At 40.8% G+C, this 115,343-nt stretch carries 123 protein-coding genes and 5 pseudogenes (1 of these 128 only partly in view); 39 read left to right on the top strand and 89 right to left on the bottom strand.

Features of this window, described 5'->3' with window-relative positions; genetic code table 11:
• Positions 1-238 precede the first annotated feature (238 nt).
• From EBQ12_RS09270 to EBQ12_RS09190, 18 genes are all read right to left on the bottom strand, one after another.
• Positions 239-682, bottom strand: coding sequence for a phage tail tube protein (locus EBQ12_RS09270; protein ID WP_003213309.1), 444 nt, complete (start codon positions 680-682; stop codon positions 239-241).
• Between the two features lies 1 nt (position 683).
• The gene (locus EBQ12_RS09265) at positions 684-2,030 is read right to left on the bottom strand and encodes a phage tail sheath family protein (RefSeq protein ID WP_017367936.1); all 1,347 of its coding nucleotides are present in this window, start codon (positions 2,028-2,030) and stop codon (positions 684-686) included.
• Positions 2,031-2,033: 3 nt separating this feature from the next.
• Complete coding sequence (locus tag EBQ12_RS09260) at positions 2,034-2,246, bottom strand: YqzN/YkzM domain-containing protein (RefSeq protein ID WP_008344108.1); 213 nt, start codon at positions 2,244-2,246, stop codon at positions 2,034-2,036.
• Entirely contained in the window at positions 2,233-2,688 is a 456-nt protein-coding gene (locus EBQ12_RS09255) for a phage tail terminator family protein (protein WP_041091933.1), read from the bottom strand. The genes EBQ12_RS09260 and EBQ12_RS09255 overlap by 14 nt, the downstream gene beginning before the upstream one ends.
• A gap of 4 nt (positions 2,689-2,692) precedes the next feature.
• A complete protein-coding gene (locus EBQ12_RS09250; protein ID WP_025207873.1) occupies positions 2,693-3,190 on the bottom strand; it encodes an HK97 gp10 family phage protein in 498 nt (165 codons plus the stop codon).
• A complete protein-coding gene (locus EBQ12_RS09245) occupies positions 3,187-3,543 on the bottom strand; it encodes a YqbH/XkdH family protein (RefSeq protein ID WP_017367938.1) in 357 nt (118 codons plus the stop codon). The genes EBQ12_RS09250 and EBQ12_RS09245 overlap by 4 nt, the downstream gene beginning before the upstream one ends.
• On the bottom strand, positions 3,540-3,923 hold the full coding sequence (gene yqbG / locus EBQ12_RS09240) for a protein YqbG (protein WP_007500574.1): 384 nt from the start codon (positions 3,921-3,923) through the stop codon (positions 3,540-3,542). Before yqbG ends, EBQ12_RS09245 begins: the two co-directional genes overlap by 4 nt.
• Positions 3,924-3,936: 13 nt before the next feature.
• Positions 3,937-4,860, bottom strand: a complete 924-nt coding sequence (locus tag EBQ12_RS09235) for a phage major capsid protein (protein ID WP_008344119.1) — start codon at positions 4,858-4,860, stop codon at positions 3,937-3,939.
• A 22-nt stretch (positions 4,861-4,882) separates the two neighbouring features.
• Entirely contained in the window at positions 4,883-5,974 is a 1,092-nt protein-coding gene (locus tag EBQ12_RS09230) for an XkdF-like putative serine protease domain-containing protein (RefSeq protein ID WP_125589763.1), read from the bottom strand.
• Positions 5,975-6,008: 34 nt separating this feature from the next.
• On the bottom strand, positions 6,009-7,466 hold the full coding sequence (locus EBQ12_RS09225) for a phage portal protein (protein WP_039169994.1): 1,458 nt from the start codon (positions 7,464-7,466) through the stop codon (positions 6,009-6,011).
• Complete coding sequence (locus tag EBQ12_RS09220; RefSeq protein ID WP_161630747.1) at positions 7,463-8,764, bottom strand: PBSX family phage terminase large subunit; 1,302 nt, start codon at positions 8,762-8,764, stop codon at positions 7,463-7,465. Before EBQ12_RS09220 ends, EBQ12_RS09225 begins: the two co-directional genes overlap by 4 nt.
• Before the next feature lie 8 nt (positions 8,765-8,772).
• Complete coding sequence (gene terS, locus EBQ12_RS09215) at positions 8,773-9,420, bottom strand: phage terminase small subunit (protein ID WP_058213668.1); 648 nt, start codon at positions 9,418-9,420, stop codon at positions 8,773-8,775.
• A 151-nt stretch (positions 9,421-9,571) separates the two neighbouring features.
• A complete protein-coding gene (locus EBQ12_RS09210) occupies positions 9,572-10,090 on the bottom strand; it encodes a sigma-70 family RNA polymerase sigma factor (protein WP_017358981.1) in 519 nt (172 codons plus the stop codon).
• 123 nt (positions 10,091-10,213) lie between these two features.
• Positions 10,214-10,399, bottom strand: a complete 186-nt coding sequence (locus EBQ12_RS09205; protein ID WP_370648332.1) for an XtrA/YqaO family protein — start codon at positions 10,397-10,399, stop codon at positions 10,214-10,216.
• Positions 10,400-10,416: 17 nt separating this feature from the next.
• The gene (locus EBQ12_RS09200) at positions 10,417-10,821 is read right to left on the bottom strand and encodes a RusA family crossover junction endodeoxyribonuclease (protein WP_125589761.1); all 405 of its coding nucleotides are present in this window, start codon (positions 10,819-10,821) and stop codon (positions 10,417-10,419) included.
• A gap of 102 nt (positions 10,822-10,923) precedes the next feature.
• A complete protein-coding gene (locus tag EBQ12_RS09195) occupies positions 10,924-11,118 on the bottom strand; it encodes a hypothetical protein (protein WP_234717158.1) in 195 nt (64 codons plus the stop codon).
• Positions 11,096-11,248, bottom strand: a complete 153-nt coding sequence (locus tag EBQ12_RS19355; RefSeq protein WP_164071363.1) for a hypothetical protein — start codon at positions 11,246-11,248, stop codon at positions 11,096-11,098. The genes EBQ12_RS09195 and EBQ12_RS19355 overlap by 23 nt, the downstream gene beginning before the upstream one ends.
• 18 nt (positions 11,249-11,266) lie before the next feature.
• Positions 11,267-11,506 carry a helix-turn-helix transcriptional regulator gene (locus EBQ12_RS09190; protein WP_017358976.1) on the bottom strand — a complete coding sequence of 80 codons (240 nt, stop codon included), beginning with the start codon at positions 11,504-11,506 and terminating at the stop codon, positions 11,267-11,269.
• A gap of 160 nt (positions 11,507-11,666) precedes the next feature.
• Between EBQ12_RS09190 and EBQ12_RS09185 the strand changes: the two genes are divergently transcribed.
• The 3 genes from EBQ12_RS09185 to bioB all read left to right on the top strand — a co-directional run bounded on the left by EBQ12_RS09185 (position 11,667) and on the right by bioB (position 13,781).
• Positions 11,667-12,044, top strand: coding sequence for a helix-turn-helix domain-containing protein (locus EBQ12_RS09185; protein WP_007500560.1), 378 nt, complete (start codon positions 11,667-11,669; stop codon positions 12,042-12,044).
• Positions 12,045-12,287: 243 nt separating this feature from the next.
• Positions 12,288-12,638: a hypothetical protein gene (locus EBQ12_RS09180; protein WP_003213146.1), complete on the top strand. Its 351-nt coding sequence runs from the start codon at positions 12,288-12,290 to the stop codon at positions 12,636-12,638.
• A gap of 147 nt (positions 12,639-12,785) precedes the next feature.
• A complete protein-coding gene (bioB, locus tag EBQ12_RS09175) occupies positions 12,786-13,781 on the top strand; it encodes a biotin synthase BioB (RefSeq protein ID WP_125589759.1) in 996 nt (331 codons plus the stop codon).
• A 40-nt stretch (positions 13,782-13,821) separates the two neighbouring features.
• On the opposite strand, the gene EBQ12_RS09170 is transcribed toward bioB, so the two are convergent.
• The 4 genes from EBQ12_RS09170 to EBQ12_RS09155 form a co-directional block, all read right to left on the bottom strand.
• Positions 13,822-14,295 carry a hypothetical protein gene (locus EBQ12_RS09170; RefSeq protein ID WP_007500557.1) on the bottom strand — a complete coding sequence of 158 codons (474 nt, stop codon included), beginning with the start codon at positions 14,293-14,295 and terminating at the stop codon, positions 13,822-13,824.
• Between the two features lie 172 nt (positions 14,296-14,467).
• A complete protein-coding gene (locus EBQ12_RS09165) occupies positions 14,468-15,301 on the bottom strand; it encodes an undecaprenyl-diphosphate phosphatase (protein ID WP_024719699.1) in 834 nt (277 codons plus the stop codon).
• A 124-nt stretch (positions 15,302-15,425) separates the two neighbouring features.
• Positions 15,426-16,568 (bottom strand): AI-2E family transporter, encoded by a 1,143-nt coding sequence (locus tag EBQ12_RS09160; RefSeq protein ID WP_024719700.1) that lies wholly within the window; start codon positions 16,566-16,568, stop codon positions 15,426-15,428.
• 65 nt (positions 16,569-16,633) lie between these two features.
• Positions 16,634-17,026, bottom strand: a complete 393-nt coding sequence (locus EBQ12_RS09155; RefSeq protein ID WP_041507688.1) for a DoxX family protein — start codon at positions 17,024-17,026, stop codon at positions 16,634-16,636.
• A 200-nt stretch (positions 17,027-17,226) separates the two neighbouring features.
• Here EBQ12_RS09155 and EBQ12_RS09150 point away from each other — a divergent pair, with 200 nt between their 5' ends.
• Complete coding sequence (locus tag EBQ12_RS09150) at positions 17,227-18,216, top strand: Gfo/Idh/MocA family protein (RefSeq protein WP_125589757.1); 990 nt, start codon at positions 17,227-17,229, stop codon at positions 18,214-18,216.
• Between the two features lie 55 nt (positions 18,217-18,271).
• On the opposite strand, the gene EBQ12_RS09145 is transcribed toward EBQ12_RS09150, so the two are convergent.
• From EBQ12_RS09145 to EBQ12_RS19690, 9 genes and pseudogenes are all read right to left on the bottom strand, one after another.
• On the bottom strand, positions 18,272-18,796 hold the full coding sequence (locus tag EBQ12_RS09145) for a type 1 glutamine amidotransferase domain-containing protein (RefSeq protein ID WP_125589755.1): 525 nt from the start codon (positions 18,794-18,796) through the stop codon (positions 18,272-18,274).
• A 90-nt stretch (positions 18,797-18,886) separates the two neighbouring features.
• On the bottom strand, positions 18,887-19,840 hold the full coding sequence (locus EBQ12_RS19725; protein WP_430384048.1) for a methyl-accepting chemotaxis protein: 954 nt from the start codon (positions 19,838-19,840) through the stop codon (positions 18,887-18,889).
• Positions 19,832-20,734, bottom strand: a pseudogene (locus EBQ12_RS19720) (HAMP domain-containing protein); the annotation flags it as partial. The gene EBQ12_RS19725 and the pseudogene EBQ12_RS19720, both read right to left, overlap by 9 nt.
• 305 nt (positions 20,735-21,039) lie before the next feature.
• On the bottom strand, positions 21,040-21,987 hold the full coding sequence (locus EBQ12_RS19715; RefSeq protein ID WP_370539194.1) for a methyl-accepting chemotaxis protein: 948 nt from the start codon (positions 21,985-21,987) through the stop codon (positions 21,040-21,042).
• Positions 21,979-22,875, bottom strand: a pseudogene (locus tag EBQ12_RS19710) (cache domain-containing protein); the annotation flags it as partial. The pseudogene EBQ12_RS19710 and the gene EBQ12_RS19715, both read right to left, overlap by 9 nt.
• A gap of 317 nt (positions 22,876-23,192) precedes the next feature.
• Positions 23,193-24,143, bottom strand: a complete 951-nt coding sequence (locus tag EBQ12_RS19705; RefSeq protein WP_370529239.1) for a methyl-accepting chemotaxis protein — start codon at positions 24,141-24,143, stop codon at positions 23,193-23,195.
• Positions 24,138-25,025 (bottom strand): annotated as a pseudogene (locus EBQ12_RS19700) (HAMP domain-containing protein); the annotation flags it as partial. The gene EBQ12_RS19705 and the pseudogene EBQ12_RS19700, both read right to left, overlap by 6 nt.
• Positions 25,026-25,307: 282 nt before the next feature.
• Positions 25,308-26,135, bottom strand: a complete 828-nt coding sequence (locus tag EBQ12_RS19695; protein WP_375831112.1) for a methyl-accepting chemotaxis protein — start codon at positions 26,133-26,135, stop codon at positions 25,308-25,310.
• Between the two features lie 114 nt (positions 26,136-26,249).
• Positions 26,250-27,116, bottom strand: a pseudogene (locus tag EBQ12_RS19690) (cache domain-containing protein); the annotation flags it as partial.
• 339 nt (positions 27,117-27,455) lie between these two features.
• On the opposite strand from EBQ12_RS19690, the gene EBQ12_RS09120 reads away from it, so the two are divergent.
• On the top strand, positions 27,456-28,196 hold the full coding sequence (locus tag EBQ12_RS09120; RefSeq protein WP_008345763.1) for a protein-glutamine gamma-glutamyltransferase: 741 nt from the start codon (positions 27,456-27,458) through the stop codon (positions 28,194-28,196).
• A 21-nt stretch (positions 28,197-28,217) separates the two neighbouring features.
• Here the strand turns inward: EBQ12_RS09120 and EBQ12_RS09115 are convergent, their stop codons facing one another.
• The 6 genes from EBQ12_RS09115 to EBQ12_RS09090 form a co-directional block, all read right to left on the bottom strand.
• A complete protein-coding gene (locus tag EBQ12_RS09115; protein ID WP_125589746.1) occupies positions 28,218-28,466 on the bottom strand; it encodes a hypothetical protein in 249 nt (82 codons plus the stop codon).
• Positions 28,467-28,490: 24 nt separating this feature from the next.
• Positions 28,491-29,522 carry a nitronate monooxygenase gene (locus EBQ12_RS09110; RefSeq protein ID WP_125589744.1) on the bottom strand — a complete coding sequence of 344 codons (1,032 nt, stop codon included), beginning with the start codon at positions 29,520-29,522 and terminating at the stop codon, positions 28,491-28,493.
• A gap of 14 nt (positions 29,523-29,536) precedes the next feature.
• Positions 29,537-29,938 carry a secondary thiamine-phosphate synthase enzyme YjbQ gene (locus tag EBQ12_RS09105; protein ID WP_007500538.1) on the bottom strand — a complete coding sequence of 134 codons (402 nt, stop codon included), beginning with the start codon at positions 29,936-29,938 and terminating at the stop codon, positions 29,537-29,539.
• Positions 29,939-30,074: 136 nt separating this feature from the next.
• Positions 30,075-31,367 (bottom strand): hemolysin family protein, encoded by a 1,293-nt coding sequence (locus EBQ12_RS09100; RefSeq protein WP_007500537.1) that lies wholly within the window; start codon positions 31,365-31,367, stop codon positions 30,075-30,077.
• A 48-nt stretch (positions 31,368-31,415) separates the two neighbouring features.
• Positions 31,416-32,090 carry a zinc metallopeptidase gene (locus tag EBQ12_RS09095; RefSeq protein ID WP_024719711.1) on the bottom strand — a complete coding sequence of 225 codons (675 nt, stop codon included), beginning with the start codon at positions 32,088-32,090 and terminating at the stop codon, positions 31,416-31,418.
• A gap of 81 nt (positions 32,091-32,171) precedes the next feature.
• Entirely contained in the window at positions 32,172-32,396 is a 225-nt protein-coding gene (locus EBQ12_RS09090) for a YuzI family membrane protein (RefSeq protein WP_008345775.1), read from the bottom strand.
• A gap of 126 nt (positions 32,397-32,522) precedes the next feature.
• Between EBQ12_RS09090 and EBQ12_RS09085 the strand changes: the two genes are divergently transcribed.
• Complete coding sequence (locus EBQ12_RS09085) at positions 32,523-33,509, top strand: potassium channel family protein (RefSeq protein WP_025207891.1); 987 nt, start codon at positions 32,523-32,525, stop codon at positions 33,507-33,509.
• Here EBQ12_RS09085 and EBQ12_RS09080 read toward each other — a convergent pair.
• The 5 genes from EBQ12_RS09080 to EBQ12_RS09060 form a co-directional block, all read right to left on the bottom strand.
• On the bottom strand, positions 33,506-33,907 hold the full coding sequence (locus EBQ12_RS09080; protein ID WP_008345780.1) for a YugN-like family protein: 402 nt from the start codon (positions 33,905-33,907) through the stop codon (positions 33,506-33,508). The genes EBQ12_RS09085 and EBQ12_RS09080 overlap by 4 nt on opposite strands.
• Before the next feature lie 29 nt (positions 33,908-33,936).
• Positions 33,937-34,155, bottom strand: coding sequence for a spore germination protein (locus EBQ12_RS09075; protein WP_008345782.1), 219 nt, complete (start codon positions 34,153-34,155; stop codon positions 33,937-33,939).
• A 115-nt stretch (positions 34,156-34,270) separates the two neighbouring features.
• Positions 34,271-35,626 carry a glucose-6-phosphate isomerase gene (locus tag EBQ12_RS09070; protein WP_113747040.1) on the bottom strand — a complete coding sequence of 452 codons (1,356 nt, stop codon included), beginning with the start codon at positions 35,624-35,626 and terminating at the stop codon, positions 34,271-34,273.
• Positions 35,627-35,752: 126 nt separating this feature from the next.
• Positions 35,753-36,925, bottom strand: a complete 1,173-nt coding sequence (locus tag EBQ12_RS09065) for an iron-containing alcohol dehydrogenase (protein ID WP_125589742.1) — start codon at positions 36,923-36,925, stop codon at positions 35,753-35,755.
• A gap of 119 nt (positions 36,926-37,044) precedes the next feature.
• Positions 37,045-38,208 (bottom strand): iron-containing alcohol dehydrogenase, encoded by a 1,164-nt coding sequence (locus EBQ12_RS09060; protein WP_008345790.1) that lies wholly within the window; start codon positions 38,206-38,208, stop codon positions 37,045-37,047.
• Between the two features lie 144 nt (positions 38,209-38,352).
• On the opposite strand from EBQ12_RS09060, the gene EBQ12_RS09055 reads away from it, so the two are divergent.
• Complete coding sequence (locus EBQ12_RS09055; protein ID WP_008345792.1) at positions 38,353-38,589, top strand: DUF378 domain-containing protein; 237 nt, start codon at positions 38,353-38,355, stop codon at positions 38,587-38,589.
• A 65-nt stretch (positions 38,590-38,654) separates the two neighbouring features.
• On the opposite strand, the gene yugI is transcribed toward EBQ12_RS09055, so the two are convergent.
• The 3 genes from yugI to EBQ12_RS09040 all read right to left on the bottom strand — a co-directional run bounded on the left by yugI (position 38,655) and on the right by EBQ12_RS09040 (position 40,940).
• The gene (gene yugI, locus EBQ12_RS09050; RefSeq protein ID WP_024719717.1) at positions 38,655-39,047 is read right to left on the bottom strand and encodes a S1 domain-containing post-transcriptional regulator GSP13; all 393 of its coding nucleotides are present in this window, start codon (positions 39,045-39,047) and stop codon (positions 38,655-38,657) included.
• Between the two features lie 198 nt (positions 39,048-39,245).
• Positions 39,246-40,439 carry an aminotransferase gene (locus EBQ12_RS09045; protein ID WP_008345797.1) on the bottom strand — a complete coding sequence of 398 codons (1,194 nt, stop codon included), beginning with the start codon at positions 40,437-40,439 and terminating at the stop codon, positions 39,246-39,248.
• On the bottom strand, positions 40,440-40,940 hold the full coding sequence (locus tag EBQ12_RS09040) for an Lrp/AsnC family transcriptional regulator (RefSeq protein WP_007500517.1): 501 nt from the start codon (positions 40,938-40,940) through the stop codon (positions 40,440-40,442).
• Between the two features lie 178 nt (positions 40,941-41,118).
• Here EBQ12_RS09040 and EBQ12_RS09035 point away from each other — a divergent pair, with 178 nt between their 5' ends.
• Positions 41,119-41,943, top strand: a complete 825-nt coding sequence (locus EBQ12_RS09035) for an alpha/beta fold hydrolase (RefSeq protein WP_017358960.1) — start codon at positions 41,119-41,121, stop codon at positions 41,941-41,943.
• On the opposite strand, the gene EBQ12_RS09030 is transcribed toward EBQ12_RS09035, so the two are convergent.
• Positions 41,940-42,200 carry a DUF1871 family protein gene (locus EBQ12_RS09030; protein ID WP_008345803.1) on the bottom strand — a complete coding sequence of 87 codons (261 nt, stop codon included), beginning with the start codon at positions 42,198-42,200 and terminating at the stop codon, positions 41,940-41,942. The genes EBQ12_RS09035 and EBQ12_RS09030 overlap by 4 nt on opposite strands.
• Before the next feature lie 83 nt (positions 42,201-42,283).
• Between EBQ12_RS09030 and EBQ12_RS09025 the strand changes: the two genes are divergently transcribed.
• Complete coding sequence (locus EBQ12_RS09025; RefSeq protein WP_125589740.1) at positions 42,284-43,459, top strand: MalY/PatB family protein; 1,176 nt, start codon at positions 42,284-42,286, stop codon at positions 43,457-43,459.
• 133 nt (positions 43,460-43,592) lie between these two features.
• Positions 43,593-44,885: a sensor histidine kinase gene (locus tag EBQ12_RS09020; protein ID WP_024719721.1), complete on the top strand. Its 1,293-nt coding sequence runs from the start codon at positions 43,593-43,595 to the stop codon at positions 44,883-44,885.
• On the opposite strand, the gene EBQ12_RS19350 is transcribed toward EBQ12_RS09020, so the two are convergent.
• Positions 44,886-45,062, bottom strand: coding sequence for a hypothetical protein (locus EBQ12_RS19350; protein ID WP_008345810.1), 177 nt, complete (start codon positions 45,060-45,062; stop codon positions 44,886-44,888).
• A gap of 93 nt (positions 45,063-45,155) precedes the next feature.
• Between EBQ12_RS19350 and kapB the strand changes: the two genes are divergently transcribed.
• Positions 45,156-45,548: a kinase-associated lipoprotein KapB gene (gene kapB, locus EBQ12_RS09015; protein ID WP_017358956.1), complete on the top strand. Its 393-nt coding sequence runs from the start codon at positions 45,156-45,158 to the stop codon at positions 45,546-45,548.
• Here kapB and kapD read toward each other — a convergent pair.
• A complete protein-coding gene (gene kapD / locus EBQ12_RS09010) occupies positions 45,545-46,162 on the bottom strand; it encodes a 3'-5' exonuclease KapD (protein WP_125589738.1) in 618 nt (205 codons plus the stop codon). The two genes, kapB and kapD, sit on opposite strands and share 4 nt — an antisense overlap.
• Positions 46,163-46,380: 218 nt before the next feature.
• Here kapD and EBQ12_RS09005 point away from each other — a divergent pair, with 218 nt between their 5' ends.
• The 3 genes from EBQ12_RS09005 to EBQ12_RS08995 all read left to right on the top strand — a co-directional run bounded on the left by EBQ12_RS09005 (position 46,381) and on the right by EBQ12_RS08995 (position 49,998).
• Positions 46,381-47,559, top strand: coding sequence for an MFS transporter (locus EBQ12_RS09005; RefSeq protein WP_277597914.1), 1,179 nt, complete (start codon positions 46,381-46,383; stop codon positions 47,557-47,559).
• 108 nt (positions 47,560-47,667) lie between these two features.
• A complete protein-coding gene (locus tag EBQ12_RS09000; protein ID WP_035389245.1) occupies positions 47,668-49,569 on the top strand; it encodes a transglycosylase domain-containing protein in 1,902 nt (633 codons plus the stop codon).
• 18 nt (positions 49,570-49,587) lie between these two features.
• Entirely contained in the window at positions 49,588-49,998 is a 411-nt protein-coding gene (locus EBQ12_RS08995; RefSeq protein WP_035389247.1) for a thiol-disulfide oxidoreductase DCC family protein, read from the top strand.
• Between the two features lie 43 nt (positions 49,999-50,041).
• On the opposite strand, the gene EBQ12_RS08990 is transcribed toward EBQ12_RS08995, so the two are convergent.
• Positions 50,042-50,599 carry a YufK family protein gene (locus EBQ12_RS08990; protein WP_008345822.1) on the bottom strand — a complete coding sequence of 186 codons (558 nt, stop codon included), beginning with the start codon at positions 50,597-50,599 and terminating at the stop codon, positions 50,042-50,044.
• Positions 50,600-50,784: 185 nt separating this feature from the next.
• On the opposite strand from EBQ12_RS08990, the gene malK reads away from it, so the two are divergent.
• The 7 genes from malK (at position 50,785) to EBQ12_RS08955 (ending at position 59,775) form a co-directional block, all read left to right on the top strand.
• Complete coding sequence (gene malK, locus EBQ12_RS08985; protein ID WP_108611603.1) at positions 50,785-52,386, top strand: malate sensor histidine kinase MalK; 1,602 nt, start codon at positions 50,785-50,787, stop codon at positions 52,384-52,386.
• Positions 52,379-53,086 carry a response regulator gene (locus tag EBQ12_RS08980; RefSeq protein ID WP_024719723.1) on the top strand — a complete coding sequence of 236 codons (708 nt, stop codon included), beginning with the start codon at positions 52,379-52,381 and terminating at the stop codon, positions 53,084-53,086. The genes malK and EBQ12_RS08980 overlap by 8 nt, the downstream gene beginning before the upstream one ends.
• A gap of 395 nt (positions 53,087-53,481) precedes the next feature.
• On the top strand, positions 53,482-54,564 hold the full coding sequence (locus EBQ12_RS08975; RefSeq protein WP_008345828.1) for a BMP family lipoprotein: 1,083 nt from the start codon (positions 53,482-53,484) through the stop codon (positions 54,562-54,564).
• 159 nt (positions 54,565-54,723) lie between these two features.
• Positions 54,724-56,259 (top strand): ABC transporter ATP-binding protein, encoded by a 1,536-nt coding sequence (locus tag EBQ12_RS08970; RefSeq protein WP_008345830.1) that lies wholly within the window; start codon positions 54,724-54,726, stop codon positions 56,257-56,259.
• The gene (locus EBQ12_RS08965; protein ID WP_048002202.1) at positions 56,252-57,298 is read left to right on the top strand and encodes an ABC transporter permease; all 1,047 of its coding nucleotides are present in this window, start codon (positions 56,252-56,254) and stop codon (positions 57,296-57,298) included. Before EBQ12_RS08970 ends, EBQ12_RS08965 begins: the two co-directional genes overlap by 8 nt.
• A complete protein-coding gene (locus EBQ12_RS08960; RefSeq protein WP_008345835.1) occupies positions 57,299-58,258 on the top strand; it encodes an ABC transporter permease in 960 nt (319 codons plus the stop codon). It abuts the gene before it with no gap.
• A gap of 179 nt (positions 58,259-58,437) precedes the next feature.
• Positions 58,438-59,775: a 2-hydroxycarboxylate transporter family protein gene (locus tag EBQ12_RS08955; RefSeq protein WP_017367956.1), complete on the top strand. Its 1,338-nt coding sequence runs from the start codon at positions 58,438-58,440 to the stop codon at positions 59,773-59,775.
• Positions 59,776-59,845: 70 nt separating this feature from the next.
• On the opposite strand, the gene EBQ12_RS08950 is transcribed toward EBQ12_RS08955, so the two are convergent.
• Entirely contained in the window at positions 59,846-60,055 is a 210-nt protein-coding gene (locus EBQ12_RS08950; protein WP_017358947.1) for a hypothetical protein, read from the bottom strand.
• 219 nt (positions 60,056-60,274) lie between these two features.
• On the opposite strand from EBQ12_RS08950, the gene EBQ12_RS08945 reads away from it, so the two are divergent.
• From EBQ12_RS08945 to mnhG, 7 genes are read left to right on the top strand one after another with little or no spacing between them, the layout of a single operon-like run.
• The gene (locus EBQ12_RS08945) at positions 60,275-62,686 is read left to right on the top strand and encodes a Na+/H+ antiporter subunit A (protein ID WP_125589734.1); all 2,412 of its coding nucleotides are present in this window, start codon (positions 60,275-60,277) and stop codon (positions 62,684-62,686) included.
• The gene (locus tag EBQ12_RS08940; RefSeq protein WP_008345843.1) at positions 62,683-63,114 is read left to right on the top strand and encodes a Na(+)/H(+) antiporter subunit B; all 432 of its coding nucleotides are present in this window, start codon (positions 62,683-62,685) and stop codon (positions 63,112-63,114) included. Before EBQ12_RS08945 ends, EBQ12_RS08940 begins: the two co-directional genes overlap by 4 nt.
• Entirely contained in the window at positions 63,114-63,455 is a 342-nt protein-coding gene (locus tag EBQ12_RS08935) for a Na(+)/H(+) antiporter subunit C (protein WP_003213576.1), read from the top strand. The genes EBQ12_RS08940 and EBQ12_RS08935 overlap by 1 nt, the downstream gene beginning before the upstream one ends.
• A complete protein-coding gene (locus EBQ12_RS08930) occupies positions 63,448-64,926 on the top strand; it encodes a Na+/H+ antiporter subunit D (protein ID WP_125589732.1) in 1,479 nt (492 codons plus the stop codon). Before EBQ12_RS08935 ends, EBQ12_RS08930 begins: the two co-directional genes overlap by 8 nt.
• A gap of 6 nt (positions 64,927-64,932) precedes the next feature.
• On the top strand, positions 64,933-65,412 hold the full coding sequence (locus EBQ12_RS08925; RefSeq protein WP_008345848.1) for a Na+/H+ antiporter subunit E: 480 nt from the start codon (positions 64,933-64,935) through the stop codon (positions 65,410-65,412).
• Complete coding sequence (locus EBQ12_RS08920; protein ID WP_008345849.1) at positions 65,412-65,693, top strand: Na(+)/H(+) antiporter subunit F1; 282 nt, start codon at positions 65,412-65,414, stop codon at positions 65,691-65,693. Before EBQ12_RS08925 ends, EBQ12_RS08920 begins: the two co-directional genes overlap by 1 nt.
• The gene (gene mnhG / locus EBQ12_RS08915) at positions 65,677-66,051 is read left to right on the top strand and encodes a monovalent cation/H(+) antiporter subunit G (RefSeq protein ID WP_035701201.1); all 375 of its coding nucleotides are present in this window, start codon (positions 65,677-65,679) and stop codon (positions 66,049-66,051) included. The genes EBQ12_RS08920 and mnhG overlap by 17 nt, the downstream gene beginning before the upstream one ends.
• Before the next feature lie 90 nt (positions 66,052-66,141).
• On the opposite strand, the gene EBQ12_RS08910 is transcribed toward mnhG, so the two are convergent.
• The 6 genes from EBQ12_RS08910 to degQ form a co-directional block, all read right to left on the bottom strand.
• A complete protein-coding gene (locus EBQ12_RS08910) occupies positions 66,142-66,531 on the bottom strand; it encodes a hotdog fold thioesterase (RefSeq protein ID WP_008345855.1) in 390 nt (129 codons plus the stop codon).
• 23 nt (positions 66,532-66,554) lie between these two features.
• Positions 66,555-67,196, bottom strand: coding sequence for a two-component system response regulator ComA (comA, locus tag EBQ12_RS08905; protein WP_007500477.1), 642 nt, complete (start codon positions 67,194-67,196; stop codon positions 66,555-66,557).
• A gap of 80 nt (positions 67,197-67,276) precedes the next feature.
• Positions 67,277-69,589 (bottom strand): ATP-binding protein, encoded by a 2,313-nt coding sequence (locus EBQ12_RS08900; RefSeq protein ID WP_035701206.1) that lies wholly within the window; start codon positions 69,587-69,589, stop codon positions 67,277-67,279.
• A 40-nt stretch (positions 69,590-69,629) separates the two neighbouring features.
• Positions 69,630-69,800 (bottom strand): competence pheromone ComX, encoded by a 171-nt coding sequence (comX, locus tag EBQ12_RS08895; protein ID WP_074041927.1) that lies wholly within the window; start codon positions 69,798-69,800, stop codon positions 69,630-69,632.
• Positions 69,797-70,711 (bottom strand): polyprenyl synthetase family protein, encoded by a 915-nt coding sequence (locus tag EBQ12_RS08890; protein ID WP_125589729.1) that lies wholly within the window; start codon positions 70,709-70,711, stop codon positions 69,797-69,799. The genes comX and EBQ12_RS08890 overlap by 4 nt, the downstream gene beginning before the upstream one ends.
• A gap of 151 nt (positions 70,712-70,862) precedes the next feature.
• Positions 70,863-71,003, bottom strand: a complete 141-nt coding sequence (gene degQ, locus EBQ12_RS08885; protein WP_003213123.1) for a degradation enzyme regulation protein DegQ — start codon at positions 71,001-71,003, stop codon at positions 70,863-70,865.
• 505 nt (positions 71,004-71,508) lie between these two features.
• On the opposite strand from degQ, the gene EBQ12_RS08880 reads away from it, so the two are divergent.
• Entirely contained in the window at positions 71,509-71,862 is a 354-nt protein-coding gene (locus EBQ12_RS08880) for a YuzC family spore coat inner layer protein (RefSeq protein ID WP_019744042.1), read from the top strand.
• Between the two features lie 36 nt (positions 71,863-71,898).
• On the opposite strand, the gene EBQ12_RS08875 is transcribed toward EBQ12_RS08880, so the two are convergent.
• The 9 genes from EBQ12_RS08875 to EBQ12_RS08835 all read right to left on the bottom strand — a co-directional run bounded on the left by EBQ12_RS08875 (position 71,899) and on the right by EBQ12_RS08835 (position 78,281).
• Positions 71,899-73,125 carry an EAL and HDOD domain-containing protein gene (locus tag EBQ12_RS08875; RefSeq protein ID WP_008345870.1) on the bottom strand — a complete coding sequence of 409 codons (1,227 nt, stop codon included), beginning with the start codon at positions 73,123-73,125 and terminating at the stop codon, positions 71,899-71,901.
• Between the two features lie 140 nt (positions 73,126-73,265).
• Entirely contained in the window at positions 73,266-74,735 is a 1,470-nt protein-coding gene (locus EBQ12_RS08870) for a nicotinate phosphoribosyltransferase (RefSeq protein WP_007500472.1), read from the bottom strand.
• A gap of 17 nt (positions 74,736-74,752) precedes the next feature.
• Positions 74,753-75,304, bottom strand: coding sequence for a cysteine hydrolase family protein (locus EBQ12_RS08865; protein WP_008345872.1), 552 nt, complete (start codon positions 75,302-75,304; stop codon positions 74,753-74,755).
• Positions 75,305-75,364: 60 nt separating this feature from the next.
• The gene (locus tag EBQ12_RS08860) at positions 75,365-75,772 is read right to left on the bottom strand and encodes a YueI family protein (RefSeq protein WP_007500468.1); all 408 of its coding nucleotides are present in this window, start codon (positions 75,770-75,772) and stop codon (positions 75,365-75,367) included.
• 27 nt (positions 75,773-75,799) lie between these two features.
• Positions 75,800-76,048 (bottom strand): YueH family protein, encoded by a 249-nt coding sequence (locus tag EBQ12_RS08855; RefSeq protein ID WP_125589726.1) that lies wholly within the window; start codon positions 76,046-76,048, stop codon positions 75,800-75,802.
• Positions 76,049-76,143: 95 nt separating this feature from the next.
• Positions 76,144-76,365: a spore germination protein gene (locus EBQ12_RS08850; RefSeq protein WP_008345878.1), complete on the bottom strand. Its 222-nt coding sequence runs from the start codon at positions 76,363-76,365 to the stop codon at positions 76,144-76,146.
• Positions 76,366-76,466: 101 nt separating this feature from the next.
• The gene (locus EBQ12_RS08845) at positions 76,467-76,688 is read right to left on the bottom strand and encodes a spore germination protein (RefSeq protein ID WP_008345880.1); all 222 of its coding nucleotides are present in this window, start codon (positions 76,686-76,688) and stop codon (positions 76,467-76,469) included.
• 68 nt (positions 76,689-76,756) lie between these two features.
• Positions 76,757-77,860: an AI-2E family transporter gene (locus EBQ12_RS08840; RefSeq protein ID WP_008345881.1), complete on the bottom strand. Its 1,104-nt coding sequence runs from the start codon at positions 77,858-77,860 to the stop codon at positions 76,757-76,759.
• A 184-nt stretch (positions 77,861-78,044) separates the two neighbouring features.
• Positions 78,045-78,281 carry a YuzF family protein gene (locus tag EBQ12_RS08835; RefSeq protein ID WP_003213721.1) on the bottom strand — a complete coding sequence of 79 codons (237 nt, stop codon included), beginning with the start codon at positions 78,279-78,281 and terminating at the stop codon, positions 78,045-78,047.
• Between the two features lie 180 nt (positions 78,282-78,461).
• Here EBQ12_RS08835 and EBQ12_RS08830 point away from each other — a divergent pair, with 180 nt between their 5' ends.
• A complete protein-coding gene (locus EBQ12_RS08830) occupies positions 78,462-79,946 on the top strand; it encodes a PGAP1-like alpha/beta domain-containing protein (RefSeq protein WP_125589724.1) in 1,485 nt (494 codons plus the stop codon).
• On the opposite strand, the gene EBQ12_RS08825 is transcribed toward EBQ12_RS08830, so the two are convergent.
• The 8 genes from EBQ12_RS08825 to EBQ12_RS08790 all read right to left on the bottom strand — a co-directional run bounded on the left by EBQ12_RS08825 (position 79,943) and on the right by EBQ12_RS08790 (position 91,329).
• On the bottom strand, positions 79,943-80,476 hold the full coding sequence (locus EBQ12_RS08825; protein WP_007500462.1) for an HD domain-containing protein: 534 nt from the start codon (positions 80,474-80,476) through the stop codon (positions 79,943-79,945). The genes EBQ12_RS08830 and EBQ12_RS08825 overlap by 4 nt on opposite strands.
• Positions 80,477-80,620: 144 nt before the next feature.
• Positions 80,621-81,364: a (S)-benzoin forming benzil reductase gene (locus EBQ12_RS08820; protein WP_234884898.1), complete on the bottom strand. Its 744-nt coding sequence runs from the start codon at positions 81,362-81,364 to the stop codon at positions 80,621-80,623.
• Positions 81,365-81,461: 97 nt separating this feature from the next.
• On the bottom strand, positions 81,462-81,959 hold the full coding sequence (essA, locus tag EBQ12_RS08815; protein WP_125589718.1) for a type VII secretion protein EssA: 498 nt from the start codon (positions 81,957-81,959) through the stop codon (positions 81,462-81,464).
• Positions 81,940-84,849 (bottom strand): type VII secretion protein EsaA, encoded by a 2,910-nt coding sequence (gene esaA / locus EBQ12_RS08810; protein WP_125589715.1) that lies wholly within the window; start codon positions 84,847-84,849, stop codon positions 81,940-81,942. The genes essA and esaA overlap by 20 nt, the downstream gene beginning before the upstream one ends.
• Entirely contained in the window at positions 84,846-89,321 is a 4,476-nt protein-coding gene (gene essC / locus EBQ12_RS08805; protein ID WP_060832604.1) for a type VII secretion protein EssC, read from the bottom strand. The genes esaA and essC overlap by 4 nt, the downstream gene beginning before the upstream one ends.
• Positions 89,322-89,372: 51 nt before the next feature.
• On the bottom strand, positions 89,373-90,686 hold the full coding sequence (gene essB, locus EBQ12_RS08800; protein ID WP_007500453.1) for a type VII secretion protein EssB: 1,314 nt from the start codon (positions 90,684-90,686) through the stop codon (positions 89,373-89,375).
• A 14-nt stretch (positions 90,687-90,700) separates the two neighbouring features.
• Positions 90,701-90,940: an ESX secretion system protein YukD gene (yukD, locus tag EBQ12_RS08795; RefSeq protein WP_008345897.1), complete on the bottom strand. Its 240-nt coding sequence runs from the start codon at positions 90,938-90,940 to the stop codon at positions 90,701-90,703.
• Positions 90,941-91,035: 95 nt separating this feature from the next.
• Entirely contained in the window at positions 91,036-91,329 is a 294-nt protein-coding gene (locus tag EBQ12_RS08790) for a WXG100 family type VII secretion target (protein ID WP_003213769.1), read from the bottom strand.
• Between the two features lie 407 nt (positions 91,330-91,736).
• Between EBQ12_RS08790 and EBQ12_RS08785 the strand changes: the two genes are divergently transcribed.
• The 3 genes from EBQ12_RS08785 to EBQ12_RS08775 all read left to right on the top strand — a co-directional run bounded on the left by EBQ12_RS08785 (position 91,737) and on the right by EBQ12_RS08775 (position 94,926).
• Positions 91,737-92,966 carry a PucR family transcriptional regulator gene (locus EBQ12_RS08785; RefSeq protein ID WP_007500450.1) on the top strand — a complete coding sequence of 410 codons (1,230 nt, stop codon included), beginning with the start codon at positions 91,737-91,739 and terminating at the stop codon, positions 92,964-92,966.
• Between the two features lie 110 nt (positions 92,967-93,076).
• Positions 93,077-94,213 (top strand): alanine dehydrogenase, encoded by a 1,137-nt coding sequence (ald, locus tag EBQ12_RS08780; protein WP_050826570.1) that lies wholly within the window; start codon positions 93,077-93,079, stop codon positions 94,211-94,213.
• A 116-nt stretch (positions 94,214-94,329) separates the two neighbouring features.
• Complete coding sequence (locus EBQ12_RS08775) at positions 94,330-94,926, top strand: biotin transporter BioY (RefSeq protein WP_008345905.1); 597 nt, start codon at positions 94,330-94,332, stop codon at positions 94,924-94,926.
• Positions 94,927-94,973: 47 nt separating this feature from the next.
• On the opposite strand, the gene EBQ12_RS08770 is transcribed toward EBQ12_RS08775, so the two are convergent.
• Both EBQ12_RS08770 and EBQ12_RS08765 read right to left on the bottom strand, forming a co-directional pair.
• Positions 94,974-96,302 (bottom strand): Na+/H+ antiporter family protein, encoded by a 1,329-nt coding sequence (locus EBQ12_RS08770; RefSeq protein WP_008345907.1) that lies wholly within the window; start codon positions 96,300-96,302, stop codon positions 94,974-94,976.
• A 139-nt stretch (positions 96,303-96,441) separates the two neighbouring features.
• Entirely contained in the window at positions 96,442-97,932 is a 1,491-nt protein-coding gene (locus tag EBQ12_RS08765) for a leucyl aminopeptidase (RefSeq protein WP_008346787.1), read from the bottom strand.
• Positions 97,933-98,258: 326 nt separating this feature from the next.
• Here EBQ12_RS08765 and EBQ12_RS08760 point away from each other — a divergent pair, with 326 nt between their 5' ends.
• Positions 98,259-98,735 (top strand): divergent PAP2 family protein, encoded by a 477-nt coding sequence (locus EBQ12_RS08760; protein WP_024719744.1) that lies wholly within the window; start codon positions 98,259-98,261, stop codon positions 98,733-98,735.
• Between the two features lie 40 nt (positions 98,736-98,775).
• Here EBQ12_RS08760 and EBQ12_RS08755 read toward each other — a convergent pair whose 3' ends face one another.
• The 4 genes from EBQ12_RS08755 to EBQ12_RS08745 all read right to left on the bottom strand — a co-directional run bounded on the left by EBQ12_RS08755 (position 98,776) and on the right by EBQ12_RS08745 (position 101,400).
• Positions 98,776-99,420: a 3D domain-containing protein gene (locus EBQ12_RS08755; protein ID WP_024719745.1), complete on the bottom strand. Its 645-nt coding sequence runs from the start codon at positions 99,418-99,420 to the stop codon at positions 98,776-98,778.
• Between the two features lie 99 nt (positions 99,421-99,519).
• Positions 99,520-99,840 (bottom strand): YuiB family protein, encoded by a 321-nt coding sequence (locus EBQ12_RS08750; protein ID WP_003212933.1) that lies wholly within the window; start codon positions 99,838-99,840, stop codon positions 99,520-99,522.
• An 81-nt stretch (positions 99,841-99,921) separates the two neighbouring features.
• Complete coding sequence (locus EBQ12_RS19345) at positions 99,922-100,047, bottom strand: YuiA family protein (RefSeq protein WP_008346797.1); 126 nt, start codon at positions 100,045-100,047, stop codon at positions 99,922-99,924.
• A gap of 135 nt (positions 100,048-100,182) precedes the next feature.
• A complete protein-coding gene (locus EBQ12_RS08745; RefSeq protein WP_160758061.1) occupies positions 100,183-101,400 on the bottom strand; it encodes an NAD(P)/FAD-dependent oxidoreductase in 1,218 nt (405 codons plus the stop codon).
• A 390-nt stretch (positions 101,401-101,790) separates the two neighbouring features.
• Here EBQ12_RS08745 and yumC point away from each other — a divergent pair, with 390 nt between their 5' ends.
• The gene (gene yumC, locus EBQ12_RS08740; protein WP_007500433.1) at positions 101,791-102,789 is read left to right on the top strand and encodes a ferredoxin--NADP reductase 2; all 999 of its coding nucleotides are present in this window, start codon (positions 101,791-101,793) and stop codon (positions 102,787-102,789) included.
• Between the two features lie 46 nt (positions 102,790-102,835).
• On the opposite strand, the gene EBQ12_RS08735 is transcribed toward yumC, so the two are convergent.
• Complete coding sequence (locus EBQ12_RS08735; RefSeq protein WP_125589712.1) at positions 102,836-103,042, bottom strand: hypothetical protein; 207 nt, start codon at positions 103,040-103,042, stop codon at positions 102,836-102,838.
• Between the two features lie 247 nt (positions 103,043-103,289).
• Here EBQ12_RS08735 and EBQ12_RS08730 point away from each other — a divergent pair, with 247 nt between their 5' ends.
• Both EBQ12_RS08730 and EBQ12_RS19510 read left to right on the top strand, forming a co-directional pair.
• Positions 103,290-104,573 carry a hypothetical protein gene (locus EBQ12_RS08730; RefSeq protein WP_125589709.1) on the top strand — a complete coding sequence of 428 codons (1,284 nt, stop codon included), beginning with the start codon at positions 103,290-103,292 and terminating at the stop codon, positions 104,571-104,573.
• A complete protein-coding gene (locus EBQ12_RS19510; protein WP_241215626.1) occupies positions 104,542-105,762 on the top strand; it encodes an SIR2 family protein in 1,221 nt (406 codons plus the stop codon). The genes EBQ12_RS08730 and EBQ12_RS19510 overlap by 32 nt, the downstream gene beginning before the upstream one ends.
• A 192-nt stretch (positions 105,763-105,954) precedes the next feature.
• On the opposite strand, the gene EBQ12_RS08720 is transcribed toward EBQ12_RS19510, so the two are convergent.
• From EBQ12_RS08720 to EBQ12_RS08710, 3 genes are all read right to left on the bottom strand, one after another.
• The gene (locus EBQ12_RS08720; RefSeq protein ID WP_024423354.1) at positions 105,955-106,317 is read right to left on the bottom strand and encodes a HesB/IscA family protein; all 363 of its coding nucleotides are present in this window, start codon (positions 106,315-106,317) and stop codon (positions 105,955-105,957) included.
• A 74-nt stretch (positions 106,318-106,391) separates the two neighbouring features.
• A complete protein-coding gene (gene dapF / locus EBQ12_RS08715) occupies positions 106,392-107,246 on the bottom strand; it encodes a diaminopimelate epimerase (RefSeq protein WP_125589706.1) in 855 nt (284 codons plus the stop codon).
• Positions 107,247-107,516: 270 nt separating this feature from the next.
• Positions 107,517-107,753, bottom strand: a complete 237-nt coding sequence (locus EBQ12_RS08710) for a YuzB family protein (RefSeq protein WP_008346813.1) — start codon at positions 107,751-107,753, stop codon at positions 107,517-107,519.
• Between the two features lie 255 nt (positions 107,754-108,008).
• Here EBQ12_RS08710 and EBQ12_RS08705 point away from each other — a divergent pair, with 255 nt between their 5' ends.
• Positions 108,009-109,076, top strand: coding sequence for an NAD(P)/FAD-dependent oxidoreductase (locus tag EBQ12_RS08705; protein WP_017367978.1), 1,068 nt, complete (start codon positions 108,009-108,011; stop codon positions 109,074-109,076).
• Positions 109,077-109,124: 48 nt separating this feature from the next.
• Here the strand turns inward: EBQ12_RS08705 and EBQ12_RS08700 are convergent, their stop codons facing one another.
• Both EBQ12_RS08700 and EBQ12_RS08695 read right to left on the bottom strand, forming a co-directional pair.
• The gene (locus EBQ12_RS08700) at positions 109,125-109,355 is read right to left on the bottom strand and encodes a WYL domain-containing protein (protein WP_017358919.1); all 231 of its coding nucleotides are present in this window, start codon (positions 109,353-109,355) and stop codon (positions 109,125-109,127) included.
• Between the two features lie 100 nt (positions 109,356-109,455).
• Entirely contained in the window at positions 109,456-109,785 is a 330-nt protein-coding gene (locus tag EBQ12_RS08695; protein WP_008346819.1) for a YuzD family protein, read from the bottom strand.
• A 121-nt stretch (positions 109,786-109,906) separates the two neighbouring features.
• Here EBQ12_RS08695 and EBQ12_RS08690 point away from each other — a divergent pair.
• Positions 109,907-110,206, top strand: a pseudogene (locus EBQ12_RS08690) (NifU family protein).
• Between the two features lie 232 nt (positions 110,207-110,438).
• Here EBQ12_RS08690 and EBQ12_RS08685 read toward each other — a convergent pair.
• The 4 genes from EBQ12_RS08685 to EBQ12_RS08670 form a co-directional block, all read right to left on the bottom strand.
• Positions 110,439-112,409, bottom strand: coding sequence for a S9 family peptidase (locus tag EBQ12_RS08685; RefSeq protein ID WP_017358918.1), 1,971 nt, complete (start codon positions 112,407-112,409; stop codon positions 110,439-110,441).
• 102 nt (positions 112,410-112,511) lie between these two features.
• Entirely contained in the window at positions 112,512-113,444 is a 933-nt protein-coding gene (gene thrB / locus EBQ12_RS08680) for a homoserine kinase (protein WP_060832609.1), read from the bottom strand.
• Entirely contained in the window at positions 113,441-114,502 is a 1,062-nt protein-coding gene (gene thrC / locus EBQ12_RS08675) for a threonine synthase (protein ID WP_008346825.1), read from the bottom strand. Before thrC ends, thrB begins: the two co-directional genes overlap by 4 nt.
• On the bottom strand, positions 114,502-115,343 hold the 3' portion of the coding sequence (locus EBQ12_RS08670; protein WP_008346827.1) for a homoserine dehydrogenase. The gene runs 460 nt beyond the window's last position; only the last 842 of its 1,302 coding nucleotides appear in the window; its start codon lies beyond the right edge, outside the window; it ends in the stop codon at positions 114,502-114,504. The genes thrC and EBQ12_RS08670 overlap by 1 nt, the downstream gene beginning before the upstream one ends.

Below are 115,343 nucleotides of genomic sequence, written 5' to 3'. Positions count from 1 at the left end.
TCCTTAAAACTATCTAATTGATAAGCCAGCCCCTTGAAGGGCCTCATTGTACATTGCCGGGATGTTAGCGCATCCTGGCTTCTTTTTATTGTATGCAAATCGCTTTGCATGTAAACATCATTTTGTGTGTTATTGAATGCAATGTGCATTACAAACGCATTCATTTTTCATTACATTTGCATTATAGCATATTTGGTTTTTATTTAGCTAATTAATTAGCTAATTTCCTCCGCATTTCTTAGAAAGAATTCTTCAGCTTTTCAGGCAGATCAAAGTCTTCAAATGTAAATGGAACTTCTTCTTCAAGTGCCTCTGAATCGACATCTAGTCCAGCAATTTTAGCTGAATCAAAGTTGACATCGAATAATGTCACACGCTCTGTGCCTCGGCCTGATGATTTATCATCAATTACCGCTTGAAGAGTGAAATAAGGATCTTCCCCTTTTTTCACATAGTTGAGCATGAGTTGAACGAAACGTGACGTAACTTTATAGAATGTTGCCGTTCCTGTTCCGTTTGCCCCAGTTGTTTTATGGCCAGTCATTCGGCGGCCCATTACGTTCACTTCTGATTTATTTTTCTCCACGTTTGCTTCAAACGTTTTAATAAAGGCAAGTTCCTCACCTTCTAAGAAAAGACGACCTTCTTTACCTGAGATTGTATTTTGCGCTTTAAAAGCCATCTTACTTCACCTCCACATTGAAATAGAATTTTTCTGCTGCGTCTACTGGCTGTACGGCTAAATCGATGATAAATCCATCACGATCTTCATTGAGGCCAATGACGATGTCTGTTTCTGAGTTAAAGCCTGTAATGCCGCTTCCATCTTGAAGTTGTGTGAGATACTGTGTAATCAGTGTTTTCACAAGCTGCACACCATCGTCTGATGCTGGAATGTCATTGCCATTGGCTTTGCGTAATTTAATCAAATTTTTCAGTTCAAATGTTAAATCATTGTTGATTGCATCTAGCACACGGATGATTTTGTTTTTCGCCATTTGCTGGTTCTTTTCAACCGTGAAGCTTGTCAAAGAGTTAATATCTTTTTCAACGCTCACCGTGCGGTCTCTTGCATCGAAAGTGAAAAGAAACTCTCCTTGTGATAAACGGTATTCTACCTGATCATTATCAAGACGCTCTAATGTATCGACTGCGCCTTCGTATTCAACAAAGGTCAGTGACTGATTAAAATTCGCTCCTGCACTTGCTCCTGCGACCCAAGCTGTTGTTTGAGCAGGCGTGAGTTCTGTTCCGTCTTCTAAAACAACACCGCTTGTGACATTGATGATTCCTTCTTGATCAGCTGCATAGTTAGCCACAACGCCTTGCACCTTACGTCCTTGCTTATCACGTAAACGCTCAATAAATGACGCGAATGTCGCTTTTAATTGCTCACTATTATCGACTGGTAGTGCAATGACATCAAAGTATTCCGTTTCAGCTGCTTCTAGGAAAGCTGTATAATCTGCGACACTTGCCACACCGTTTTTCCCGCCGCTTAAAGCCGCTCCAGCAGTAATGACCGCTTCGCCTTCACCAGAAAATTGAACGTATTTGTTTTTCACAAGATCTTTGACATCTTTGACCACCTGTTTATCGACAATATCTGTTCCAAGATAGGTGATGACGTCACGTTTTGTGCTGTCGAGTACATTTTCTGCCACTTGAATGGTGATCTCATTTCCTTTTTGACCACCATAATTGGCTGTGACCACAAAGTTTTCTGCGATTTCCGCTTTGGCTGGCTCTCCTTCGTTTAGACGGTAAAGCAAGACCGTTTGCGCTTTTTTCTTCGCTTCACGGAAAAGAAGAAGTGACTTATCATCAATGTTAAGCCCGACCTTTTTATTTAAGTCTTCCATATCGGAAACGGAAATAAAAGTTTTTGGTTCTCCCCAGCTCATGACAAGAGGAAGTGCAACTGTTCCTCGCTCGCCTAAAGTAATTCGCTGCTCTGCTGTTGTTTTAAAATTAAAGTAAATGCCAGGACGCTTTTTCTCTGTACCTGGTGTAAAAGTGCCTCCGTTCATCCTTTAAACCTCCTTGGACAAAAAAGCATCGATGTGCTTCTTTGCTTCTGTTTTTGTAATTGGTTGATGTTTGATATAAAAAAGAGCACCTTCAAGGATTTCTGGTTTTACCCCAAAAAGATCCTTGCTGTGCTCTTTTAAGGCTTCAAATGAAAAGCCAAATTCTTTTTCTTCGCCCGCTGTTTGATCGAGCTGTGTTTTTTTAGTCTTGCTCACGTTTGATCACCCCATCTGAAAAATTGATATCTTCTAGGCTTGGCTGTTTATCTCGGTTGTACCAATAGCTGCTATCCCACGTCAGGACAATCGCTGCTACACCTTGATCTATGATTCTTGTTTCCACTCTTTTTATGCGGACATAATCATCAAGCACCTCTCCATCTTCACTGATCATCTGAATGATTTGACGATCAGCAAGCAATGCATCGACGACTGTTTCCGCCGCATCATGCGCTTTTTCTGTATCCATATGAAACACTTTCACTTGCAGCGAATAAGATTTCATAAAAGTAGACACTGTATCTGGACCACTAATGACAGTCACTGGCGGCACATAAACAGATGGCACTTGGAAACGCTCTGGCAGAAGACGATCATACATTTTCACAGGAAAGTGTGTGTATATATAATGCATGATTGCCCCGACTTCTTGATTCATTCCATCACCTCCCAAAATGTCGATCGATCCAGCTTTGAAGCTTTCGATCCAGCGAGTGTTCAAACATTTGTTCATAGAGCATGACGGCATGATCCCAGTACCCATTTCCTTCAATCCATTGAGATGAAAGCATCATGCCAGTACTGGCATTCGGATCATATTCAAAGCGGCTGCCGTTCCATCTGCCAGGCACCCATCTTCGTTCTCCATTTGAAGAAATGGCATGTCCATCATTCACGTAAGAGGCATAATCAAGCTGTGTCCCTACTTCTAGCGTGAGCCCGCCTCGGGAAGTGAGAAAGTGATTCTCCTTGTCACCTTTTTGAAAGGAATTGAGGAGACGGCCTGTATCAACAGCCTTTTCTTTGATGATTTCATCTTGAATGATGTCTAAAAACTGTAAGCCCATTTCCTGTAACCACTCTTGATATTGCGCCGTTAAGCCGCCACTATTTGCCTGTTGGAGCTGGGATAGCAGCCGGTCAAGTCCATCAATTTTCATAGGTTTTCCTTTCTGACGGCCATCACTTCCATGTGATGATTTTTCACTCTTTTTGGCTGTTGCAACTTAAGTGAGATGCCGTTCCACACCATTTTGTCATGCAAACGAATGTCGCTTGCTAGAGGGAAATGGACGAGATAGGACTGATAGATGACTGTATTCGGTTCTTCTTGCACGAGTGACTGGCTTTTTTCTACAACATAGCAAGCCACATCTCTCATACTTGGTGTATCAGGATAAGTGAGGTCCGTCTGCAGATCTCCTGCTGGTATACCAAATTTGCCGCGGACTGCCTCCTCATTCTCCAAGTGAAAAAGATCACAGCGATCCGTTAATAGAGAATCATAGCTCATAATGATCTCACCTTTAAATTGGCGCTGCCGCCAGTTAATGAAGGTTCAATATAATCAACAAGAAGGGCATACACATAAGGTCTGCCTTTCACTTTGTCCGCTGCCTTTGCATATGAATAATCACCCATTTTTTCTGAAGTCAAGCCTTTCATCATGGATTCGTCATCATTCAGCATGGCAAAATACTGGGCCATTTTTAATAAGGCGATCCTTGCTTTTTCAGGAATGGGCTGATATTTTTCATGTGTAAAATCGTGCCCGACCATTTGAAATACCGCTGCTTCTGCTTCAATAATATCTGCCGCTAGTCTCTCTACAGAACGATTTTTCACGCGATCAAATACAGAATAGGCTTGTAGTTCCTCAGCAGAAATGATCATAGCCTGCTGTCACCTACTCTTTCACTTTCATTACTTTGGCTACAGCATCCTCTTCCTCAAATTTGCTGTCGAGCTTCGCTGTCAGAACAATGATAAACTTACGGCTGCGAATATCTTTTTCTACTTCAATACGAATATTGCGAGAAAATCCTACGATAATATTTTTCGGATGTGTCAGTAAAATATCTGATACGTCTGTTCCTTCTTCATCATATGGCTGCATATTGGCAAGACCTTTGACCGGAACACCGAATGCAGAAGAAAGTCCGCCTTGAATCGCCGCATCTCCGAGACCTGTCTGACGGTTTGCTACTTGGTCTTTCCACTCGACCTCTAAACTTGGGGATGTATAAAAACGGAAATCCTGAGGTACACGTAAATATTTTGACGGCATCGCTTTATAGGCTTGTTTGAACATTTGACGGCTAATTTCCGCTCCATTCGCATCGACAATATGAGAAACTGCCTGTTTTCGTACGCCATCCATTTGAGCTAAAAATGGATCTTGTGATGTTGTATCACCGTTGACGATCAGTTCTTCAATATCGACTGCCGCTCGTTCCGCCAGCATTTGCATAATGGTCTGCTGAATCCCGTCTTTTTCAATGTTGTTTTCAATGCTGTCGTACGTCATATGAATCTCAGCAATGACTTCTTTTGCATTGAGCTGAACAGTGCTTGTCGCTGGGACAACACGGTCTTTTGCATCAAGCGCTTTGCCTTCTTCTGCTGGGCGTAAAATGCGCTGACCGAAGCCGATTTTTTCGATTTTTTGTGAATCACTTTCCATTGGAATGATACGTGCATCATTTAAAACGGTTGGTGTATTTTGCATCATTCTAATGAATGTGTTAGATTGGGCTGCGTTCATGAGACCGCCTGTTTTTAAGCTGGCAAGTGTCATTTCAGCCTTGCGAATCAACTCTTGATTTCTCACACTTTTTCCTCCTTATTTAGGCTTATAGTAAGCCATCCCATATGGGCTTTGTCATATCATTTTGTGTATCGTGATTTGTTTGTTTAGAAATGCCCCGCGCTTTTTCAAGCATGTGTATCCGCTCTGAAATAGGCAGTAGCTGTTGCTGAAGCACTTCCTGAATCGCTGCTTTTTCTCTGCCTGCTGATTTCTCTAAGGAAGAGAGCTGATGGCGAATTGGCGCAACCACTTGCTCCAGCACTTTTTGTACAGGTTCTTCTTCACCAGTTTGATCTGTCCCTTGTTTATCCGCTTGTTGTAAAACGTTGTCGATGGCCATTTTTGCTTTTTCTAGTTCGCGTACTTGATCAGTCGTTAATCCGGCATCTTGCTTTTGAACGGATGCTGGTCTTTCGCCAATCGTTTGGAGGACATCATTTGTTTTCAACACATCCTGCACAATTGGAATCAATTGTTCAAGTGCCGCTCTTACGCTAGATTCATCACCATCACTTGACTGCAACGTTTCCAGCAGATGATCTAAAACGCTCCAAAATTGTTGTGGCATATTTGCACCTTCCTCTTTCAAAAAGAAATTTTTCAGCAAAGAAAAAAGCCCTCTCTCGTTCGTTTCTTGAGATAGGAGCTGATCGTGTTCCTCTATTGCGATGATGTCTGCTGTTCCAGCCATTGAGTAGCCTGTAATATGGCCTTGCTGAATTTGGTCCCAAATATCTTGTGATGCCTTTGTCACAAGTACCCAAGATCCTTTTTGAATCAGCTCCCCGCCTACTTCAAAATCCGCTGGGGCAATGTATGATTCGACGACTTCGCCAACACCATCTTGAAAATCATGCTGTTTATCAATGTGACGGGCATCTTTCATAAAACCGTGTGCTGCTCTTTCAATTTCTTTGGCCGACATAAAGTCTTGATGTGCATCAGGTGTATTCGGTTCATACACGACGCCATATACGAGGCGATGCGCATCATCTGCCTTCGTCAGGACACTGACTTCTTTTTGAAAGTCAGGCTGCTTTTTCTTTGCTTTCATCAAGAAAAATTTCTTTTGGTTGGCGGCCTTGTCCACATAGGAAACATGTGTAATTTTTGCGTTTTTTAATTCCCTTGGCATATGTTCACCCCCTTTCAAAAAAGCTCACGTCCTTTTATTTCTCCAGCTGGTTTGACTCTGATGGAGACAGCCCATCAGCTGTTTTTATGCGGCTTTCTAAAGGTCGGTGGTAGAATTCTTCCGGCCATTCCTCTAACGTCTTACCAAGAATACGCCCCGCAAGATCTCGTAAATCATTTGGCGATACTGCCCCAGCCTGAATAAATGGTGTCAGAACCTTCGCTATCTCTAATGGATCTCTAAAGTCAGGACCATTTAATAGAAAGCGGACATGCCATATATCTAAATCCGGGAGAAAAAGAGTATTGAGCTTCCCTGTAATAAGATGCCGCTCTGGCTGAAACACTTGCTCCTCCGTTGTTTTTCGCGCGGTATCTGCCGTGGCCTTGTTATAATCTTGTGACTCTCCTGTGTAAATAGGCGGCAGACGAAAAGCGGAGCGGATTTTGTTTCTCGTCTTTTCATCGTATTCTAAAAAGAGCGCATCCTCTTGCAGGATTTCCGCCAAGGATTTAAAGTTCACTTTGACATTTGATACATCTTCTTCACCTGTTAATCCTTTTTCTGTCGGAAGTCCTTCTACTTCAAGCAATAAAAACTTATGCGCATGATCAGACCCTTCAATATCATCCATATAATCTTGTAGCTGCTGATAAGAAGTCTCTGACAGCATGCCGTTTTCAACAATGATGGCACCAGGTACATGCCGTCCTTGCTTAAAATAAAGATAATTCAGCTCTTCTGCTTTTCGTGCGCCATACATATTGACGATGTTGCCAATCCAGCGGGGAATCCCATACGTCCCACTGCCAATTTTAAAATGAATGACTTCTGTTGCTTGAAGTGGTTCTGGTGTAGCATCATCGTACTTGCCTGTTTCATAATTTAATATGCGCGGATCACCATACTCCTTGAAAAAGACTTTCTTCTCATTGATGACCTGCACATATTTTCGGAATCGTTTCTTGCGATTCATCGTCTTTAATTCGCCGTTTTCTGTGTAGCGGAATTCGACGTCGACTGGCTCACTCAGCTTGCAAATGCGAATATGGAGTGCATCCAAATACTCGATTCCTGCCGGCTTTCCTTGTCCATCCCGCAGCACCTCTAAAAAGCCATTTCCTGTTTTCTCCCGGTCTTCTAGGACATAACCAAGAATCACGTCAGCAGACTCATCATAGTTCATGTATTTCGTAAACTCTTCGAGTCTTGTCCATTCCTTCTCGGCTGTCTTCTTTTTGACCGGTTTCACATCTTCCGCATTAAAATCAAAGGCGTATTCCACCCCAAAGCCAAAGCCTAAAATGTTTGTTCGATACGCATCTATACATTGCTGAAGAATCGTTGAGTATTCTGCCATGCTTTTTAATTCATTGATATGGTAGGGCGGGGGGACAATGTCGTCTTTTTCGTATGAAAATTCATCCTCATACATTTGTTTTGTATGATCAGACATGTTGGCCTTCATAATCGTTGCTTTTAATTGTTTCATTGTATGGACCTCCTCTCTCGGTTTGGACGGACACGCTCTGAAGCAGTCTGTTTCAAATCGGTCACCTCATAATCATCTAGCGCATACCAAATGGCGGATAATGTGTGTGGATCGATTTGAAATTCATCTTCCTCTAAGCGGCCGTTCTTATCTGCCTTATAGGTTAGTGATTGAAGTTCATAGATGGTATAAGGGCAAGCATCAGAACAAATGATTTTCTTAAATCGTTTGATTTTCTTTGTATATTGCAAACGTGAGCCTTGGAACTTATGTGCAGCGACCATTTGAAATCCACGCTGCCGAAAATAGTGAATCGTTTTAGGCTCTGCTGCATCTGCCTTAATCAGTTCCTTTGATTCAACAAATTCTTTCAAATCAACAGCTGTTTCATCATCCGTTTTCCCGCGGTCGTAATATTCCCAATAAATATATAAGTACTTTTTTTCATGATCGACAGCTAACCGAATGAGCGCATTGTAGGATTCGACAAATCCAAAATCCATCCCCGCCCGTTTCAGCGGTCTTTCAATTTGCCCGATCGCTTCTAATACGTCAGCATGCTGTCTGACCTCAAATTGCGGAAACACTTTTGTGCCATTGATACCGAAGTATCCCTTCCTTGCAATTCGATAAAGATCTGGATCGTATTCTTTCAGCTCATCCAGCTGCTTGACATAGCTTTTAGGAAGAAATAGATTGTCTTCTGCTGTTGAGTGGTGATAGTACGTATCTTTTATCACGATGGTTCGCTGTTTGTATAAGGTTTCGTCATCAAGGACAAAACGTTTCAGCTGTTCATCTCGAAAGAAATGTCTGTACGTCCAATTATCCTGACCAACGGGATTCGTCGATAACATCATATAAAGAGGTAAAACCGGATGTCTCAGCCTTCCAAGCAGCTCTTTAAACCCTTCATAAGAAACCTCGGAACACTCCTCAATCCAAATCATTGAGATGTTGTTGATCGACTTCAATTTCTCAGGCTTGTCCAGTCCTTTAAATAAAATGCTGCTCCCATTGCGAAAAGTGAGAGCAAGCGGTGAACTGCGGCACTTTACTAGATGATCAATGCCAAGATCGCTGACGATTTCTTGTAAAAGAGAATAGGTCGACTCCCGGTGCGTATCATACACTTCTCGAATGACAAGTGCTGTCCGTTTTTCCTCAAGCAGTTTTAAAATCAGCTTTAAAGCAATGTGATAGCTTTTGGATGAGCCATAGCCGCCTACTAAAAACTGAAACTTTTGATTCCAATCGAACAAAAAGTGTTCAAAGTGAGGATTGACTTCTTTTTCAATCAACGGCGTCATGAATCGTCCTCTTTTCTTTTGATCATGATATGAAGATCTTCTTCTTTTTCCTCACGAACTGCTTTTTTTGTTTTTTCGATTGTCAGCTCAATTTGCTTCAGCCTTAATCTTCGTTCATCTTTCGCATGAGCGAGCTCTTCAAACTGTTTAATCAGCCGTCTTAGCTCTCCCATTGCACGAGATTGGGCATTTAAAAAAGTGGCATGCCGATCCCATGAAAATTGAAACGAAAATTCCTCTGCCGTGATCTCTGGCTCTGGATGAATGCCTTCGCCTGTTTCTTCCTCTAATGAAGAAGGCAAGTACGTCGCCTTTTTCAGTTCTTTGATCATGTCATCTTGATCTGCTACATGCATGATGCGCTGCGCTCGAATAATGGCTGCGTATTGAATTTGAATTTGATCCCAGATGATATCAAGAGATGTGCGCCCATCCATTTTTTCCATGATTTCAATCGTTTCATCTGAAAGAAATTGATGAAAGATCGAGTGCGCCTGCTTTGACGGTGTTTTTTGTCTTTGCCAGCCGTATCGTCTTTTCCATGATTTAACGGTATGGATGGAGACGTTGTATTGATCCGCTAGTTGCTGGTACGTCATCCCTTTCATATAATCCTGCTTAGCCTCTATCCGTTTATCTTTCATTTACATTCACCTGCCGCCTCCTTTTAGTTCGAATGATTCCCTGAAGAGGAATCATTTGTGCCGGGCTAGCAAACATTCGTTTGGTCTTTCTAACTATAGGTGGCAACTGTAAGACAAGCTTTTGAAGATTGAGTGATGAAAGAAAAAAAGCCTATTCAGCAGCTTTGAATAGGCGTTCTTGTACTTTTTTGGACATTTTGGTCCGAGCTCTTTCCATATGTTTTTGGACTGTTCCTTTTTTTACATCTAGCATAATCGCAATCTCACTAAATGACAGACCCTGCGTTGTGTGCATAAAAAACACGTCTTTCTCTCGATCTGTTAAAACAGACAAAGCTTCATCGATTCGCCTTTTATCCCGCTCACTTACCTCTCTTTCTTTCTCTTGAATGAGGGTGTATTCATGTGATAAAGCCTCTAATACCTCTTGATTAGCAAGAATGGTGCGCTGGTACACAGACCGTCTATCTAATCCTCTGCGTGCGCCTGGCTCTCTACCGATTTGAAGCCATTCCACCACGTATTCTAGATCGCTGACCATACTGGCGATCATTTTTTGATCATGTTTGTCCTGATCTGACATCTGTTTCTCTTCTTTGTCTTTCAATTGTTCATATCGTTTTCTGGCATCTTTTAAACTTCTTTTATATTCGATCAGTAAATCTTGCATCTGTGCTCTCTCCTTTTTTAAGAAAATAAAAAACGGACACCAATCAGCCCCTTTTTATAGGGTCTTGATCAGTGTCCGCAGGCTTTCCGTCTTGGACTTATTCAGTTATTCTTGTTCATCAGGCTAGCTGATTTTAAAACCAATCTCGTGATCGACTCTTGCAAAATGTCCTTTTGCTGTTTGAATAATCGTTTTTCCATGCTCAGGTACATCCATCATATAAGCCGTTCCTACGTTTCCATCTAACACAATGACTTGAATCTTTCCTTTTTCCATTTCACCGACAAATGTCTGGTTTTCTTGAATCATGAGTTGTTTTGGCTCGTTCATATGCTTGTCTCCTTATTTGGTGGTGAGGATCTCATATCATCACCCATCGTATTTAAGATGATTTCCATTCGAGGACGCATGCTATAAAACTGTGAAACTCTTAATTCTACAATCTGTAAAGAGGCGTCATCGGCAATGGCATGAAGTGCTTCTTGTATATACTGCAAACTTGGTTGAAGAATGCTGATGTGTACTGGGCGTATCAAGCCTTTTTCAGCAGATGTACGCGTGTCTTGGCTGTTCGCTAGATCAATGGGCATATTGTAAAATAAGCGAATGTCGAGTGATAATGCGCCTTTTATTTTGCTTTTGCATTGCGCTTTAGCGGCTGTTTGAATTCTGTTTATCAATGTCTCTTTTGTGCATAAATGTTCTTTTTCAATGATAAAATGAAGGACCATGCTACGATCTCCCGTCATCCTTCGCCCACTGCCGAATGTCTTGTTCGTTTTGACCCGCATTGAGCAAACATTTCAGGAATGTCATGATTTGCTTCAATCGATTCATGTCGCATTCTTCCTTTCCTTCTTCTTGTCATCAACGGCTTTTTCTGCCATGAGGGTCATGTATGTGCGTTTTTCTTCTGCCGTGGGGAAAGCAAAAATCGGCTCTTTTTGATGAAAAGTGATCCAGCCGCCAGCTTGTACTAGGCAATGCTGTGCTTCTTTTCGGGCATCAAATGTCATCTGATGTCTCATCATCATCAAATCCTTTCTCACGGTCCTCGTCCTCTAATCGATAACCACTTCGGGACATTTCATATGGCCAGTAACGTTTTGGATAGCCGAAATCATTCATTTGCGTCACCATCGGATGTTCGATATTCATTCTGTTTGTCTCCCCTTTTTAAGAACGGTCTTCCTCAAGACTATTACTCTTTTTGTGTAACTTTTGACCAAAAAAAAGCTCTTGAACACCGATATTTAGCAAATCTGCAATATGCTTGGCTATTTCTAAGCTGGGCTTTGTTCGGCCCATTTCTATATTTGCATAGCCACTCGTGTACTTATATCCAAGTTTTTTCGCCATATACGTTTGTGTTTTTCCTTGTAATATTCGTTCTTCTCGTAAATTTTCAAGTTTCATGTTTCCACCTCTTACTCATTATGTGTAAGTTATATTCATTATGATAATATACACAAAACGAGTAAGTCAATCATATTTTTATTCTTTTTGTGTATTTATTTATCTTTTCCGTGTAATTCATGATAAAATTTACACATAATATGAAAAAAAGGTGTTTCCGATGGATAATTTGACTGGAAAGATTCTAACTGAATTAAGAGAGAAACATGGATGGAGTAAGTCTACCGTTGCCAAAAAACTCGGGTTAAAGGCGATGTCGACCTATGCTAACTGGGAGTATGGATTGAGAAAGCCAGATGGTGAAATGATTGTGAAAATCGCCGAGTTATACGGGGTCTCAACAGATTATCTTCTCACAGGTAAAGACAAAAACGCCTCTGATGACGATCTTGCAGATGATCCTGATTTGCAAATTGCGTTTAAAGCTGCCTCCGATTTTTCTGAAGAAGCACGAAGACAAACCATCGACTTTATTAACTACATTAGAGAGAAAGAGAAACAAAAAGGCCGTCAGCCAAAACAGACAGACGACAAATAAAAGATCTCTTTTTATAAAGCATCACATAGCTGGGTAGATACCCAGCTTTTTTTATGTCTCTTTTTCCTCCTAAAAAAGAATGACATATGAATAAAAAATCATGTGTTTTTTGGGTAAAATCGTCTTTCCCTACATAATATGTGACAATTTTCACCAAAAGTACTCATTTTTCCACTTATTTTTATTGACATATAATTCTATTATTATTAATATATGTATATACCAAAAAAAGGAGTGTTACCGATGAAAAAATTAATGAAAGCTTGTACATTGTCTTTAGCTGCTTTAGGTGCTCTTACGTTCTTCCAAACTGAAGGTGCTCATGCAGCTGCACAGCCTAAAGAACCAGTTATAGCAAAAGCTCCTATTATGAATAAAGTGATTACAGTGAACCGCACACTTACTGTAGGTTCTTCAATTGCTGTCTCACTTCCAGCTAGCCAAATTTCTGTATCAGGCGCAACGTATGCCATTCAATTAGACCAAACTGCTCCAAATTTCACTTGGATCCGTGCTGTACAACGCGGTTCTGTTACAGTGTCTTACTATAACTCACTAGGTGAGCTCGTCATTAACTATATTACTGTTCGTTAAGCGATTTTTTTCATATGAAAAGGCGATGACTACATGTTCATCGCCTTTTTGTGTTTTTTAATTAAGCCGCTTACCAGTGCTTGCCAATCTCTATCTATTATGTTAACTTTTAATAAAAATAAGTTTACATATTGAGAGGGGCTTATGATGGGAAAAATAACGTCTTTGTCTTGGGAAACGATCGTGAAGAAAGCCATCAATCATGAACCGATTACGATGGAAGAAGGTCTAAATATTCTTGAAGCAGACGACGCAGAGTTGTTACCTATTATGCATGCAGCTTATCAGGTGAGATTTCATTTTTTTCAAAAAAAGGTGAAGTTAAATATGATCTTTAACGCCAAAAGCGGATATTGTCCTGAAAACTGCGGGTATTGTTCACAATCGGTGATTTCAACAGCTCCTGTTGAGAGATATACAATGCTTGACCAAAAAACCATTGTGGCCGGTGCGCGTGAGGCGTTAAAAAGAAAAGCAGGGACTTATTGTATTGTAGCAAGCGGGAGAGCACCTTCGCACCGTGAATTAGATGAAGTCACCGCAGCAGTAAAGGAAATTACCGAGACGATGCCTTTGAAGGTGTGTGCATGCCTTGGGTTATTAAATGAAGAAAAAGCGAAGCGGCTGAAGGAAGCGGGTGTTCATCGGTATAATCATAATCTCAATACACATCAAGATCATCATGCTCAAATTACAACGACCCATACGTATGATGACCGCGTATCGACCATTGATAAGGTCAAACAGTCAGGGATGTCACCATGTTCAGGGGTTATTGTTGGAATGGGCGAAACCAATCAACAAATTGTTGAAATGGCTTTTGCGCTGAGAGCCCTTGATGCGGATTCGATTCCCGTCAACTTTCTCCATGCAATTGAAGGAACGCCTCTTGAACATCAAGAACGCACACATCCGATTAAAGCGTTGAAGGTTTTGGCACTGATGCGATTTATCAACCCGGCTAAGGAAATTCGAGTATCTGGCGGAAGAGAGTTTAATTTGCGAACGCTTCAGCCTCTCGCATTATATGCAGCAAACTCTATTTTCGTAGGCGATTATTTAACGACAAAAGGACAGCAAGTTCAAACCGATCATCACATCATTGAAGATTTAGGTTTTGAAATAGAAGAATGTGCGCTTTAAAAAAGTCTGCCGATGGATCGGCAGACTTTTGACGTTGAGATTAGAATCTTTTATGGAAATCGACAGTACCGCTTCCTTCTTCGCGGTCAAAGCTGCCAACAAAAGTCCAGTTAATATAGCCGCCGTCACCATTGTTGACAAACGTACCATCTTCAAATACCCAAATACCAAACGTAATGCCGTCATATTCAACACTATCATAATAGACAACATTGTTCAGTCCGCTAAAGTCATGATCTTGGCTTAAGTTTTGAACAACTACGTTGTAATTTTGACCTGCTTCATAGAATGCACTGTATGCCGCATTTTTTACAAATCCATCACGATTTTGAGATGATTTTACTGCTTGTTCAATTTTATCGGCAATGGCTACTGGATCAATCGAGACACTTCCATCGACACCTGTTGTCGTAGCAGCTTCAGCCTTTTGACCAAAAGTCGTAAGAGATAAAGGGACAGCAACCATTGACGTAGCAATCATAGAGCTAACAAAAAATTTACTTGTTTTCCTCATTATTTCTAACTCCTCCTTTAATTGGTATGTCTATGTACTACCCTTTTCTTTGTCACTTAAACACTAATTTAAGAAAAAACTTCTTTTTCTACCAATTAAGAGGCTGTTTTTACTGTTTAAAAGGGCAAAACAACAAAAAAACTACTCTTTTAAAAGAGTAGTTTTCCATTCATTACATAAACAGGATGAATAAAATCAGACCTAGGATGATTCGGTAGATCGCAAAAGGCACAAGTTTGATTTTATTAATCAGTTTTAGGAAGAATCGAACAACAAAGAGAGCCACAATAAACGCACTCACAAAGCCCACAATAAAGAATGGAAGCATGTCTGTTGTTAAATATTCGGCATTTTTAACAAGTGTTAAGAGGCTTGCTCCCGCCATAATCGGCATGGCCATAATAAACGTAAAGTCAGCTGCCGCGCGGTGATTCAGTCCAAGAATAACACCACCTGCTATTGTAGAACCTGAACGCGAGAAGCCTGGCCATAGTGCTAAACATTGAAATAGCCCGATATACAGCGCTTGTCTGTACGTCATATTATCCACAGAGCTTGTTTCTGTTTTACGTTTATTGATCCAATCAGCGACAAGCATCAGCACAGCACCTAAAATTAAACCGACAGCGACCGTTCTCACATCAAACAAATATTTATCAATATAATCTTCAAATAAGAATCCTAAAATGACGGCTGGGACGAGTCCAACAGCAATTTGAGCAATGGTCAGCTTATGTCCGCTGCGTTTTTGTTCTTCTGTGATATTTTTCTTTAAGCCTAACAAGTTCAAAATACGATCTTTAAACACGATCATGACAGCTAAAATAGAACCTAACTGAATCACGACTTTAAATGTGTTTGCAGCCTCTGGCGTAATGATGTCTTTTGATTTTAGCCAAAGATCATCAACAATGATCATATGCCCTGTAGACGAGACAGGTGCATACTCTGTTAATCCTTCGACAATTCCTAAAACCAGTGCCACGAATAAATCCCATAGATTCATGATTTTCTTTCCTTTCAATTCTGATCTTTTGAAGGCAAACATCTATGTCCACATAAAGACAAGCTTTCTTTTTCGAAAGCTCGTCTTTATGATACTATATTTTTTTCTAAAAAAGATTATGACATCAAACCTTTTCTTCTTTATACAAATTGGATCGCATTTTGAACCAATCAAACAGGTGGGTCGTGATCACTTTCAGAACGGCATACGTCGGAATCGCGACAATGATGCCGACTACGCTGAACAATTTACCTGCTGTTAATAGAACAAAGATAATCGTGATCGGATGGATATGAAGGTTTTTCCCCATGACCTGAGGAGAAATGAATTTCCCTTCAATAAGTTGAACCACTGTCCAGACAATGATCAGTTTCAGTAGCATAATAGGTGATGTGACAAGTGCAATCACAATCGCTGGTGTAATGGCAATTGTTGGCCCAAGGTAAGGCACTACACTTGTACATGCCGCAATAATCGCCAGAAGCAGCGCATAGTCAAGTCCAATAATCAGATAACCGATTAAAAGAAGAACACCGATACAGAAGCTGACAATGATCTGTCCAAGAATATAAGAGCTTAAGCGATGGTTCATTTCGTGAAGCACGATATGTGTATGCTCTCTAAACTTATTCGGAATAAATTTCAAGAAATAGTCAGGCAGTTTTTTGCCGTCTTTTAATAGATAAAACAGAATGAACGGAACCGTCACGATCGAGATGATAATTTCAGTAAGCGCCCCTAAGAAAGTGCCGACTCCGGTAAAAGTACTTTCCAAAATCTTCGTCGCTTGACTTGACGCTTTACTCACCAATTCAGAGACGTTAAAATTCATCGTTTTCTGCGCCTGATTAATGAAGTTGCTTCCTGTTAGTTGTCGAATCTGTTCTTCTACCGTATCAACGTATTTTGGCAGATTATGAAACAGACTCATCGTTTGTGCTTGTAAAAAAGGAATAATAGATACAATGGTCACTGTAATGATTCCAATAATGACGATATATAAAAGCAAAATCGAAAAGATCCGTTTGACCTTAAATCTCTCTAATAAATTCACAATTGGATTTAATAAATAATACACAACCCCCGTTAAAATAATCGGTAAGGCAATGGTTTTGATGAGTACAATGAGCGGTGTGAAAATAAAAGATGCTTTCATGAAAACAAGGATATTCAACCCTATTAATAGCAGGATGAGTAAAAAGAGAACAAACTTGTTATCAAGAAAAAATTTTCTAAATCGACTGCTCCACATTTGCATAGAATTCATATCTTTCCTCCAAACACGGGCTATTTTATTAGTAAATTGTACACTACTTGATCATCATTTTGTGATCATTGTTTCAGCTTTTCTTCCAGTTTCGCAATGGACATGGCCCATCCAATCAAAATCGGTTGTCCGATTAATCTCATCCATAACAAGGCTTGTTCTGTGCTCTCTTGCCCTGGAAATGGAATCCCTTCTCTCGCAGCAAATAGGTTCGCAGGGAAAATGAGCACCAGATAGACAGCGATCATTTTTGCTGCCACAATCCTTACGTTTGGAAGAAGCAGTAAAACGGCCAGCAGCCATTCCAAGCATGCGGTGGCATAAATGATGCCATAGGGAAATGGCCACCCAGACATCATGCGGGCAAAGCCGCTTGGCTCTATCACATGAAAAACACCGGCTGCTATAAATAAAAGCGCGAATGCGTATGTACTTCCTATATGTAGGATGCGCTTCATGTTCGTTTCCTCCTCCCTCCTTCTCAAGTATTACCCGAATGAAGGAGGAAACTATCCACTTTTCGTACATTTATATTCTTTATGTAAGACGCATCAGCTAAGGTAAAGGTTTCATCCGCTTTTCAATAAAAAAGAAGATTCTTTCATACAAACGCTTTCAAAGCATGTATAATCAGAGAAAAGCAGAAGGAGGGAATGTGATGATTCGATTTGCTGTCATCGGAACGAATTGGATTACAGATCGATTCTTACAGGCTGGTGAAGGAGTGGCGGATTTTACATGTACGGCCGTCTATTCTCGGTCTGCTGAAAAAGGACAGGCATTTGCAGACAAGTATGGCATTGATACTGTCTTTACTAATTTACAACAAATGGCGGCAAGTGATGCGTTTGATGCTGTGTATATCGCAAGTCCAAACGCCCTTCATAAAGAGCAAGCGATGCTGATGATGGCGCATCAAAAACATGTATTATGTGAAAAACCATTGGCCTCTCACCGGAAAGAGGCTGAAGAAATGATTGCTGCTGCGAAAAAATATCAGGTGTGCTTAATGGAAGCGATGAAGACCACATTTCTGCCGAATTTTCTTCAAATCAAACAGCATCTTGATCAACTAGGCCCCATTCGGCAAGTGATCGCTCATTACTGTAAATATTCATCAAGATACGATGCCTACCGAAACGGTGAGATTCCAAATGCTTTTAAGCCGGAATTATCCAATGGCTCCTTAATGGACATCGGCGTGTATCTTGTCTTTCCCATCATTTATTTATTCGGGCTGCCACATCAAATCACCGCGAGAGGCTATACACTTTCTTCTGGAGTAGATGGGAGCGGTTCATTACTTTTACAATATGAAGGGCATCAAGCACTGCTTTTTCATTCAAAAATCTCAACGTCTCATGTATCTGCTGAAATTCAAGGGGAGGATGCCACAATGGTGATTGATCAATTTCACCGTCCTTCTCGTATCACCATCCATGATCGAAATGGACAACAAACCGATATTTCTCTCAAAGATGATCAACCGGCTATGTATTATGAAATCGATCACTTCATTCAATGCATCAAGCAAAAAAAGGGACAGTCGCCAGTCAATACATTTGCCTTATCCGTTCAAACCATGTCCGTCATGGACGAGGCGAGAAGACAAATGGGCATTATCTATCCAGCCGACAGACAAATGTAATGAGGCATTGAATGAACAAAGGGCGTTTTACAGCCCTTTGTTTGTTCGTGTGAATCTAGTTTGCCGCTAATACATCGGCAAATGCTTTCACATATGGCGGAAGGTCCGGCGGGCGTCTGCTTGATACAATATGACCATCTGTCACAACGGCTTCATCAAACCATTCCGCTCCAGCATTCGTCATATCATCTTTAATACCAGGTGTACTCGTTACTTTTTTACCTTTCAGGATACCAGCTGAAATGAGCACCCATCCGGCATGACAGATTTGTCCGATCGGTTTGCCCTTTGCATCAAACGTACGAACGATGTCTAATACTTCTGGATATCGGCGCAGTTTATCCGGTGCCCATCCCCCAGGAACGAGAACCGCATCATAATCATCTGCTTGAATGGAATAGAAGTCTGCATCTGATACAGCTGGCACTCCGTACTTCCCGATATATTCATGATCTGCTTTTTCGCCTACGAGATGGACAGTTGCCCCCTCTTCTCTTAATCGCAAAACGGGATACCATAGCTCTAAATCTTCAAAATCATCACTGACAAACGCAATGACCTTCTTATTTGATAAACGCATAACATCTCTCCTTTTCTTCGGATTTCCTCTATTGTACGAGATCATCTCTTAAAAAGAAAAGCGGTTCCCCTTGAGGAGAACCACTTTCCATTATTCACTGATCTTGAATTTTTTAATTAAGTCACGCAATTCTTCCGCCATTTGGGAAAGCGTCGTCGAAGAAGAACTAATCTCTTCCATTGATGCCAGCTGTTCTTCTGCTGATGCCGCGATATCTTGAATACTTGCTGAACTCTCTCTCGATACATCTGCAATTTCATTCACTGCTTTAGAAATTTGCTCAGATCCTTTTGAAAGCTCACGAACTGTCGTATTCATTTCATTGATTCTTGTCGCAATTTCTGCCGTTTGCTGATTGATTTGTGAGAAGCTTTCTTTTGTTTGGTCTGTAATTGATAGGCCATTTTTTACTTCTTCATTCACAGATTTGAACATATTTTGAGACGTTTCTATTTCAGAGACAATTTCTTTGACGAGTTTTTCAATCTCTTTTGCAGAATCTGATGATTGAACCGCCAGCTTACGGACTTCTTCTGCTACAACCGAGAAGCCTCTGCCTGACTCGCCCGCACGTGCTGCTTCAATGGCTGCATTCAGAGCCAGTAAATTCGTTTGATCTGCTATACCGTTAATGACACCTAAAATGTTGGTGATATCTTTTGATTTATGCTCTAATCCGTTAATCACACTTTCAGCTTCTTTCACTGAATGATCAATCGTTTTCATTTGGCCAACTGTCTGTTCAACAAGCTGTCCACCTGTTTCTGCGACTGTTTTTGATTGAACCGATGATTCTGTAATGACATCAGATGTTTGTGCAACTTCATTTAGACCTTCGTTCATTTGTCTCAAGTGGGCTGCACTTTGTTCCACCATTTCACTTTGATTTTCGTTTCCGTTCGAGAATGTTTCAATGGATGATGTAATGTGTTCGGTTGCTTTTGTCGTTTGACCTGCACTTGCCGTCAGTTCTTCCGACGATGACGCCACGTTCTCAACAGATGTCTGTACAGCTTGAATGACATCTCTGAGTGACTCACTCATTTCATTAAAACTTGTACCGAGCTGACCAATTTCATCCTTTGATTTAACATCAATTTTTTCTGTTAAATCTCCTTCGCTAATCTTCTTAGAAGATGAGACAAGCATGGAAAGTGGTTTTGTAATAGAACGGATGATAAAGAAGATGAGAATACCGCCAATGATGAGCGCACCAGCTAATATAATGGCCGCCATGTTGAAGACTGGCTGCGCCGCTTCTTCTACTTCATTGACAAACATTGTACCGGCAATTTTCCAACCAGTCGCTTTGTTTGTTGTGAACTCCATTTGCTTTTCTTTTCCTTCAAACATATAACTCATTGAACCTTTGTCTTGTGTATAAAGCTTGTCTACCCAATCACCTGTTAATTTTGTTCCTGCTTTTTTCGTTGGATGTGCCACGTATGTTCGATCTGGGCTTCCGATAAAAGCATGACCTTCTTTACCAATATTGATACTATTAGACTCTTTTACTAGATTCGCAATGTCCAGGTTCATGGCAATAACACCAGAACCATCCTCTAGTTTTTTTGAAATCGTCACAACAAGCGTACCAGTTGATGCGGTTGGATATGGAGCGGAAACAGACAGCTCACCGTTTTTCGCCCAGCCATCTTTGTACCAATCCCGCTCAGTTGCGACATAATCAGCAGGCATTTTTTGATTAGGATATCTCGAGAACACTTTTCCATCACTTGAAGCAACAAAGATGCCTTCTGTGTCATCATTCATGCTCATGAACTGCTCAAAGCGTCCTTGAATATCAGTCGTTCCTTTTTGCCCCAGCTTTTTCTCCGTAATCCATTTGCTAAAGAAATCGGCTGCGTCTGTTTTTACTTTTACAACCTTCGTAATGTTTTTGTCCAACTGTTCTACATTTTCCTTTGCACTTTGCATGATTTGATCATTTAAAGAGGTGCTCGCCGTATGATATGAAGAGAATGCCAATACGATAATTGGGCATAAAAGAATAAATAAGAAAGAGAAAACGAGCTTTTTTGATATAGATGGTTTTTTGAAATACTGTATGAAATTCATAAAAAAGAAAACTCCTTTTAGTAAGATAGTATATATATCGGAAGTACTACTAGGTTCTTTACTTTTTTAATTTATTAAAGTCTAGATAAGTCCAAAATACCCAAATTATGTGCAAAGAACGGAAAAACACCTGACGTCAAAACGTCAGGTGTTCCATATGACTCTTATATTTTAAATTGTTTGATGAGCTCTCTCAGTTCTTCTGCCATTTGAGATAAAGTGGCGGAAGATGAGCTGATCTCTTCCATTGATGCCAGCTGTTCTTCTGCTGAAGCCGCAATATCTTGGAACCCTGCGGAACTTTCACGTGAAAGCTCTTTGATTTGATTGACTGCTTGTGAAATATCGTTTGAGCCATGAGAAAGTTCTTGGGCTGATCCGTTCATTTGTTTCATTTGTTCTGTCATTTCTGATGTCTTATGGGTGATTTTCTCAAAACTCACTTTCGTTTCATCTGTAATGTTTAATCCAGATTGAACTTCACCTGCTACTTGTCTAAACATCTTCTGTGACTTTTCAATTTCATCTACAATTTCGTTCGTTAGGCTTTCAATTTCTTTTGAAGAGCTGCCTGATTGCTCTGCCAGCTTGCGGACTTCTTCTGCGACCACAGAGAAGCCTCTTCCTGCCTCACCTGCACGCGCGGCTTCTATCGCTGCATTTAAAGCGAGGAGGTTCGTCTGATCTGCAATGCCGTTGATGACTCCAAGAATGCTTGTAATGTCCTTAGATTTCTGTTCTAGCCCTGCAATCACAAGCTCTGCTTCTTTCACTGCTTGTTCAATCGTTTGCATTTGACCTGCTGTTTTTTGAACGAGCTCTCCACCAGCCTGAGCGGTTTTGCTAGACTCGATAGATGATTCCATCATGTGAGAAGTCGTGTTGACCATATGTGATAAACTGCGATCCATGTCGTTTAGCTGGACAGAGCTTTTTTCAATCATCTCATTTTGATGTTCATTGCTGTTTGAGAACTGTTCAATAGATGAGGTAATATGCTCAGTTGCTTGGGCTGTCTGTCCTGCGCTAGCCGTTAATTCTTCAGATGAGGCAGCAACATTTTCAATTGAATTCTGGACGGCTTGAATGACTTGTTTCAGCTTTGCCGACATATCGTTAAAGCTCTGTGCAAGTTTGCCGATTTCATCATGTGTGCGCACCTCAATATGCTGGGTAAGATCCCCCTGACTGATTTTCTCAGCCGATTCAGAGAGCTCTATGAGTGGTTTTCGGATCGATTTAATAATAAAATAAATCGCGATTCCACCGATGACAATCGCAGCAGCTAGGATGATCATGGTTAAGTCAAGCACTGGCTGCGCGGCTTCTTTCACTTCGTTGACATACATTGTTCCCGCGAGCTTCCAGCCTGTCGCTTCATTTGTGTCATAAAACATTTGCTTCGGCTGTCCGTTGAATTCATATTCGAAACTGCCTTTTTTATTGTTATACATTTTTTCGATGAAATCGCCTGTCAGTTTCGTCCCGGCCTTTTCCGTTTTATGAGCAATGTAACGTTGGTCTGAGGTAGCGACAAACGCATAACCTTCTTGACCAATTTTGATGCTGTTTGTATCTTTCACAATTGTGTTCAATCGTACATTTATGCCGATAACACCAGAACCATCTGCTAATTGTTCTGATATTGTGATGAGCAGGTCATCTGATGACTCATCTGTAAAAGGATCTGAAATGATGAGTTTGTCATCTCCCATTGATTGTTGAAACCATGGTTCATTTTTTGCGCTTTTGGCACTGCCTTTATGAATCTCGGAATATTCAGTTAGTTTACCATTCTGATCTGCAACAAATACTTCTACGACATCGTCGTCTGTTTCCGATAGTTGCTCTAATTTCACCTTAAGTAAATCCTTATTTTTAGAGGCCAGTTCCTTTTTTTTCACCGATTTAGATAAATATGAAACAATATCAATTTTAGGCTGTACATCTTTATTGATCAGTTCATTTAATTGATTCACACCATTTGCTGCGCTAGACATAATCTCATCATTGAGAGACTTAGACGCCACTTCATAGGAAAATGCGGCCAACACAAGAATGGGCACTAGGAGAATCGCTAAGAATGCAGTAATTAATTTCTTTGACATCGTAAAGTGCTTAAAAAAGTTGATTTTTTTCATGACTCTACTCCTTTTGGTTTATGATTTGGGATCATCCCCCTCTATTCTTAGGTAATACGGATTATTTTTCAAGGTGTAATGTTCAAAAAACCATTAAAATAAGCATATTTACCTATTCCTTTCGATTTATTCAGTTCAAAAAAGAACCCCCTAGCTGGAGGTTCTTTTCATTTGGTTTATTCGACTTTAAATTTGCTAATCAAATCACGTAATTCTTCTGCCATTGAAGAAAGGGTGGCAGAGGATGAGCTGATCTCTTCCATTGATGCCAGCTGTTCTTCAGCTGAAGCGGCAATGTCTTGGATATTGGCGGAGCTCTCACGTGATACGTCTGCAATCTCACGGACAGCCTCAGAAACATGTGCAGATCCTTTTGACAATTGGACAACTGTTCGATTCATTGTTTGGAGCTGATCTGAGATTTCTTTGGTCATGTCGAAAATATTGTGGAAGCTGACTTTCGTTTGTTCAGTAAAGCTTAAGCCTGATTGAACTTCTTGATTTACTGCTGTGAATACTTCTTGTGATACATCAATATCTTGAACGATTTCTTTGATTAAGTTTTCAATTTCTTTCGCTGAGTTGGCAGATTGAACAGCAAGTTTTCTTACTTCTTCTGCTACAACGGAGAAGCCTCGACCAGATTCGCCAGCTCTTGCTGCCTCAATCGCTGCATTCAGCGCAAGTAAATTCGTTTGATCTGCGATGCCATTAATGACACCAAGAATCTGGGTAATATCTTTTGATTTGCTTTCCAGCGCACTGATGACATTCTCTGCTTTTTTCACTGATTGATCAATCACGTTCATTTGAGAAGCGGTTTTTTCTACTAGCTGTCCGCCTTCTCCTGCAATCTCTGTTGATTTGATGGATGAAGCGGTAATCGATTCAGCCGACTCGTTCATGTGCTGAAGGCCTCTGTTCATTTCTTCTAACTCTTCTGAGCTTGATTCCACTTTATCATTCTGGCTTTCGTTACCAGTAGAGAATTGTTCAATGGCTAATGTAATATGCTCTGTTGCTTTACTTGTTTGTCCTGCGCTTGCGGTCAGTTCTTCTGATGAAGAAGCGACATTTTCAACGGAGGTTTGGACGGCACCAATGAGGGATCTTAATGAGTCAATCATCGTATTAAAGCCTTTACCAACTTGTCCTATTTCATCATCTGATTGAATCTGAAGTTTATCACGTAAATCACCATCGCTGACCTTTTTCGAGAAACGGGCAAGATTGGATAATCTACTTGAAATAGAGCGGACAATAAAGAAGATGAGGGTTCCTGCTACGATCAGTGTCACACTGAACACAATAATGGCTGTATTGAAAACGGGTTTAGCTGCATCCTCTACTTCTGATACGAGCATCGTGCCGCCGATTTTCCAGCCGGTTAGTTCATTGGTGACATACGCCACCTTTTTATCTGTTCCATTGAGTGTATAGCTGCCGTTTCCTTGTTTGTTTTTAAAAATAATGTTCGCCAAATTCTCATTGACTTTGCTTCCTGGCTTTTGGGTTGGATCTGCTAGCACGGTTTTATCCTTCTCCATGATGAAAGCATATCCTTTTTGACCTATTTTAATTTCTTTTAGCTTTTGAATGAGGCTGTCAATTTCCATATCAAGACCAATTACCCCTGAGCCATCTTTCGTTTTTTGGGCAATGGTGATGACCATTTTACCTGTAGATGCTGCGACGTATGGCTTCGTGATGACTTGTTTACCATCAGCACTCATGGCCTCTTGATACCATGGACGCTCTCTTGGATCATAGCCTTCAGGCATTTTTTGAACTGGGTATTGCATGAACAAGCCCTTTTCTGAACCTGCATAAATGGCTGAGACATCTTTTTCATTAATTTTTCCGTATTGCTGCAATTCTTTAATGGTAGCTTTTCTATTTTTTTCTTGAAGATTAGTCGCTTTGAGATCATCTGTAAACAGGGTCACAGCCTCTGCCTTGTTCCCAATATTCTCATCGATTAAGGTATCAAATGCATTGACCTGACTCATCGCACTGCCCATAATCTGTTTGTCTAACTCTGTTTTTGATGTAAAAAATGCACTGATTGTGAGTGCGACGGTTGGCAGTATGAGGACTACCAAAAAGGCAATAACTAATTTTTTAGAAATGGATGGTTTTTTGAACCATTGGATCATTTTTCCCATTTTCTCTTTCCCCCTTTACTTCTCTAAAGTTATTATCGGATGAAAGGTTTATTTTTAGAGGGCTGGAAATGACGTTTAAAAATAAAAAAAATACCCAGACAATTCTGGATATTTTTTCATCGTTTTTTAATCAATTTTAAATTGACTTGTCAGCTCTTTTAGTTCCTCAGCCATATTGGCAAGTGTGACAGAAGAGGACGAAATTTCTTCCATAGATGCCAATTGTTCTTCAGCAGATGCCGCAATATCTTGAATGTTCGCCGCACTTTCTCTTGAAACTTGACGCATCTCCTGCATGGCTTGTGACACAATTTTTGAACCGCTTGATAGGTCAACCGCTGTATCATTTAATTGAGTGAGCTTTTTCGACATACCTTCTGCCGCCTCATAGATGTTTTGGAAGCTTTCTTTTGCTTCTTCTGTCATCCCAAGTCCTGCATTTACTTCTCGGTTAACAGCTTTGAACATCTCTTGAGATTTGGAAATTTCCAACACAATTTCTTGGATTAGCTTTTCAATTTCTTTCGCTGAATCTGCGGATTGGACCGCTAGTTTTCTGACTTCCTCTGCTACGACAGAGAAGCCGCGCCCTGATTCACCTGCTCTTGCTGCTTCAATGGCTGCATTGAGTGCAAGTAAATTCGTTTGATCTGCGATGCCATTAATGACATTTAAAATGCTCGTAATATCTTTAGACTTGTATTCTAATTCTTTCATGACTTGTTCTGCTTCTTGTACAGATGTGTCGATATGTTTCATTTGATTCGCTGTGCTTTCAACGATACGTCCGCCTTGTCCAGCCGCTTCTGTCGATTGAATGGAGACAGCAGTCACTTCTGATGAAGTTTGTGACATACCTTGTAATCCTTCATTCATTGCGACAAGCTGATTCGTGCTAGATTCGACTTTCTCATTTTGTGCTTCATTCCCATTTGAGAATTGTTCAATCGACATTGTGATATGCTCTGTCGCCTGACTTGTTTGGCTGGCACTAGCAGTCAGCTCTTCTGAAGCTGAAGCCACATTGTCGACAGATTGCTGGACCGCTCGAATAACTTCACGCAAAGATTCACTCATCTTACTAAAGCTTCTTGTGAGGTCTCCTATTTCATCCTTCGATTTGGTTTCGAGGGTTTCCGTTAGATCCCCTTCACTCACCTTTTCTGAGAAATCAACAAGCCTTCTAAGTCCAATTGTGATGGAGCGAACGATAAAGAAGATAGCGATACCGCCAAGGATAAAAGAAGAAATTAAAAGAATAATGGCAGAATTCCAAACTGGCTGTGCTGCTTCTTCTGTTTCTGATACAAACATCGTTCCAGCAATTTTCCAACCTGTTAAATCATTTGTCACAAAAACGAGGCGTTTTTGCTCTCCTTTATTCTCATAAGTTGATGTTCCTTCTTTGCCGCTGTAAAGGATTGATGAAATATTTTCTGTAACTGCAGAGCCTGATTTTTCTTCTGGGTGAGCTACAATCTGTTTGTTTTTATTTGCAATAATTGGGTATCCTTCTCGTCCAATTTTAATATCTTTGATTTTATCGACGATATCTTGAACATCAATATCAATCCCAATGGCTCCCGACCCGTCCTTCAGACGCTGAGCGATTGTGACAACCATGCCGTTTGTTGTGGCAGAGATGTATGGATTGGTGACCACAGGTTCGCCTTTTTCGTCCTGCATCGCCGCTTTATACCAATCACGAGTTGTTGGATCATAGCCTTTTGGCATGTCCACTTTAGGGAACTGAATAAAATCACGATTTTTACTTGCTGCATAAAATCCAACTACATCATCTTCATTGATTTTACTGTATATCTCGAAATGCTCATACAGTTCGTCCTGGTTTTTCTTTTTAAAGTCTGCAGCACTGGATGTTTCGGTAAACAGTTTGACTGCGTTCTCCTTATTCAAAAGCTTTTGCTCGATCATGTCATTCAGCTCATTGACTCTTGCGTTGGCTCCGTACATGATTTCATGATCTAATTCTTCTTTAGCAATCTGATATGAAATCGTACTGAGTGTAATGATAGGCAAGACGAGAACAAGTGTGAATGAAATAATCAGCCTTTTAGAAATCGATGGTTTTTTCAACCATTTTATGATACTTTTCATGTTTTTCCTCCTTTTAAACGTTATGTTTTATATCGGACAGCTTCATATTATTTTCATGTTTTTCAAATAAAAAGGATGTCTTTTTGTTTATTTTCACAAATTGATTCCTTGCCCAAGCATCCCGCATACGCTAATACAAAAGGGGGCGCTTTTCATATGATTATCCTTTCAGGACAGCCAGTAACAAATGAGCAGCTGGCATCGTTTCAGCTAGAAGGACAAAAGCGGATCATTTTGATGCAGTTACAAGCCTCAAATGATACGTTCCGTTATAGGCAGGCATCTGATTTGTTATTTGAGGTGACTTTACGATCGAATATCATGAATGCGGCAAGAGATTTGAACAAGAGCGGTGCCTCATTTGCTATCTTTCAAAGGTCCCGTGCGAATGACGCCTATTGGCGTGTATCAGAGGCCGGAGCGTTAGAACTGCGCTATCAAGTCGAGCCATCTACGGGGATTAAAGACATCTTTGAAAATGGCTCAAAATATGCCTTTGAATGTGCCACAGCGATTGTCATTGTGTTTTATATGGGAGTCCTGCAAACGGTAGGAGACGAGAAGTTCAATCGAAGACTTAGAAGTTTAACGCTGTATGACTGGCACTATGATACATTGTCCATTTATACAGAGCGCGGAAATGATTTTATTTATGGGGATTGCCTATATTTCGAGAATCCAGAGTTTAGCTATCAACAGTCTCAATGGCGCGGAGAAAATGTGATTTACTTAGGGGAAGATCAATATTATGGGCATGGGCTTGGGATCTTAACAGCTGCAGAGATTATTGATAAATTAAATGCCAGAAGACGGCCAGGGGCGGTTCAGTCCGCTTATTTACTGCCGCAGACTACTAGGATGGATGTTATTTATCTCAGGCAAATGTTTGGCAGCTAAAAAAGGCCTCTTGTCTATAGGTTATGACAAGGGGCCTTTGTATGCCTTGCGTTTGCGGTAATCGTGGAGCGTGCCAAGCATTTTGTTTGCTAGGATTTCCATTTCTTCTAGATCGTTTCTTGTGACTGGAGGGTCGTGCTGATTCCATTTCACATAACGGACGAAATAGTAATGACGAATGGGGATAAGGACGGCAGGGGAGTGCGGAAAATCATCAAATAGAAATTCAATTTGTCCTTTTTTCCGATATGAATGTTTTAAGATTTCCATCCTGTCACACCACCCATTATCAAATTATTTCTGCGTGAGTTCATGCATGATTTCTTCAACGGTTAAAATCGAGAGAATGCGGCCAACCCCCTGACCTGCCCAAAGAGCCATTTGTTCTGGGTTTCCTGCAGCAGCTGCCGCTTTTCGCATCGGTGTTGTCCATACATGCTGTATGGGATAGGGAAGAACCCGGTCTTCATTTCGTCTTTCTTCCTCCATCCACTGATTGACAATACCTCTGGCTTTTTTTCCAGAGAAAAGCCGTGTCATCGCTGTTTCACTGCCTTCTGCCTGTAACAGCGCCTTTTTGTACACATCTGCCGCAGCACTTTCTTGACTCGCTAAAAATCGTGTCCCTATTTGAACCGCATCTGCTCCAAGTGCTAGTGCTGCGCTCATAGTGGTCCGGTCTGTGATCCCTCCAGCGGCGATCAATGGGATATGACAGACGGATCTGACATCACTGATCAGGCAGAAAAGTCCCTGCAGAGCATCTCCCTTTGAGGGCAAAAAGGTACCTCGGTGCCCTCCTGCTTCGCTTCCTTGAAGAACAACGGCATCCATTCCTTTTTCTTCTAAAAGCAGTGCTTCTTCTTTTGTTGTAGCTGTTCCGATGAGAAAGATCCCCTTTTGTTTCAGGTGATGAATTGTTTGTTCGTTTGGACAGGCAAATGTAAACGACACAGCTGGGACTTCTTCATCTTGAAGAATGTTGATTTTTTGTTCATAGTCCTTCCATAATTCTTCTTCTCTAGGGATCATTTGTGCTTCTTGTATGACAGGCAGCCGGTCTGTCCAAAATGATACATCTTCTGTTTTCGTTTCTGAAATGGGTTCAGGGACAAACACATTCACTTGAAATGGACGAGATGTCAGCTGTTTGACCTGTCTGATTTGCTGCCTCATCTTTTCAGGCTGTACATAACCACTTGCTAAGCTGCCGAGACCGCCATATTGTGAAACAGCAGCGACAAGCTGCGGCGTCACCGCTCCTCCTGCCATTGGTGCTTGAATGATGCCATGTTCAATTTGAAGTAACGCTGTGAATTCTCCCATCTTCTCCCCCGCCCTTACTCGTTAGATGACACCTGTACATAAAAGTGACGATGTCTCGGTCCGTCAAACTCACAAAAATAGATTCCCTGCCACGTTCCAAGCACAAGATCACCATGATGGACAAGAACGTGCTGAGATGCTCCCATATAACTAGCTTTCATATGCGCTGCTGTATTGCCTTCCATATGACGATCTTTTGGATGTTCCCATGGAAAGACTTCGTCAAGCCGGCGCAGCATATCTCGTTTGACGTCTGGGTCGGCATTTTCATTAATGGTGATTCCAGCCGTCGTATGTGGACAATAGACCATAACCGTTCCGTTTTGAATTCCAGTTTCCCGGACATATTGCTGAACTTCATGGGTAATGTCTATCATGTCATCGTGTTTGTCTGTTTGTACGTTGATTTTTTTCATTTCACTGGCTCCTTTTGATCATGTCTATAAAACCATACCCTTTTTATGTGAAATCAATCACTGCCGGTTGGCAGAAACAAATCTTCTTACCTAAAGTTTACCAAGCAAAAAAACCTCGTCAATAGCTCCGAGGTTTTTAGGAAAAGTGAACCTTTTTTACTTCTATGGTTCGAATATGATGATCTTCTGCATCGACAATTTTAAATTCACAGCCTTCTGCTTCAATGATATCTCCAATGTCAAAATCAATTTTATGCGTCATCATCCAGCCGGCAATTGTATCAACATCATCATTTTCAATCGCTAAATCCAATAAATCATTTACTTCATCGATCAAGGCTTTTCCATCCATGACATAGTGGAAGTCACCTTTTTTCACAATATGAGGGGTCTCATCTTGATCATATTCATCTCGAATCTCGCCCACAATTTCTTCTAATATGTCTTCAACTGTGACGAGACCAGCTGTTCCGCCGTATTCATCTACAAGCACCGACATATGAATCCGTTCCTTTTGCATCAAAATCAGCAGTTCTTGAACTGGTGTACTTTCAATGACACGAATGACAGGGCGCATTAAGTCTTCAATGGACACCTCTTGATTGAGAAAACTTGCTTTAAATACGTCTTTGCTATTGATCACACCAATGACATGATCTTTGTCTTCTTTAATGACAGGATAACGTGTATACCTTTCGTTCAGCATATAATGCGTCACGTCTTCCAGGCTCTGTTCAATTTCAATGGCAGAGATTTCTGTGCGCGGGATCATGATCTCTCTCGCCACTCGGTTATCAAATTCAAATATTTTATTGACATATTTGTATTCAGATTGGTTGATCTCGCCCTTTTCGTAGCTTTCAGACAGGATGAGACGCAATTCTTCCTCACTGATCGCCACTTCATGTTCTTTGACAGAATGAAAACCAAATAATTTCACAATGCCTCGTGCAGCCCCATTTAATGCTTTAATAAACGGGTACATGACTTTATAGAAAAAAATAAGAGGTTTTGCCGTCACAAGACTGACGGCTTCTGCCTTTTGAATGGCAATCGTTTTGGGAGCAAGTTCCCCAACGACAACATGCAAAAACGTAATGATCACAAAGGCAATGATAAACGATATGATGTCTGTCAAAGCGGAATGAAGGCCTGCCTTTTCAAAAAGCGGATGCAGGAAATGTTCCACTGTCGGCTCCCCTAACCACCCTAAGCCTAATGCCGTGATGGTAATGCCAAGCTGACAGGCAGATAAATATTCATCAAGGTTGGTTGTCAGTTTCTGAACATGAATGGCTCTCTTATCACCGCTTTCAATCAGCTGATTGATTTTTGAGCCTCTAATTTTCACAATCGCAAATTCAGTGACAACAAAAAATGCTGTCGCAGCAATGAGTAATAGGACTAAAAATACGTTTAAAATATACAAAAAAACCCTTACCTAACACGGGTAAGGGCTCACCTCCTCTGGCGTCAATTAATCATTACGGCCATTTAGGAAGATCATTACAAAACGGAGCAATTCAAACAGGGAGACAAGGGCCGCTGCTACGTACGTAAGAGCTGCGGCATTTAACACCTTGTTCACGCCTCTTTCTTCACTGCTTCTAATGATTCCTTCTGAAACAATGATATTCTTTGCACGAGAACTTGCGTTAAACTCAACAGGCAATGTCACTAGCTGAAAGAACACAGCAGCTGAGAACAGAACGATCCCAAGCCCGATTAAGTTAAGGCTGCCGAGCAATAATCCACCTAGGAAAAGAAGCGGGGCAACACCAGATGCAAAGTTCACGACAGGGAAGATCTTATGTCTCAAGACAAGCGCACCATAGGATTCCTGATGCTGCAAGGCATGTCCAACCTCGTGTGATGCGACTGAAATGGCCGAAATGGAATGGCCATAATACACTGGTTCAGATAAACGAACCACACGCTGCGTCGGGTCGTAATGATCAGTCAAAGTTCCTCTTACCGGTTCAACGGGTACGTCGTATAACCCGTTGCGATCTAAAATATATCGAGCGGTTTCAGCACCTGTTTTCATACTGGCAGCTTCAACCTTTGAATACTTTTCAAAATTATTCTTTACTTTAAATTGTGCCCAAAAAGACAATCCCAATGCGGCAAATGTTAAAAAATAAAAAAACAGCATGCTCATCAGCTTCCTTTTTATTTTATATATTTATTTACAATTTTAATGACTTTTATGTAACGTGTACAGCAAAAAGCACTAGGTCTTTTTAAGGGGAATCACTACACCAATGAAAAAGAAGAACATTCCGATGCATGCTGTATAAAATGTCACCGTTCCATATAGGTCTTGAAAAAAACGAAGCCACGAGAAATCATTCATGAAATGGTTCACCGCATTTAAATCAAACACGAGTAAAATCACCGCAGATGATAAAAAGTGTGCGCCGATAAAAAGAAGTACGGTCTTTTGAACAAACGACATTCGCATTCCCTCCTTCTTCTCTCTTATTTTAAGATATGGGTTCTGTTTCAATACATGACGATGATGAAAAATTGTTTCCTAATCGGGCATACTGACATTAGCAGTTTCCCTGAAAGGACGAGTTCGATGAAATCAAACCGTATCTTCATTGCCTGGCTAAGATGGCCTCTTTATGTTCGCATTGCGATCATCATCTGTTTCTTGCTTCTCTTTTTTGGACAATTAATCGTCATACTTGAACCAAAGCAGTATCATACGATCTTTGATGGGATCTGGTGGGCTCTCATTACAGTCGCGACGGTAGGCTATGGTGATTTTGTGCCGCAAACCATGCCCGGACAAATCGCAGGTATGGCGCTGATTCTGATCGGGGCAAGCTTTGTAACGGCTTATTTTGCCACGCTTGCTGCCGCTGTATTTAGCAAACAGCACCATTATGTAGAGGGGAAGGTGGCTTTCAAGGGGAAGGGACATCTCATCATTGTCGGCTGGAATGAGAAAACGAACAAACTGCTTCAATCGTTTCAAACCATTGATCCCGCCATGCCGATTGTACTCATTGATGATTCCTTAAAGGAAGGACCTCTTTTAGAGAATGTTCATTTTATTAAAGGCCATGGTACAGAGGATGCCACACTTCGCAGAGCAAATATTATGAGTGCTGATACATTGATGATTACCGCCGACCAGCATGAAAATGAAGTGACGGCTGATATGCAGAGTGTCTTAACCTTGCTTGCGGCAAAAGGATTAAATCCTTCGTTATATTGTTTAATTGAAATTTTAACCGATCGCTATGTGAAAAATGCTGAGCGGGCTGGAGCCAATCAAGTCATCCACACTTCTGATGCCGTGAATCATTTAATGGTGGAGCATTTTCTTTTAAAAGAACAGCTCATGGCGTTAAAAATCAAAAGAAACATGACCCTCCATAAACAGATCACCATCATTCCAGTACCGGCTTCATTAGCTGGAGAGACATTCTTAACGGCACTTCATCACTTTCTAGAGCACCATGTCATCATTGTAGGCGTACAAAAAAAAGAAGGACCCATGATGAATCCTCCTTTTGGATATGAGCTTCATCCAGAGGATGAGCTGATCAGCTTTTAAAGCAGTGCATCTTCTAATTCTTTGACGAGTGAAAAGCCAATTTCGGCATAAGCCTTTGACACATCTCCGTCTTTCTCTTTCGGTTCTTGGAATTGGTTAAAAGATGCCCCGACATTTCCAACCATCGCATGGTCATCTAATTTATCTTGATAGACATGCTTTAAGAGAAATGGATGTCCCATTTTCACCACAACGCCTGGCTGATCCAGCTGTCCTTTCTCGGCTGTAAACGGAACTCTGAGAAAGGTATAGCCGTCACGGTTGTCAATTTTATAATCAAAATATCCATGATCATAATCCCAATTCCCATTAATGACATATCCGAGCGGCTTCATGTTTTCTTCTAAATGGTACAGTGAAAAGCTTTCACCAGTTAGCCTAGATGGTACATGAATCATACAGAACCCTCCTTTTTGTATAGGGTTCGTTAAAGAGAGGAATTCATACATTTGCCTTTCGTGATTTGCACATTGTTTGTAAAAGCAGCATCAAATAAGGCCTGGCTGGATGATGCATTTGTCTCGTTTGCACTGCCCGCTCCTGATGTTTCTTTCGTAGCACTCATTGGACAAATCCGCCCAACATTCCCAAAGTTAACGATGGCCTGCCCTGAAATGTCATGGATATAAATATGATTTGTTCTCATCGCTTCATCAACCTCCTCCATTGATTATTCTATGTACAGAGCTTAGGGAGGCTTGCACTGACACCATGAGAACATAAAAAAAGGCACACCTTATGAAAAGATGTGCCTTTTATTCTTATGATTGGTTGAGACGGCTCTCAAGTTCTGCCTTTTTCTCTTCGAAGCCCGGTTTTCCTAATAAAGCAAACATGTTCACTTTATACGCTTCTACTCCAGGCTGGTCGAATGGATTGACGCCTAGTAAATACCCAGACATCGCACATGCTTTTTCGAAGAAGTACACGAGATATCCGAATGTATAAGCATCCATTTCAGGAATCGTCACAATCAGGTTCGGTACTTTTCCATCCGTATGAGCAAGCATTGTGCCTTCAAATGCTTTTTTATTGACGAAATCAACCGTTTTTCCTGCAAGATAGTTTAACCCATCAAGGTCTTGTTCTTCTGCTTCGATGACAAGTTCATGTCGTGGCTTGTCTACATTCACGATGGTTTCAAACAAGTCTCTTCTTCCTTCTTGTACATATTGACCAAGTGAATGAAGATCCGTTGAGAAGTTGGCAGAAGAAGGATAGATTCCTTTTTCATCTTTCCCTTCACTTTCGCCGAATAACTGCTTCCACCACTCCGCAAAGTACTGTAAGCCTGGCTCATAGTTAATCAGCATTTCAATTGTCCGTCCTTTATTGTAAAGAACATTACGGACAACCGCATATTGATAAGCCGCATTTTCTGAGAGCTCAGATGAAGCGAAGTCTTCACTTGCTTTCGCAGCACCTTCCATCATTTGATCAATGTCTGCACCGCTTACAGCGATTGGCAATAGACCAACTGCTGTTAAGACGGAATAGCGTCCGCCGACGTCATCAGGGATGATAAATGATTCATAGCCTTCTTCAGTTGCTAATGTTTTGAGTGCCCCGCGTGCCTTGTCAGTTGTCGCATAGATGCGTTTTTTCGCTTCTTCAGCACCATATTTTTCGATAAGGAGCTTTTTAAAGATACGGAACGCAATGGCTGGCTCTGTTGTTGTACCAGATTTTGAAATCACGTTAATGGAGAAATCGGCATCTTCTAGCAGATCCATTACATCTGTTAAATAAGAAGAACTGATGTTGTTTCCAATAAAGATGATTTGCGGTGTTTTGCGTTTGCCTTTTGGCAAACTATTATAGAAAGAATGGTTTAAAAACTCAATGGCCGCACGTGCGCCAAGATAAGAACCACCAATTCCAACAACGAGTAATACATCAGAATCAGATTTAATCTTTTCTGCACTTTTTTTAATGCGGGCAAATTCTTCGCGATCATATTGCTTCGGTAAGTCAACCCAGCCTAAATAATCACTGCCAGTACCCGTTTGTTCATGAATATTATGATGGGCCACCTTCACAAAATCTTTTAAATATGTAAGCTCATGTTCTTGAAAGAAAGGTAACGCTTTCGAGTAGTCAAATTGAATATGTGTCATCGCTTGTAAGCCCTCCATTACGTTAGTTCTGTCCCTTTCACTTTAGCGGAACTAGCTATTGAAATCAAGTGATCGTCATTGATGCAGCAAAAAGCCGCTCCTCATAAAGAGAAGCGGCCATCCAAATTATAAAGAAGCTTTTAAAATCGCTAAAATGTCATCACGGTTTAGTTTCATAAAGTTACCAAAACCGCCATATTCCATTTCTTTTGCTGCGATGTCAGCAATTTTGTCCAGTTGATCTTCACCAATATCATAATCGGCTAAACGACTCGGTGCACCTAGGCTTGTCCAGAAGGCTGACAGCTTGTCGATTCCTTCTAATGCGATGTCACGATCCGATTTTCCTTCTGTCTCAATGTCAAACATGTTCAACATAAGGTTTTTAAAACGTTCGACATTATGATCAAGTGTATGACGCATCCAGTTTGGGAAGAGGATCGCAAGTCCACCTGCATGCGGAATGTCATAAACAGCTGATACTGCATGCTCAATCGTATGTGATGCCCAGTCGCCAAAATAGCCCATTTGCAGCGTGCCATTTAAAGCAATTGTTCCTGCATAAAGGATGGTTTCACGGTGCTCATAGTTTTGTAAGTCTTCAAGTAGCTTTGGTGCTGTCTCGATGACTGTTTGAAGAACAGCAAAACACATCCGATCTTGTAGAGGCGTATTTTTGACATTATGGAAGTATTGTTCAAATACATGGCTCATCATATCAACCATGCCATACACCGTTTGATTCTCTGGCACAGAATATGTGTGCTCAGGATCTAAAATTGAAAAAGCAGGGTGCGTGACTGAACTGCCCCACACGTACTTTTCATTTGTTTCCCAGTTCGTGATCACAGAATCCGGGTTCATTTCTGAGCCTGTCGCTGCAAGTGTCAATACTGTGCCAAATGGCAGTGCTTTTTGAGCGGTCGTTTTCTTTGAAATAATATCCCAAACATTTCCGTCATATTCAGCTCCAGCTGCAATGGCTTTTGTACAGTCGATGACACTTCCACCACCAACTGCTAATAAGAAATCAATGTTCTCATTTTGGCAAATGTCGATCCCTTTTTGCACTGTAGTGAGACGAGGATTCGGTTCAACTCCTGACAGTTCAAATACGTCAGCCTCTGCTTCATTTAAAGCGCTGATTACTTTATCATAAAGACCATTTTTCTTAATACTGCCTCCACCATATACAAGAAGCACTCGCTTTCCATAACGAGCGAGTTCGCTTTTTAGTCCGTCTAGTTGTCCTTTTCCAAACATCAATTTCGTTGGATTATAGTAAATAAAGTTCTCCATCTGTTCTACATCTCCTTAAAACATTTATATCCAAAAACATGAAAGACTACTGTAACATATGTACATGCAGAACTCAAAAAAGATAACTGCTTAAAAGCAGCTATCTTTTCCATGTTCGATTATAAAGAAGCGTTTAGAATAGCTAGAACATCTTCTTTGTTCAGCTTTTTAAATTGGCCAAATTCACCACGTGCCATTGCACGGTCTGCAATCAGATCAATTTTCTCATCGTTGATGTCATAGTCAGCTAAACGGTTTGGTGCGCCTAGACTTGTCCAGAAAGCAGAAAGTTTTTCGATTCCTTCTAAGCCAACTTCTTCGTCTGTTTTGCCCGCAGGGTCTACATCGAATACACGCACTGCTAATTGCTTGAAGCGACCTGGGTTTTCTTGAATGACATGCTTCATCCAGTTCGGGAACAAAATCGCAAGTCCGCCTGCATGCGGGATGTCATACACCGCAGATACCGCATGCTCAATATTGTGAGATGCCCAGTCTCCGCGTGCACCCATTGAAAGCATTCCATTCAGTGCAATGGTGCCTGTGAATAAAATCGTTTCACGAAGCTCATAGTTTTCCAAATCATTGATCAGCTTCGGTGCTGTTTCAATGACCGTACGAAGAAGTCCTTCACACATGCGATCTTGGTAAGGTGTATTCTCCGTGTGATGGAAATATTGTTCAAACACGTGAGACATCATGTCGACCATGCCATAAATCGTATGGTTTTTTGGCACAGTAAATGTATTGACTGGGTCAAGAATAGAGAATTTAGGGAAGACAGCTGGACTGCCCCATCCGTATTTCTCATTTGTTTCCCAGTTTGTGATGACGGAGCCAGAGTTCATTTCAGAACCTGTCGCGGCAAGTGTTAATACTGTACCAAATGGGATGGCTTCCATTGGGACATGCTTACGAGTAACGATATCCCAAGCATCTCCATCGTATTTCGCACCAGCTGCGATCGCTTTGGTTGCGTCAATGACACTACCGCCGCCGACTGCCAAAATAAAATCAATTTGGTTCTCTTTGCAAAGCTCAACCCCTTTTCTAACTGTTGTTAAGCGCGGGTTTGGCTCAACACCAGCAAGCTCAGTGATTGTAGCTCCTGATTCTTTTAAGATGCTGACAACTTGGTCATAAAGGCCATTTCGTTTAATGCTGCCTCCACCATATACAAGCAATACGTTTTTTCCGTAGTGTTTTAGTTCATCTGAAAGGGCTGATACTTCTCCCTTTCCAAAGATTAATTTCGTTGGGTTCCAATAAGTAAATCGATCCATGTGATCTCCTCCTCGCGCTACATTATGCGCCTCTTTCATTCCAAAAGTAAAGTAATTTGCTTTCATCCATTTTCTTACGCATAGTTTGGCTAAAAATCTGCAAAATATAAATGTATTGATACTGTAGCGAAAGGAGGAATCACGATGAGTGCTATTCAGCGTATTGCCCTCGTGCTCACGATTATCGGTGCTATTAACTGGGGACTAATCGGCTTTTTTCAATTTGACTTAGTAGCAGCGATCTTTGGCGGTCAAGGTGCTGCATTATCACGTATTATTTATGGTCTTGTTGGAATTGCAGGTCTTGTTAACCTTGGTCTATTATTCAAGCCAAGTGAAGAAGCTGTCCGCCGTGACGAGCCGAATCCAGAGGTTCGCTAACAAAAGACATAAAAAAGGCCGCCTATTCGAGGCAGCCTAAGGCACCGTTTGAAGCGGTGCTTTTTTTATTTCTTGATAAGGTCTTTACGGTTTGATTGCTCAATCCACTCTTCAAGTTTATCTTTAAGTGTATTGAAACCTTGTGGTGCAGCAGCTTCTTCTTTCGCTTGCTGTGGTCTTTGTTTCTTTGGTTTGCTTTCTTTTCTTTCAGGTGCATCTTGTGTCGCACGGATTGAAAGGCTGATTTTACCTGCATTTTCATCAACAGAAAGAACTTTTACTTGTACTTCGTCACCAATTGAAAGGTGCTCGTTGATGTCTTTTACAAAGCCATGTGTTACTTCAGAAATATGCACAAGTCCTTGAGTTTCTTCATCTAATGCAACAAACGCACCATACGCTTGTAATCCTGTTACTTTACCAGTGTAAACACTGCCTACTTCAAACTTTGTCGCCATGATAACAACTCCTAAATAAATGTTTTAATATTCGTTTATACGCAATTAAAAACTATATCACAGAACGCTCTTTTACGCAAAATATTTTTTAATTTGGTTTAGATCAGTTCAAAAGGGGGAATACCTGAAAACAAGAATGCTTTCTAGTATTCCCCCCTAATTTGAGAGGCATGAGTCCAGTTGGATTGATGCCTTTTTTTATTTTAAGATAGCAGGTGCCTCTTCTTGCACTTGTCTATTCTGCAAAAAACGCTGGATTCTTGAAAGTGATTCCTGCAAGTGATCGAGTGATGACGCATATGAACAACGAATATGTCCTTCACCACTTGGGCCGAATACATTTCCAGGGACAACTGCTACTTTCTCGCTAAGCAGCAGCTCCTCGGCAAATTGTTCTGAAGTCATGCCTGTGCTTTTAATGGACGGGAAAGCGTAAAACGCTCCGTTTGGCTGATGGCAAGTGAGTCCAAGTTCATTGAGAGAGCCGACAAACAAATTACGGCGTCTTCTGTAGCTTTTCTTCATTTTCTCCACATCTTCAAGTCCATTTTTTAATGCTTCTTCTGCAGCATATTGTGCCATAGCTGGTGCACACATCATAGAATATTGATGTATTTTCAGCATGGCATCACGGAGGACTGGCGGTGCTGCCACATAGCCTAAGCGCCACCCCGTCATAGCGAACCCTTTGGAAAACCCTGAAATCAAAATCGTTCTTTCCTTCATATCTTGAATCGCCGCGACACTCGTAAAAGCTTCATCGTACGTCAGCTCTGCATAAATCTCATCTGTGATGATTAAAAGATCATGCTCCTTTGCAAACTGAGCAATATCTTCAAGCTCTTCTTTCGAGTAAACAGACCCTGTTGGGTTTGATGGAGAGCATAGCAAGATGGCTTTTGTTTTCGGCGTCAGCTTCGTACGAAGATCAGCAGAATCGGCTTTAAAATCTTTTTCAGCCGATGTACTTAAATAAACCGGTACACCGCCCGCAAGTGTCGTCAGAGCCCCATATGCGACGAAACAAGGCTCTGGGATGATTACTTCGTCCCCGCTGTTTAAAATGGCGCGAAAGGCCAAATCAAGCGCCTGGCTGCCGCCAACCGTAATAATGAGTTCTTCTTCAGGACTGTACTCAATGTGAAACCGCTTATATAAATAATGGCTCAATTCTTTTCGCAAAGAGAGCAGCCCAGCATTTGCTGTATAAGAGGTCAGTCCTTGCTCTAAAGACATAATACTGGCTTCTCTCACATTCCAAGCTGTCACGAAATCCGGTTCGCCGACCCCGAGGGAGATAACCCCTTCCATTGTGGCTGCCAAATCAAAGAATTTCCGAATACCTGACGGCTGAATGCTTTGTACCGTTTCAGATAAATAAGACTTTTTCATTTAAGGAGACACCACGATTCTTTTGTCATCGTCCCCTGTTTCAAAGACTTTCCCATCATGCTTATATCTTTTCAAAATAAAGTGGGTAGTGGTTGAAACAACAGAATCAAGTGTCGATAATTTTTCAGATACGAAGCGGGCGATATCAGACATGGATCTTCCTCTGATCACAACAGATAAATCATACACGCCTGACATTAAATACACGGACTCCACTTCTTGGAACCTGTAAATACGTTCAGCAATTTCATCAAAACCGACGCCTCTTTTTGGGGTCACTTTCACATCAATCATCGCTGTAACGCCTTCGTGTCCGTCTACTTTTCGCCAGTCAATCATGGTCGAATAATCAATAATGACTTTTTGATCTTCGAGCTTTTGAATAATGGCTTCTGCTTCTTCTGATGTCACACCTGCCATTTTTGCAATTGTATTTAAATCGGCGCGGCTGTTTTCATCTAAAATCTCTAATATTTCAGTTTCTTTTTCGGTTAGTTTCATTGATTTCACACCTCTGATTGTAAAAAGCTAGTTTTAAAAAATCTTCTGAACATTATAGCACGTTTTTCCCATTATGCTAAGCAGGGAAAAGATTCTAATCGTAGCTTAAAATCCACTTTTTAGGGTACAATACAGTCACCTAACAGAGAGTGAGTATCAAATATCGGAGTTGATGAGTGTGGACATTGTACAGCCATCCTATATGAAAAGTAAATTCGGTTTAGATATCTATTACGAACACTATCCAAATGAAGGTAAGAAGACATTGATTTTGATTCACGGTCTTTTCTCATCTACCTTCAGCTATCGAAAGCTCATCCCGCTTCTGAAACAAGACTTCAATTTAATTGCGATTGATCTGCCTCCATTCGGGCAGTCCGAAAAATCGAATACGTTCATTTACAGCTATCGCAACATGGCAAAAATCATCATTGAACTAGCTGGTTATTTGCAGATTCAGCATGCGATCCTCGTGGGGCATTCCATGGGGGGACAAATTGCTTTATATGCTGCCTCTGAGCGTCCCGACCTATTTGAAAAAGCTGTTCTTTTGTGCAGCTCAGGGTATATGAATAAGTCCAAAAAGTCGCTTGTTTACAGCACATATATTCCTTATTTTTATCTCTATTTAAAAAGAAAGTTGTTCAAGCAAGGTATTATGAAAAATTTAACCGCTGTTGTGCATGATCATTCGATTATTGATCAAGAGATGGTAGACGGATATTTAAAGCCTTTTTCAGATGACCAAATTTTTAGAGGTATTTTTCGTTTGATCCGGCACAGGGAAGGCGATTTAGCGTCAGATGTCTTAAAGAAAATGGAGACACCTGTCCTGCTGATTTGGGGGGAGGAAGACCGGATCGTTCCTATTCAAATTGGCGAAAGACTGCACAAGGATCTGCCACATTCAACCTTTCACGCATTAAAAAAAACCGGGCACCTCATCCCTGAGGAAAATCCGGTCTTTGTGTCTGATCAAATTGGTCATTTCAGCCTGTCTTAAAACGAGCAGGAGCTACTTTCTCTTATGATAAAAAGCTGATTTGCGATATGCTGGCAGCTTTCCATCGGAAGAAGCTGATCAAATGAGTGATGGTAAATGGCTTGAATGTCTTTCGCGAAAGATAACGGGTCTTCTGCGTCGTATAAGGCACTGATGACGTCAGCAGGCTCCGTTTCGTAAAAGTCCTCTCCATATTGAAAAGGGTCCCATGCCTTAATGACTTGAATCATCTCTTCTACAGCTTGACTATCTTTCATGGGGATCACCGCTTATAATAAATTTTGTGATGTTTATTTTAGCACAACCAAGAATGGTTGAAAAACGGCTAGAGGTGGGTTTCATGAATTTCGACGAACAGATCATACGTAAAGGTTCAAAATCAGTCAAATGGGATCAAGCAGAGTCTTTGTTCCTGACAACAGATGCGCTGCCAATGTGGGTAGCAGATATGGATTTTAAAGCGCCCCAAGTCGTACTTGATGCTTTAAAAGAACGATTAGATCACGGCGTATTCGGCTATGCATTTCAGGATCAGGATACGCAGCAAGCAGTAGCTGACTGGGTCAAAAGAAGACACGGTTGGACGATAAAAACAGATGCCGTCACCTTCACACCAGGTATCGTGACAGCACTTAGTTTTGCGGTACAAGCCTTTACAGCTCCGAATGATGAAGTGGTCATTCAGTCACCGGTGTATACGCCCTTCTATCAAATGATTGAAAGAAACGGACGTATCGTCTCAACCAACCCTTTAAAAATAGAAAACAACCGTTACATGATGGATTTTGATGATTTAGAGAAGAAATTAAGCAGGCCAGAAGCAAAGCTGATGTTTCTTTGTCATCCGCATAATCCTTCAGGGAGAGCTTGGTCAAAAGAGGAATTAAAGCGTGTAGGAGATTTATGTGTACAGTACGGTGTCACCGTCGTGTCAGATGAAATTCATTCCGATCTGATGCTTTACGGGCAGCCGCATGTGCCTTTTGCCAGCCTTTCTGATGAGATAGCTAACATCACGGTAACGTGTATTGCACCGAGTAAAACATTTAATTTAGCTGGTCTTCAGGCATCTGCCATTATCATTTCTGATGAAGAAAAAAGAACTCTTTTCACCAATGAAGTGCAAAGAAATGGATTGTCTAAACTGAATGCCTTTGCGATTCCTGCCATGGAGGCGGCCTATCGCCACGGAGATGAGTGGCTTGATTCACTTGTTCTTTATCTCGAAAATAATATGAAGATCGCAATGGATTATATTGATGAATATCTGCCGAGCATGCGTTATATGAAACCAGATGCTTCTTATCTATTGTGGCTGGATATTCGTGATTATGAGCTCACTCAAGCAGAATTGAAACGTAATCTGCTGAAAAAGGGCAAGGTCATACTAGAGCTCGGAAACGTATATGGGCACGAAGGAGACGGCTTTATTCGAATGAATCTAGGCTGTCCTGCCGGAACAGTAAAAGAAGGTCTGAAGCGCCTTCATCAAGCATTCACTCTATCATCCGAATAAAACCATTTCTATCAAAAGAACATCCTAACGGGTGTTCTTTTTAAAGAAAAAAACCCTCCTATTATCATATCTACTTTGTACATGAAATGATATAATGAGAGGAATTACAATTATTTACGAGGAGAGCATTTAAATGGAAATGTTCAAGGATTTTCTGCTCCATGTATCTTTTATTCTATTTCCAATCTTTTTATATCATGCACTATGGCTAAGCCGGACCCCTGCTCATTTCCCTAAAACGAATAAACTGCTCATCACCATATTTGCATCCATTTCATCAGCACTATGTATTATGTATCCAGTTGGTTCGATTTTAGATTTGCAGACTGGGCTTCAATCGATTCCCCTTGTACTGGCTATTTTATACGGGGGATATACCGCCGGAATCGTCGCTATCTTAGTTAGTTCAACCGTAAAGTTCGTGATGTATGGCTCTTTTTTATGGGTTGGATTGATTGTTGTACCGATTTACTTTTTCATTCCTTTCCTGCTTTACCGGAAATGGCGCCAATATTCTAAGCAGAGAAAGCTGTTATACGGAGTCATGATTGCGTTATCAAAAGGGATGTTTATTTACATTGGACTGCTTGTGGTCAGCTTAATTGAGTACAGCCCTGCATTCATTATGCAGCAAAAACTGCTTGAATTATTTTTCTCAACTCTTTACTACATATTCTTTCTTGTGCTGAGTATTTATTCCATTGAGTTTGTGAAAGAGAATGCGCAAATGAGAACACAGCTTGTCCAATCAGAGAAACTGACGATTGTGAGTGAACTGGCAGCAAGTGTCGCCCATGAAGTCCGCAATCCACTGACGGTGGTGAGAGGATTTATCCAACTGCTCTTTTCAAGTGACAATACGAAAGAGCCGTCAACCAATAAAGATTATAAAAATCTCGTTTTATCTGAACTTGACCGTGCGCAGGATATTATTACGAGCTATCTTGATATTGCGAAACAAAATTATTATCAAATTGAGTCTCTCAATTTATCTAAATTACTTGAAGAATGTGCATCGCTGATGACATCCTATGCGAATTTTAAGTCGGTCACGATTCATCAATCGATTGAACCAGACTTATACATCCAAGGTGATGAAACGAAAATCAAACAAGTCATGATTAATTTAATCAAAAATGCAATCGAAGCAGCGCCCGAACACGAAGGTAAAATCGAACTGTTTGCTTCAAAAGAAAATCATCGAATCTGCCTTTATTTTGTTGATAACGGTGTAGGCATGTCAGAAAGCCAAATGAAAAAGCTTGGTGAACCCTATTACACATTGAAAAATAAAGGAACAGGGCTTGGGCTGACAGTAACATTTTCCATCATTGAAAATCATCATGGAACCATTCGTTTCAAAAGCTCATTGCAGTCTGGTACAACAGTCACCGTGAAGTTTCCTGAAGATACAAGAAGAAAATGATCAATCCATTTTTTTTGTCCTTTTTTCATCGATCTGCTCCTGCTTCTTAGAAGCACGAACGATCAAACGAAAGCAAATAAATGCAGCAGCAAAGAAAAGCACCGTCGTGATTGCCGCAGGGATATACTCCCTTTTATCTTCAGGAAAATACAGTAGAAAGAATATGATGAACGACATGTTCCGCTCTTCCCCCTTTTGCTCGTTTACTTCACTATATTGGCTAAAAGAAAGGAAATACCTTCTTATGCGAAGGAAATGGAGGAATTTCATATGACAGACATTCAGATTGGACAAATCGTGAAAGGTTTTTACAAAACAGGTGTTTACATTGGGGAAGTGACAGCCGTTAAACCATCTACTTATCTCGTTCAAGTAAAAGCGGTTTTAACACACCCCACTCAAGGTGACCTGCATCATCCAAAAGAAGCGGACGTACCTTTTTTTCAGGAAAGACGGGCTTTGGCCTTTAGGGAACAGACGAACATCCCTCATCATATGGTCAAGCCTTATGATGGCGACATACCTGATTATCAAGTATCACTGAAAGACGCCGTAGACAAATTGAAAAAAGGGCTCAGTGCGGATGATTCCAAGTGGGCTGAAAAATCAAGAGCGTGCCTCTCTTCTCTTGAAAAAGATTATTTTCCAGAAGACGCCCGCTAATCTGCCGAATCAAAAAAGTGAGAGAAGTCAATGAGTTCACCAATTTTGGTTGTTTGCGGATTTTCCACATAGGATCGATCTTTTTCAAAAAGGGTGAACAGCTGATAAGTGGTCATGGCATCATCGAGTGCTTTATGATGCTTACCAGCTCCTTCACTGCCGTACTCCTTAGCTGCTTTCCGAAGTCCTGTGAGTGTTCTATCCCCAAAAAAGGTTTTATATTCAAAAGCCAGATCCCTTTGATTCCCCTTAAAAGGAAAACCAATATGATTGAGCATACAGTTTTGCTTCAGTACCTTCATGTCCATATTTCCCCATGTGATAATCTCACAGTCTTCTCCCCCATCGAGTGACATGAGCTTCTCGATAAACGCCTCAAAAGAAATCCCGCTTTCTACATCCTGCTGCGTAATGCCAAGGAACGATTTACAGCGCTTTGTCAGCTTCGGGAACTTTTTCGGTTTGACATAGCTTGAGAATGTGTCTATGATCGTTTCATTTGATGCTTTAACGACACCGGCTTCAATGATTTCTGGGAAAAAATTTTGTGGATGATATTTCCCATCAGGCATCGTAAATTCAAAATCGACCACAAGCAGCGTCTTCTGTTCCATCAGTCTCACCCCACTTTCTCGTCTGTTTTCCATCCTGCTACTATTATATTAAGACGGACTTTGAAATCACTTCATTTTCGTGAAAATAATGCAGATTCACTATGCCCAACCTATTCATCAGATGAAAGATCGTTTATTTTCCTTTATAATTATTAAGGAACACGAAATAAATAAAGAAGGTGGTCTTTATCACAAACAGGAAGAAAAACTTGTACATCATGTGGTTTGTGAACTTTTTTGTATCTGCCAGCATTACAATGATCGTCCCTTTTTTATCACTTTACATAGAGTCTCTTGATAGCAGTTATTCGAATGAATTTGTTCAAAGATGGAGCGGCTATGTCTTTGGGGTTACGTTTTTAACAGCCTTTCTCATTTCTCCAATTTGGGGACGGATTGGTGACCGGCATGGCTATAAAAAGATTTTGCTCATTAACGGCATTGGGATTGCAACAAGCATTTTATTAATGGGGCTTGTTCAAACCGTTTATCAACTATTTGCGTTAAGGCTTTTCATGGGGCTTGTGACAGGCTTTATTTCGACTTCGATGGCACTGATTTCTGCACAGACCGAAAAGGCAACAGCCGGTAAGACCCTTGGTACGATGCAGATGAGTAATGTCGCCGGAGGCTTATTCGGTCCATTAATGGGTGGATTTATGGCAGACAGTGTCGGATTCATTTATACATTTTTCTTAACAGCTGCTGTCATATATGTGTCAGCGATTGTCATTATCTTCGGTGTGAAAGAACAGCCGATCCGTTCAAAAGAAGCAAAACGGGTATCTTACTCACGGAAGGACGTCCTTGTCCATATTTTCAAACAGCCTTTACTTGTCGTCACCATGCTACTCACATTTATTACGCAAGTCGGGAACTTTAGTATTCAGCCGCTTTTAGCCTTGTACATTCATGATTTACACGGCCCAGTCAATCTTGCCTTTTATGCAGGGCTGGCGTTTTCTGCAACAGGGCTTGGCAATTTGCTGTTTACACGGAAATGGGGAGACCTTGGAGATCGTATTGGTCACGATAAGGTGCTGCTTGCCCTTCTCATCCTCTCCTCCATTTTATTCATCCCGCAAGCGATGGCAGATTCCTACGGGATGTTAGTGATCTTCCGTTTCTTATACGGGATGGCACTAGGCGGCATCATTCCTTGTACGACGGCCTATATTCGCATCAAAGCGCCTACCTCTATGCAAGGAGAAGTGCTTGGTTACAATGTCAGCTTCCGCTTTCTTGGAAATGTTGTCGGACCCGTCATAGGCGGCATTGTGGCGAGTCATTACGGAATTCCAGCTGTCTTTTATGTCACCGCCGGCATTTTCCTTTTCGGGGCATTATTTTTATGGGCGGTCCGCTCACAATCAAAGACAAAAGAGAGGAGTGTCTGATCCATTATCAGATACTCTTTTCTTCTGTCTAAATGCCTTGTTTACTAGACTTCACGTCTATTCTTTTCTAAAAATAACCTTCTCGTAATCGCAAAAGAATGGTACGATATGGCTAGAAATCCGAAGAAAGTGAGTGACCTCATGTTTCGTGCAATCATTGGTTGGTTATTACTTGCTGCCCTCATCCCATTATTTGTTCTGACTTTTTATCTATCAAAGGAAGAAGCCGCAAGTGTAAAACCTGTTAACGAAGTGCTTGATCAAAAAATCAAGCTGGAAAAGGTAGACTTTTCCCAAAACAGTTATATGTATGATCGAGATGGTTCTCTTATCTCTGAGATCGTATCAAACGATGAGAACCGTGTTTTCGTGAAGTACGATAAAATTCCTGATTCCGTCAAGGAGCTGTTCCTCCGATCAGAGGACCGCAACTTTTATGACCATAAAGGCATTGACTTTATGGGCGTGATTCGTGCCCTTGCCGCAAATGTGAAAAACCATGGCATTAGCCAAGGCGCTAGCACCATCACACAACAGTTATCCCGTAATTTATATTTAAGTCATGAACGTTCATTCAGCCGAAAGTTTACAGAACTGCTCTATTCCTATGAGCTCGAGCGAAAATTTACAAAAGAGGAAATTCTCGAAAGCTATTTAAATACGATTTATTTCAGTAACGGGGTTTACGGTGTCGGTTCTGCGGCTAATTACTATTTTGATAAGCCGCTTAGTTCTTTGACGCTTGCACAGATGGCATTTATTTCTGCGATTCCTAACAACCCTACGCTGTATGACCCATTGAAACAATTCAAACATACAAAGAAACGCCAGGAACGGCTGCTTGGTATTTTAGAAAAAGATGGTGTCATTACTAAGAAGCAATTCAAAAAAGCAGTGAAAGAAAAAATCAGCTTGTCCTTAAGTGAAAAGAAAAATCTTTATCCTGACTATGTGACATATGCCAATGAAGAATTTACCGATCTGGTGTCTGATCAGGAAGGCTTTACAAAACGATTGAAAAAAGCCAAAACAGCTGGCTCAAAAAAAGCAATTCAAAAAGAATTATCAGAAAAGGTCAGTGCATTGCTTCAAGATGGTGTGAAGATTTATACAGCACTAGACCCTTCCTTACAACAAAGAGCGGTTTATCAGCTCAATGCACAATTGCCTTATCAAGGTGTGGAAGGCGGTTCAGCAGTCATTAACCACCAAACCCACCAAATCGTCGCACTTGCTGGCGGGAAGAATTATAAAAAGTTTGATTTCAACTACGCCTATCAAGCGCAAAGACAACCTGGTTCCGCAATTAAGCCGCTGTTAGATTATGGCCCTTATATTGATCAAACCGGTGCCACGGCTTCAAGTAAAATCAGTGCCGCCAAGTTTTGCAGCAGCGGATACTGCCCGCAAAACTATAGTCATAAAACATATGGAACTGTGACACTTGAAACAGCCTTTAAGAACTCTTACAATACACCAGCGATTCGTATGCTTGATACAGTCGGTGTCAAAAAAGGCTTCAGCTATTTAGAAAAGTTCTCATTCGAACATATTGTCGCAGATGATTACCGCCTCCCTTCTGCACTTGGAGGATTTACAAAAGGCTTCTCGCCGCTAGAAATAACCGATGCCTATACCGTGTTTGGCAATCAAGGTGCCTATACGCGAAATCACTCCATTACAAAGGTCACAGACTTAAACGGCAAAACCCTTTACAAGTGGAAAGAGTCGCCGAAGCAAATCTACTCTCAGCGTACAAATGAAACAATGCGCAAGCTGCTTGCCTCTGTTGTGAAAAGTGGAACAGGGAAAAAGGCGAATTTCAATTCTCCTTACATTGGGGGAAAAACAGGGACATCCAATGACTACAAAGACATTTGGTTTGTTGGCCTGACAGATCAATACACAATGGGTGTATGGGTAGGAAGAGATAGAGGAACCGTTGAATCGATTTATAGTTCAAGCCCGCACTTACGTATTTGGAAACAAACTATGCAATACGCTAGATAAACAGGAGGTTTGATTGCGATGCATTCAACACAACCCTCTCACTTCATTTTATTTGACGGTGTCTGCAACGTGTGCAGTGGTGCTGTTCAGTTTATCATCAAGCGCGACCCGAATGAGCGGATGATGTTTGCTTCTTTACAATCAGATACAGGGCAGCGTGTTTTAAAAGAAAACGGCTTGCCTTTAGATGAGTTCAATTCATTCATTTATATTGAAAATGGGACCCTTTATATGAAGTCAACAGGCATCTTAAAAGCCGCACGGCATTTAAAAGGGATATACAGATGGAGCTATTTACTCCTCGCGATCCCTCGTCCAATCCGTGACTGGTTTTATCAGCTCATTGCAAAGAATCGCTATAAATGGTTTGGTCAAAAAACATCCTGTATGATGCCTACACCAGAAATTCAGAAGCGGTTTCTTCCATAAAAAAAGCATCCTCCATCATCGGAGGATGCTTTCTTTCGTCTGATTAAGCTGGCAGACTCGCCATCACACTGTTATAAAGCTTAATAAATAAGTACAAAATGCCGATCAAAAACGTGGCCCAAAACAGCAGAATAAACATCATAAACCCAATTAAATTCAGCATGGAAAGTGATTGATAAATGCGTACCACAACCCAGATAAAATAGACGAGACTTGCTAAAACAAAAAGTCCAACAAGCAAAATGAGCTGCTGCGTCAATAGAAATGCAAGTAAGCTGGCAAACAAATAGACAACCGATGCAATCCGAATTTTCTTTAAGTTCTCCCCTTCAGGGTCCTTTGCAAAAAAGAGCAGCGCCAACTCTAACACCGTATCTGCAATGAGTTTTAAAGCAGATAAAATCATAAAATAAACAAGTGCAAATGCGGCAAATAAAGCAAGACGAATGCCCTGTTCAGAGAAAAATTCCAGCATTCCTTTTAAAATCCCTGCTTGGGTCAAGAAGTCAGTCGTGATACCTACTGTAAAAATAGAAAAGGCAGAGCTGAATAGCAAAATCGAAATCAGCGGAAAATATCCAGTCAAATATGTATTTTTCATAAATAGATCCTTTCTCATAAGCTCATTTTTATTATGGCTCACTTAAAACGGATTGACAAGATGCTTTCCAAGTAAACTGGAATCTAAATCAAATTTGTGATTTTGCACGTACATTCCTTCACAAACTTACATTTTCCCGTTAAAGTATTACTATTACGAAAAAATTGCGTGTTAGGGGTATACTCGTGAAAAAAACTTTAAGACTGCAAACACGGCTGACGATCTTTGTCTGTATTGTCGTCCTGATCTCCCTCTGTATCACATTCTTTACGATCTGGTCAGAAACAGCCAAAAATATTCATCAGCAGGAACGTGATATCGCCCTCTCCACTGCCAAAATGGTCGCAGAGGCTCCGATCACAGCAAAATCATTGGAAAAAGATCAATCATATACAGCACTACGGAAATATACAACCAATGTGCAGCGTATCACCAAAACCGAATTCGTTGTCGTCATGGATATGAACGGTATCCGCAAAACACATCCGAATCCGCAAAAGATTGGGAAGCGGTTTGCTGGAGGTGATGAAAAACCGGCATTACAGGGTAAAGAACATATTAGTACCGCATCTGGAACACTTGGCAAGTCCATGCGTGCCTTTGTTCCTGTTTATAACCAAGATGGCAAGCAGCTCGGGGCTGTGGCAGTTGGGATTACATTAAAGGAAATTGATTTAATTATTCATCAAAGCCTGCTCCCGCTCTACTTTGTCACATCGCTTAGCCTTTTATCTGGCATTATCGGCGCACTCATTGTAGCACGTAAAGTAAAGAAGATTATGTTTGGACTAGAGCCAGATGAAATTGCCACATTATTAAAAGAACGAAGCGCTATGCTAGAATCAACAAAAGAAGGCATTCTTGCCGTCGATCAGCTCGGTAAAATCAAGCTGGCAAATGCAGAAGCTAAACGTCTTTTTCATAATATGGGCATTATGGTTGACCCTAGAGAACAAGACGTACAGGCCCTTCTTCCTTCAAGCGGCTTAAAGCAAGTAATCGAAACACGGAAACCGCTGCTTGATCGCGATGTCAGAATGAACGGATTGGAGCTGGTCTTTAATGAGGTGCCGATTACGGTAAAAGGAGAAATTGTCGGAGCGATCGCAACCTTCCGTGACAAAACAGAAGTCAAACATCTGGCTGAGCAGCTGAGCGGGGTGAAGATGTATGCCAATGCGCTTCGTGCCCAGTCACACGAATTTATGAACAAGCTCCATGTCATTTTAGGATTGGTCCAACTGAAGAACTATGATGACCTTGGCACCTATATTAAAGATATTGCGATTTATCAGCAGACAGAAACAAATGAAATCATCAACCATGTGAAAAACTCTGTCTTAGCCGGGTTTTTACTAGGAAAACAAAGCTACATCAGAGAACAAGGCGCAGCTTTAGAAGTCAATTGCAGTACACAGGTACCAAACTCGGAGGACCCAGCAGTCACACATGACCTTATTACGGTCATCGGTAATCTGTTAAATAACGCACTCGATGCCGTTTCCCATACAGAGAACAAAAATATCTCCATCTCATTCAGATATGTCCAAGAGCAGCTTCATATTGAAATTACAGACACAGGGGTCGGTCTGACAAAAGAAGAACAGGACATTATGTTTGATCAAGGCTTTTCAACAAAAGGAGAAGACAGAGGATTTGGCCTTTACTTTGTTGACCAAAGCATCAAAAAACTGAACGGACATATGATCGTCACAAGCGAAAAAGGAGAAGGAACGACCTTTAGTCTCCGTATTCCATATAAACAAAAGGAGGATTCACATGATTAATGTGTTGATCGTAGAAGATGACCCAATGGTCGGGGAGCTGAATAAACGCTACTTGACCCAAATAGAAGGATTTGAATTAAAAGGGATTGCCACCTCATTTCAGAAGGCACTAGACATCTTAAAATCAGAAATCATTCACCTTGTATTGCTTGATATTTATATGCCTGGACAAAATGGGCTCGCCCTATTATCAGAAATTCGTGAGAAAAATCATTCCGTTGACGTCATCGTCATTTCAGCTGCAAATGAAGTGGATGTCGTACAGCAAACGATGCGAAACGGAGCTGTCGACTATTTAATCAAACCTTTTGAGTTTGAACGCTTCCAATCAGCACTGGCAGAATATAAAAGAAAACATGCCCTATACCAAACGATGAACAGCATCTCTCAAAATGATTTAGACGCGAAGCTTTTTCATAAAAAAGCAGAGGCGGAAAAAGTCCTGCTGCCAAAAGGCCTGACGAAGAGCACACTCAAACTCATCTGGACAAGCATTCAATCATTCGGTCAGCAGGCTTTCACGACCGAAGACCTAGCCAATCATACAGAAATCTCCCAAGTTTCGATTAGAAAATACTTGAAATTTCTTGAGGATATCGAAGTGGTTGATGTGGAGATGGCATACGGGACAATCGGCCGCCCTGTTTTCCAATATAAACTGAATACAAGCAACATGAATTTGATACAGCAATATCTTTAATTTGACACATCTGACCTTTCACAAAGGCCAGATGTTTTTTTATGGCATACGATGTCACAAACCCCTTGATATCAGCGGTTTCACTGTAGTAGAGCACATCATAAAAGCGGCATTATATCATATTTCAGCACATAAAAAGACATCGAATTTAGCCTTTTAACATTTTTTTAAAAATAAAACAAATTTCTATTTATTTATTCGATGGGAAATGATAAATTATGATTGATTAGTTCAACGAGATATAAGTCTGATGTCTTACATCTTCTCTCCTGTTTCCATCAATTTTAAAAGAATGCAGGATAAAATACCCTTTTCAGAAGGATAGGAGAAGGCAAGAGTCGGTCTTTTTTCGCGAGACTTTTCTGAAACTTTTAAATTTTATAGGGGGTTATGTTTTGAAGAAGCGCAAAATTGGACTTGCATTGTCCTTAGTCGTAGCAGCAGGAACCATCCTTGGAGCATGCGGCAACTCTGGCTCAAACAGCGGTGAAAACAAAAAAGATAAAGATCAATTCACTGTTGCAATGGTAACTGATGTCGGTGGTGTCGATGACAAATCGTTTAACCAATCTGCTTGGGAAGGTTTACAAGCATTTGGGAAAGACAACAATTTAACAAAAGGTAAAAACGGCTTTGATTACTTACAATCTAAATCAGACGCTGACTATACAACAAACTTAAACACACTTGCTCGTGAGAAATTTGATTTGATTTACGGAATTGGTTTCTTAATGCAAGATTCTATTACTGAAATTGCGAATCAACGTAAGAAAAACCACTTTGCCATCGTTGATGCAGTTGTAAAAAAAGACAACGTAGCAAGCATTACATTTAACGAAAACGAAGGTTCATTCCTTGTAGGTGTTGCAGCGGCTCTTTCTACAAAATCAAACAAAATTGGTTTTGTTGGCGGCGTTGATTCTGAATTAATCAGAAAATTCGAAGTTGGTTTCCGTGCAGGCGTTGAAGCAGCTAATCCAAAAGCAAAAGTTGAAGTGAAATATGCTGGGGCATTCGATAAAGCAGACATCGGTAAAGCAACAGCTGAAAGTATGTACAAATCTGGCGTTGACGTCATTTACCACGCAGCAGGCGGAACTGGAACTGGTGTCTTCACAGAAGCGAAAAACCTGAAAAAAGCTGATCCTGACCGCAAAGTGTGGGTCATTGGTGTTGATAAAGACCAGTATGATGAAGGTAAAGTACCTGGAACAAAACAAAGTGTCACTCTTACTTCTATGATTAAGAAAGTAGACACAGCGGTACAAGACTTAACAACAAAAGCAAAAGAAGGTAAGTTCCCTGGTGGCGAAGTGATCACGTACGGTCTGAAAGAAGGCGGCGTTGACATCTCTCCATCTCAAGAGAATCTTGATAAAGATGTATTGAAGAAAGTCGAAGAATGGAAACAAAAAATCATCAAGGGTGAAGTGAAAATCCCTGCAACACGTGATGAACTAAAAGATTTTAAAGCTTAATTTGTGCATCGGGATAAGCGCGCCTTATCCCCTTGCCTCTCCTTTACCTCCTCTTTATTCGTAAAAGGTGGTAAAAGAAAAGCTGCAGCCTTGTTTTGCAGCTTTTCTTTTGCTAGTTTTTATCTTCATCAGCACCCTAAAAAAGGAGCGGTTAAACCTGTGGATTATGTCATTGAAATGTTGAATATACGCAAAGAATTCCCTGGCATTGTAGCAAATGATAACATTACGCTGCAGCTAAAAAAGGGCGAAATTCATGCGCTGCTTGGTGAAAACGGCGCTGGAAAATCAACGCTCATGAACGTGCTTTTCGGACTGTATCAGCCTGAAAAAGGTGAAATCAAGGTACACGGAAAACCGGTTACAATCTCTAGTCCAAATGATGCAAGTGATTTAGGCATTGGAATGGTCCATCAGCATTTTATGCTAGTTGATACATTTACTGTGGCTGAAAACATCATTTTAGGAAAAGAGCCAAAGAAATTTGGAAAGATTGACAAAGAACAAGCCATTCAGCAAGTGCAGGAACTTTCTGACCGTTATGGACTGAAAATAGACCCTGCCGCTAAAGTATCTGACATCTCAGTCGGTATGCAGCAGCGAGCAGAAATCTTAAAAACACTATACCGCGGCGCTGACATCTTGATCTTCGACGAACCAACAGCCGTCTTAACACCTCAAGAAATAAAAGAACTCATACAAATTATGAAAAACTTAATCAATGAAGGCAAATCCATTATTTTAATTACCCACAAGCTAAAAGAAATTATGGATGCCTGTCATCGCGTGACCATTATCCGAAAAGGGCAAGGTATTCGTACACTTGATGTGGAACACACAAACAAAGACGAGCTTGCCAGTTTAATGGTCGGCCGCGAAGTCTCATTTAAAACAGACAAAAAAGCAGCCTCCCCTGCTGAAGAAGTCTTGCAAATTCAAGATCTCACTGTCAAAGATGCGCGAGGAATTGAAGCCGTGAAACAACTCAATTTATCAGTGAAAGCTGGTGAGATTGTCGGAATTGCGGGTGTAGACGGAAATGGTCAATCTGAATTAATTGAAGCCATTACAGGTCTGAAAAAATCCGAATCTGGCACGATCATGCTAAACGGGAAAGCCATTCAAAACCTCCCGCCTCGTAAGGTCACAGAATCTGGTATCGGACATATTCCTCAAGACCGTCATAAGCACGGACTTGTCCTTGACTTTTCAATTGGAGAAAATATTTCCTTACAAACGTATTATCAGCGTCCATATTCGAAGTTTGGCTTGATGAATATGAAAAATATTTATCAAAAAGCAAAACGAATCATTGCTGAATACGACGTACGGACGCCTAGTGAATATACAGAAGCACGTGCGCTATCAGGCGGTAACCAGCAAAAAGCCATTATTGGCCGTGAAGTGGACCGAAATCCTGATTTATTAATTGCCGCACAGCCGACACGTGGACTTGATGTCGGAGCCATTGAGTTTGTTCATAAACGTCTGATTGAACAAAGGGATTCAGGCAAAGCTGTTCTGCTCATCTCCTTTGAGCTTGATGAAATTATCAATGTCAGTGATAAGATTGCCGTTATTTTCGAGGGCAGCATTATTGCCATTGTTGATCCAAAAGAAACAACAGAGCAAGAACTTGGTCTGTTAATGGCTGGAAGTACGCAACAGGAAGTGGGGAAAGAAGCAAATGTCTAATCGCTTAACAAATCTGCTGATTCCGCTTATAGCCATTGTACTTGGTCTTTTCGTTGGGGCCATCATTATGCTGGCAAGCGGTTATAGTGTCATCGAAGGTTATAGCGCCCTTTGGAATGGCGTATTCGGTGAAACCTATTATATGGGAGAAACCATCCGACAAGTCACGCCTTATATTTTATCAGGACTTGCTGTTGCCTTTGCATTTCGGACAGGCCTCTTTAATATCGGGGTAGAAGGTCAAATGCTGATTGGCTGGGTAGCTGCTGTATGGATCGGCACAACTGTCCATGCACCTATGTATATCCATCTGCCTCTTGCACTGATCACAGCAGCAGCTGCTGGTGCATTATGGGGCTTTATTCCCGGATTTTTAAAAGCTCGTTTTTACGTACATGAAGTCATTGTCACTATTATGATGAACTACATTGCACTTCATGTCACAAATTATTTAATCTCAAATGTCTTAACAAACAATAAAGATAAAACAGAAAAAATTGATGCAACAGCTTCCCTTCGATCTGGTTTTTTTGAGCAGATCACTGATTTCTCTAGAATGCATAATGGGATTTTTGTTGCCATTATTGCGGCTGTTGTCATGTGGGTTATTATCCAGAAAACCTCTAAAGGGTTTGAATTACGCGCAGTTGGGATGAACCAGCAGGCCTCTCATTATGCTGGGATGAACGTTCGACGCAACATCATTTATGCGATGCTCATTTCTGGTGCCTTTGCAGGTCTTGCAGGTGCGATGGAAGGACTCGGAACATTTGAATATGCTTCGATTAAAGGATCATTCACTGGCGTTGGTTTTGATGGAATCGCTGTTGCCTTATTAGGCGGAAATACAGCTGTTGGTGTCGTCTTAGCGGCATTATTGCTTGGTGGATTGAAAGTCGGTGCTTTAAACATGCCGCTTGAATCTGGCGTACCGACTGAGGTCGTTGATATTGTGATTGCGATCATTATTCTTTTCGTTGCCTCAAGCTATATCATCCGTCTTGTCATTCAACAATTGAAGAAAAAGGGGGGAAAATAAGTGGGATTTCTGCAAATTCTTGAAATCATCGTCCCGGCTACACTCGTTTATGCTGCACCACTTATTTTAACCGCTCTTGGAGGCGTCTTTTCAGAAAGATCAGGTGTCGTCAATATCGGTCTTGAAGGTTTGATGGTCGTCGGAGCATTTTCTAGTATTATCTTTAACTTAATGTTTGCTGATACGTTTGGTGCCTTGACCCCGTGGCTCGGTCTTCTTGTTGGTATGGCCATTGGCGGCGTGTTCTCACTCATTCACGCTGTTGCCACTATTACGTTTAGAGCAGATCAAACGGTCAGTGGTGTTGCGATTAACATGCTTGCCCTTGGTGCTACGCTGTTTGTTGTCAAACTGATTTATGGCAAAGCACAAACGGATAAAATTACAGAACCTTTCTATAAAGGAGATATTCCCCTTTTAAGTGACATTCCGATCATTGGTGATATTTTCTTTAAAGATGTGTATTATACGTCCATTCTCGCATTGGTTCTTGCGGTTGTCGCTTGGTTTGTTTTATTTAAAATGCCGTTTGGCTTGCGACTTCGTGCAGTCGGAGAGCATCCAATGGCAGCTGATACAATGGGAATCAAGGTATACCGGATGCGCTATATCGGCGTCTTCATTAGTGGTCTTTTTGGCGGTCTTGGCGGAGCTGTGTATGCATCGACCATCGCTCTTGATTTCTCACACGCCACCATTACAGGACAAGGCTTCATTGCGTTAGCCGCCCTTGTTTTCGGGAAATGGCACCCATTTGGCGCTATGGGCGCTGCTTTATTCTTTGGATTTGCACAAAGCTTAAGCATCATTGGCTCTCTGCTTCCGCTGTTTCAAGATATCCCGAACGTGTACATGCTCATCGCACCATATGTGCTGACGATCCTAGCTCTTACTGGCTTCATTGGACGAGCAGACGCACCAAAAGCACTTGGTACCCCTTATTTAAAAGGAAAACGATAAATAAATACCATGTATGATCAATCCCCTGAAGGACAAACTATCTTCAGGGGATTTTTGTATGATAAAAACGACAAAACCCCCGTTTATTTTACTTTTATTACACTTAATTTAGTTTAATAAATAGATGAGTGTCACAGAATCTTCTACAATTGAGACAAATAGCATTTGGGGGTGTTTATGTGGCTAATACACAACAATTGAAATCGATTACAAACGATTCTGACAATAATAAAAGCGTTTTCCGAAAAATTCTTTCTTGGAAAATTGGTGTTATTGATCTACCTGTGTATATAGTACTTGCAGCGATTATTTTAACTGCCGCTTATTTCAATAAAATTCCAGCAAATATGCTTGGTGGTTTCGCTGTTATTATGATTTTGGGGATTTTCCTAGGAGATGTAGGACAACGTATTCCAATCTTAAAAGATATTGGTGGACCGGCGATTCTTTCTTTATTCGTACCATCGTTCCTGGTCTTTTTTCATGTTCTGAATCCAAACTCGTTGGAAGCGGTTACGTCTCTGATGAAAACGTCGAACTTCCTATACTTCTATATATCTGCTCTTGTAGTAGGTAGTATTCTTGGGATGCAACGAACTGTTTTAGTACAAGGCCTTATTCGTATGTTTGTTCCTCTTGTTGCAGGTACAATTACAGCTGTAGCTGCTGGAATTCTAGTGGGTCTTTTAGTTGGTTACACACCGCATCATTCGTTCTTCTTTATCATTGTACCGATTATTGCCGGTGGTGTCGGTGAAGGAATATTGCCATTATCAATTGCTTATTCACAAATTCTTGGTGTATCAGCAGAGTCATTAATTTCTCAATTGATTCCGGCTGCTGTTATTGGGAACGTCATTGCCATCATTTGTGCTGGCGCAATGAAAAAGCTTGGTGAAAAACGTCCTGAACTAAACGGGAACGGAAGACTTGTTAAATCAAAAGAAGCAAATGAAATCTTTGAACAGCCTGACATGGATACTAAAGTTGACTTCAGCTTAATGGGTGCAGGTGTACTTGTTGCTTGTACAACCTTTATCTTTGGCGGCTTATTAGAAAGTTTTGTTCATATTCCAGGTCCAATCTTAATGATTGTTCTTGCTGCATTAATCAAATACTTAAACGTGATGCCTCAGCATTTGCAAAACGGCTCACAGCAGTTCTACAAGTTTGTATCGAAAAGCTTTACATGGCCTCTAATGGTTGGTTTAGGAATTCTATACATTCCACTTGATGATGTGGCCACTGTTATTTCGATTCCTTTCGTATGTGTATGTATTGCTGTTGTTCTAGGCATGGTTGGTTCTGGTTACTTTGTTGGTAAATTCATGAACATGTATCCAGTTGAATCTGCCATTGTGACGGGCTGTCACAGTGGATTAGGCGGTACTGGTGATGTTGCGATTCTTTCAGCTTCTGGAAGAATGGGCCTTATGCCTTTCGCTCAAGTCTCTACACGTCTTGGCGGAGCAGCAACCGTTATTTGCGCAACAATCTTACTCAGAATGTTTACTTAAAAAAGAAACAAAAAGCATGTCCCTTTCATAAGGGACATGCTTTTTTATATTTCTTTTCTCCCATACATCCTCATTCATCAGCTAATACAATTCGTATATACTCCCGAGGCTGAAAAGGATACTGTTTCGCCTGCGGATAGGTCATATGGAGGAGATGTTCAGAAAATAGCGGCCATTCACTCCCGGCCTGCCACCTTTTTTGATCATTTCGTTCAATCAAGAATGCTCCTCCTAAAATCGTGCAGAATATGCTTAAGCTGATGGCGATCTTTCGTTTCATTTGATCAGCTCCTTTAAGAAAAGCATGTACGAAATACAAAACAATATACAACGAGTTTCATTTTTGATAAAATATTTTTTGTGGTCAAAAGAACTCAAAACAATTTCGATTTGCCGTAAATCAGTTCAAACCAATGCACTATGTCTGTATTTACGCTATAATTTTAGTTACCAGTTCTTTAGAACGTGAATTTATATTGATCAAAGGAGGTTCATTTTCTTGCAGCTTATTCACTTCGCCATCCTATCACCTTTTTTACTTGCCTTTGTCGTCCCTTTTCTCTTTAAATACGTAAGGCGTATACATACAGGATGGTTTGTTCTCATCTTGCCTATTCTTTTATTTACCTATTTCATCCAAATGCTCCAGATCACCTCGAATGGACGAACGTTGTTCTCACAAGCTGAATGGATTCCCTCTCTAGGGATGAATTTCACTGTGTATGTAGATGGTCTCAGCCTGTTATTTGCTTTACTCATCACAGGTATTGGTGCACTTGTGGTTCTGTACAGTATTTTCTACTTATCAAAGGAAAAAGAACAGCTTGGCTCTTTCTATACGTATTTATTAATGTTTATGACCGCTATGCTCGGTGTTGTTCTCTCTGACAACATGGTCGTACTTTATTTGTTCTGGGAGCTAACTAGTATCTCTTCCTTCCTCTTAATTGGGTATTGGTATAAGCGTGAGCGTTCTCGTTACGGAGCAACCAAATCACTGCTTATTACTGTGTTTGGTGGATTAGCTATGCTTGGCGGCTTCATCCTCATTTACCTGATCACTGATTCATTCAGTATTCGCGAAGCAGTCAATCAGCTTCAGCTCATTATGGCATCACCTTATTTCATCCCTGCGATGATTCTCATTTTACTAGGGGCCTTCACGAAATCAGCGCAGTTCCCATTTTATATTTGGCTGCCTGATGCTATGGAAGCACCAACCCCTGTAAGCAGTTATCTACATTCTGCTACTATGGTCAAAGCCGGTATTTATCTGGTTGCCCGCTTTAGTCCGATTTTTGCTATATCAGAGGTGTGGTTTTGGACCATTTCGATTGTCGGACTTATCACACTATTCTGGGGATCTTTCCACGCCGTTCGGCAAAATGATTTGAAAGCCATTCTGGCTTTCTCGACAGTGAGTCAACTCGGTATGATTATGCTCATGCTAGGAGTAGGCGCAGCTGCCATTCATGAAAACAACCCTGCCTTTTTTGGCGCAGCCGTTCTTGCTGCTATTTTTCATCTCATTAACCACGCAACCTTTAAAGGTAGTCTCTTTATGGCAGCAGGGATTATCGATCACGAAACAGGTACACGTGATATTCGCAAATTAGGTGGATTAATGACCATCATGCCAATTACCTTTACGATTACGTTAATTGGTACATTCTCGATGGCTGGACTCCCGCCTTTTAATGGGTTTTTAAGTAAAGAGCTATTTTTCACAAGTATGATCCGGATTTCTGACATCAGCTTTACGGATGTGTCAACATGGGGGGCTATCTTCCCTGCTATCGCTTGGCTCGCTAGTGTGTTTACGTTCATCTACAGTATGATGATCGTCTTTAAAACATTTAGAGGCCGTCTGAATGTCGATCAATTGGAGAAAAAACCGCATGAAGCACCAATTGGTATGCTGATCCCGCCAATTATTTTAGCTGCACTTGTGGTCACGTTCTTCTTTTTCCCTAATATTCTTGCCTATTCTGTCATTGAACCTGCCATTCAAGCGATCATTCCAGAAGCCATTCAAACAGGAAGCCGCTTTGCCGTAAAAATTGAAGCGTGGCATGGATTCCAGCCAGAGCTTTACATGACAATTGGTGTAGTTGCACTCGGTACCATTGGCTATTTAACGCTGTCGAAATGGCGCCCAATGTACAACATATTTAAAGAAAAATGGTCATTTAACGCTTTGTATGATCGTTCACTTATAGGTGTAGAAAAAGGGGCTTACCGCCTAACAAACAGTTATATGACAGGATTCCTTCGTGACTATCTTGTCTATGTATTTGGGTTCATGATTATCGTGCTTGGCAGCGTGATGTTCTACAAGCAAGCCTTCTCATTTCAAACTGAGCACGCTGCATCAATCGGCACGTACGAAGCCATCCTTTCACTTGTGATGGTCACAGCGACAGTCACGACTGTATTTGCTCGTTCACGCTTAACAGCTATTATTGCGCTAGGTGTTATGGGCTACACGCTGTCATTGTTCTTCGTGATTTTCAGAGCACCTGACCTTGCGCTGACACAGCTCATTATTGAAACCATTTCTGTCGCGCTGTTTTTACTTTGCTTCTATCATTTGCCAAAGCTGAGTCTGAAGCAAAAAACACGAAGATTTAAATTAACAAATTTGATCATCTCATTAGGTGTTGGAGTCGTTGTCACCTGTCTTGCTTTCGCTTCAACAAGCCAGCAGTCTCTTGACACAATTTCAACGTACTTCATTGAAAACAGCTACAAACTGGCTGGCGGAGACAATATTGTCAATGTCATTCTTGTCGATTTCAGGGGCTTTGATACACTCTTTGAGATTACAGTGCTGGCCATTGCGGCACTCGGTATTTATGGATTATTGAAGGTAAAAGCACAAGGAAAACGGAAGAGAGGCGTACGGCGATGAGAAAGATTGATACGAATGATATGCTCTTACAAGTCACTACTAAAATTACAGCATTCATCATCTTGCTTTTCTCACTTCACCTATTTCTTGCAGGACATAACAATCCTGGCGGAGGATTCATTGGCGGTTTGATGAGTGCTGGTGCTGTCGTCCTTCTGCTTTTAGCCTACGACCTTAAAACAGTCAGACGCATTTTACCATTTGACTTTATTTATGTGGCTGGTGTCGGTTTGCTCGTTGCCATCCTAACAGGTATGGGATCTTTTCTGTTCGGAGCACCTTTCCTATCCCATGCATTTGATTATTTCCAACTGCCGTTTCTAGGGAAAACAGAACTGGCGACAGCAGTCCTGTTTGATATCGGTGTGTATTTAGTTGTTGTTGGTGTCACCATGACCATTATTCAAACGATTGGAGAGAAGGAATAATGGAATTTCTAATGTCTATTATCGTCGGAATCATTTTTATGGCAGCGACCTATTTAATGCTTTCAAAAAGCCTTCTACGGGTCATCGTCGGTACTGCCGTTTTAAGTCACGGCGTCCATTTGCTTCTATTAACAATGGGCGGCTTAAAAAAGGGAGCACCTCCTATTTTGAAAGAGGGGCTCACATCCTATGTAGATCCATTGCCACAAGCATTAATTTTAACAGCCATTGTCATTGCTTTTGGTGTAACATCCTTTTTGCTCGTGATGGCCTTCCGTGCCTTCCAAGAGCTGAGAACAGATGACATGGATCAAATGAGAGGAAATGATCAGCATGAATAATCTCGTGATCCTGCCTATATTAATTCCATTACTAGCTGCTACATTATTGATCTTTATGAATAAAAACACCATGCTGTCGAGAGGCTTTAGTGTGTTTGCATCTCTTTTAGCCATTATCTGTAATGTCTATTTGGTCCAAACGATTTTCACAAACGGCATACAAACCCTTTATTTGGGCGGCTGGAAAGCACCGTTTGGCATTGCCCTTGTGGCCGATCAGTTTGCTGCGCTTCTTGTGCTGACCGCTTCCATTGTTGGACTTGTCACAGTTCTTTTTTCCTTTCAAACGATTGGGAAAGAAAGAGAGCGGCTGTTCTATTATTCTGGTGTCCAATTCTTGTTAGCTGGTGTCAGTGGTGCCTTTTTAACGGGAGATATTTTCAACCTGTTTGTCTTCTTTGAATTGTTGCTGATGGCATCTTATATGCTCATTGTTCTGGGTGGTTCAAAGCCCCAGCTTCGTGAATCACTGAAATACATTGTGTTTAATATTATCTCATCGGCATTATTTATTGTTGGCGTAGCGTGTTTATATGCAGTCACAGGCACACTGAACATGGCTGATTTAAGTGTGAAAATAGCTGAATCTGGGCAAACAGGGTTAATCACCGTGATTGCCATTCTGTTCCTGATTGTATTTGGCTTAAAAGCTGGGGTCTTCCCGCTTTATTTCTGGTTGCCAGGGTCTTATCATGCTCCGCCAGCAGCGATTTCAGCTTTGTTTGGTGCACTGCTGACAAAGGTCGGCCTATATGCAATTGCCAGGGTCTTCACACTTATCTTTATACATGATACAGGTTTTACACATACACTCATGGCTTGGCTGGCCGCTCTAACGGTTATATTCGGTGTCATTGGCTCTATCGCCTATTCTGATGTGCAAAAAATTGTGATTTATAACATTGTCACAGCTGTTGGTGTCATTTTGTTCGGGATTGCGGCCAATACACCGGCATCACTTCAAGGCGCCATTTATTACCTCATTCACGATATGGTGATCAAAGGAGCTCTATTTATGCTCGCAGGGGCACTGTTTGTGTATGCTGGAACCAACCATCTGAAAAAAATGGGTGGGCTGATTCAATCCCAGCCTCTACTCGGCTGGATGTTCTTCATATCGGCTTTATCACTTGCGGGTATTCCTCCGCTAAGTGGATTTGTTGGCAAGCTGAAAATTGTTGAAGGTGGGTTTTCTGCTGGGTACATGACGTTCTCTATCCTTGTTTTACTGTCCAGTCTTCTTGTCCTTTATTCTGTTTTGAGGATTTTCATGCTCGCGTTTTGGGGAGAGGAACAGGATATGCGAAGAAGAAAGCCATCCATTAGAGGAATGGTGTATCCTGGGGTACTGCTTGTTGTCTTATCGCTTGCGATTGGATTAGGCACAGAATTCATTGCACCTTATATCAATCAAGCTGCGGAAATGCTTTCAACACCAGAAAAATATATTCAAGCTGTGCTGAAGGAGTAGATGAACATGGCCTTTCAAATATTATTAAACGCTCTCCTCGCCTTTACATGGATGTTTATGAATGATACATACAGAGCTGCAGACTTTGTATCAGGCTTTGCACTAGGGATGATCGCCATTTTTATGCTGCGGCGATTCTTCCCGCAACGTTTTTACGGCTATGCCCTTTATGCGATTTTCAAGCTCGTCATCATTTTTATCAGAGAGCTACTTCTTGCTAATTTGAGTGTACTCAAGACGGTGTTATCTCCAAAGCTTAAAATCAAGCCTGGTATTTTCGCCTTTCGTACAGATTTGAAAACAGATTGGGAAATTACCATACTGGCTAATATGATTACATTAACACCTGGTACACTGGTCATCGATATTTCCGATGATCGCTCGATTTTATATATTCATGCGATGGATATTGAAGATGCTGAAAAAGCCATCCACGATATTCGGGTATCATTTGAAAAAGCGATTCAGGAGGTGAGCGGTAAGTAATGGAACTGATCTTGCAAATGTCACTTGGAATTCTTGCGCTGTCTACTTTGCTTTTTGTCATACGGGTCATCAAAGGACCTTCTATCCCTGATCGTGTCAGTGCGCTTGATGCGATAGGAATCAATTTAATTGGGATGACAGCCATCGTGTCTATCTTACTGAAAACCACTACGTTCTTTGAAATTATTTTACTGCTCGGTATTCTTGCCTTTATCGGCACTGTCGCTTTTTCCAAATTCCTTGAGAAAGGAGAAGTGATTGAAAATGATCGTCATCGCTAAAGCGATCGTGATTTTCTTTATTCTGCTTGGCGCCATCCTTTGTCTGGTCTCAGCAATTGGGGTTCTTCGCCTGCCGGATGTTTACACACGTATGCATGCTGCATCAAAAGCATCGACACTTGGTGTTGTTCTCATTTTAGTTGGTGTGTTCTTTCATGAATGGTTTCTTGCAGGGATCATCTCTGCGAAAATCCTGCTTGGGATTGTCTTTATCTTTCTGACCGCACCAGTCGGCGCTCATTTGATCGGAAGAGCCGCTTACAACACTGGTGTGAAAATGGACAAACGAAGTGTCCAAGATGATTATGGCGGTTTCCGTAACTTTGTCATTAAACGAAAAGAAGACTCTTATTTATAAATGAAGAACCTGACATTCAGGTCTTGTTCACTTTACCTGCATGTTCATAAAAGGGTATTAAAAAAAGCTTCCGCTGCACCGGGAGCTTTTTTATATGCGATCAATGACAGCGAGTGTACATCTTGACGTACAGATATGACGGTCTCGATCATCTTTTATATCGATTTGGAATACCATTGTACGCCGTCCTACATGTACAGGAACAGCTGTAGCTGTCACCACTCCATCACGTACAGATTTTAAATGATTGGCATTGATTTCAATACCTGAACAAACCTGCTGAGTTAAGTCTAAATGAGCAGCAGCACCCATGCTTGCCACTGTTTCTGCTAGAGCAGCTGATGCTCCTCCATGCAGTAATCCAAATGGCTGTTTTGTTCGGTGATCGACTGGCATTGTCGCCACGCATCGTGACGTATTGCATTCCACAATCTCAATCCCCAGTGCCTCAAGCAGTGTATTTGAACCACTCACATCCATCAAGGCCCTCTCCCTTCACACGTTTACAGCACACTTTCCGATTTTGCAATTAACACCGCTTCTGTTCGAGATCCAACATTCAGCTTATTAAAGATGGAGGTCAAACTGTATTCAATCGAGCGTTTGCTCAAATGAAGCACATCGGCGATCTCTTGGTTTGTGTACCCTTTTTCCACTTCTCTTAAGATTAAACATTCACGCTCTGTTAACAGCTCATGATCCGTCTGCTGCGCCTGTTCTGGCTTCTCTTGCTGCTGTGAAATTAATTTCTTTAAATAGGATAGCTGAATGACAACTTCTCCTTGCAATGTGCGGTGTATGTATTCAATAATTTTGTCTTTTGTCTCTGTTTTACTTATTGCACCATGCAATCCAGCTCGAATGGCCTCTTCGAAATAATCATCTACTTCATATCCTGTATAAATGATAATTTTCACTTGTTGATTCGTTTCTAGAATTTGTTTGGCAATGTCCATTCCATTGATATCCCCGAGATTTAAATCCATCAAGATCACATCATAGATGGAAAAGTCATGCGTCTTTAAAAAGGCGCCTTCTGCATCAGGACTTAAACAATCGACTGATAGCTGCTGATCTGATTCTAATATGCTTTTTGTCCCTTCCATGACAGCCGGATGATCATCAATGACCAATATCTTCTTCATGTCTTCCTCCCTTTAAATCACTCACTTCCATTTTATATAAAAGACTTGGCAGATGCCAAGTCTTATTCCTTAAGAAATCGTTACAATTCCATTTCAATTTTCACCTTGAGCCCTTTTTCAGGTGCTGTGTGAATTTGAAGCTTTCCATTTAGAGCTTTGACTCGTTCCCTTATGCCAGAAAGACCCATGCTCATCGTGTGCTGATCAAGCTGGCTTGCATCAAATCCGACTCCATCGTCCTCATAATGGAGAACAACTTGATCTTTAATACAAATGAGCATCACTAAGACTTGGCTGGCCTTAGAATGCTTCAACGCATTGGATAACAGCTCCTGCACAATCCGGTAAATATTCAGCTGTGAGTCAATATCAATGTCCAGTTCTTTATCAAAGCGGGTTGTATTCAGCCTAATATGAAATGGCGCTTCCTCTTGAATTTGCGAAGTCAGCTTCGAAATTGCCTTCACTAACCCCAAATCATAGAGGAGCTGCGGCCGAAGTTCATGACATGTTTCTCTCGTGGTTTGAATCACCTTAGACATTTGTTCATTCCATGAGATCAATGAATTTTCAATAGATGTTGGGCATTGGTTGTTTTGGAAATTGGTTAAGAACATCTCGGACTGTCTCTTCAGTGAAATCAAATCCTGCAGCACAGAATCATGAAGATCCCTCGCTAAATCTGAACGCTGCTTTTCTTCCATGGCGAACATGACTTTCTTCAGCCAGGCGGGATTGGCTTCCCGCTGTTTCAAATCCTCAAGATGCTCCATCAATTCTTCAATCTTGACGACATTTTCTAAACTGACACTTGTGTAAAATGCCAATGTTTTCAGCCATGAGATTTCATCGCGGGTCAATTTCGGCGTCTGTATATTGGATAAGCAGCAAATCATAAACGAGTGACCGCCCCGCTCTCCAATTTTCATCATAAACCCTTTATCAAGCTCGATGATTTTCCCAACTTCACCTAAAATATCTTGAAATTGATCCACGTATTCTTTCCATAACTTACTATCATTTGTTGATTCATCAATTTCAATCATTTCTCCATTAGCCTTCACCTCTAGCACAAAGGCTTTATTCACAACGAGCACTTCTAAAATGGTGTATTTCAAATGATACAGTACTTGATGAAGTGATGACGCCTCACGAATAAGCTGCGTAAATTTAAACACGCTGTCTTGGTAATTATACTTCTCTGAAAAACGTTTCAAACGAAAACGGAAATCTAAAATTTCTTTGAAATAGAAAACAGCCAACATGAGTGTATATGTGATGAATGCGAGCTTCAGTGTGTACTTTAAATCTTCTGGTTTTTGCAGAATATAAAACGTGACAACAACTAAAATGGTCGGTGTAATGGCAATAAATCCATAGTATTTAAGTCTACTAATCAAGAAATCCATATTGTAAAGTTTGTTCGTCATGAATTGATACACGAGTGAAAAAGGAATGAGCAATACAAAAGAAGTTAAGAAAAAGGGATCTACAACATAAATACGAAACAAAACATATGGAATTGCAAATAAAAATATAAACGGACAAAATGCTATGATATTAATCATGACAAAAAACTTTAAAACAGACCCCTGCTCTGTCTCTTTATATTTCTGCATTCCATTAATAATGACTTTGAATGACATGATAATAGAAGCAAAAAAGAATAAAAGATTTAAACTCGGCATGTATCTGGCTATCGCCGAATCAATTGGAACAAACAGCTCTATTACTAGATTAGTTATAGGAAGACTATATAAAATATAAATTGTTTTTCGAGTCGTTATATGCAGGTCAAACTCTTTGAAATATTGATAAATGAAATGAATATAAAAGATAAATACACTTGATAAACAAAATGTGATGACATAATGGCTAAATCTATCACCAATACCCGAAGTACCTGCACTAAGATATCCGATACAAATCGTTAATAAAAATAAAACTAAAAGAAATGCTGATTTTCGTTGGATCTCTTTGTTAATACGAATGATAAAGAAGATACAAAATAAACATATTGAATACAGGATGAGAGGAATTATATAGACAAATAAACTTTCTTGACCAATCAATGTCTTATTTTTTAGGGTGATCATTTGGTTGCCTCTTTGAATATCAATTCTTTGCACATTCCTAAGCTCACCATTGATCAAATGATCTTTGTTGTTAGCAGATTCTCCATTGATTTTAAGTATAATATCTCCTTCTTCTAATCCTGATGTGTAGGCTAAAGAAAGATATTCGACTTTGACAACTTCTGCTTGACCATTCTTGTTCTCCTCAACACGTGCTCCATTAAAAATATCAAATACATAAATATATGAAACATAGATCACAAATAAAAAAGACAGAAAAACAAAAAAAGCAGATAGTTTCGTATAAGTTATCTTCATGTATAAAACATCCTTAACTGGAGAACTTTTAAATCAAGTATCATTTATAGTACCATATATAATCTGCAGACATTTGCCCTTTTTTTATGCCTTGAATGATTGCTTTCATCGTTTCCTCATCTGTGTGAATTAAACTTGCATTCCCTAAGTCCAATTCATTCACAACACTAGGATTTTTCACTAAATATGCAATAACATTTTGAATGTTCAATCATTGCCCTCCTTTGTCATATATGCATATAATTGTTCCTTTTTCGTTTTAGGCAAATCAAGTTGTGCAATTCCTTGCTTCATTTTTAACAGCATAATCTCTCTCATCGATACCATGTACTGAGTCAAACCAGCTTCAAGTAACTTTTGCTTCAGTTGAAACGGCTTTTGCTCTGACTCATCCAGCCGGTTAGAAAAGAAGGAAAGAAGCTCTAGACTGACATCGTTAAAATGTCTTTGTAAATAACTAAATGCCAGCGTTTGTTTTTTTTGAAAATCTCCGTTTGTTTTTGAAAATAACGCAAAAAAATCGTTACTGATTTGTTCAGCAACACCATAATATATCGAATAAGATTCTACAGTGGCATTCATTTTTCTTGTCGCTAAATAAACACCCAGTACGCTAGAAAGAGCTGTTAAAGATCCAGATTTTTTCCTTAAAACCTCTACACAATCTTCTTCTGTTCCATACAAATGACTCAAATCCTCATGCTGCCCTTCCATAGACATTTTGATGAAGTGGAACAGTTTCTCTATTAGTTGAGAATTATTTTCACAAATTGATATGATGAATTGGATACTCACCGTATACAAATACGTAGCAGCATTGATGGCCACCCCTTGGTTGACGTTCATCCAAGGATACGAATCATTATCCTGATCTTCAATATCATCTAATATATCGGCAGATAAGATGAGAAGTTCAATCCCTGCTGCCAGTTTTGTAATCGCTTGCTTGTCTTGTCCGCCAAATGCCTCATAATGTTGGTAAGCCAATTGCCCAAAAGGAAATTCATTCTTTATATCTGTAAATTCGAGAAGCAGCTTTTGTAAATCATTTTGCCTGACTGCATGTTGAATAAAATCAGACATTTTCTGCTTGATTTTTGTATTCTCTAGATAGTTTAGCATACTCGATCTTGATCCTCACCCTCTCGCCTCTTATTTTACTAAAAAGAAATAAGCAAATGTCCACTGACATCACTATTTAACAATTATATAATAATATATCCTTTTTTTGTATGTATTTGGATAAAAAAAAGACTTGATGGTTATCAAGTCTTTAAGAAATTTTCACATATTCATATTTGTCGTATTGATCAATGCTTTTGTTAATGTTATGAAGAGAAGCCGTTGTTTCTCTAATTTCGTTTTCAAGTTTCCATAATAATTGTTTAAGTTCTTCGATTTCATACTTTTCCATCGATTCCACTCTCCTTTTTTGGAAGATCAATGTATTTGTGTATGTTGATTGGGTCATAAGTATTTGATCTGTTACTAACAGTGTAAATGCTATTGAGTATTTTTTCACCGAAAAGTATGCACAAAATGTGTGCGTGATACCGCAAAATTCAATAGGTCTTTTTTCATCATTTTCAGACTTTTCAAATGATACTTTTATCTCAATTTCAAAGGAAATACGTCATTTTTGCGACATGAACAGGCATCATTCGTCACAATTCTTGTGTGACAGAACGTATGATCCCTTCTGTTTCCTCGGTTTTTCATGTTATAGGTCAGACGACAGGCTCTACTGTAGACACCGCAATTTTTTGGCGACATTCACCGAAATTGACCGCAAAAGTACCTATTTTTATGATGAATATGCAAAGGTAGAAAGATCATTTTGATTCTTTATTCGGATTTTCTTCATACATTTAGAACAGATATCCGTCCAAATTCACTTCAATGAGAGAAGAGGTGACCATGTGTTTTACTATGTTCCTTATCCGCCTTTGCAGGTTCCCGCAATGGGGAACGCATACCCGCGAACACCTATGACTTTTCCTCCAGTAGATGCTCATGCGTTTCAAAAGGCTGCAAAGGAATCAACCCGTCTCGTGGCTGATGCATCCCTCATTACACAGCAGATTTCCGGTTCGCTTTCGTTTGGACAGCGAATCATGGAAGCTGCTGAACGTGCTGACACCGCAAGTGTGATTCGAATGCTGAAGCAGATTGGGGTGAAAAGCAATATCGATATCCGCTTTAGTCCAGAAGGCATCCGTATCTACTTATCCCTTTCTTCCAGCAGGCTTTTTCTACTTTTACAGTGGGGATAACAAAGAAAGAAGCCGCTCTAGTGGGAGCGGCTTTTCTTAAGATTCAAACATTTTATGACACCATTCAATGGCTTCTATATAACAGCCGTAGGCTTCCTGCTTAGGGAGACTTCCACCTAACATCTCATCATACCATTCATTTCGTTCAATACGTTTGGCAACGTCTAACACAAGGAAATAGTCATTTTCATAGCCAAGCAGTGCCTCACCTACTTCATCCGAAAGAGGCAGTTCTTTCACAAGTTCAGTAATGTCCGCCCTGACAAGCGTATCAATGAGTGAAAACATACCTGTTAGCATATAAGAAGCGGGATGCTCTCGTTCAGTCCGACTAGCAATGAGTTCACACGTTTTGGCACGAATGAACGACATTTTGATGATTTCCTTTTGGCTTGAGTTGGCTTGGACATTTAGTTCTTTAAATGAAAGGATAAAGATCCATCGCCGTATTTCATTAAACCCAAGCAGGATAATCGCCTGACGAATACTCTTGATTTGATAAAGACGTCTCATGCCGCCAGAATTCAGCATTTTTAATAATTGATATGAAAGGGAAAGATCACTTTCTATAAAATGCGTCACGGTCTGAATATTCGGCTGCTCCTTGCTCAGCTCATTCAATAGCTGATGATATGCGTGGAAGCTAGTCGATAAGGCTCGTCCCGAAATGACGTGCGGCTCACTAAAGAAATATCCTTGAAACAAATGGAAGCCAGCTTCTAACGCTTCTTCATATTCTTTTCGCGTTTCTACCTTTTCAGCAAGGAATCGAAGTCGATACTTTTTATATGTATGTAAAATGTCTCTTCGTTCTTCACATGTTGTTTTCAGAAAATCAATTTTTAAAATATCAATGCAATAGAGGAGTTCATCGAGTAACTTGTCATGAAAATGTGTTCCGCTCAGAAAGAAATCATCGAGCGCAATCGTGTATCCCCACTTTTTTAATTGCTTACATCTCATAATAAGTGCCGGGGTAATCGGTACATTTTCTAATATTTCGATCACAAGCTGATGTGGATCAAAATAAGTGAGCAGATCAGACGAAAGCAAGCTTTCAGTGAAATTGATGTAGCATCGTTTTCCTTCTGTCAGTGTTTCGATGCCAATGTTTAAAAAACTATTGATAATGAGGTCCGTTGTCGCTTGATCACCATCTTCAGCGCTATATGTATTGGTTTCACTATCTCTATAAAGCAGCTCGTATGATACGACTTGTTCTTTTCTGTTAAAAATAGGCTGCCTTGCAACAAACACCCTCAACTGCTCCATTCCTCCTTTATGCAATGACAAACAAGATGTGCTTTCAGTATACCAAATGATTGCCCATAAGGTTCATTTTGAATCGTCCAACATGAAAAAAAAGAGACCATCTGGCTTGATGATCTCCTTTCCCGGGGTAATCAGCTTTCATAAAGCTCTTTTTTGATTTTATTTTTCACATCATGGATAAACTGCATCTTATTATCCCAGCATTTTTGACTCAAATCGACTGGGTATTCTTCTGGTTTGCTGATTCGTTTGTATTCCTCCCAGAAGAGTCCGAGACTGTCCTGCACATATGCTTGAATCGTTTGGATATCTGGATTATCATACACCAGCTTCCCTTGTTCAAAAATTGGGACATGAAGGTCCTTTGCCACAAAATTTGTCACAAATTTGCTGATAAATGTATGAACTGGATGGAACATTTTCAGCTTATCTTCACTTTGAACATCTTCTTCTTCAAGGGCAATGTAGTCTCCCTCAGAGTGATGATTCAATTGATTGATAATGCGATACACTCGTTTACGGCCTGGTGTTGTCACTTTCTCTGGATTAGAAGAAATTTTGATCGTGTCATTCATCTGACCGTTTTCTTCAATCGATACAAGCTTATATACAGCACCAAGAGCTGGCTGATCGAACGCGGTAATCAGTTTCGTTCCAACACCCCATACATCAATTTTTGCACCTTGTGCTTTTAAGTTCATAATGGTGTGTTCATCAAGATCGCTTGATGCAATGACTTTTGCGTCATGGAATCCAGCTTCATCCAGCATCGTTCTCGCCTTTTTAGACAAGTAGGCAAGGTCTCCGCTATCAAGTCTGACTCCAATAAAGTTGATTTTGTCTCCGAATTCTTTCGCTACCTTAATCGCATTTGGAATGCCTGATCTGACCGTATCATATGTATCCACTAAAAAGACACAGTCTGTATGTGTTTCGGCATATTTTCTAAATGCAGTATATTCGTCACGATATGCTTGTACAAGGGCATGGGCATGTGTGCCTGATACGGGAATATTGAAGCGTTTACCTGCACGGACATTACTTGTTGCCTGAAATCCGCCGATCAGTGCTGCTCTTGCTCCCCACATGGCTGCATCCATTTCATGCGCACGTCTTGTTCCGAATTCTAATGCTGTCTCATCTTCAATGATTCCTTTAATACGAGCCGCCTTTGTTGCAATTAGCGTCTGGAAGTTCACGATGTTGAGCAGTGCCGTTTCAATTAGCTGCGCTTCAACAAGTGTTGCCTCGATGCGCATAATAGGTTCATTCGCAAAGACAATTTCTCCTTCTCGCATTGAATGAAGTGTCCCTGTAAAAGACAATCCGCTTAAGTATTCAATGAAATCGCTTTTATAACCGAGTTCATCTTTTAAATATGCAAGGTCGCTCTCGGTGAAGGAGAAGTCCGATAAATATTCAATCGCTTTCTCTAAACCAGCAAATACAGCGAAGCCGTTGTCAAATGGAAGCTTTCTAAAGAAGAGTTCGAAGACTGCCTTCTTCTCATGAATGCCGTCTCTCCAATACGTTTCTGCCATGTTAATTTGATAAAGATCTGTATGTAGTGATAAACTGTCGTCAATAAACCGATGCTCCAACTTCCATTCTCCTTCCCTTACTTAACCACTTTCGCACCAAGCGTGTGCTCAAAGTGAGAAAGTGCCCACTCGTGCCCCGCTTCATTAAAACTCGCTACGGCATTCTCATGAATCACAAGTTCAAAGCCTTTATTGTACGCATCAACAGCTGTATGAAGTACACAAATATCGGTACACACGCCGGCTAGGTGAAGTTCAGTGATGCCACGCTCGCGCAGTTTCATTTCTAATTGAGTGCCTGCAAAAGCAGAGTATCTTGTTTTTTCCATATAATAGACATGATTTAAATGTGTTGACGTGTGAAATAGTGAACTTAGTTTTCCGTAAAGTTCAATTCCTTCTGTCCCGCGAATATTATGGGGCGGAAATAACTTTGTCTCTGGATGATATGGATCTTGCTCTTCATGATGATCGACGGCAAAAACAACAAAGTGTCCTTCATCAATAAATGAAGAAGTGATCTCTGTGATCTTCGACTCAATCGCCTGTCCAGGCTTTCCGCACGTCAGTTTTCCATCGTCTGCAACAAAATCAACTGTATAATCAATACAAATCAATGCTTTGCCCATCCGCATCTCTCCCATATGCTCTTTTGAATCATTATAGCTTATTCATTTCACTAGGGAAACCTATTCAACAGATTCACGAGAAAAAGCTTTTTGAAAAAGCTCATCTTCTATATAGATATGTTCTTGATTGATCGCATGCGGCACCTCTATCACAAGCCCAAAAGGTGAATGTGACTCGTGATGGTTGACCACTTTAAAAGAACAACCAGCGGCATTTGCCATTTTGACATATGGAGAATAAGAAGCATATGACAATTCACCATTTAAAAGAACAGTGGCCTCTCGGTTTGCCTTCAATACTTGCTCTACCTCTTGATACGATTTATGTCTCGATACTTGCCCTTTTGTCAGAGCGAGAAGAGCACGTTCTCTTAATGAGCCGAGAAACATTCTTCGTTCATCTGGTTTTGTTTCAGCATGTCCAAATATCCCTTGCTGCAAATAAAAGTCTACGGATTCTTCTTTCATTGCTGTGTTCACTCCTGGTTTCTGAATTTACATTTCTGTGACCCAGTGCACAATTTTTTGTGCAAGTTCACGGGCTTCGTCTATTTCTACTCTTTTGTTTAAAGATTGTTCTAGTGCTTGCTCAAGCTTCGTTTTTTCGTCTTCATACGCGATAGAAATACTCCATTCCATATCAGGTACAGCGACAAGCGTTTTATATTCTTTTTTATTTTCATGTAAATATACATTGTAGGTTGTTGGTTGCCCGCTTGTCAGATGCGCTTTTCTTATTTTCATTTGATGTGTTTTACCCCCCTTTTTCTTCTTCCTTCTTCTATCCATTGTACCATAAAAAAAGACAGCTTCTGAAAAGGAGACCCTTTCAAAGCTGGCTATGCGTTAAAGCTCTTTTGCTGGCTGATCAGGTTTGAATCCCAAACAAATGTGACGTTCGGATTGTTGAAGAATTGAACAAAATCTCCTGCATTATAGGTGCCTGAACCACCAGCGGAATGATCCACACTTTTTGGCGAAATGGCAAACACATCGCCGAAATGTGCAGAACCGTTTCCTATGACACGGTCAATATGAATGGGTCCAACAATTGCTGGCATCTTTCCACCACCTTTACTACCCTCATCATATGCCTAGCGGAACAATACGTGTCTATCCAACATAAAAAAGACAGCTGATATGTCCTATGATCAGCTGTCTTTTATGCATTAAATGATTGAGGCTGGCCAAACAGTGTAAAGTCCCAAAGCATGGTGGCATTCGGATCGCTTGTCAGGGACATATAATCACCTGAATTAAAAGCTCCCGCTCCACCGGTCGAGTGATCTACAGCCAAAGGGGCAATGGCGAGAACGTCACCAAAAGTAGCCGAGCCGTTTCCGCCTAAAGACTCAATATGGATGGGTCCAACAATCGCAGGCATCTTCCTTCTCCTCCCTATTCGCTTATGTGAGTTATGTTATGCAAAAAGGGAAAAGTTGTGCATCTGCCCTAAACGTTTAAATGCTGTTCTTTTCGAGAGCGCTGACGCAGCTGAACCAATCTGACAATATTGAGTGTGATGGCTTTCAGCAGCGCATAGACAGGGACGGCAAAAATCATGCCAAGGATTCCGCCAAAACTTCCTGCCCCAATTAATAGCAAGATAATTGTTAACGGATGTGTGTTGAGACGTTTTCCAATGATCAATGGAGAAATGACGTTTCCATCGATCTGCTGAACAACAAGAATGACAATAACAGTCACAACCGCTTTTCCAGGCGAATCAAGAAAAGCTATGAGCACAGCTGGTGCCGCACCAAGATATGGCCCAAGATATGGAATGACGTTTGTCACCGCAATAATGATGCCGAGAATGAGCGCATATTTCACACCAATTAATAAGTATCCGATAAAACAAGCAACTCCGACAAATAAACAAACAACGATTTGCCCTTGTATGTAAGCAGCAAGCGTATCGTTTAATTCTTTAAAAATCTTCAATCCTTCCTTACGGTAAGGCATTGGCAAAAATTGAACGAGCTTGTCCGGAAACTTATGCCCGTCTTTTAGCATGTAAAATAAAATGAATGGAACGGTAATGACAGCGAGGGCAATATTCGCAATCACGCCAAACACCGCCGACATACTGGAAGCAATATTTTCCGGTAAATCTTTTAATGTCGAAACGATCGACTGTTCAAACTTCGAAACAGACACATAATCTTGGTTCATCATCCACGTAAATGTTTTAGAATGCGAGAAGTCGTTGATAAATTTCTGCATGTCCGTGACATACCCCGGGAAGCTTTTGACAAGTCCACCCACCTGCGTGACAATGACAGGTCCAGCAGCATTGACAACAAACGTGATAAGCCCGATGAATAGAAGATAAATAATCAGAATGGCGAGCGTCCTAGGTATCTTCTTCGACAAAAATCGAACAATCGGATTAAAGATGAAAAAGAGAATACCTGCCAGTAAAATAGGAACAAACAACGTTGAAGCAAATAAAATGATCGGCTGAAATAAAAACGAAACTTTTGTTGATACGTACACAATCAGTAAAACCAGTAATATTTGGAATGTCCAAAAATGAACTTTAGATTTTAACAAAGATGCTCCTCCTGTTACGTATTGACCTTATTAAAAAACTACTATTCAACCCACCTTCTGTCAACTGCTTCTTGTTTTAGAACCATATTTTTTGAAAAAAAAAGAACAATTGGTATATCATGCACTTTTTCCAGATATACATTCTGTAAGCATTGAAAAAAGCAGACACCTGTGCGTCTGCTTGTTACACTCTTTCACTGTGATCAGGCATCACCGACACGATTTGCTGGATCCGCACATAAAACACTGATTTTGCCCCCGCCTCAATCACAATATGATCCGGCATCACTTCCTTCAACTTTCCACGTACTGTATCTTTCACTGTTTGAACAATCAATCTCATACCGACTACTTTCTGCAATGTTTGATAAACATATGGATCAACTAATGAAACAAGCTGTGGACTTCCTTGTTGTGCCATGCTACCTGCCCCTTTACTTGTGTATTTACCCACAGCGTATGCAATGACCCATGTGAGTGTCACTCAGCAAACCTACAACATTATTACCGTATTTTTACATTCTGTATTTTTTTACAATTTTTAGAAGTATAATAGATTGGTGCTGCCAACATCTTAAATTATTTGAAGAGGTGAATGATCTTGAAAAAATTAATCTGTATCGTTGCTGTCATGCTCTTACTATCCTCTGCAAGTTATGCGCACGCAGGCACAATTGGAGATGCACCTGGTACACCAGGGAAGTGGTTTAAAGGAGAAGAACCGGTACAAAAAGACCTGTCAAAACCCCCACTTGTTTTTGTACATGGCATAAACAGTTCTTCCTCCACATGGTCTGATCGAAACGATATGGCAAAACAAGCTGTTCTGAACGGATACGAAAGCGCGTTCATAGATTTACATCCAGATCAGGACATCAAAAAGAATGGAAAACTATTAGCAGAAAAGTTAAAAGAAATCTATGAACTTTTCGGTAGAAAACTGATTGTGATCGGTCATAGTAAAGGCGGAGTGGATACGCAGGCTGCACTCGTGTATTACAACGCTCATCCATATGTAGAGAAAGTCATCACACTTGGCTCTCCACATTATGGGACGCCGCTTGCGGATTTAGCCTATAGCAAAGGCGGAAGCTGGCTTGCGCAAATCCTTGGACAAAAGAGCGACGCGCTCTATTCTCTGCAAACCGGGATGATGGCAGCTTTTCGAAGTGAAACCGACCGGCTGGAGACGTTTCCTCATAAATATGTGACCTATTCTGGTTCAGAATGGGGAACCTTTGGCGGAGTGCTTTATTTAGGCGGCATGTATTTAAAAAGCTTTGGTGCAAACGATGGCGCTGTGACGGTCAGCAGCACAAAGCTAGCATATGCAAACAATATTTTAACAGGAAAGTGGGATCACTTTTCGATCAAAAACGGCACAAGCATGTTCCCCGTATTTCAGGCACAGCTGCGTGCAAGTACCGCAAGCGCTGAAAGTGAAGACGAACAAGAGCAAGAACCAGTCTCTTCGGAGCTAAATACAAACGTTTATGTGAAAGGTGGAGAAAGTGAAAAGGATAAAACAGAAGCATTCTATGTAGAGGAAGGAACGAATGGCCTATCGATTCAGTGGTTAAATGAGAGACAGGAAGCCAATCCGGAAATCGTCGCGCCAAATGGAGATGTCTTAACCAATTTGACGACATCCGAAGCATCATTCCCATATGAAGGCGGCTATTCACACCATGTGCAAATCAATAAACCCGTTCCTGGAAAATGGACAATTCGATCGAATTCAGGAAAAAAGGCTCCTTATTTGCTGCTTGTATCCTTTGACTCACCATTAAATGAAGAAATTAAAATGGCTGCAGCGAAATCAGGCGATGCATCGACACATTCGAGCAAGCTGATTAAACGATTAAGCAAAACTGTAGAGACCATTTATTTTAAAGATGCCCAAAAGGACCCTTCACTGAAAACGAGCTCTTCATCAGGCGTTCAATTAAAAAAAGAAGGTGCTTATTCCGTCACGGTTCATTACACAGGTCTCACTGCGTCAGGGACATCGGCATTTAACCGTACTGTAATTCGCACATTGTATGTGGATCAGCACGGAACGATTCATGGAGATATTCCATATTAAACAGAGCGTTTCATGGGCTGAAGCGCCTGCTGCACCTTCTCATCCAAATCAGCAATTTTTTTGAGCGCAAGTGATTCATCTATTTGTCTGTAATGATGGTGTCCACCAGGCTCTTCGTCCATTTCATCTGCTTTCTTCACAATTTGCTGGAGTGTGTCCTTATGCAGGTCGCCCTCTGGCAAATATGAATCTGTGTGAAGCAAAATCGCAAGGGCAATCTCTTTGGCTGCTTTTGGTTCCTCGCCGAGCCGTATGAGCAGTTTATGTGCCCGCTCTGCACCTTTAATGGCATGAATATCATTCCGTCTATATGTCTCGTAATCCCATTCTCCGCCTGCTGTATACCATTCATAGTGGCCGATGTCATGCAAGAGTGCTGCTTTCACAGCAAGATCCGGGTTAATCCCCGCCTGCATCGCCAGTTTGAATGCGTGATAAGCACAAGCAATGGCGTGGGCTTTTCCTGAACGATTTAAATATTTTTGAGCGACTGGATGGGTGTAAACATCCATTAATGTAACCTTTCTCATGGAAACCCCTCCTTATCTATATTTTTAGCATCCTAACATATTCTGAAAAGAAACTCAAATGTTCTGTCATATTTCCGATGAGTCTCAAGATTAGCTTATGCTCGATAAGCTGTCTTTGCTTGTACAATACGAAAAAAGCAGCCGTTATGACTGCTTTTTTTCATACTCACGGGCATCGTATACACAACCGCCAGCTGGGTCATCTGCTAGAAGGTCGAGTAAAATACCGGCCACTTCATCTGGGCTCTTTAGCGTACCTGTTTCATATAATTGCTGAAACCGTTCAATTTGTTCAAAGTCCTGTTTGGAGGATTTCCGAATCTCTCCCTGCATATCCGTATCAATCGTACCGGGTGAAAAGGAAAACGTGGTGACAGGATATGCTTCGTCCTGCTGTTCCTCATGTAAAGTCCTCATAAACATATCAAGCCCTGCTTTTGAGCTGCAATAGGCACTCCATCCTTTGTACGGATTTTTAGCTGCTCCAGAAGAAAGATGCACGATGGTTTTCTTCCCTTCAAGAGATTGTGTCTCCCTCACAAACACATGACTGAGCAAAACAGGGATGACAAGGTTCAGCGTATAATGCTGATGAAGCGTATCTTCTCCGCCTTGCCCTGCACGTTTGATAGGAGTGACCATTCCTGCATTATTGACAAGCAAGACGTCATCAGCGTCTGCGAGAGTTTGCGAGGACAAGATGCCCTGAAGCCACTTTGCAGCCGATTCCTCATCAGTGAGATCGACCTGTGAATGCGTGAGGTGTGGATGGGATAGTGGCGACTCACTTCTTGCAGCGGTATACACGTTATACCCGCGTGAAAGTAGCTGTTTGACAAGTGCTAAACCAAATCCTTTTGATCCGCCTGTGACGATTGAAATTCGAATGACAATCTCCTCCCTTGATAACACTATTTTAAATAGTGAATCGGTCTCACATCAAGCAATCTGCATAAAGAAAAACCTGCCCTTTTCAAAAGGCAGGCTATTTCTTTTCCGTCTTCACATTCACCTTTGGAATCAGAATGATCATGACAATGATGCCACAGGCGATCAAGATGCCAAAAATGATTGGTAGAAGCGCCGATCTCTGCTTTTCATGATCATCGCCAGAAGGCGTTGATACAGCCGAATCGCTGAAAGAGATATTCATCTCTTTCATCATACGAGCTGGCGTTTTAGGCGGATTGTCTTTCAGATCACTAAAAAGCTGCGGCGCAAGTTGACCACCAGAGGTCTTAGGCGGGTCAGCAAAGTGAATGTCCGTTTTGACTTTAGATGTTGTTTTGCTTTGTTCGTATTTCGTTTGATCCCTCAATATACTCGAATTAATATTGAGGTTCTTTTCTTGATATTCATTCGGCTTGACATTCGTATCCGTATCTTCACCTGTAGCAGCAAAAGCAGCAGGACTGAGGAGAAAAAGGGATATGACACCAAGTGCCATCCCTTTGACGAATAGATTAAGCCTCATGAGTGACATCACGTTCCTCTGTTTTGTCTTTCCATAGCTTCTTCACTAGTGGAATGACCATGAACAATATCGTTAAAATCAATAGCCCTGTGATGCCCATACCAAAGTTGTCTCCATTTCCATATTGGATGGACAAATACACATCTGTCACTGGATTTGTAAAATGGAAGTTTGGCATGACCAAATCAATTAACGGTGCAACAAAGAAGAATATAAGCGCCGTTGCTGCCATCCATCCGGCAATTGAACCGAAAAGGAAAGCTGTGCGAATAAAGGCAGAGCATGCCACTAGCAGCAAAATCGTAAAGATCGACCATTGAATGGCTTGGTCATCAGCTAGTTTGTAAATGTTGAGTCCAAACAGGCTGATCATGAGCCCGACTAGCAGATTTAAAATACCAAACAGTGCACCTTTGACCAGCATTGGCGCTGACGCATAGTACGAGCTAAAAAAGCCAATCAACAAACTGCTGATCATCACAATAACCAAAATGACTACTGGCGGTACAGTCTGCGTTTTTTCTTCTGGCACATCGCCGCTAATTTTCAGCGGATTGGCTAAATGGTTATACACATAGTTGCTGTTGCCTTGATCGTCTAAAGTGTTGCCTAAAATACCCTTTAAATCTTGTTGAACAAGCTTCGTAGAATTGACATTCTTACTCCAGTTTTCGTTCAGCGTATCTGCTTTTTCTTGAACGGTTGTGACACTTTCTTCAATATTATTCGTATAATCGGCCACCCCTTTTTGGCGGTCGGTTAACGAACTCATATTTTCAGAAAGACGAAGCACTTCCTGACCAATTGAATCCTGTGCACTCACAACAATCGAACTGCCCGCAAGGTCTGCCGTATACACCGCATCTCCTTGATCAGCCATTTGTTCAGCTACATTGTCCGCACTTTCAGAAATGGCATTTAATTCCTGTTCCATGCTTGCCTGCTGAGTCGAAATGTATTCTGCGTAGCCATCTGAGAACTTTTGCATCTCATCAATAAAGGTAGACACATCATCATTTGACGTCAGCATTTGATTTTTGAGTGTATCCCAGTTTTCCGTTTCTTCTTTTTTGATGGAAAGGATGGACTGGATTTCATCTGGTTTAGTGTCAATCAAAGAAGATGTATTCTTCTGTGTGTAGAAGCTGTTAAGTAATGCTTCATACTGTGCTAATTCATTTGAATACTTTAATAATTCAGATGCGTCTTCTGAATTTGTATCGAAATCCCTAAGTTTATCCATTTTTGATGTATATTGATTTAATGGAGATTGAGTTGTTTCTATTCGTTCTAATTTTCTTGTAATGGAAGATTCTTGTTTGATAATGAACTTCTTTATATCACTTATGTTTTTATTGTTGCTAGTTTCTATTCTTATTATTTTTTCTTCTAGTTTGTCTATTTTATCTGTTAAAGATTTTAGTTCTTTACTCAAAAGATCGACTTTTCCTTGTAATTGATCATTATGAGCTTTGGTTTTCTCCTCGATATTCTTTTTCACTTCTTCTAATTTTAGAGACAGTGCTTTTAGTTGCTCTTTTGATTGAACTGACGTTGATTTGGTTTCCCCAGTTTGGTCTGGATTTTCTCCACCATTTTCTGGAGTAGGTGTCGTTTCTTCATTTCCTGACAACTCATCTGCCACTTGATTTATTTCTGTTGAGATTTCAGTTAATTCCTTCGTCTCTTCTTCAAGATCGATTTTCAAATCGTCTGACGAATCTTTTTGGTCTTCATCTTGATTATTCGAATCCTCATTCGGATCCTCTTTCGGTTTCTCTGCTTCACGCAATGCCTTTCTTGAAGCTTTCAATTGCTCTTGCAACGGAGTAATTTTATCCCCTATGTATGCAAGATATTGAGCTTCATAACCTCTAATCAGCTCTTCCTGGGACTCCTGAACAAGTTTCGTTAATCCCCTTGATTGATCAGGAATGGCGTCTTCTCTTGCCTTTTGAACAGATTGAATCGCACTGTCCGTTGTTTTAAGCTGACTTTGGACCCCATTGATATCGGTTTTGAGTCCGCCCATTTGATCGCTAAAGCTGCGGGCATTTTGGTTTTGAATCTCCGCAAGCTGTTTGAGTCCTTGCTGGATTTGTTTTTTACTTGTCGATTGCGCTTTGATCAAGAGATCCTTTTGTTTGTCTTGATACTGCTGATATTGATCGACTACTTTTACGAAATCCTTCAGCTGGCTTTTCGCTTCTTCTGTTGTACTTAAACCGTCTTTATACTGTTTTTGTGAGTCGGCCATCGCATTTTTTAGTTCTTCTATTTGTTTCTTCTGCTGCTGGACGGCATCAGATAGTTTGTTTGAATTTGGCTTATAGAAGTTGTACATCGTGTTTTGGAATTCGACCTCTTTACCAACAATATGCTCAAACTCTTCTCTGACATTGCCGATTTCCTGTGATACAAAACTCCAATATAAAGTCGACATTTGTTCATTCATTTTCTTTTGAGCATTTTCTAGCTCTCTTTGTACTTTTTCTTTATTCACTGCATTGAGCTGATCTTGGATTGAGAATTGGATAGATGCCTTCTCTGGATGATCCTTATCATAGCTCAGCACATTTTTAGAGAAGTCAGATGGAATATAGAGAACTGCATCGTACTTTCTATTTTTCAGGCCATTTTCTGCCGCACTTCGATTGACGACTGTCCATGTGTAATCTGGACGCTCTGATAATGCCGCCACCACATCCTGTCCAAAACGAGCGGTATTTTCACTTTCGCTCGCCCCCATATCTTCATTGACCACGGCAATGTTACGTGTGGCATTCTTTTTCTGTTTTGCCGGATCATCCCCAATGAGATGGAAAAATAGAACCGGCAAGACGAGAATCAGTATCATGGTCGACACGATTTTGATGGAGCTTTTTTGCTGCTCTGTCATTGAACACTCTTCCTTTCTACCGCACATAAAGGAACCTGGATTTTCTTCTCTTTCCCGTTTTCAACCAAATATCCGAATCCTGGCTGAATCTCTGGTTCTTGTCTTGCATACGGAAGCGGTATGATGTTTTGCTCTGATTTTTTCATCAGTAACATGGCATGACGAACTTGTTTGATTTCGTTTGTGAGTGCATCATAGCCTTTACTGAATTCGGTATGATTTCCTGACGCGATCAGGCTAAAGCCTAAGTGTGCATATGACTTCATGAAATCAGCCAATTGATCTTGAAGACGTGGATCGATTGTCTGCTGAAAACGCGTAATGCCATCAATCACAAGCACAATTTGAGAGAACGACAACTGATCAGTCTCTCCCCGGCGCACAGCTTCGACGTACATCTCTTCACGCACCTTGAATAAACGATCTATTTCCTCTGCCCATTCTGTGATATCATCCTTTGTTTCAAGGTAATCAATGTTCTCTTCTTTTGCATAATGAGAGAGCCCCCGATCAATCGAATCAAAGACGGCCAGCTTCTCAGGTTTTGCTACTAATAGCTGATCAAGCATTAGTTTGGTCACATTTGTTTTCCCTCGCTGCGTTTGACCGATGATGAGGCAGTGTTTATTCTTCTTCAAGTCAAAGTAAACAGGTGCAACAGATTCCTCATCTAGTCCGACTGGAATGTCATACGGCTGTTTTTGTTCTTCTAAGCGACTCTCTAGCTCCCAAATGGTCAGCTTATCAGGAAGCATTGGTACAGGTTTTGGTTTTTCAGCTGATTCAAAGCGAGCATCTAGAAGCTGGATCTCTTGTTTTAAATGCTCAAACAATTCGAGATCGTTCTCTCCTTCAACTGGTAGGAACATTTGTGCAAAGTAAAGCTCTTCTTTGTTGATAATGACTCGTCCTGGAATCGGCTCTAAGCTGAATTTCGGTCTGCCAATAATGGAGTATGCCTCTCCTTGATCCATTAAGTAATGGACAATCTTTGTTTTCAAGTTGTTCATAAGAGATTGACGGACTGCGTTGACACGAGTCGCTGTGATTAAGAAATAAATGCCTAACGACTGTCCATCACGGCTTAACTGAATAAATTCAGATTCGAGTTCATGCATTTCGTCTTTCACAATGTCAAAGTTGTCAATCACGATAAATATGAATGGAAGCTTTTTCTCATTCAGCGCATTGTACATTTTGATATGACTCATTTCCTGCTGTCTAAATAAACGCTTGCGATATTCAACCTCTTCACGAAGACGCTTCATCGACTTTTGAATCTTTCTCATTTGATCCATTAAGAAATAATCAGCCGTATGCGGAAGTTTGGCAAGCGGTAGCAAGGTGCCGTTACCGAAGTCATAAATATATGCATGCCATTCTTCAGGTGAATATCTTTCTGCGAAGCTCATGAGCAGTGTTGTTGCAGCAAGTGATTTGCCGTAGCCGGATGAACCGAAGATGCCAATATTTCCATCCTCCATCATTTGATAAGAAAGTGGATGCTGGCTTTGCTGATCTGGCTCATCGACAAGAGCGAAATGGAAGACGTGCTCCTCACTTGATGCATAACGTGTTTTTGGAATCCGCTCTTCAAGCGGTGGAAGCCATGGACTCGGAAGCTTTTCAATTCCAAGCTCTTGCTGCATACGTTCAATTTCATCCACAACAGCGGAAATTTCCGTCACTGTCTCTTTTTTCACAGCCGGCTCTGTACTTACCCCTGATAATGGGATCAGTCCAGTGTCCGTTACAATGGCGATGTCATCTTCTGATCCGTAGCCATCTTCCATATACGGTGCACCACTCCAAGCCGATTGGAATAATTCATAGATTTCATTGTTCCCCACTTGCAAATATCCACGACCTGTCACGGTTATCGACGCGGCATCACTATTTTTCAAAATTTCCTTACTGTCTGATGCATCTTGTACCTTTAATGCGACTTTAAAGCGGGAGTTACTCCAAATTTGATCATCAATGACCCCGCCAGGCTTTTGTGTCGCCAAAATGAGATGGACACCGAGACTTCGTCCAATCCGCGCGGCACTGACAAGCTCTCTAATAAAATCTGGCTCTTCACTTTTTAATTCAGCAAACTCATCAGAGATTAAGAACAAATGAGGCATCGCCTGTTCCGCCTTTTTCTCTTTATAGAGTTTCGTATAGTCATTGATATGATTCACATGATACTGATCAAACAAGCGCTGTCTTTTCTTCAGTTCACTTTTAATAGAGGCAAGCGCTCTTTCACTAAAGTTTTTGCTGCCTTCAATGTTTGTGATCGTACCAAGTAAGTGCGGAATATTTCGGAACGGCTGCGCCATTCCGCCCCCTTTGTAATCAATGAGCAGGAACGCCACTTCATGCGGGTGAAAGTGTACAGCCAAGGATAAAATATACGTCTGTAAAAACTCACTTTTTCCTGATCCCGTTGTTCCTGCTAATAGACCATGTGGGCCATGTGCTTTTTCATGCAGATTCAGATCGACAATATCATTTTTTCCTTTATAACCAATAGGCACAGATAATGACTTTGCTGTTTCAGATGTCAGCCATTTTTCACGAATGCCAATGTCATCTACCTGTTTGGCATGAAACAGATCAAGGAAGGAGACCGTTTCTGGAATCGAGTTGGTCATCCCGACTTGATGATCTAATGTTCTTAAGGTTCTGGCAAACAGCTCATTGTCCGCTCGCTCATGTGCATCCAGCTGAAATGGAATTCGTACAGCCTTCTTATGCTGAATGAGAATATCTCCTTCTTCTTCGTTAATGTAACGAACAAGCGTTGAAATATTTTCTGCCAAGCTTTCCTTTGTTTCTGCCGCAAAGATAATTGAGATGCCTAAATCCGTCCGGCTGCCTTCTAGGTATTCTAAAATCACGTGTTCCGCAATGAGTTCATGGTTTGTCACGATAAACACAAAGTGAGGCGTAAATATTTTTTTCTCTTTTTCCTCTTCCAGATCACGCTCTCGCAAAATTTCATAAATAGAAGACAAGAGCTGATCACGTGTTTGTTCGTTGTATATAAACCCTTTCCCGTATGTATGAGGAAGTTGGAAGTGCGGCAGCCATTTCATCCATTCCCAGTTCTCATACTCCTGTTCATTAAAGATAAAAACAAATCTCAAATCATGATAGCTGTGCGAGAAAGCAAGCTGACCGACAAGCTGGTGAAGTTCATTTTTGACAATTGCCGGTTTTCCTATTAATCCGGTTGGACCGTCCGCAAGACCGAACGTAATCGGTACATCTTTTACCTCGCGATAGACGCTTTGCATATGCTGTGTTTGTTCCATTAAGTCATCGATGTCACGATTGGCCATATCGCCGCCGCTCGTCGATAATTCATAACTTGAAGGAACTGCACCTGTCCCTAGACGCAACTGTAAAAAATCATCACTGACAAGCGTCTTTTCCCAAATACGCCCGCTGATTTCTGACGTCAAATATTTCATTTGTTCAAAAGACGGATAATGATACGTTAAAATAAATTGTTGACGGTCATACAGCTCTTGCAGCTCTTTCCGCTTATTTTCTAAGTAAAGAGAGTAAACGCGTTGCCGCTTCTCTTCTCGTCTTTTGCGCTGTGATTTCTCTTTAAAATATTGAACAGACGAAGTAATTAACGTCATAATAAACATCGCCATCGACACGACAATAAAGATACCTCGCGGCTGTACAAGGGCCACGATCCCCATGACAATCAGCATGACAAGCGGCGGAAGAACCACGAGCCAAAGTCCTCTGCCGTTATTTTCACTCTCCTGTGAAGGAAAGCTGAAAGACACCCGGTCATCTGGCAGATCGTAAATCAAACGTGGTGTTCGTCTATATAAAGGATATTTTTGTTTCGTTTCGGTACTCGGCGGCCTTGTTTTTTCTAAACGTGTTTGAAATGATTCAAATGCTATTACTTGCAATAAATCATCATCTTTCAATGACAGCGTCAAAAAGTTCCAAAACAGCTCATCTCCAGCAAGAAGCTGCTGTGGACCGTGCAGCTGTTTCCCGTTCACATAGATCGTTTCATCTTGGGGAATCACATACCAAGCGCCTTCTATTTTTTCCAACGTGAAGGATTTGGCATTTTGAAACATTGAATGGGCTTCTTCTTTCCACACATCCGCTTCATCTATTTCTTCACTTGAAATAGTCACTTCGACTCTATTTCCTAGGTAATAAATGGTTTGATCATGATGTGAATCCATCAACATGAGTGTGAGTGAACCAACCTGATATGGTTCATGTGGAAGTAAGTGACCTTTCTTTTTTTCGCCCTGATAAAGAGAAAAGCCGTCATTCGTTTCATCTGGAGATAAACGAATCAATCCTTCATCAAACGAAAGGGAAGGAATCGTTACTGTATGCTCTATTTCAGGTCCAATCACAGCTTCCCGGTTGAACTGCTCATCTAAACGGACGGTTTGATAATCTTCTTCATAAAAAACCCATAGAAGACTCAAACGCTCCACCTCCTCATCGGACAGCACCAACTGTCAGTTGTATCGAAAGAATTATTTTTTCTCATCTTTTTTCGTCTGAGAGGTTTTCTTTTTTGCATCAGATTCTTTCTCTTTTTTCTCCTGATCGGCTTTTGACTGCTCTTTTTGTTCAGCTGTTTCATCTGTTTGGCTTGCATCTGAGGAGTCATTGGTGCTCGTCTCCGTTGTTTCTTTTTCTTCATACTTCGCCATTTCCTTAATGATTGGATCTAGCTGTTTTTGTTTTTCTTCAGCAGATAGGCTGTCGTCATTTTGAATTTCATTGCGGTAGGCGACGAGTGCTGTGAATATGTATCGGTCGTCCCCGAGCACCCTTGCAATATCCAGAGCTTCCTTGCTATTGCCTTGTCCAATATGAATCCAGAACAGGAAGTATTGCGGGTCTGTCTGCAATGTGTACGTATCCGTGATTTCTTTTTTGTGCTGGTCAAGCAATAGATTCCCTTGATTCGTTTGCACATACGAAATGGCCAGTTCATATTGAAGAGAGACTGGCATTTGATCGGCTTTGTATTTTTCGAGCGTATCCACCACTTGGCTGTACTGTTTGTTGAGATAATATTTGTTCGCTTCCACATACGCTTCTTGTTTCGGCATGGCGAAAAAGAACGTGTAAATGGTATACACCAATGCAGGAATCAAAAGAACAAGGAGACCAAGTCCAATGTATCGTTCAATCTTCCATTTCTTTTTTGGAATGGTTAAGAGCGTCTTTTCTTTTGCTTCGATGGCTTCTATTTTTTGTTGAATCAAAGCAGACAATTCTTCCAGTGACTGTGTATCACTTATTTCCTTTGCCTGCTCAGATAATTTCAACGTATCATGATAAGCCAAATATTCTTGAAACTGATATTCATGGTCCACCACTCGAAGAATGACGGCTTTGACCTCTTTTAACAAACGTTGTTGGTCGGTTTCATATGGCGGGATGCTTTCTTTGACCCCGTAATGCAAAAATGCAGGCGCTAAGCCTTGATGAAAAACAATGTTTTCAGGAGAAACAATAGGATGCAGCCGCTTCACGTCGTGTTTGCACACTGCATCGACAAGCTGGTATGAAAAAATCCATTTGCTTTTTTCATCCTTTGCATGGATGAAACGAAATTCCTGATAGGCAGGAGGCGGTTGAATCGAAATGATGACCTCACCTTCGGTTAATTGGATCTCTTTTTTAAATGAAGGATTGATGTCTTTAATCGGTGCCGCTTCTAAACCGTCTAAGAGTTTAATTGTCTCTCTTTGAAAAATGAAGGTGTAAGTGCCTTCCTCTTTTTTCATGACTGCTTCTAATTGTTCTTCTAAATAGGAACTCTTTTTATCTGCCATTTACAAAAGTCCTTTCATAGTATTTCCAGCCTGTCTCCTGTGGTGATTCCACAGTCTGACAGCTTATATTCGCCTGAAAACACAGCTTTCTTATTGACTACACGCACCCATCCGCCATCTCGTTTAGGTAGTGAGATTTGTTTTGCCTGCCAGGCGATATGGATGACTTGTTTAATATGTAAATAATTTGATAGTCTCAAATCAAACACACTGCCATCATAGTTTTTTAAGTCGATGGTAATATCGATATACACAAATTTCCACCTCACAAAATAGAAAGAGCGCCGGCATCAACTGACAGACTCGGCGCTTTTTCTGCTTTTCACACTTAGAAAGGAAATCCCTTTGATTAGCCGCGGATTTGGCTAGCGATGTCTTGGTCAGTGCTTTCAAGTGTATTTGCAGTTTGATCAAGCTGATTGCTGACATCTGTTAATAGATCAGACATTTTAATGAATGAAGGTTTAAGCTGTTCGTATTGATCAGCGAATGCTTCACTAGAAGCACCTTCCCACATTCCTTTTAGGTCAGAGATCATTCTATTTAGACGATCAACTTGGTTTAACACTTCTTGACTTTCAACACCATATTGCTTAGCGGTCGCTCTTAGTTCTTCTGGGGTTACGCGAATAATTCCTGACATATTCCTCATTACCTCCCGTGCATAGCCGCCATATAATGGGCTAATCCACTTATTTTTTGACGTTATTATTATAAAAACAGAAATGATACACAGTCAAACAAATCTGTTTTTATTTTACAAAATGAGTCTATAGAATTACTGTTTTTTCGCTCTTTATCTAGTATTTAACAATTTTTTGGTCATATATTCTTAATAAAAGGGCGTGCACTTCGATGAATCTTTCCGCCTATTGATTTTTTACTACATTATTATTGTACTATTTCTTTTTGTGATCAACGCATGACCAATGTGCTCATTTCTCAAGCTTTTTGTTTTTTTAATGATTATGGCATTTTCTTGTTGATTTACGTACCTGATTCTCTTCATAATGTAAGTACGTGAAATATTCGAAAAAGCAGGGGTTTTTTATGACAAAAAAGACAGATCCATTTAAGTATAGCCTTGATCGTTTAGAGGATGTGGCAGACCAAATTAGTGATGTGCTCAATTGCCCTATTACTATAGAAGATACTCATCATCGATTACTAGCCTATAGCACACATAATGATTTCACTGATCCCGCCAGAACTTCAACCATTATCTCCCGCCGTGTACCGGAAAAAGTCATTAACCGGCTTTGGAAAGACGGTATCATTCCTACACTCCTTAAAACAGATGAACCGCTTCGCGTACCTCAAATTGCAGAAGTCGGTCTATCCAGCAGGGTTGCCATTTCCATATGGAAAGACAAAGAGGTGCTCGGCTTTATCTGGGCAATTGAATCCACGCAGCCTTTTTCAGATGAAGAAATGGACCTTCTCAAGATGGCAGCACATGCCGTGAAAAACAAATTACTCAATTTACAAATTCGAAAAACGAAAACAGAAGAACGCAATCAGGAGCTATTTTGGAAGATGCTCACAGGACATATTCATGAAAAGGATGAGATGCTTGATCTCTTCTTGAGACTTGGGATGAGGTGTCCAGACACGTATGCCATTATTATCTTTCGCCTTCGTGATGAACTGACAGAAGATACGGAAAAGAAGCTCTCCTATCTACTTGAAACAACGCAGCAAGTGCAGGTGCTTTTAACGACTGTTGATTTTAACGAATTCATTATTCTTGTCTCGCCAAAAACAGAACATCCGCTTCAAGATATTAAACAATTCACAAGCGGCATGCTAAAGCAGTTGTCTGATCGGTATCAGCTCCATGACGTTCAGGCGGCCATTGGTGGAATTTACGATCACATTACTCATATTCAGCCATCCTATAAAGAAGCACTGGCCGTCTTAAAAACAAAAGAACGCTTTCCTGTGGAAACAGAACGTTTAAACAGCTTTTCTGAACTAGGTATTTATCAATACTTAGATGTGCTTGCAGAAAAAAGAAAGGGATCGTCTTATTCTAGTTACTCTTTATCAAAGCTTGAGGATTACGATCTCAGGCATCATTCCAACCTTGTCGAGACCCTTGAACGATTTATTGATTGTGACAGCAACGCCAATATCGCCGCAAAGCAGTTAAATATTCATATCAACACATTGAATTATAGACTGAAGCGGATTACGGACATTGCAGAAATTGATTTAAAAAACATGAATGAGAAAATGACTATTTATCTTGATATGAAGCTAAAAAACGTCCCTTTGTGAAATTTCACAAAGAGGCGTTTTTTAATTTTTTCATTCAACCGAAGAATTTTCTAAACTTTCAGGATACACTAGACATACAATATCAATAGATAAGCATAGGAGGAATTGATATGATCATCGGCATTCCGAAAGAGATTAAGAACAATGAAAACCGGGTCGCATTAACACCAGGAGCAGCATCTCAATTGCTTTCAGCTGGACACCAGATTTTAATCGAAACGAACGCTGGTTTTGGAAGCGGATTCACTGATGACGATTATGTATCTGTTGGTGCAGAGATTCTTGATCAAGCGAAAGATGTGTGGGCCTCTTCTGATATGATTATGAAGGTAAAAGAACCATTACCAGAAGAATATTCATATTTCAGAGAAGGTCTGATCTTATTTACGTACTTGCACCTTGCAGCAGAGCCCTCCTTGGCTGAAGCATTAAAACAAAAAGGTGTAACAGCCATTGCTTATGAAACGGTAACGGACGGAAAATCACTCCCTCTATTAACGCCAATGTCTGAAGTAGCAGGTAGAATGGCTGCTCAAATTGGTGCTCAATTTTTAGAAAAGCCAAAAGGCGGAAAAGGCATTTTGCTCGCCGGCGTGCCAGGAGTATCGAGAGGGAAAGTCACCATTATTGGCGGCGGTGTCGTTGGAACAAATGCAGCGAAAATGGCGATCGGACTTGGCGCAGATGTCACCCTTATTGATGTAAATGCGGAACGATTACGTCAGCTGGACGATCAGTTTGGTCACCAAATGAAAACGTTAATGTCTAATCCTGTTAACATTGCAGATTCAGTGAGCGAGGCAGACCTGCTCATTTGTGCGGTTCTCATCCCAGGTGCCAAAGCTCCAACCCTTGTCACAGAAGAAATGGTGAAACAAATGAAGCCTGGTTCTGTCATTGTCGATGTAGCCATTGACCAAGGCGGGATTGTGGAAACAATCGATCATATTACAACACATGATCAGCCTACTTATGAAAAGCACGGCATTTTACATTATGCTGTTGCCAATATGCCAGGAGCGGTTCCGAGAACATCGACAGTTGCTTTAACAAACGTCACGGTCCCATACGCACTGCAGATTGCAAATAAAGGCGCTGCAAAAGCGATCAAAGAAAACAAGGCAATTGCTGAAGGCGTCAATGTGATGAACGGACATATCACCTATGAAGCTGTCGCTCGTGATCTCGGCTATGATTATGTGCCTGTTAGTAAAGCCCTTCAAACCTCTTCCATGACCGAAGCTTAATATCTAGCCCGCCCTTTTCAGGGGCGGGTTTTATTGTTAACCTAAAATAAAAATAAGTTGACAAAAGAACCTCTTCCCCTTAATCTATTTGTACAGATAAGACAGGGGGAAATATCATGCAAAAGAAGACAAGAACAGCTGACTTTGTGCTCGTCGGGATGTTTGCTGCACTCATGGCTATCGGAGCCAATATCACATCCATTGTGCCATTTTTACAGGTCGGCGGAATCCCACTTACGATGCAGCCGTTTTTTTGTGTGCTTGCTGGTCTTTTGTTGGGCAGACGACTTGGCGCATTGGCCATGATTGTCTATGCTCTTGTTGGGATCGCTGGTGCACCTGTATTCGCACAGTTCTCGGCGGGTCTCGGCGTTATTTTAGGAAAAAGCGGTGGCTTTGTGTTATCATACATTCCTGCTGCTTGGCTTGCCGGATTCATTCTTGAAAAAAGACAAAACCCTGGTTTTGGCCGCTTTTTATTTGCAGCCATTGCAGGAACGACCGTGATGTATGTGATCGGGACAACTTATACATACATCGCATTAAATGTATGGCTGAACGCACCAATCTCTTATCAAACTACATGGTTCTTCATGATTTGGTTTATGGTAAAAGACTATGCGCTGACCATCCTCCTTGCGATGCTGGCACCTAAAATTTATCGATCTGTTTCAAAAGCTACATCCTTTCGAAAAGAACAAACAGCTTCCTAACATCAGAAAAGGTTCCTTTACTCTAAGAGTAAGGAACCTTTTTTCATTTATAGCATAATTGCCGCAAGCCAGCCGAACAAGACGAGCGGGATATTATAAAAGGCGAATGTTGGGACACATGTACCCCAAATGTGGTGATGCTGTCCATCCATATTCAGTCCAGATGTTGGTCCGAGTGTACTGTCGCTTGCAGGTGAACCTGCATCTCCTACAGCCGCAGCTGAACCAATAATCGCAATAGTCGCCATTGGGCTGAACCCTAAGTGTAAACAAAGCGGTACAAAGATCGTCGTAATAATCGGAATCGTTGCAAATGATGAGCCAATGCCCATTGTCACTAGCAGACCCACCAGTAGCATTAAAATGGCCGCTAAGCTTTGGCTGTTTCCGATAAATTGAGAAGATGCCTTGACGAGAGATTCAATATCTCCTGTTTTCGTTAAAACATTGGCAAATCCAGCTGCAACAAGCATGACAAATCCGATAAATGCCATCATGTTCATGCCAGATGTAATCAGCGCATCTGCTTCATCACGTTTCATCATTCCCGTTACAAACAAGACAAGCAAGCCTGCAAGCGCACCGAAGATCATCCCTTCGACTCCAAGGCTTTGAGAGAGATATAACTGAACAATAAGTGATACAAGGATCGCAAGTCCAGCAAAGAATAAGCTCTTTTTTGTATATGCTGATTTTTCTACATCCGTAATGTCACGATTTTCATATGTTTTTGGCTTACGATATACAAAGAGTGAAACGATCAAGCCAAGAACCATGCCGCCTACAGGAATCAGCATCGCATACGGAATGTCTGCTAAATTCACTGTTAAACCTGCATCTTTCATGTTGTCACGAAGCATTCCGTGAAAAATCTGTCCAAAACCGACCGGAAGTAAAATATATGGTGCAGTAAGTCCGAAAGTCATCACACATGCTAGCAGTCTGCGGTCAATTTGAAGCTCGTTAAACACCTTTAATAATGGCGGGATTAAGACCGGAATAAAGGCAATATGAACAGGAACAACGTTTTGAGAAAAACAAGATACGATCAAAATGACCAGAATAATGAGCACTTTTGATAATGTTTTTCTTCTTGAATCGCCTTCTTTTCCAAGAAGCTTTACTGCTCCTTCGACCATGGCATCAGGAAGACCCGTTTTTGTCAATGCGGCTGCGAATGCACCTAATAGTGCGTAACTAATCGCCACTGTCGCATTTCCGCCAAGACCGTCAGTGAACGCTTGAACTGTTCCCCCTAGACCTAATCCACCTGCAAGTCCCCCCGCTAAAGCGCCAAGTGCCAGCGCAATCACGACATTGACCCGCAGCAAGCTTAATATCAACATTAAAACAACCGCTAAAACAACTGCATTCATGGTGAAACCTCCGAAATCCTTTAGTTTACTAATGTAGTAGATAATTAAAGTACCAACGTATGTTACCATAGAAAATTTACTTCGTCAAATGGCGTATGTCCTACATAAAAAGCTCTGCCAGTTGGCAGAGCTTCCGTCGTTATTTCTTCGGTTCAAATCGTTCCACAAATGTTGCTAATGATCTGACCATCACACCTGTTGCTCCTGTTGGACCAAAGCATGAAGGCTTTTCTGTCGTGGCTGTTCCTGCAATATCTAAGTGAACCCAAGGGGTGTCTTCAGCGAATTCCCCAATGAATGCACCTGCCATGATCGCATGACCATCACGACCTGGTGAGTTATTCAGATCAGCCATTTTGCTGTTTCTTACTCGTTTTTTATCTTTTTCGGTGATTGGCAGCTGCCAAATCATTTCCCCGCATTCTTCTGATGCCTCTTTAAACTGGGCATACAGTTCATCGTTATTGGTCATCACGCCTGTTGTTTCATTCCCAAGTGCCACAATGACACCGCCTGTTAATGTCGCAACATCCACAAGCACAGAGGCGCCATGCTGCTTCGCATAGGTCACACCATCTGCTAAAACAAGACGACCTTCTGCATCCGTGTTAAGCACTTCGATTGTTTTGCCGCTTAGTGAGACAATGACGTCATCTGGCTTCATCGCATCTGCTGAGACCATATTATCTGTTGAGGCGATGACCGCAATGACATTCTGCTCTGGACGAAGTTCACCGATGATTTCCATTGCGCCTAAAACAGAGGCTGAGCCACCCATATCAGTTTTCATCCCTACCATACTTGCTCTTGGCTTTAAGGAATACCCACCTGTATCATACGTAATGCCTTTACCGACAAGGCCGATGACGTCTGTCCATTCTTCCTTGCCTTGATATTTCAATACAATTAGCTTCGGTGGTTCTGTTGAGCCTCTATTAACGGCTAGAATACCACCCATTCCGAGCTCTTCCATTTGTTCTTTATCTAAAATTTCAATCTCGAATTCATATTTATAAGCAAGCTCTGCCGCATAGGATGCAAGATCAGAGGACGTAAGCATGTTCGGCGGCATATTCACAAGTGTACGAGCCGAATTGACCGATTGTCCGTAGACTTCGCCCACTTTCAAACTTGCCTGAATTTCGGCAGCATCATGATCCGTTGTTGCATAAACAAATTCGATAAAGCGATCCGGTTCATTCGTTTTATGTTTAAAATCTTGTAATTCATATGTAGCTAAAAGGCAGCTTTCAGAAAGGGCATGGGCTGCATCTTGAACAGGCAGATCCTTTCCTGTGAATGTATCAAGCAAAACCGAAACTGCTTGCTTTTTATCTTGATGAAGCTTTTTAAATAAATGCGCAAACACTTCCTTTGCCTCTTCAAACGTGTAATCTGACTCCTTCCCAAGCCCGACAAAATAAATACGTTTAATGCCGGTTTCAGGGGATGGGAAAAATTTCGAAAGCTGATTTCGCTTGGACGAAATATCGCCTTCTTTTAATAATTCAGTGATTCTTCCTCCATGTAACTCATCCATTTCTTTTGCTTTTCCTGATAATTGGCTCTTTTGAAAAAGTCCGATGGCCAGTGTATCTTTATGTTGCAACTCATTTGTCGAGAAAAACATATTTATCACACGCTCCTTCAATGAACTCCATATTTCACATTGGAACTTCTATTATATCAAAATTTATGTGCTGATACGATCATTGCCAGCCTGTCTTCCCTTGAAGAACATTTATATTTTGGCACGCGGAAGGGCATCATGAAAAAGCGGCAGCGATCCATAGCAGCCTATCCATGGTCTCCTCGTTCCACATCTACTTTCTTTAATGTTATAATGAACATGGACTTGGCAACAGTTCTTACTGCCATCATTTTTTTATCTTACTAGGGTAAATACTTTATCATTTTGCACGTTATTTTTTCTTAAAGAGAGGATGTTTCTTGTTCATGAGCGTACTGACGAATTTTCCGCTGCTTGCCAGCCTTGCAGCCATCTTTTTTGCACAATTTGTAAAAGTACCGATTCAATTTATCATTTCTAGACGACTAGATTGGTCGCTCATTACAAGCACAGGCGGAATGCCAAGTTCACACTCCGCAGCAGTAACGGCACTCTCAACAGCAGTTGCTTTAGAGCACGGGCTAGGAACATCTATTTTTGCCATTTCCGCCATCTTTGCCATTATTACGATGTTTGATGCGACAGGTGTTCGCAGACAGGCGGGAGAACAGGCAACTGTCCTGAACAAACTGGTCACAGATTTTAACCGGTTTGTTGCCGAGGCAAAGAACTTCCCAAGTGCGGAAGAAAAAGAGAAGCAAAAGAAATTGAAAGAGCTTCTTGGGCATAAGCCGATTGAAGTCTTCTTCGGCGGCTTAACAGGAATTTTGCTCACACTCATCTTAGATTATTACTTCATGTAGAAACGAAAAAGCTTTGGACCTTTTGAGATCCAAAGCTTTTTTATTCTTTATTGGCTTGAAACTGCTGCCGGAACACTTGCATCGATTCTGCTTCATTCAACTGATTTAAGTCTTTTTCTGTCAGCGTTCCTTCACCCTTTTTAATCACATAAACGTCCAGCACTTTTTTACCCCATTCTCTATACACATCATCAACCGTTTCATAATATAAATCAAGCTTATGACCTTTAATCGCTTTCCCAGTATCTGCGACTACACCATAGCCATAATTGGGGATAAACAGGACAGTTCCTATCGGAAAGACAGATGGGTCCGCTGCCACGGTTGAATATAAATCACGTTTTACTTTGACGCCTGAATATGTAATGCCATATGCATGATGTTCTTTCGTCTTACCTGTTGATTCTACACCTGCTGTATAACCTGTGGCGACAACCTTTTGCTTCGGATAATCGTTCCAATTAAATGCTTCTTCGAGAGAAACAGCACGCAAATCGTCACTTTTCACCGCCATCGTCTGCCTTTTTGGATGCTTTAAAAAAGAAGATACGTGCTTACCAGCATCGGTCTCTTTCACCCATGCAGCTAAATCACTTGGTTCTACGCCAGATATGCCCGTAAAGCTTGTCATCAAGGCAAGCATAAACAGAACTGTCATGAACAATCGTTTCATCCATGTTTTCATTTCTATTTGTCACTCCTCTACCCATCTATTTGTTTCCAAACAAAATGGAAACTATGCAAAGGAGAAACAAAAAAACCCACTTGCGTATAGACAAGTGAGTTAAAACATTTGATAGCCTCTTTTACGAAGGGCATTGATGACAAAACCTGAGGCAATGGCACCAATCAGACCACTTAATAAAATAATGATATCTGCCGCAGCAAGAGAAACGATGCGGTCTCCTATCCCGGAAAAAGCAATGCCTGGTTCTCTTACATAAGCGATCATCTTTTGATTATTGATAATGAAAAGGCATACAATTGGATATAAAATTGCCATAATCCATGACATTCTCAGCAGCATATTCAGCAAAAAGCCAATGCCGAAGAATAACACGAAAAATAAAATAACTGAAATGATAACGACTGGTAAACTGATCACTTCATCTCCACCCCCAAATATCCCATCATTAGTTTAACTTGGAAATAGAGATGAAGTCAATCAATGGAAAAAGCCGTAAGATTAATGCTTCTTTCCTGTCCCTTTACATTCCTCACATGTTTCTGATCCGCCGAGCAATAACTGAAAATATCCTTTTCCTGAACAATACTGACAAGTTGACTTTTTTTCTTTCGTTTGTGCATTCATATTGCTCACTCCTTAATCTAAATTTTCTGATAATTAATCATAACATATTTTTCTGTCCAGTACCAAGTGAGAAAATATTCCGTCAAACATTAAAAAACGTGTACCACAGGGATACACGTTTTTGTCTATATCGGTTTAGAAGAACTTGAATTTTCCTTTTTTCAGAACAAGTCCTGGTCCGCCAACCATGAATAATGAACGGTTGTCGATGATTTTTTTCATTGCAGAAGCTTTTGTTCCTTGAAGTTTTTTACCAAACGCAACACCTACAGCGTCGTGTTCACCAAGAGAAGCAACTGTTCCTTTGATGTCTGGCTTAAAGCTTTCAAGCGTGCCACCTTTTACTAGTGCTGCAAGGTTTTTCGCTACTGTTTCACCTTGCTGCATCGCAATTTGTGCAGTAGGTGGATATGGACGATTAATTTCTTCATTGATGATTAATGAGCAGTCACCGATGATGAATACATCTTCATTTTCTGGTACACGAAGATCTGGAGACACTTTTACGCGGCCGCGCATGTTTTCAAATCCAGCTTCTTCAACGATTGGGTTACCACGTACACCAGCAGCCCATACAACAGTTTCAGCTTTGATTTCTTCTGTATCATCGTCTTTTCCAACAATGATGCCTTCAGGCGTACATTCTTTGATCGCTGTACCGATTTTGAACTCAACACCTTTACCTTGAAGGTAGTTCATCGCATAGTCGATCAATTCAGGATCAAATCCTGGAAGAGCTGTTGGTGCAGCTTCTACACAGATAATACGCACATCTTTTTGATCAATATCATACTCTTTGCAAAGCTCAGGTACACGGTTTCCAAGCTCACCAAGGAACTCAATACCTGTGAAGCCTGCACCGCCGACAACGATTGTCAGACGCTCTGGACGCTTTTCAGCTTCCGTATTATATGTCGCAAATTGAAGTTCAATGTGCTCACGAAGCTGACGAGCAGAGTTGATGTTAGAGATTGAGAATGCATATTCTTTCAGTCCTGCAATACCAAATGTTTCAGGAACAGCACCAAGCGCAACAACAAGGTAGTCATAAGAAAGTTCGCCATCTGATGTCACAACTTTCTTCTCTTCCTTATTAATGCTTTCAACTGTTGCTTGTACAAAGTTGACACGGGAACTGTTAATCACATCTTTGATTTGATAACGACAACGGTCATGATGAAGAGTACCTGCACTTGCTTCATGTAACCATGTTGTTTCGTAATGATAATTATGCTTGTTCACAAGAGTAATGTCCGCATCATTTGTGCCAAGCTGTTTTGTTAATCTTGTTACAGTCATTAATCCGCCATAACCTGCACCTAATACAACGATTTTCGGTTTATTCACTGGAATCACATCCACCTTTTTTAAATTTGCTGTAAAACGGATAAAGAATTACATATCGTTATTCTCAACCGCTTTGCGGCATTTTATGAAATTTAAACAAAAAAATAAGTATGTGAAAATCTGAACTTTCACCTACAAAAAACGAAAGCATTTGACCGTATCCGACAAAAATTCATAAAAAATTAATATTTAGTTCCCTTAACAATAATAGCGAGTTCTGCTCCTTTTTTCAAGGCTTTAAACTGAAAATCCTTAGGATAAACGGTCTTTCTCTCTTTTTTCCCCTTTTCACCGCATCGGCATCAAAAAACGACAAGTTTTTCAAAACAAGTCAAACGACGATATGTGGTATGATATGATATAGTGATAACAATTTTCATTTGGGAGGATTAAGGAATGCAAGAAGATTCTAAGGTATATGACATTACCGTTATCGGGGGCGGCCCAGTCGGATTGTTTACTGCGTTTTACGGAGGCATGAGACAGGCAAGTGTAAAAATTATTGAAAGCCTTCCTCAGCTCGGCGGTCAACTATCCGCTCTTTACCCTGAAAAATACATTTATGATGTGGCTGGTTTCCCAAAAATCCGCGCACAAGAATTAATTGATAATTTAAAGGAACAAATGGATAAATTTGATCAAACCATTTGCTTAGAGCAAGCTGTGGAAACGGTTGAAAAACAAGCAGACGGTATCTTCAAACTCGTTACGAACCAAGAGGTTCATTATTCAAAAACGATCATCATTACAGCTGGTAACGGTGCATTCCAACCGAGAAAGCTTGAGCTAGATGCAGCAGAATCATTTGAAGGAAGCAACCTGCATTACTTCATCAATGACCTGAACCAATTCGCTGGCAGACGTGTTGCTGTTCTTGGCGGTGGAGACTCTGCGGTTGACTGGGCACTGATGCTTGAGCCAATCGCAAAAGAAGTGTCGATTATTCACCGTCGTGATAAATTCCGTGCACATGAGCACAGTGTAGAAAACTTGCACAACTCGAAAGTCAATGTGCTGACACCATTTGTCCCAACGGAGCTCATTGGGGAAGACCGCATCGAACAAATTGTGCTTGAAGAAGTGAAAGGCGATAAAAAGCAAGTACTAGATGTGGACGACGTGATCGTCAACTTCGGTTTTGTTTCCTCCCTTGGACCAATCAAACAATGGGGCCTTGAAATCGAAAAGAACTCCATCGTGGTGAAATCTACTATGGAAACAAACATCGAAGGTTTCTATGCGGCAGGAGACATCTGTACGTATGAAGGAAAAGTCAAATTGATTGCAAGCGGATTTGGTGAAGCACCAACTGCTGTCAACAATGCAAAAGCCTACATGGACCCGAAAGCCCGTGTACAGCCTCTTCATTCCACAAGCTTATTTGAAAACAAATAAGAACGGATTAAAAAAGGAGTTCCCACTCGCGGAACTCCTTTTTCGTTTATTTAAAAACCCCAATATAGGCATTTGCCATTCCAAGCACCATTGCAGCAAGCAGCACCACAACAATCCCTGCCACAATCAAAATGACCCGATCCTTCACCCGTTCCCTTTTCGGAAGCGGCTTCTCAATCTCGCAAGCTGGACACGTTTTGGAACGATACGGAATCAGTTCATGACAGTTCCTGCAATTGATTTGTTCACTCAAACCTCAGCAACCTCTTTTCTGACTACAGTTTATGTTTGGTTCTCATGATACTCTTTTCGAGTGGAAATAGCCAGTTGTTCGAGCAAGCTGTAACAAAATTGAGCGATTTGCAATCTTGATATGATGAAATAAAAGAAAGGGTCTTCCGACAAAAAAGAAAATCTAATCATCCTTGAAAATAAAATATATTCACCCTATTACATATTCTTACATCATGCTATAATTTGAGTATTAAGGGGGATATTTGATGAAAGTCGAAAATAGTATATATATTTTTAATGGGTATAAATTTCTTGATTTCATTGATACTGAAAAATTTAAAGAAGATGTTTTATCCGAGTTTGAAATTCCTGAAAAAGTTCAAAAGCTTGATTTCCCAGATTACTACAGTCATTTAATGGTAAATTTCCCTGGTGAACAAAAGATAACAGGGAAGATTTTTTTCGAAAATATTTTATATAGCCATCTTAAAAATGTATTTGTTGAAAAAATTTCAGCACACCCTAATTTAAATATTGAAAAATTTAAAGAAAAATTAAAACAACTTATAGAAAATGTTAATTTTAAAGAATCTATCCCTACAAACTTTCATGATCTTATGAGCGAAAATGGCTTTTATTTAATGGACTTATTAAATATCACCGTACCAAATACTAGTTTTATTGCCGGTTGTGACCTTACTGAAATTAATGGTGAAGTATCTAATGCTAGATTTTTATTTGTCGAAGCTGTGCAAAAAAGTACTCAAGGAACAGTTTATTTTATTGCTGGAATCGAAATTGATTTCAAAAAGAACCTTGCTTTAACTATGATTAAAAATGTTGGTGGATTAACAAAAGAAAATACAGAAGCTGACACAACCATTCACCAACTTCATCAAAAAGCAATAAACAAAGTTTTGCACACTCTTGGAATATCTCTAAAAAAGCCTCAAGTTAAAAATGATCGTGAAGGCATGTTTAAACTTTGTAAAAAAATGGATGATAACTTATTAGATGACTTACGTAGAGAACTATATTCAAGAGTGGATTATACGGTTAAAGAAAGTGTCAAAAACTTAAACCATGTCTTATTCAATGATACTGTCAAACTGTCTAATACAGATCAAAGTGACTTAAGGAAGAAAATAAAAGCCTTACTTCTTTCATATTATATTGAATACCAAATAAAACCTCTTGAACTAGTTAGAAAAGCAAAAAGAAATAAACTTATTGGTTATCCGACCCGAATTAATTTCACTTCAAATAAATCAAGCAGAAGTTCAACTCAATCATCTAATTCTAAGTATCCTGTTTCTGCTTCTGATATGTTTCATAGCCTTTATTTTAATTTTGAACAGGCCTTGGGACTAGATAGTTGGTCAGTTTCTTGGTTTACCGATTACATATTTAGTGATGAGAAAGATATAGATGTTATACAAACAACTATATATTCTACAACTAAACAATTTAGGATAGTTTTCCTTGCTACTAGACCTTTAAATAAGGAGATAATTCATTATGTCATTAACACAATTGATTCACACCGTTAGTATTAAAGTACAAATAAATGAAGAAGATTTATTAGAAAAACTAAAAATATTAGCCGAAGTGGTAAAAGATGAAATTTTTCCGAAAGAAAAGTTAACACATTACAATATCGATCTTTCAACAATTGAAACTATACTGAATGAATTATTAAGAATGGGATTCGCTTCGAAATACTTTACATATGATTGTGAAGATACAGACTCTGTAGATTTTGCAGTAAACCTTAATGAAAAGTGTGCACACTGTGGACAGACTTTAAAAAATTCAGAAAACCATTTAATAAATGAATCTTATAAGTTAAATTCAATTTATTTAGAATTAATTAAGGATCAAAAAAAAGAAAATTTAAAAAAGTATTTAATTGATGATTTTAGACCTAATCTAGAAAAATTAAAAAGTCGGACAAAAAAATTAATTCCTTTTCTTGGTGCAGGTGTATCAATCCCTTTTAGATTACCAAGCTGGGGTGATTTGCTTCGGGAGCTAGAGAGAGGATTGTCGGATACTAACCGAGAAAAGTATATAGATATTATTAATAAAGGTGATTACCTACGAGCCCTTAGTTTCCTAAAGTTATATTCAGGATTATACAAGAATGAATCTATGATAAAAAAAGAAATTAAAAATATTATCAAAAGAAAATATGTTAAAGAATCTAATCTTAGCCACCATAATATTATTGATATTTTAAAACTTGATACACAATTTATCCTTACAACTAACTATGATAACATTGTTTCTGATTTTTTAAGAGACTACAGAGATGAATTTATAATGCCTCAAATATTAGAAACTCTTGACGATTTACAAGATTTAATGGACGATAATTCACAGAAAGTAATTCATCTGCATGGTAATGTTGAAATACCTAATTCTATGATAGTCACAAAAGATGATTATGATAAACTGTATGAAGCTAATCAAATAAAATATGTTCTAAATGGAATAATGAGCAATAGAACATTATTGTTTATTGGATTTTCTTTTGAAGATGAGTATTTTAAAGACCTATATGATAAAATATTCACTTACATTAAAGGAGAGCATTTTATTATCGTCCCAAATTTACATCCTTTTGATGCAGAAGAATTACTCAGAAGACATTTAATACCAATAGGTATAAATGTTAATAAAAATGAAAAACATGATTTTGTAAAAGGTATAAAAACTGTTTTAGAGGAACTATATTAAGCGCTTAGATTTCTAAGCGCTTCTTCAAATTATAATGGATGCTCCTTCAATATAGTGACCAGTTAAACAGAAAAAACTTTAATCATAATCTATATTTTAAGAGTTTTACTATTTTATTAAAAGATATTCAAAAACCTCCTCAGATAGTAATGTTAAAAACATCAACTATTGAGAAGGCATGTAAAACAAAGCTCAACACTCTTCTGGCGTACCGGTATTTGTCGCTGTTCTGAAAGAAGAACCGCATCCGCATGACGCAATCGCGTTTGGATTGTCAATCGTGAAACCGCCGCCCATTAGTGATTGTTTGAAATCAATGATGGTTCCGTTCATGATATCAAGGCTTTCGGAGTCGACAAGGACATTGATGCCGTGCTGCTCGAACTGCGTGTCTTTCTCTGAGACTTCATGGTCAAAGCCCATGCCGTACGAAAGACCGCTGCAGCCGCCGCCTTTTACGCCCACTCGCAGGAACGCATTTTCTTCTTCATGTTCTTTCATCATATCTTTAATCTGCAGTGCAGCAGCTTCTGTAATGGTTACTGGTGTACTCATGATCATCCCTCCTTTTGACTGGATGTTTCTTTTTCAATTATAAACGTGATGATGCCTTTTCTCAAATAAATGGATTAGAGATAAAATGTGCCGTCACAAATCGTTTCAGCAGGTCCTGTCATAAGCACATGGTCATTGTCTTTCCAGCGAATGATGAGATCCCCGCCTGCTAAATGAACCGTCATGTCCGTTTCTTTTTTCGCCTGCCCATTCACAATTGTGGATACAGCCGCAGCGCAAGCCCCTGTTCCGCAAGCCTGTGTAATGCCTGAACCTCTTTCCCACACACGAAAATGCAGTTCTGTTTCACTGACACGTTCCACAAATTCTACATTGACGCCTTCTGGAAACATGTCATGCTTTTCAATAATTGGCCCAACTGAATCAAGCGGCGCCTGTTCAATGTCTTCTAAATAGAAAACGATATGGGGATTCCCCATTGAAACAGCTGTTCCATTTAAGGTCGTCGTGCCAAAATCAAGCGGTTCATTGATCGTTGTACTGGCCGGTTCACCAAGCATTGGCATCGCTTCTTTTTCAAAACGAGGTTTACCCATATCAACTGTCACTAACTGAACGTGACCATCCTGCACATGAACGGTCGCCTCAACGAGTCCTGACAATGTCTCAATCTGGAACGTTGTGTCTGTTACGATTTGATGCTCATACACATATTTTGCCACGCAACGCAGACCGTTACCGCAGTTTTTCCCCTCTGATCCATCATTGTTGAAAATGCGCATCTTCACAGGCGCAACATCTGATGGGCAAATGAGGATCATTCCGTCTGAACCGATACCTGTATAAACAGAAGAAACGCGGATCGCTATCTCTGACAGCTGCTCTTCTGGAAGCTGTTCCTTCATCTGATTGACGTATATATAATTGTTTCCTAGTCCGTGCATTTTCGTGAATTGAAATGATGTCATGAGCGTCCTCCAAAAATGTTGTTTCTTTATAGTATAAAAGGAGTCGATTCAGGAGACAATCTTATCATCCCCCGTTTTTCATACATAGAAGCTCTTTGCTGCCATGGCAAAGGGCTTTTATTATGCATATGCCTCTTTTTCTCTCGTGTGATGCTTCATTTTGATGATATTTTATTAGCATAACATATTGGATGCGCTTTCTACATTTTTTCCTGAAAAATGGAAACTTAATATATGAAAAAAATGCACCTCATGACCCATGTGGTGCATTTAAAACATGTCGTTTTCCTCTATAAAAGCATAAATACGCTCGACTAGCTGCTCTGCATTTTCTCCAGAAACAAATTCTCCATTCACAAGAGCAAATGGGGAGTCCATACATTTGCCGCAGTAGCTTAAACAGCCGTATTCCATTACATCTAAGTTTGGGTCTTTTTCTAGCTTCTCTTTTGCTTCTTGAGACCCTTGTGCAAGATTACTTACACAAAATTCGATCAGTGGAAACACTGTGCTTCACCTCACATTTGCCTTACTATCCTACCGAAATTCCTTCTATTAGTCAAAACATGAGCTTCAATAAATCGTTACGCCTATTCCCCGTAAAATGTTTTACTATTTAGGACTAAGTAATGAATATGTAGGTTATTTTGAAACAATTATTGTGGTTTCACAGTAAATTCGATATAATTTTATTTGGTATTTTAACTTAAAGTTTTTTAGTATAAGTGTTTTTCAATGTCTAGGGGGAAAAGGAGAATCGTCATGAAAAATTTAGTCTTGATCGGCGGAGGTTACGGGAATATGCGGGTTCTCCACCGCTTATTGCCAAATCAATTACCTGATGATGTTACTATCACATTAATTGATCGAAATCCTTACCACTGTTTAAAAACAGAATATTATGCACTTGCTGCTGGAACGATCTCTGATCATCACATTCGAGTATCTTTTCCAGAGCATCCGAAGCTGGATATTCAATACGGGGAAGTAGAAAAAATTGATATTGAAAACAAACAGATCTTATTTAGCGACCGTGAACCGATTCCATATGATGATACGGTAATCGGACTCGGCTGTGAGGACAAGTATCACAATGTCCCTGGGGCGAAAGAACATACATACAGCATTCAAACCATTGATCAGTCAAGGCTTGCGTATAACAAATTAAACAATTTGAGTGCAGGTGCAACGGTTGGTATCGTCGGTGCTGGACTTAGCGGGGTAGAGCTGGCCAGTGAACTGCGTGAAAGCCGTTCTGATTTAAACATCATTCTTTTTGACCGCGGAGAACTGATTCTTTCCAGTTTCCCAAAAAGATTAAGTTTATATGTACAAAAATGGTTTGAAGAAAACGATGTAAAGATCATTAACTGCGCCAATATTACGAAGGTTGAAGAAGGAGTTGTGTACAACCATGACGATGCCATTGAAGCAGATGTCATCGTGTGGACAGCAGGAATTCAGCCAAGTAAAGTCGTGCGAGATATGGATGTTGAAAAAGATGCACAAGGCCGTGTCGTCTTAACTCCTCATCACAATCTCCCTGGAGATGAGCATGTCTATGTCGTAGGTGACTGCGCAAGCTTGCCTCATGCACCAAGTGCACAGCTTGCCGAGGCACAGGCAGAGCAAATTGTGCAATCTCTACAGAAACGCTGGAAGAACGAACCGCTTCCTGAGGCTTACCCACAGTTTAAGTTAAAAGGCGTACTCGGCTCTTTAGGGAAAAAAGCCGGCTTTGGCTTAGTGGCGGATCGTCCACTTGTTGGTCGTGTTCCAAGACTCTTAAAATCTGGACTTCTTTGGATGTACAAGCATCACAATGGATAAAATGATGTGAATTTTTTCTCAAAGCTCCTTCTAATGAAGGAGCTTTTATTATGAAACGGCATGTACCGATGAATGGTTCACTTTGATAGGAGCAAGCGCAAGGATGCAGTCTTTACGAAACGTTCTGATCGTCTTCTTCGATAAACAATACGCTTGTATGAACTGTTCAGTTTGACGATGTACAATGATTTTTCGTTTCGAGCACTCTCCATTTTTCTTCATATAAATCATATCAATCGGTATTTGTTGATGAAGAGATTGTTTTAGTAAATAATTCATGATGCTCACGCTCCTTTCATCTCATTATAAACGAACAAACGTTCTAAATCAACCTAAAAAGGAACGTTTGTTCTGTTTATTTTCCTAAAAAAAGAACAGCTCATTCACTGCTCTCTTCGTACCCGTATTTCTCCATTTCTTGATAAATATCTTTTAATTTCGGATTGCCCTCTCCAACAATTTGATCCTCAACAAGGACAAGCGGATAAAAGAATTCATCATCAAGAATTCGTTCAGACAATTCTTTTTGGCGTTCGTTTTCAGGCGGGTGCTCAATATCGATATATGTGATGCGAAACGGCTGATTTGGATATTTTCGTTTTAATGCTGCATCTAGCCACTCAAATGTATCTTTTGAAGAAGGCAGATTCACGCAACTAGCGCACAGGACATCTCTTCCATATACATAAAGGTCAACGGTTTTGTTCATTTGACAAGCCCCCTATTCTTTCTTTATTTTAGCTGAATTTTCTGTATGAAAAAAGTCAAAATCACTTTTTGTTTCAAGATGAGATTGTGCTATAATGAGAAGGAAACTTTGAAACCAATCAATAGATTTTTATCGTCCAGATGAATATAATGGTGATATGTTGTGAAAGGAGCGATTATATCTAATGACTGAAGTCGAAATGAAAGACCAAGTACAGGAAGTACTGGACAAACTTCGTCCATTTCTATTACGTGATGGTGGAGACTGTGAGCTTGTAGACATTGAAGATGGCATTGTGAAATTACGCCTTCTTGGTGCATGCGGCAGCTGCCCAAGTTCAACCATTACATTGAAAGCCGGTATTGAGCGCGCATTATTAGAAGAAGTACCTGGCGTTGTAGAAGTTGAACAGGTTTTCTAATTCATATATGACATGAAAACGACCCTTACTGGGTCGTTTTTTAATTGTTGACAAAGGGCTAATTTTAGCCCTTTGTCTTCTTTTCAGTGTGATAGAAAACCTTTGCAGTCTAGGAAGGACGAGTACTGGCGCAGAGCGAATTTGACATTCGTGAGCACCGGAACGCAGGACTGACACCGAATGCGAGGGTTTGTCTACACGCTGAAACGACCCAATCAGGGCCGTTTTTTGATTAGGATAACTTCTCTCTAAACCATTCTTGAATAAAGGTCAGTCTTTGAATACGTTGCCCAGGGTGGCCACTTCTGGATAAATCATGAGAAGCCTTAGGAAACTTGACTAATCTCGTGTCTTTTCCAAGCTCCTTCAATGCCACAAAAAGCTGCTCTCCTTGATCGACTGGGCAGCGGTAGTCTTCATCACTGTGCAGGATGAGAAGCGGTGTGTTCACCTGTTTTACATACTTTAGCGGCGAACGATCCCATAGCTTATCAACCGAATCATAAATATCCCCATCCACCTGCCATTTTGTAAAGAAATAGCCGATATCACTGATGCCATAAAAGCTAATCCAGTTTGAAATGGAACGCTGTGTAACAGCTGCACGGAAACGGTCTGTCTGTCCGACAATCCAATTGGTCATAAAACCGCCATAGCTGCCGCCTGTTACGCCAAGCCTTGTTTCATCAAGAAAGTCATAGGCTTCGAGCACATGATCAACAGCCAGCATGACATCCTCATAATCAACGTCACCATAGCTGCCTCTTACCCGGTCTGTAAACATCTGTCCGTATCCATGACTGCCATGAGGGTTGATGTAAACAATCGCATACCCTTCAGCGGCGAGCATTTGAAATTCATGAAAATACGTATGACCGTACATCGCATGCGGCCCGCCATGAATTTCTAAGATAAGTGGATATGTCTTCCCCTCTTCCATCTGAGCAGGCTTCATCAACCAGCCATGTACAACGTCTCCTTCTTTTGACTGGAAAGAAATTGGTTCAGGTTCGGATATGACATGTTCCTTTAGAAAGTCATCATGCTCAAACGTGATTTGCTTGAGTGAGGATTCCCCTAAAGTCAGCTCATACAGCTCACTAGGCGAGACAGGTGAAAGACGGCTGATCAGCATTTTTGATTCATCTGGATGAAGACTGAAATTCGTCACATGTTCTGCCTCTAAACGAACGGGATAGGCTAAGCCTTCAATAGAGAAATAATAAATCCCGGTACTCCCTTGATCAGAAACAAGCGCATAAAACCCCTGACTATCCTTCGTCCATTGCGGAAGCTGATTGGCTTCACCTATGACACTATCCCCTGCCATACAGTTACCAACATACATATCGAGCATTTCTGACAGTTGAACGGTCTTTTTCTCCTTCAGATCATACAGCCACAATGATGGGAAGGTTGCATTCTGAAATTCACGCTCGTGTCCAATGTACAACAGGCTTTCTCCATTTGGAGAAAATGATACGGTCGAGTAAGCGCCTGTTGATTGGGTGATTTTCTTGGATGTACCGTCCTCTAATGACAGGAGACAGATATCACTTATGTAAAACGTCTGCGGGTTGGATTGAATATAGGCGAGCCACTTCCCGCAAGGAGAGACGACATGATTCACATGATGATGCTGCTCACTCGTAACCGTCTCTACCTCCCCTGAGCAGACATCGATTTGTACAATTTGCGTCAGACGCCCGTCTAAAAAGCCTCTGCCATCTGCTTTATAAGTCAAATCATCATATACTGCCGGAGCAAAGTCATCGCACTCTTCCTTTTTTTCATCATGAACAGATTCTTCTTGTTTTAATGAGACCGATGCATAAATGAACGCTCCATCCGGTGAAAATACAGGATGAGATACGCCGTAAGGAATATTCGTTAAAGTACGAATGCCGCCGCCATCGCTCTGAATGAGTGCGAGCTGAGGGACTTCCTTTGGCTTCTGCAAAATAAACGCAAGCTGCTTCCCGTCATTTGACCACACTGGCTGATGATGCTTTCCATCATCGAATGTCCATTGTGACAGCTCCCCTGTCCCTTCATCTCGAACCCATAAATGAATATTGTAATCATCCTTTTTTTCATTCACCGATACTTTTGTAAAAACAGCCTTTTTTCCATCTGGTGAATAGACTGGATGAGAAACAGACACGATTTGTGTTAAATCCTCTGCTGTTATCAATTTCTTCATCAATAGATCTCCCCCTTTTATGTATCAAAAATAGTTCGCTTCTCTAAATAATAATCCCTGCTTTTGTTGTGAAAAACAAGGATAAAAAAAGAACGTGCTCATTTATAGCACGTTCTTCATTTGATTCACAGAATGATGCTCGACGATGACACCTTCTACCGGCACCGTCAGCACATCTACTTCACAATGCGGGAAATTTTGGGAAAGCTGTTCTTTCAACGCTTCTCCCTTCCCTTTTTCCACTAAGGTCAAAATGGTCGGCCCAGCACCGCTTAATGCTGTTCCATACGCGCCTTTTAATGAAGCAACGTGCTCCACCTTTGATAGCTCTGGGACAAGCATCGTGCGGTATGGCTGATGAAATAAATCTTTATTCATCATTTCCCCTACAAGCGGCCAGTTCTGCGTCATTAAGGCGGCGACAAGGACGTTACTCACTGCACTCGCGCTCACGGCCTGTTTATAGGAAAAATCCTCTGGCAGGACATCACGGGCATCCTTTGTGAGCACTTCATAAAAAGGAATCACGACGACTACATCTACATCCACATGCTGCACTTTAACGGCATGTGTCTTGTCTTCTTCATGAAGACCGATGAGTAAACCACCGAATAAAGAGGCACCCGCATTATCGGGATGACCTTCTACCTCACTTGCAAAAAAGAGCTTCTGATCATCGGTCATCTTTAATTCAAGCAGCTGATTGGCGAGCTCAATAGCGGCGACAATGGCAGCAGCGCTGCTGCCCAGCCCCCTTGCTAATGGAATATCACTCCACACTTTGACATGAACAGGCGGGAGTGTTTTTCCAAAGTCATCTGCGACCTTTTTAGCTGTTTGGTAGATCAGGTTATCGGTGCCTGATGGAATACCAGACACAACATCTGTTTCTGCTTCAAACAGCCAGCTATCATGGTCATAGACCGATAGCTTTAAATAGCGGCTGAGCGCCATTCCGACTGAGTCAAAGCCTGGTCCTAAGTTGGCAGTGCTTCCCGGTACTGTGATTGAAAAAAGCATGGAGCCGTTACTCATACGCGTGCGGCCTTTTCTAAATGTTCCAGAATTTGATCTTCATCTGCATCCAGTGTGACCGGTTTGATGTGCGAAATATCAATCGCCGTATTCGGATCTTTTAATCCGTTTCCTGTCAGTACTGCGACAACTTTACTGCCTGGCTTAATTTCTCCAGATTTCACTTGTTTGAGTACACCTGCAATTGATGCACAAGAGCCTGGCTCTGCAAACACACCTTCTTCACGTGCGATCAATTGATAGGCATGAAGAATTTCTTCATCTGTCACTTCATCAATTTTCCCGTTCGATTCATCTGCCGCTGCTACAGCTTGTTTCCAGCTTGCAGGGTTTCCGATGCGAATGGCTGTTGCGACTGTTTCTGGCTGCTCAATGACTTCATTTCTAACGATGGCTGCAGCACCTTCTGCTTCAAAACCACGCATGACTGGCAGTCCAGTGCCTTTTTTCTCATGATATTCTTTGAAGCCTTTCCAGTACGCTGTAATATTCCCCGCATTTCCAACAGGAATCGCCAGTACGTCCGGTGCGGAGCCTAGCTGCTCACAGATTTCAAATGCCGCTGTTTTTTGTCCTTCAATTCGGTATGGATTGACGGAGTTAACAAGTGCGATTGGTGCTTTTTCACAGATGCTGCGGACAATTTTCAGCGCATCATCAAAGTTGCCGTCAATGGCAATGATTTCTGCTCCGTACATGACAGCCTGCGCCAGCTTACCGAAGGCAATTTTTCCATCTGGAATGATGACAATACATTTCATATCAGCGCGCGCCGCATAAGCTGCCGCTGCTGCAGATGTATTCCCTGTCGATGCACACATGATCGTATCATTGCCTTCTTCTTTTGCTTTTGCGACGGCCATGACCATCCCGCGATCCTTAAAAGAACCTGTAGGGTTGACGCCTTCTGTTTTCACGTGAAGCTCAATCCCTAGCTTTTCAGATAGCTTTGCGAGATGAATCAGCGGTGTGTTTCCTTCATTTAATGTTAGTTTAGGTGTTTGTTCGTTTACTGGTAAGAATTCTTGAAATTCTTCAATGAGTCCATTCCACTTCATCAGCTTAAACCGTTCCCTTCTACTCGGTACGTGCTCTTCACTTGAACCACCACGTCGAGATCGTTTAATGTTTGCAGGATATTTGAGAAATCTTCTTCTGATGTTTGATGTGTAATAATCACAATTTCAGCCAGCTCATCATGCCCTTTAACAGGAAGCTGAAGGATCTTTTCAAAGCTGATGCCTCTTTCAGAAAAAATGGATGTAATGCGGGAGAAAGCTCCGACTTGATCTCTCACATGTATTCTTAAAAATTGCTGAGCAAATACTTCGGATGATGATTTGATTTTCTTGTCAAATTGCGGTGCAATAAATCCACTGCCATTCACACCAAGACGCATGTTTTTCATAACAGCGACTAAATCAGAGACAACAGCTGTTGCCGTTGGCAGGCTGCCTGCTCCAGGTCCGTAAAACATCGTTTCTCCGACAGCACTTCCGTAAACATAGACAGCATTAAATTCATTGTTGACGGAAGATAACGGGTGATGATCAGGAAGTAAAGTTGGCTGTACGCTGACCTCCACTTTCTCTCCGTCCCTTTGGGCAATTCCAATCAGCTTCATTGTATAGCCAAAACGTTTACTGAAATTAATGTCCTCATCCGAGATGTCAGAGATGCCTTTCACTTTCACATCCTCTAAGTCTACATTCATGGAAAAGCCGAGTCTTGCCAGGATGGCCATCTTTCTTGCCGCATCTAGTCCTTCTACGTCCGCCGTCGGATCTGCTTCTGCAAAGCCAAGATCCTGCGCTTCTTTTAATACATCTTCATACGCACTTTTATCGACATTCATTTTTGTTAAAATAAAGTTCGTTGTCCCGTTCACGATTCCCATCA

This window comes from Bacillus sp. 2B09 (assembly GCF_003946835.1).
Taxonomy (GTDB): Bacteria; Bacillota; Bacilli; order Bacillales; family Bacillaceae; genus Bacillus; species Bacillus altitudinis.
Note: the sequence above shows the minus strand (reverse complement) of the source record. Positions and strands in the feature narration are given on the sequence as shown.

Bases quoted from the DNA above. Each gene is read 5' to 3' on its own strand.
- EBQ12_RS09045 (WP_008345797.1), bottom strand. From the start codon at position 40,439: ATGAAAAAGTCTTATTTATCTGAAACGGTACAAAGCATTCAGCCGTCA.
- EBQ12_RS09255 (WP_041091933.1), bottom strand. From the start codon at position 2,688: ATGAATCAAGAAGTCGGGGCAATCATGCATTATATATACACACACTTT.
- EBQ12_RS09270 (WP_003213309.1), bottom strand. From the start codon at position 682: ATGGCTTTTAAAGCGCAAAATACAATCTCAGGTAAAGAAGGTCGTCTT.
- kapD (WP_125589738.1), bottom strand. From the start codon at position 46,162: ATGGAACAGAAGACGCTGCTTGTGGTCGATTTTGAATTTACGATGCCT.
- esaA (WP_125589715.1), bottom strand. From the start codon at position 84,849: ATGACAGAGCAGCAAAAAAGCTCCATCAAAATCGTGTCGACCATGATA.
- EBQ12_RS08965 (WP_048002202.1), top strand. From the start codon at position 56,252: ATGTCTAATCGCTTAACAAATCTGCTGATTCCGCTTATAGCCATTGTA.
- EBQ12_RS09170 (WP_007500557.1), bottom strand. From the start codon at position 14,295: ATGAGGAAAACAAGTAAATTTTTTGTTAGCTCTATGATTGCTACGTCA.
- EBQ12_RS08695 (WP_008346819.1), bottom strand. From the start codon at position 109,785: ATGAACAAAACCGTTGACCTTTATGTATATGGAAGAGATGTCCTGTGC.
- EBQ12_RS08910 (WP_008345855.1), bottom strand. From the start codon at position 66,531: ATGGATGTGAGTGGTTCAAATACACTGCTTGAGGCACTGGGGATTGAG.
- EBQ12_RS09265 (WP_017367936.1), bottom strand. From the start codon at position 2,030: ATGAACGGAGGCACTTTTACACCAGGTACAGAGAAAAAGCGTCCTGGC.
- EBQ12_RS09065 (WP_125589742.1), bottom strand. From the start codon at position 36,925: ATGGAGAACTTTATTTACTATAATCCAACGAAATTGATGTTTGGAAAA.
- EBQ12_RS08935 (WP_003213576.1), top strand. From the start codon at position 63,114: ATGGAATTTCTAATGTCTATTATCGTCGGAATCATTTTTATGGCAGCG.
- EBQ12_RS08950 (WP_017358947.1), bottom strand. From the start codon at position 60,055: ATGAAACGAAAGATCGCCATCAGCTTAAGCATATTCTGCACGATTTTA.
- terS (WP_058213668.1), bottom strand. From the start codon at position 9,420: ATGAAAGATAAACGGATAGAGGCTAAGCAGGATTATATGAAAGGGATG.
- EBQ12_RS09055 (WP_008345792.1), top strand. From the start codon at position 38,353: ATGAGTGCTATTCAGCGTATTGCCCTCGTGCTCACGATTATCGGTGCT.
- EBQ12_RS08930 (WP_125589732.1), top strand. From the start codon at position 63,448: ATGAATAATCTCGTGATCCTGCCTATATTAATTCCATTACTAGCTGCT.
- EBQ12_RS08920 (WP_008345849.1), top strand. From the start codon at position 65,412: ATGGAACTGATCTTGCAAATGTCACTTGGAATTCTTGCGCTGTCTACT.
- EBQ12_RS09145 (WP_125589755.1), bottom strand. From the start codon at position 18,796: ATGCGTTTATCAAATAAGAAGGTCATTGCGTTTGTCAGTGATGATTTT.
- bioB (WP_125589759.1), top strand. From the start codon at position 12,786: ATGGGAAAAATAACGTCTTTGTCTTGGGAAACGATCGTGAAGAAAGCC.
- EBQ12_RS09210 (WP_017358981.1), bottom strand. From the start codon at position 10,090: ATGCAAGATTTACTGATCGAATATAAAAGAAGTTTAAAAGATGCCAGA.
- yqbG (WP_007500574.1), bottom strand. From the start codon at position 3,923: ATGATCATTTCTGCTGAGGAACTACAAGCCTATTCTGTATTTGATCGC.
- kapB (WP_017358956.1), top strand. From the start codon at position 45,156: ATGACAGACATTCAGATTGGACAAATCGTGAAAGGTTTTTACAAAACA.
- ald (WP_050826570.1), top strand. From the start codon at position 93,077: ATGATCATCGGCATTCCGAAAGAGATTAAGAACAATGAAAACCGGGTC.
- EBQ12_RS08685 (WP_017358918.1), bottom strand. From the start codon at position 112,409: ATGAAGAAATTGATAACAGCAGAGGATTTAACACAAATCGTGTCTGTT.
- EBQ12_RS09190 (WP_017358976.1), bottom strand. From the start codon at position 11,506: ATGAAACTTGAAAATTTACGAGAAGAACGAATATTACAAGGAAAAACA.
- EBQ12_RS08775 (WP_008345905.1), top strand. From the start codon at position 94,330: ATGCAAAAGAAGACAAGAACAGCTGACTTTGTGCTCGTCGGGATGTTT.
- EBQ12_RS09165 (WP_024719699.1), bottom strand. From the start codon at position 15,301: ATGAATCTATGGGATTTATTCGTGGCACTGGTTTTAGGAATTGTCGAA.
- EBQ12_RS19715 (WP_370539194.1), bottom strand. From the start codon at position 21,987: ATGTCGGCAAAGCTGAAACAAGTCATTCAAGCCGTCCAGAATTCAATT.
- EBQ12_RS08705 (WP_017367978.1), top strand. From the start codon at position 108,009: ATGAAAAATTTAGTCTTGATCGGCGGAGGTTACGGGAATATGCGGGTT.
- EBQ12_RS09070 (WP_113747040.1), bottom strand. From the start codon at position 35,626: ATGACACATATTCAATTTGACTACTCGAAAGCGTTACCTTTCTTTCAA.
- degQ (WP_003213123.1), bottom strand. From the start codon at position 71,003: ATGGAAAAGTATGAAATCGAAGAACTTAAACAATTATTATGGAAACTT.
- EBQ12_RS19705 (WP_370529239.1), bottom strand. From the start codon at position 24,143: ATGATTGACTCATTAAGATCCCTCATTGGTGCCGTCCAAACCTCCGTT.
- EBQ12_RS09115 (WP_125589746.1), bottom strand. From the start codon at position 28,466: ATGGAAATCTTAAAACATTCATATCGGAAAAAAGGACAAATTGAATTT.
- EBQ12_RS09200 (WP_125589761.1), bottom strand. From the start codon at position 10,821: ATGGTCCTTCATTTTATCATTGAAAAAGAACATTTATGCACAAAAGAG.
- EBQ12_RS09030 (WP_008345803.1), bottom strand. From the start codon at position 42,200: ATGAAAGATAGTCAAGCTGTAGAAGAGATGATTCAAGTCATTAAGGCA.
- EBQ12_RS09085 (WP_025207891.1), top strand. From the start codon at position 32,523: ATGAAATCAAACCGTATCTTCATTGCCTGGCTAAGATGGCCTCTTTAT.
- EBQ12_RS09150 (WP_125589757.1), top strand. From the start codon at position 17,227: ATGATTCGATTTGCTGTCATCGGAACGAATTGGATTACAGATCGATTC.
- EBQ12_RS08755 (WP_024719745.1), bottom strand. From the start codon at position 99,420: ATGAAAACATGGATGAAACGATTGTTCATGACAGTTCTGTTTATGCTT.
- thrC (WP_008346825.1), bottom strand. From the start codon at position 114,502: ATGAAGTGGAATGGACTCATTGAAGAATTTCAAGAATTCTTACCAGTA.
- EBQ12_RS09110 (WP_125589744.1), bottom strand. From the start codon at position 29,522: ATGGGAGAATTCACAGCGTTACTTCAAATTGAACATGGCATCATTCAA.
- EBQ12_RS09020 (WP_024719721.1), top strand. From the start codon at position 43,593: ATGGAAATGTTCAAGGATTTTCTGCTCCATGTATCTTTTATTCTATTT.
- EBQ12_RS08860 (WP_007500468.1), bottom strand. From the start codon at position 75,772: ATGAAAGAAGAATCCGTAGACTTTTATTTGCAGCAAGGGATATTTGGA.
- EBQ12_RS09090 (WP_008345775.1), bottom strand. From the start codon at position 32,396: ATGTCGTTTGTTCAAAAGACCGTACTTCTTTTTATCGGCGCACACTTT.
- thrB (WP_060832609.1), bottom strand. From the start codon at position 113,444: ATGAGTAACGGCTCCATGCTTTTTTCAATCACAGTACCGGGAAGCACT.
- EBQ12_RS08700 (WP_017358919.1), bottom strand. From the start codon at position 109,355: ATGAATTATTTACTAAAACAATCTCTTCATCAACAAATACCGATTGAT.
- EBQ12_RS08890 (WP_125589729.1), bottom strand. From the start codon at position 70,711: ATGCTAAACTATCTAGAGAATACAAAAATCAAGCAGAAAATGTCTGAT.
- EBQ12_RS09250 (WP_025207873.1), bottom strand. From the start codon at position 3,190: ATGAAAATTGATGGACTTGACCGGCTGCTATCCCAGCTCCAACAGGCA.
- EBQ12_RS09195 (WP_234717158.1), bottom strand. From the start codon at position 11,118: ATGAGACATCAGATGACATTTGATGCCCGAAAAGAAGCACAGCATTGC.
- EBQ12_RS08835 (WP_003213721.1), bottom strand. From the start codon at position 78,281: ATGGCACAACAAGGAAGTCCACAGCTTGTTTCATTAGTTGATCCATAT.
- EBQ12_RS09075 (WP_008345782.1), bottom strand. From the start codon at position 34,155: ATGAGAACAAATCATATTTATATCCATGACATTTCAGGGCAGGCCATC.
- yugI (WP_024719717.1), bottom strand. From the start codon at position 39,047: ATGGCGACAAAGTTTGAAGTAGGCAGTGTTTACACTGGTAAAGTAACA.
- EBQ12_RS09005 (WP_277597914.1), top strand. From the start codon at position 46,381: ATGTGGTTTGTGAACTTTTTTGTATCTGCCAGCATTACAATGATCGTC.
- EBQ12_RS08730 (WP_125589709.1), top strand. From the start codon at position 103,290: ATGAAAGTCGAAAATAGTATATATATTTTTAATGGGTATAAATTTCTT.
- EBQ12_RS09205 (WP_370648332.1), bottom strand. From the start codon at position 10,399: ATGATTCAAGAAAACCAGACATTTGTCGGTGAAATGGAAAAAGGAAAG.
- EBQ12_RS08760 (WP_024719744.1), top strand. From the start codon at position 98,259: ATGAGCGTACTGACGAATTTTCCGCTGCTTGCCAGCCTTGCAGCCATC.
- EBQ12_RS19725 (WP_430384048.1), bottom strand. From the start codon at position 19,840: ATGAGTGAGTCACTCAGAGATGTCATTCAAGCTGTACAGACATCTGTT.
- EBQ12_RS19510 (WP_241215626.1), top strand. From the start codon at position 104,542: ATGTCATTAACACAATTGATTCACACCGTTAGTATTAAAGTACAAATA.
- EBQ12_RS19695 (WP_375831112.1), bottom strand. From the start codon at position 26,135: ATGTCGATTGAACAATTCTCAAATGGGAATGAAGCACAAAATGAGAAA.
- EBQ12_RS08765 (WP_008346787.1), bottom strand. From the start codon at position 97,932: ATGTTTTTCTCGACAAATGAGTTGCAACATAAAGATACACTGGCCATC.
- EBQ12_RS09060 (WP_008345790.1), bottom strand. From the start codon at position 38,208: ATGGATCGATTTACTTATTGGAACCCAACGAAATTAATCTTTGGAAAG.
- essA (WP_125589718.1), bottom strand. From the start codon at position 81,959: ATGTCACTCATGAGGCTTAATCTATTCGTCAAAGGGATGGCACTTGGT.
- EBQ12_RS09230 (WP_125589763.1), bottom strand. From the start codon at position 5,974: ATGCCAAGGGAATTAAAAAACGCAAAAATTACACATGTTTCCTATGTG.
- EBQ12_RS08940 (WP_008345843.1), top strand. From the start codon at position 62,683: ATGAGAAAGATTGATACGAATGATATGCTCTTACAAGTCACTACTAAA.
- EBQ12_RS09080 (WP_008345780.1), bottom strand. From the start codon at position 33,907: ATGATTCATGTACCATCTAGGCTAACTGGTGAAAGCTTTTCACTGTAC.
- EBQ12_RS08770 (WP_008345907.1), bottom strand. From the start codon at position 96,302: ATGAATGCAGTTGTTTTAGCGGTTGTTTTAATGTTGATATTAAGCTTG.
- EBQ12_RS19350 (WP_008345810.1), bottom strand. From the start codon at position 45,062: ATGTCGTTCATCATATTCTTTCTACTGTATTTTCCTGAAGATAAAAGG.
- EBQ12_RS08995 (WP_035389247.1), top strand. From the start codon at position 49,588: ATGCATTCAACACAACCCTCTCACTTCATTTTATTTGACGGTGTCTGC.
- EBQ12_RS08845 (WP_008345880.1), bottom strand. From the start codon at position 76,688: ATGCCTGCGATTGTTGGACCCATCCATATTGAGTCTTTAGGCGGAAAC.
- dapF (WP_125589706.1), bottom strand. From the start codon at position 107,246: ATGACATCATTTCAATTCACGAAAATGCACGGACTAGGAAACAATTAT.
- EBQ12_RS09120 (WP_008345763.1), top strand. From the start codon at position 27,456: ATGATTATCCTTTCAGGACAGCCAGTAACAAATGAGCAGCTGGCATCG.
- EBQ12_RS08785 (WP_007500450.1), top strand. From the start codon at position 91,737: ATGACAAAAAAGACAGATCCATTTAAGTATAGCCTTGATCGTTTAGAG.
- EBQ12_RS09040 (WP_007500517.1), bottom strand. From the start codon at position 40,940: ATGAAACTAACCGAAAAAGAAACTGAAATATTAGAGATTTTAGATGAA.
- EBQ12_RS08825 (WP_007500462.1), bottom strand. From the start codon at position 80,476: ATGAGAAAGGTTACATTAATGGATGTTTACACCCATCCAGTCGCTCAA.
- EBQ12_RS09105 (WP_007500538.1), bottom strand. From the start codon at position 29,938: ATGAAAAAAATCAACGTACAAACAGACAAACACGATGACATGATAGAC.
- EBQ12_RS09025 (WP_125589740.1), top strand. From the start codon at position 42,284: ATGAATTTCGACGAACAGATCATACGTAAAGGTTCAAAATCAGTCAAA.
- EBQ12_RS09180 (WP_003213146.1), top strand. From the start codon at position 12,288: ATGAAAAAATTAATGAAAGCTTGTACATTGTCTTTAGCTGCTTTAGGT.
- yumC (WP_007500433.1), top strand. From the start codon at position 101,791: ATGCAAGAAGATTCTAAGGTATATGACATTACCGTTATCGGGGGCGGC.
- EBQ12_RS19345 (WP_008346797.1), bottom strand. From the start codon at position 100,047: ATGAATGCACAAACGAAAGAAAAAAAGTCAACTTGTCAGTATTGTTCA.
- EBQ12_RS08980 (WP_024719723.1), top strand. From the start codon at position 52,379: ATGATTAATGTGTTGATCGTAGAAGATGACCCAATGGTCGGGGAGCTG.
- EBQ12_RS09245 (WP_017367938.1), bottom strand. From the start codon at position 3,543: ATGAGCTATGATTCTCTATTAACGGATCGCTGTGATCTTTTTCACTTG.
- EBQ12_RS08855 (WP_125589726.1), bottom strand. From the start codon at position 76,048: ATGAAAATAAGAAAAGCGCATCTGACAAGCGGGCAACCAACAACCTAC.
- comA (WP_007500477.1), bottom strand. From the start codon at position 67,196: ATGAAGAAGATATTGGTCATTGATGATCATCCGGCTGTCATGGAAGGG.
- EBQ12_RS08925 (WP_008345848.1), top strand. From the start codon at position 64,933: ATGGCCTTTCAAATATTATTAAACGCTCTCCTCGCCTTTACATGGATG.
- EBQ12_RS08900 (WP_035701206.1), bottom strand. From the start codon at position 69,589: ATGAAGATAACTTATACGAAACTATCTGCTTTTTTTGTTTTTCTGTCT.
- EBQ12_RS09155 (WP_041507688.1), bottom strand. From the start codon at position 17,026: ATGAAGCGCATCCTACATATAGGAAGTACATACGCATTCGCGCTTTTA.
- EBQ12_RS08790 (WP_003213769.1), bottom strand. From the start codon at position 91,329: ATGTCAGGAATTATTCGCGTAACCCCAGAAGAACTAAGAGCGACCGCT.
- EBQ12_RS09225 (WP_039169994.1), bottom strand. From the start codon at position 7,466: ATGAAACAATTAAAAGCAACGATTATGAAGGCCAACATGTCTGATCAT.
- EBQ12_RS19355 (WP_164071363.1), bottom strand. From the start codon at position 11,248: ATGAATATCGAACATCCGATGGTGACGCAAATGAATGATTTCGGCTAT.
- EBQ12_RS08720 (WP_024423354.1), bottom strand. From the start codon at position 106,317: ATGAGTACACCAGTAACCATTACAGAAGCTGCTGCACTGCAGATTAAA.
- essB (WP_007500453.1), bottom strand. From the start codon at position 90,686: ATGGCAGATAAAAAGAGTTCCTATTTAGAAGAACAATTAGAAGCAGTC.
- EBQ12_RS09000 (WP_035389245.1), top strand. From the start codon at position 47,668: ATGGCTAGAAATCCGAAGAAAGTGAGTGACCTCATGTTTCGTGCAATC.
- EBQ12_RS09160 (WP_024719700.1), bottom strand. From the start codon at position 16,568: ATGAATTCTATGCAAATGTGGAGCAGTCGATTTAGAAAATTTTTTCTT.
- EBQ12_RS08990 (WP_008345822.1), bottom strand. From the start codon at position 50,599: ATGAAAAATACATATTTGACTGGATATTTTCCGCTGATTTCGATTTTG.
- EBQ12_RS08850 (WP_008345878.1), bottom strand. From the start codon at position 76,365: ATGCCAGCAATTGTTGGACCCATTCATATTGACCGTGTCATAGGAAAC.
- EBQ12_RS08865 (WP_008345872.1), bottom strand. From the start codon at position 75,304: ATGGGCAAAGCATTGATTTGTATTGATTATACAGTTGATTTTGTTGCA.
- mnhG (WP_035701201.1), top strand. From the start codon at position 65,677: ATGATCGTCATCGCTAAAGCGATCGTGATTTTCTTTATTCTGCTTGGC.
- EBQ12_RS09185 (WP_007500560.1), top strand. From the start codon at position 11,667: ATGGATAATTTGACTGGAAAGATTCTAACTGAATTAAGAGAGAAACAT.